The organism is Variovorax sp. PAMC 28711 (assembly GCF_001577265.1).
Lineage (GTDB): Bacteria > Pseudomonadota > Gammaproteobacteria > Burkholderiales > Burkholderiaceae_C > Variovorax.
Genome location: NZ_CP014517.1, coordinates 1 through 108104, shown reverse-complemented (window position 1 = coordinate 108104; position 108104 = coordinate 1). Strand labels below are relative to the sequence as shown.

General features: G+C 65.8%; 124 protein-coding genes, 2 tRNA genes, 1 other RNA gene and 8 pseudogenes (1 of these 135 running past the window's edge). 81 read left to right on the top strand and 54 right to left on the bottom strand.

Features of this window, described 5'->3' with window-relative positions; translation table 11 throughout:
• Positions 1-638, top strand: the 3' portion of a protein-coding gene (gene rlmB, locus AX767_RS00650) for a 23S rRNA (guanosine(2251)-2'-O)-methyltransferase RlmB (protein ID WP_068627901.1). It extends 109 nt beyond the left edge of the window; 638 of the gene's 747 nt are visible here — the last part of the coding sequence; its start codon lies off the left edge, out of view; it ends in the stop codon at positions 636-638.
• A 24-nt stretch (positions 639-662) separates the two neighbouring features.
• On the opposite strand, the gene AX767_RS00645 is transcribed toward rlmB, so the two are convergent.
• Together AX767_RS00645 and AX767_RS00640 are read right to left on the bottom strand one after the other, a co-directional pair.
• Entirely contained in the window at positions 663-1640 is a 978-nt protein-coding gene (locus AX767_RS00645) for a Bug family tripartite tricarboxylate transporter substrate binding protein (protein WP_068627900.1), read from the bottom strand.
• A 38-nt stretch (positions 1641-1678) separates the two neighbouring features.
• The gene (locus AX767_RS00640) at positions 1679-2164 is read right to left on the bottom strand and encodes a DUF3237 domain-containing protein (RefSeq protein ID WP_443082759.1); all 486 of its coding nucleotides are present in this window, start codon (positions 2162-2164) and stop codon (positions 1679-1681) included.
• Between the two features lie 84 nt (positions 2165-2248).
• Between AX767_RS00640 and AX767_RS00635 the strand changes: the two genes are divergently transcribed.
• Positions 2249-3031: a helix-turn-helix transcriptional regulator gene (locus tag AX767_RS00635; protein ID WP_068633219.1), complete on the top strand. Its 783-nt coding sequence runs from the start codon at positions 2249-2251 to the stop codon at positions 3029-3031.
• Between the two features lie 6 nt (positions 3032-3037).
• Here the strand turns inward: AX767_RS00635 and AX767_RS00630 are convergent, their stop codons facing one another.
• The 3 genes from AX767_RS00630 to AX767_RS00620 are packed head-to-tail and all read right to left on the bottom strand — an operon-like array spanning position 3038 to position 5210.
• On the bottom strand, positions 3038-4006 hold the full coding sequence (locus tag AX767_RS00630) for an aldo/keto reductase (protein ID WP_068627898.1): 969 nt from the start codon (positions 4004-4006) through the stop codon (positions 3038-3040).
• Between the two features lie 20 nt (positions 4007-4026).
• On the bottom strand, positions 4027-4626 hold the full coding sequence (locus tag AX767_RS00625; RefSeq protein ID WP_068633217.1) for a chromate transporter: 600 nt from the start codon (positions 4624-4626) through the stop codon (positions 4027-4029).
• Positions 4623-5210, bottom strand: coding sequence for a chromate transporter (locus AX767_RS00620; protein WP_068627897.1), 588 nt, complete (start codon positions 5208-5210; stop codon positions 4623-4625). Before AX767_RS00620 ends, AX767_RS00625 begins: the two co-directional genes overlap by 4 nt.
• A 91-nt stretch (positions 5211-5301) precedes the next feature.
• On the opposite strand from AX767_RS00620, the gene AX767_RS00615 reads away from it, so the two are divergent.
• From AX767_RS00615 to AX767_RS00580, 8 genes and pseudogenes are all read left to right on the top strand, one after another.
• Complete coding sequence (locus AX767_RS00615; RefSeq protein ID WP_156480911.1) at positions 5302-6225, top strand: YihY/virulence factor BrkB family protein; 924 nt, start codon at positions 5302-5304, stop codon at positions 6223-6225.
• Between the two features lie 95 nt (positions 6226-6320).
• Entirely contained in the window at positions 6321-6773 is a 453-nt protein-coding gene (locus tag AX767_RS00610; protein WP_068627896.1) for a CHRD domain-containing protein, read from the top strand.
• A 109-nt stretch (positions 6774-6882) separates the two neighbouring features.
• Positions 6883-8049, top strand: coding sequence for a DUF3734 domain-containing protein (locus AX767_RS00605; RefSeq protein ID WP_082754714.1), 1167 nt, complete (start codon positions 6883-6885; stop codon positions 8047-8049).
• Between the two features lie 25 nt (positions 8050-8074).
• On the top strand, positions 8075-8824 hold the full coding sequence (locus tag AX767_RS00600) for an acetoacetate decarboxylase (RefSeq protein WP_068627894.1): 750 nt from the start codon (positions 8075-8077) through the stop codon (positions 8822-8824).
• 36 nt (positions 8825-8860) lie between these two features.
• Positions 8861-9644: pseudogene (locus AX767_RS00595) on the top strand (3-hydroxybutyrate dehydrogenase).
• Between the two features lie 133 nt (positions 9645-9777).
• A pseudogene (locus tag AX767_RS00590) lies at positions 9778-10769 on the top strand (tripartite tricarboxylate transporter substrate binding protein).
• A 6-nt stretch (positions 10770-10775) separates the two neighbouring features.
• Positions 10776-11306 carry a tripartite tricarboxylate transporter TctB family protein gene (locus tag AX767_RS00585; protein ID WP_237288513.1) on the top strand — a complete coding sequence of 177 codons (531 nt, stop codon included), beginning with the start codon at positions 10776-10778 and terminating at the stop codon, positions 11304-11306.
• Positions 11252-12751, top strand: coding sequence for a tripartite tricarboxylate transporter permease (locus AX767_RS00580; protein ID WP_068627893.1), 1500 nt, complete (start codon positions 11252-11254; stop codon positions 12749-12751). The genes AX767_RS00585 and AX767_RS00580 overlap by 55 nt, the downstream gene beginning before the upstream one ends.
• On the opposite strand, the gene AX767_RS00575 is transcribed toward AX767_RS00580, so the two are convergent.
• Positions 12741-13691 carry a bifunctional helix-turn-helix transcriptional regulator/GNAT family N-acetyltransferase gene (locus AX767_RS00575; RefSeq protein WP_068633215.1) on the bottom strand — a complete coding sequence of 317 codons (951 nt, stop codon included), beginning with the start codon at positions 13689-13691 and terminating at the stop codon, positions 12741-12743. The genes AX767_RS00580 and AX767_RS00575 overlap by 11 nt on opposite strands.
• A gap of 162 nt (positions 13692-13853) precedes the next feature.
• On the opposite strand from AX767_RS00575, the gene AX767_RS00570 reads away from it, so the two are divergent.
• Both AX767_RS00570 and AX767_RS00565 read left to right on the top strand, forming a co-directional pair.
• Positions 13854-16223, top strand: coding sequence for a YgiQ family radical SAM protein (locus tag AX767_RS00570; protein ID WP_068627892.1), 2370 nt, complete (start codon positions 13854-13856; stop codon positions 16221-16223).
• An 18-nt stretch (positions 16224-16241) separates the two neighbouring features.
• Entirely contained in the window at positions 16242-17132 is an 891-nt protein-coding gene (locus tag AX767_RS00565) for a hypothetical protein (RefSeq protein ID WP_068627891.1), read from the top strand.
• A 4-nt stretch (positions 17133-17136) separates the two neighbouring features.
• Here the strand turns inward: AX767_RS00565 and AX767_RS00560 are convergent, their stop codons facing one another.
• The gene (locus tag AX767_RS00560) at positions 17137-18348 is read right to left on the bottom strand and encodes an MFS transporter (protein ID WP_068633213.1); all 1212 of its coding nucleotides are present in this window, start codon (positions 18346-18348) and stop codon (positions 17137-17139) included.
• 256 nt (positions 18349-18604) lie between these two features.
• On the opposite strand from AX767_RS00560, the gene AX767_RS00555 reads away from it, so the two are divergent.
• Positions 18605-19330: a Crp/Fnr family transcriptional regulator gene (locus AX767_RS00555; RefSeq protein ID WP_068627890.1), complete on the top strand. Its 726-nt coding sequence runs from the start codon at positions 18605-18607 to the stop codon at positions 19328-19330.
• Positions 19331-19341: 11 nt separating this feature from the next.
• Here AX767_RS00555 and AX767_RS00550 read toward each other — a convergent pair whose 3' ends face one another.
• Both AX767_RS00550 and AX767_RS00545 read right to left on the bottom strand, forming a co-directional pair.
• A complete protein-coding gene (locus AX767_RS00550) occupies positions 19342-20217 on the bottom strand; it encodes a CoA transferase (RefSeq protein ID WP_068627889.1) in 876 nt (291 codons plus the stop codon).
• A gap of 44 nt (positions 20218-20261) precedes the next feature.
• On the bottom strand, positions 20262-22097 hold the full coding sequence (locus tag AX767_RS00545) for a PhoX family protein (protein WP_068633211.1): 1836 nt from the start codon (positions 22095-22097) through the stop codon (positions 20262-20264).
• 71 nt (positions 22098-22168) lie between these two features.
• Between AX767_RS00545 and AX767_RS00540 the strand changes: the two genes are divergently transcribed.
• Positions 22169-22999, top strand: coding sequence for a crotonase/enoyl-CoA hydratase family protein (locus AX767_RS00540; protein WP_068627888.1), 831 nt, complete (start codon positions 22169-22171; stop codon positions 22997-22999).
• Here AX767_RS00540 and AX767_RS00535 read toward each other — a convergent pair whose 3' ends face one another.
• On the bottom strand, positions 23000-23668 hold the full coding sequence (locus AX767_RS00535; RefSeq protein ID WP_068627887.1) for a nitroreductase: 669 nt from the start codon (positions 23666-23668) through the stop codon (positions 23000-23002).
• 103 nt (positions 23669-23771) lie between these two features.
• Between AX767_RS00535 and AX767_RS00530 the strand changes: the two genes are divergently transcribed.
• The 3 genes from AX767_RS00530 (at position 23772) to AX767_RS00520 (ending at position 25811) form a co-directional block, all read left to right on the top strand.
• Positions 23772-24818 carry an AMP-binding protein gene (locus AX767_RS00530; RefSeq protein ID WP_068627886.1) on the top strand — a complete coding sequence of 349 codons (1047 nt, stop codon included), beginning with the start codon at positions 23772-23774 and terminating at the stop codon, positions 24816-24818.
• A complete protein-coding gene (locus AX767_RS00525; protein ID WP_068627885.1) occupies positions 24776-25351 on the top strand; it encodes a class I adenylate-forming enzyme family protein in 576 nt (191 codons plus the stop codon). Before AX767_RS00530 ends, AX767_RS00525 begins: the two co-directional genes overlap by 43 nt.
• A 94-nt stretch (positions 25352-25445) precedes the next feature.
• On the top strand, positions 25446-25811 hold the full coding sequence (locus tag AX767_RS00520) for a response regulator (RefSeq protein WP_068633209.1): 366 nt from the start codon (positions 25446-25448) through the stop codon (positions 25809-25811).
• A 12-nt stretch (positions 25812-25823) separates the two neighbouring features.
• On the opposite strand, the gene AX767_RS22195 is transcribed toward AX767_RS00520, so the two are convergent.
• From AX767_RS22195 to AX767_RS00435, 22 genes and pseudogenes are all read right to left on the bottom strand, one after another.
• Entirely contained in the window at positions 25824-26012 is a 189-nt protein-coding gene (locus AX767_RS22195) for a DUF1508 domain-containing protein (protein ID WP_082754709.1), read from the bottom strand.
• 240 nt (positions 26013-26252) lie between these two features.
• Positions 26253-26426 carry a DUF1508 domain-containing protein gene (locus AX767_RS21155; RefSeq protein ID WP_156480910.1) on the bottom strand — a complete coding sequence of 58 codons (174 nt, stop codon included), beginning with the start codon at positions 26424-26426 and terminating at the stop codon, positions 26253-26255.
• A gap of 408 nt (positions 26427-26834) precedes the next feature.
• Positions 26835-27116: a hypothetical protein gene (locus AX767_RS00515; protein ID WP_068627884.1), complete on the bottom strand. Its 282-nt coding sequence runs from the start codon at positions 27114-27116 to the stop codon at positions 26835-26837.
• Positions 27113-27244, bottom strand: a complete 132-nt coding sequence (locus AX767_RS22045; RefSeq protein ID WP_257721703.1) for a hypothetical protein — start codon at positions 27242-27244, stop codon at positions 27113-27115. Before AX767_RS22045 ends, AX767_RS00515 begins: the two co-directional genes overlap by 4 nt.
• A gap of 96 nt (positions 27245-27340) precedes the next feature.
• Positions 27341-28357, bottom strand: coding sequence for a tyrosine-type recombinase/integrase (locus AX767_RS00510; protein ID WP_068627883.1), 1017 nt, complete (start codon positions 28355-28357; stop codon positions 27341-27343).
• Entirely contained in the window at positions 28354-28578 is a 225-nt protein-coding gene (locus tag AX767_RS00505) for a hypothetical protein (RefSeq protein WP_068627882.1), read from the bottom strand. The genes AX767_RS00510 and AX767_RS00505 overlap by 4 nt, the downstream gene beginning before the upstream one ends.
• A complete protein-coding gene (locus tag AX767_RS00500; protein WP_068627881.1) occupies positions 28575-28901 on the bottom strand; it encodes a hypothetical protein in 327 nt (108 codons plus the stop codon). Before AX767_RS00500 ends, AX767_RS00505 begins: the two co-directional genes overlap by 4 nt.
• 318 nt (positions 28902-29219) lie before the next feature.
• A pseudogene (locus tag AX767_RS22190) lies at positions 29220-29300 on the bottom strand (hypothetical protein); the annotation flags it as partial.
• A 41-nt stretch (positions 29301-29341) separates the two neighbouring features.
• Positions 29342-30304: an RNA-guided endonuclease InsQ/TnpB family protein gene (locus tag AX767_RS00495; protein ID WP_210392528.1), complete on the bottom strand. Its 963-nt coding sequence runs from the start codon at positions 30302-30304 to the stop codon at positions 29342-29344.
• Positions 30301-30594 (bottom strand): hypothetical protein, encoded by a 294-nt coding sequence (locus AX767_RS00490; protein WP_068627880.1) that lies wholly within the window; start codon positions 30592-30594, stop codon positions 30301-30303. Before AX767_RS00490 ends, AX767_RS00495 begins: the two co-directional genes overlap by 4 nt.
• Positions 30591-31031 (bottom strand): hypothetical protein, encoded by a 441-nt coding sequence (locus AX767_RS00485; protein ID WP_068627879.1) that lies wholly within the window; start codon positions 31029-31031, stop codon positions 30591-30593. The genes AX767_RS00490 and AX767_RS00485 overlap by 4 nt, the downstream gene beginning before the upstream one ends.
• Entirely contained in the window at positions 31028-31477 is a 450-nt protein-coding gene (locus AX767_RS00480) for a hypothetical protein (RefSeq protein ID WP_068627878.1), read from the bottom strand. The genes AX767_RS00485 and AX767_RS00480 overlap by 4 nt, the downstream gene beginning before the upstream one ends.
• A 12-nt stretch (positions 31478-31489) precedes the next feature.
• Positions 31490-32023, bottom strand: a complete 534-nt coding sequence (locus tag AX767_RS00475; RefSeq protein WP_068627877.1) for a hypothetical protein — start codon at positions 32021-32023, stop codon at positions 31490-31492.
• 73 nt (positions 32024-32096) lie between these two features.
• Complete coding sequence (locus tag AX767_RS00470; RefSeq protein WP_068627876.1) at positions 32097-32780, bottom strand: hypothetical protein; 684 nt, start codon at positions 32778-32780, stop codon at positions 32097-32099.
• Positions 32781-32840: 60 nt separating this feature from the next.
• Positions 32841-33794, bottom strand: a complete 954-nt coding sequence (locus AX767_RS00465; RefSeq protein WP_068627875.1) for a recombinase RecT — start codon at positions 33792-33794, stop codon at positions 32841-32843.
• Positions 33795-33798: 4 nt separating this feature from the next.
• Entirely contained in the window at positions 33799-34650 is an 852-nt protein-coding gene (locus AX767_RS00460; protein WP_082754697.1) for a PD-(D/E)XK nuclease-like domain-containing protein, read from the bottom strand.
• Entirely contained in the window at positions 34647-34931 is a 285-nt protein-coding gene (locus AX767_RS00455) for a hypothetical protein (protein ID WP_068627874.1), read from the bottom strand. The genes AX767_RS00460 and AX767_RS00455 overlap by 4 nt, the downstream gene beginning before the upstream one ends.
• Positions 34928-35119: a hypothetical protein gene (locus AX767_RS21150; protein WP_156480909.1), complete on the bottom strand. Its 192-nt coding sequence runs from the start codon at positions 35117-35119 to the stop codon at positions 34928-34930. Before AX767_RS21150 ends, AX767_RS00455 begins: the two co-directional genes overlap by 4 nt.
• Positions 35116-35319 (bottom strand): hypothetical protein, encoded by a 204-nt coding sequence (locus AX767_RS00450; RefSeq protein WP_068627873.1) that lies wholly within the window; start codon positions 35317-35319, stop codon positions 35116-35118. The genes AX767_RS21150 and AX767_RS00450 overlap by 4 nt, the downstream gene beginning before the upstream one ends.
• Complete coding sequence (locus AX767_RS00445; RefSeq protein ID WP_068627872.1) at positions 35316-35672, bottom strand: hypothetical protein; 357 nt, start codon at positions 35670-35672, stop codon at positions 35316-35318. The genes AX767_RS00450 and AX767_RS00445 overlap by 4 nt, the downstream gene beginning before the upstream one ends.
• A gap of 159 nt (positions 35673-35831) precedes the next feature.
• Entirely contained in the window at positions 35832-36470 is a 639-nt protein-coding gene (locus tag AX767_RS00440) for a hypothetical protein (protein ID WP_068627871.1), read from the bottom strand.
• A gap of 187 nt (positions 36471-36657) precedes the next feature.
• Positions 36658-37143 (bottom strand): helix-turn-helix domain-containing protein, encoded by a 486-nt coding sequence (locus AX767_RS00435; protein WP_068627870.1) that lies wholly within the window; start codon positions 37141-37143, stop codon positions 36658-36660.
• Positions 37144-37225: 82 nt separating this feature from the next.
• On the opposite strand from AX767_RS00435, the gene AX767_RS00430 reads away from it, so the two are divergent.
• The 39 genes from AX767_RS00430 (at position 37226) to AX767_RS00240 (ending at position 64631) form a co-directional block, all read left to right on the top strand.
• A complete protein-coding gene (locus AX767_RS00430) occupies positions 37226-37441 on the top strand; it encodes a helix-turn-helix domain-containing protein (protein WP_068627869.1) in 216 nt (71 codons plus the stop codon).
• 329 nt (positions 37442-37770) lie between these two features.
• The gene (locus AX767_RS00420) at positions 37771-38181 is read left to right on the top strand and encodes a hypothetical protein (RefSeq protein ID WP_068627867.1); all 411 of its coding nucleotides are present in this window, start codon (positions 37771-37773) and stop codon (positions 38179-38181) included.
• Positions 38178-38687 (top strand): hypothetical protein, encoded by a 510-nt coding sequence (locus tag AX767_RS00415; RefSeq protein WP_068627866.1) that lies wholly within the window; start codon positions 38178-38180, stop codon positions 38685-38687. The genes AX767_RS00420 and AX767_RS00415 overlap by 4 nt, the downstream gene beginning before the upstream one ends.
• Positions 38684-39295 carry a hypothetical protein gene (locus AX767_RS21145; protein ID WP_156480908.1) on the top strand — a complete coding sequence of 204 codons (612 nt, stop codon included), beginning with the start codon at positions 38684-38686 and terminating at the stop codon, positions 39293-39295. Before AX767_RS00415 ends, AX767_RS21145 begins: the two co-directional genes overlap by 4 nt.
• Positions 39296-39452: 157 nt before the next feature.
• Complete coding sequence (locus AX767_RS00405) at positions 39453-39932, top strand: hypothetical protein (RefSeq protein ID WP_068627864.1); 480 nt, start codon at positions 39453-39455, stop codon at positions 39930-39932.
• A gap of 2 nt (positions 39933-39934) precedes the next feature.
• Positions 39935-40915, top strand: coding sequence for an AAA family ATPase (locus AX767_RS00400; protein WP_068627863.1), 981 nt, complete (start codon positions 39935-39937; stop codon positions 40913-40915).
• A 70-nt stretch (positions 40916-40985) separates the two neighbouring features.
• A complete protein-coding gene (locus tag AX767_RS00395; RefSeq protein ID WP_068627862.1) occupies positions 40986-41192 on the top strand; it encodes a hypothetical protein in 207 nt (68 codons plus the stop codon).
• The gene (locus AX767_RS00390; protein WP_335338840.1) at positions 41189-41629 is read left to right on the top strand and encodes a RusA family crossover junction endodeoxyribonuclease; all 441 of its coding nucleotides are present in this window, start codon (positions 41189-41191) and stop codon (positions 41627-41629) included. Before AX767_RS00395 ends, AX767_RS00390 begins: the two co-directional genes overlap by 4 nt.
• Positions 41626-41874 (top strand): hypothetical protein, encoded by a 249-nt coding sequence (locus tag AX767_RS00385; RefSeq protein ID WP_068627861.1) that lies wholly within the window; start codon positions 41626-41628, stop codon positions 41872-41874. The genes AX767_RS00390 and AX767_RS00385 overlap by 4 nt, the downstream gene beginning before the upstream one ends.
• On the top strand, positions 41871-42224 hold the full coding sequence (locus AX767_RS00380; RefSeq protein ID WP_068627860.1) for a hypothetical protein: 354 nt from the start codon (positions 41871-41873) through the stop codon (positions 42222-42224). Before AX767_RS00385 ends, AX767_RS00380 begins: the two co-directional genes overlap by 4 nt.
• Positions 42224-42373 (top strand): hypothetical protein, encoded by a 150-nt coding sequence (locus AX767_RS21140; protein WP_156480907.1) that lies wholly within the window; start codon positions 42224-42226, stop codon positions 42371-42373. Before AX767_RS00380 ends, AX767_RS21140 begins: the two co-directional genes overlap by 1 nt.
• Complete coding sequence (locus tag AX767_RS00375) at positions 42370-42771, top strand: hypothetical protein (protein ID WP_068627859.1); 402 nt, start codon at positions 42370-42372, stop codon at positions 42769-42771. The genes AX767_RS21140 and AX767_RS00375 overlap by 4 nt, the downstream gene beginning before the upstream one ends.
• Positions 42689-43291 carry an endonuclease domain-containing protein gene (locus tag AX767_RS22185; protein WP_082754696.1) on the top strand — a complete coding sequence of 201 codons (603 nt, stop codon included), beginning with the start codon at positions 42689-42691 and terminating at the stop codon, positions 43289-43291. Before AX767_RS00375 ends, AX767_RS22185 begins: the two co-directional genes overlap by 83 nt.
• Before the next feature lie 203 nt (positions 43292-43494).
• Positions 43495-43695, top strand: coding sequence for a hypothetical protein (locus AX767_RS00365; protein WP_068627857.1), 201 nt, complete (start codon positions 43495-43497; stop codon positions 43693-43695).
• A 4-nt stretch (positions 43696-43699) separates the two neighbouring features.
• On the top strand, positions 43700-44161 hold the full coding sequence (locus tag AX767_RS21625; RefSeq protein WP_068627856.1) for a hypothetical protein: 462 nt from the start codon (positions 43700-43702) through the stop codon (positions 44159-44161).
• Entirely contained in the window at positions 44158-45624 is a 1467-nt protein-coding gene (locus tag AX767_RS00355) for a terminase large subunit domain-containing protein (RefSeq protein ID WP_068627855.1), read from the top strand. The genes AX767_RS21625 and AX767_RS00355 overlap by 4 nt, the downstream gene beginning before the upstream one ends.
• A 90-nt stretch (positions 45625-45714) precedes the next feature.
• Positions 45715-46311 (top strand): hypothetical protein, encoded by a 597-nt coding sequence (locus AX767_RS00350; protein WP_156480906.1) that lies wholly within the window; start codon positions 45715-45717, stop codon positions 46309-46311.
• A gap of 12 nt (positions 46312-46323) precedes the next feature.
• A complete protein-coding gene (locus tag AX767_RS00345) occupies positions 46324-48705 on the top strand; it encodes a portal protein (protein WP_068627853.1) in 2382 nt (793 codons plus the stop codon).
• Positions 48702-49685 (top strand): hypothetical protein, encoded by a 984-nt coding sequence (locus AX767_RS00340; protein ID WP_068627852.1) that lies wholly within the window; start codon positions 48702-48704, stop codon positions 49683-49685. The genes AX767_RS00345 and AX767_RS00340 overlap by 4 nt, the downstream gene beginning before the upstream one ends.
• A 4-nt stretch (positions 49686-49689) precedes the next feature.
• Positions 49690-50454: a LamG domain-containing protein gene (locus tag AX767_RS00335; protein WP_068627851.1), complete on the top strand. Its 765-nt coding sequence runs from the start codon at positions 49690-49692 to the stop codon at positions 50452-50454.
• A gap of 2 nt (positions 50455-50456) precedes the next feature.
• Complete coding sequence (locus AX767_RS00330; protein ID WP_068627850.1) at positions 50457-50909, top strand: hypothetical protein; 453 nt, start codon at positions 50457-50459, stop codon at positions 50907-50909.
• Entirely contained in the window at positions 50906-51214 is a 309-nt protein-coding gene (locus tag AX767_RS00325) for a hypothetical protein (protein WP_068627849.1), read from the top strand. The genes AX767_RS00330 and AX767_RS00325 overlap by 4 nt, the downstream gene beginning before the upstream one ends.
• Positions 51215-51309: 95 nt before the next feature.
• Positions 51310-52284: a hypothetical protein gene (locus tag AX767_RS00320; RefSeq protein WP_068627848.1), complete on the top strand. Its 975-nt coding sequence runs from the start codon at positions 51310-51312 to the stop codon at positions 52282-52284.
• A 26-nt stretch (positions 52285-52310) separates the two neighbouring features.
• Positions 52311-53135 (top strand): SU10 major capsid protein, encoded by an 825-nt coding sequence (locus AX767_RS00315; RefSeq protein ID WP_068627847.1) that lies wholly within the window; start codon positions 52311-52313, stop codon positions 53133-53135.
• Positions 53057-53293, top strand: coding sequence for an SU10 major capsid protein (locus tag AX767_RS00310; protein ID WP_335338839.1), 237 nt, complete (start codon positions 53057-53059; stop codon positions 53291-53293). Before AX767_RS00315 ends, AX767_RS00310 begins: the two co-directional genes overlap by 79 nt.
• Before the next feature lie 45 nt (positions 53294-53338).
• Positions 53339-53677 (top strand): hypothetical protein, encoded by a 339-nt coding sequence (locus AX767_RS00305; protein WP_068627845.1) that lies wholly within the window; start codon positions 53339-53341, stop codon positions 53675-53677.
• A gap of 1 nt (position 53678) precedes the next feature.
• Positions 53679-54281 carry a phage adaptor protein gene (locus tag AX767_RS00300; protein WP_068627844.1) on the top strand — a complete coding sequence of 201 codons (603 nt, stop codon included), beginning with the start codon at positions 53679-53681 and terminating at the stop codon, positions 54279-54281.
• Complete coding sequence (locus tag AX767_RS00295; protein WP_068627843.1) at positions 54278-55744, top strand: hypothetical protein; 1467 nt, start codon at positions 54278-54280, stop codon at positions 55742-55744. The genes AX767_RS00300 and AX767_RS00295 overlap by 4 nt, the downstream gene beginning before the upstream one ends.
• Positions 55741-56061, top strand: a complete 321-nt coding sequence (locus tag AX767_RS00290; protein ID WP_068627842.1) for a hypothetical protein — start codon at positions 55741-55743, stop codon at positions 56059-56061. The genes AX767_RS00295 and AX767_RS00290 overlap by 4 nt, the downstream gene beginning before the upstream one ends.
• A gap of 36 nt (positions 56062-56097) precedes the next feature.
• Positions 56098-56790 (top strand): hypothetical protein, encoded by a 693-nt coding sequence (locus AX767_RS00285; RefSeq protein WP_068627841.1) that lies wholly within the window; start codon positions 56098-56100, stop codon positions 56788-56790.
• Positions 56787-57296 carry a hypothetical protein gene (locus AX767_RS00280; RefSeq protein WP_156480904.1) on the top strand — a complete coding sequence of 170 codons (510 nt, stop codon included), beginning with the start codon at positions 56787-56789 and terminating at the stop codon, positions 57294-57296. The genes AX767_RS00285 and AX767_RS00280 overlap by 4 nt, the downstream gene beginning before the upstream one ends.
• Positions 57293-58123: a hypothetical protein gene (locus tag AX767_RS00275; protein ID WP_068627839.1), complete on the top strand. Its 831-nt coding sequence runs from the start codon at positions 57293-57295 to the stop codon at positions 58121-58123. Before AX767_RS00280 ends, AX767_RS00275 begins: the two co-directional genes overlap by 4 nt.
• 9 nt (positions 58124-58132) lie before the next feature.
• Positions 58133-59788, top strand: a complete 1656-nt coding sequence (locus AX767_RS00270; protein WP_068627838.1) for a hypothetical protein — start codon at positions 58133-58135, stop codon at positions 59786-59788.
• Complete coding sequence (locus AX767_RS00265) at positions 59788-61947, top strand: hypothetical protein (protein ID WP_068627837.1); 2160 nt, start codon at positions 59788-59790, stop codon at positions 61945-61947. Before AX767_RS00270 ends, AX767_RS00265 begins: the two co-directional genes overlap by 1 nt.
• Positions 61948-62038: 91 nt before the next feature.
• Positions 62039-62443 (top strand): hypothetical protein, encoded by a 405-nt coding sequence (locus AX767_RS00260; protein WP_068627836.1) that lies wholly within the window; start codon positions 62039-62041, stop codon positions 62441-62443.
• A 343-nt stretch (positions 62444-62786) separates the two neighbouring features.
• Positions 62787-63185: a hypothetical protein gene (locus tag AX767_RS00255; RefSeq protein ID WP_156480903.1), complete on the top strand. Its 399-nt coding sequence runs from the start codon at positions 62787-62789 to the stop codon at positions 63183-63185.
• Complete coding sequence (locus AX767_RS00250; protein ID WP_068627834.1) at positions 63182-63583, top strand: hypothetical protein; 402 nt, start codon at positions 63182-63184, stop codon at positions 63581-63583. Before AX767_RS00255 ends, AX767_RS00250 begins: the two co-directional genes overlap by 4 nt.
• Positions 63584-63585: 2 nt before the next feature.
• Positions 63586-64068 carry a glycoside hydrolase family 108 protein gene (locus AX767_RS00245; protein WP_068627833.1) on the top strand — a complete coding sequence of 161 codons (483 nt, stop codon included), beginning with the start codon at positions 63586-63588 and terminating at the stop codon, positions 64066-64068.
• 2 nt (positions 64069-64070) lie between these two features.
• Positions 64071-64631, top strand: coding sequence for a hypothetical protein (locus tag AX767_RS00240; protein WP_156480902.1), 561 nt, complete (start codon positions 64071-64073; stop codon positions 64629-64631).
• A 1-nt stretch (position 64632) separates the two neighbouring features.
• Here AX767_RS00240 and AX767_RS00235 read toward each other — a convergent pair whose 3' ends face one another.
• The 7 genes from AX767_RS00235 to trhA all read right to left on the bottom strand — a co-directional run bounded on the left by AX767_RS00235 (position 64633) and on the right by trhA (position 67130).
• Entirely contained in the window at positions 64633-64866 is a 234-nt protein-coding gene (locus AX767_RS00235; RefSeq protein WP_068627831.1) for a hypothetical protein, read from the bottom strand.
• A gap of 9 nt (positions 64867-64875) precedes the next feature.
• Positions 64876-65073, bottom strand: a complete 198-nt coding sequence (locus AX767_RS00230; protein ID WP_068627830.1) for a hypothetical protein — start codon at positions 65071-65073, stop codon at positions 64876-64878.
• Positions 65074-65158: 85 nt separating this feature from the next.
• Positions 65159-65235: transfer RNA gene (locus AX767_RS00225), tRNA-Arg, on the bottom strand.
• Positions 65236-65290: 55 nt separating this feature from the next.
• Positions 65291-65367: transfer RNA gene (locus tag AX767_RS00220), tRNA-Pro, on the bottom strand.
• A gap of 35 nt (positions 65368-65402) precedes the next feature.
• On the bottom strand, positions 65403-66107 hold the full coding sequence (locus AX767_RS00215) for a glutathione binding-like protein (protein ID WP_068627829.1): 705 nt from the start codon (positions 66105-66107) through the stop codon (positions 65403-65405).
• Between the two features lie 104 nt (positions 66108-66211).
• Positions 66212-66472 carry a hypothetical protein gene (locus AX767_RS00210; protein ID WP_156480901.1) on the bottom strand — a complete coding sequence of 87 codons (261 nt, stop codon included), beginning with the start codon at positions 66470-66472 and terminating at the stop codon, positions 66212-66214.
• A gap of 43 nt (positions 66473-66515) precedes the next feature.
• The gene (gene trhA / locus AX767_RS00205) at positions 66516-67130 is read right to left on the bottom strand and encodes a PAQR family membrane homeostasis protein TrhA (protein WP_068633203.1); all 615 of its coding nucleotides are present in this window, start codon (positions 67128-67130) and stop codon (positions 66516-66518) included.
• Between the two features lie 79 nt (positions 67131-67209).
• On the opposite strand from trhA, the gene AX767_RS00200 reads away from it, so the two are divergent.
• From AX767_RS00200 to AX767_RS00185, 4 genes and pseudogenes are all read left to right on the top strand, one after another.
• On the top strand, positions 67210-67461 hold the full coding sequence (locus tag AX767_RS00200) for a hypothetical protein (protein ID WP_068627827.1): 252 nt from the start codon (positions 67210-67212) through the stop codon (positions 67459-67461).
• 159 nt (positions 67462-67620) lie between these two features.
• Positions 67621-68469, top strand: a complete 849-nt coding sequence (locus AX767_RS00195) for a GNAT family N-acetyltransferase (protein ID WP_068627826.1) — start codon at positions 67621-67623, stop codon at positions 68467-68469.
• A 95-nt stretch (positions 68470-68564) separates the two neighbouring features.
• On the top strand, positions 68565-70715 hold the full coding sequence (gene ppk1 / locus AX767_RS00190; protein WP_068633201.1) for a polyphosphate kinase 1: 2151 nt from the start codon (positions 68565-68567) through the stop codon (positions 70713-70715).
• Between the two features lie 33 nt (positions 70716-70748).
• Positions 70749-71209 (top strand): annotated as a pseudogene (locus AX767_RS00185) (SixA phosphatase family protein).
• A gap of 4 nt (positions 71210-71213) precedes the next feature.
• On the opposite strand, the gene AX767_RS00180 reads toward AX767_RS00185, so the two are convergent.
• Positions 71214-72743 carry a Ppx/GppA phosphatase family protein gene (locus tag AX767_RS00180; RefSeq protein WP_068627825.1) on the bottom strand — a complete coding sequence of 510 codons (1530 nt, stop codon included), beginning with the start codon at positions 72741-72743 and terminating at the stop codon, positions 71214-71216.
• 131 nt (positions 72744-72874) lie between these two features.
• On the opposite strand from AX767_RS00180, the gene pstS reads away from it, so the two are divergent.
• From pstS to phoR, 7 genes and pseudogenes are all read left to right on the top strand, one after another.
• Positions 72875-73921 (top strand): phosphate ABC transporter substrate-binding protein PstS, encoded by a 1047-nt coding sequence (pstS, locus tag AX767_RS00175; protein ID WP_068627824.1) that lies wholly within the window; start codon positions 72875-72877, stop codon positions 73919-73921.
• 18 nt (positions 73922-73939) lie between these two features.
• Positions 73940-75019, top strand: a complete 1080-nt coding sequence (gene pstC, locus AX767_RS00170; protein ID WP_068627823.1) for a phosphate ABC transporter permease subunit PstC — start codon at positions 73940-73942, stop codon at positions 75017-75019.
• Positions 75016-75900 (top strand): phosphate ABC transporter permease PstA, encoded by an 885-nt coding sequence (gene pstA / locus AX767_RS00165; protein WP_082754690.1) that lies wholly within the window; start codon positions 75016-75018, stop codon positions 75898-75900. The genes pstC and pstA overlap by 4 nt, the downstream gene beginning before the upstream one ends.
• A gap of 8 nt (positions 75901-75908) precedes the next feature.
• Positions 75909-76689 (top strand): annotated as a pseudogene (pstB, locus tag AX767_RS00160) (phosphate ABC transporter ATP-binding protein PstB).
• 16 nt (positions 76690-76705) lie between these two features.
• Positions 76706-77407 (top strand): phosphate signaling complex protein PhoU, encoded by a 702-nt coding sequence (phoU, locus tag AX767_RS00155; RefSeq protein WP_068627822.1) that lies wholly within the window; start codon positions 76706-76708, stop codon positions 77405-77407.
• An 8-nt stretch (positions 77408-77415) separates the two neighbouring features.
• Complete coding sequence (gene phoB / locus AX767_RS00150; protein WP_068627821.1) at positions 77416-78108, top strand: phosphate regulon transcriptional regulator PhoB; 693 nt, start codon at positions 77416-77418, stop codon at positions 78106-78108.
• 17 nt (positions 78109-78125) lie between these two features.
• Positions 78126-79463, top strand: a complete 1338-nt coding sequence (gene phoR, locus AX767_RS20800; protein WP_082754689.1) for a phosphate regulon sensor histidine kinase PhoR — start codon at positions 78126-78128, stop codon at positions 79461-79463.
• Here the strand turns inward: phoR and AX767_RS00140 are convergent.
• The 3 genes from AX767_RS00140 to AX767_RS00130 all read right to left on the bottom strand — a co-directional run bounded on the left by AX767_RS00140 (position 79449) and on the right by AX767_RS00130 (position 82889).
• Positions 79449-80783, bottom strand: coding sequence for an MATE family efflux transporter (locus tag AX767_RS00140; RefSeq protein WP_082755104.1), 1335 nt, complete (start codon positions 80781-80783; stop codon positions 79449-79451). The two genes, phoR and AX767_RS00140, sit on opposite strands and share 15 nt — an antisense overlap.
• A 29-nt stretch (positions 80784-80812) precedes the next feature.
• Positions 80813-82540: a hypothetical protein gene (locus AX767_RS00135; RefSeq protein WP_068627819.1), complete on the bottom strand. Its 1728-nt coding sequence runs from the start codon at positions 82538-82540 to the stop codon at positions 80813-80815.
• 79 nt (positions 82541-82619) lie between these two features.
• Entirely contained in the window at positions 82620-82889 is a 270-nt protein-coding gene (locus tag AX767_RS00130) for a type B 50S ribosomal protein L31 (protein ID WP_068627818.1), read from the bottom strand.
• 137 nt (positions 82890-83026) lie between these two features.
• Between AX767_RS00130 and AX767_RS00125 the strand changes: the two genes are divergently transcribed.
• The gene (locus tag AX767_RS00125) at positions 83027-84085 is read left to right on the top strand and encodes an oxidoreductase (RefSeq protein ID WP_068627817.1); all 1059 of its coding nucleotides are present in this window, start codon (positions 83027-83029) and stop codon (positions 84083-84085) included.
• A gap of 55 nt (positions 84086-84140) precedes the next feature.
• On the opposite strand, the gene rho is transcribed toward AX767_RS00125, so the two are convergent.
• A complete protein-coding gene (gene rho / locus AX767_RS00120) occupies positions 84141-85406 on the bottom strand; it encodes a transcription termination factor Rho (protein WP_068627816.1) in 1266 nt (421 codons plus the stop codon).
• Between the two features lie 183 nt (positions 85407-85589).
• Positions 85590-85922: a thioredoxin TrxA gene (trxA, locus tag AX767_RS00115; RefSeq protein WP_068627815.1), complete on the bottom strand. Its 333-nt coding sequence runs from the start codon at positions 85920-85922 to the stop codon at positions 85590-85592.
• 148 nt (positions 85923-86070) lie between these two features.
• Between trxA and AX767_RS00110 the strand changes: the two are divergent.
• The 4 genes and pseudogenes from AX767_RS00110 (at position 86071) to AX767_RS00095 (ending at position 93431) form a co-directional block, all read left to right on the top strand.
• A pseudogene (locus AX767_RS00110) lies at positions 86071-88616 on the top strand (PD-(D/E)XK nuclease family protein).
• Positions 88613-91869, top strand: a pseudogene (locus AX767_RS00105) (UvrD-helicase domain-containing protein). The pseudogenes AX767_RS00110 and AX767_RS00105 overlap by 4 nt, the downstream one beginning before the upstream one ends.
• Positions 91866-93119, top strand: coding sequence for a TIGR03862 family flavoprotein (locus AX767_RS00100; protein WP_068627814.1), 1254 nt, complete (start codon positions 91866-91868; stop codon positions 93117-93119). Before AX767_RS00105 ends, AX767_RS00100 begins: the two are co-directional and overlap by 4 nt.
• 18 nt (positions 93120-93137) lie before the next feature.
• Complete coding sequence (locus AX767_RS00095; protein WP_068627813.1) at positions 93138-93431, top strand: hypothetical protein; 294 nt, start codon at positions 93138-93140, stop codon at positions 93429-93431.
• Between the two features lie 183 nt (positions 93432-93614).
• On the opposite strand, the gene ffs is transcribed toward AX767_RS00095, so the two are convergent.
• An RNA gene (gene ffs, locus AX767_RS00090) (signal recognition particle sRNA small type) lies at positions 93615-93711 on the bottom strand.
• A gap of 87 nt (positions 93712-93798) precedes the next feature.
• On the opposite strand from ffs, the gene dnaX reads away from it, so the two are divergent.
• The 7 genes from dnaX (at position 93799) to AX767_RS00055 (ending at position 99845) form a co-directional block, all read left to right on the top strand.
• Positions 93799-95610 (top strand): DNA polymerase III subunit gamma/tau, encoded by a 1812-nt coding sequence (gene dnaX / locus AX767_RS00085; protein WP_068627812.1) that lies wholly within the window; start codon positions 93799-93801, stop codon positions 95608-95610.
• A 40-nt stretch (positions 95611-95650) separates the two neighbouring features.
• Positions 95651-95983 (top strand): YbaB/EbfC family nucleoid-associated protein, encoded by a 333-nt coding sequence (locus AX767_RS00080; RefSeq protein WP_068627811.1) that lies wholly within the window; start codon positions 95651-95653, stop codon positions 95981-95983.
• Positions 95984-95998: 15 nt separating this feature from the next.
• Entirely contained in the window at positions 95999-96589 is a 591-nt protein-coding gene (gene recR / locus AX767_RS00075; RefSeq protein WP_068627810.1) for a recombination mediator RecR, read from the top strand.
• A gap of 20 nt (positions 96590-96609) precedes the next feature.
• On the top strand, positions 96610-97002 hold the full coding sequence (locus tag AX767_RS00070; protein WP_068627809.1) for an MAPEG family protein: 393 nt from the start codon (positions 96610-96612) through the stop codon (positions 97000-97002).
• Between the two features lie 80 nt (positions 97003-97082).
• On the top strand, positions 97083-98120 hold the full coding sequence (locus AX767_RS00065) for an ABC transporter substrate-binding protein (protein ID WP_068627808.1): 1038 nt from the start codon (positions 97083-97085) through the stop codon (positions 98118-98120).
• Positions 98121-98187: 67 nt separating this feature from the next.
• Positions 98188-99012 (top strand): ABC transporter ATP-binding protein, encoded by an 825-nt coding sequence (locus tag AX767_RS00060; protein WP_068627807.1) that lies wholly within the window; start codon positions 98188-98190, stop codon positions 99010-99012.
• The gene (locus AX767_RS00055; RefSeq protein WP_068627806.1) at positions 99012-99845 is read left to right on the top strand and encodes an ABC transporter permease; all 834 of its coding nucleotides are present in this window, start codon (positions 99012-99014) and stop codon (positions 99843-99845) included. The genes AX767_RS00060 and AX767_RS00055 overlap by 1 nt, the downstream gene beginning before the upstream one ends.
• A 27-nt stretch (positions 99846-99872) precedes the next feature.
• Here AX767_RS00055 and AX767_RS00050 read toward each other — a convergent pair.
• Positions 99873-101509 (bottom strand): annotated as a pseudogene (locus AX767_RS00050) (transglycosylase SLT domain-containing protein).
• Entirely contained in the window at positions 101506-102285 is a 780-nt protein-coding gene (gloB, locus tag AX767_RS00045; RefSeq protein ID WP_068627805.1) for a hydroxyacylglutathione hydrolase, read from the bottom strand. Before gloB ends, AX767_RS00050 begins: the two are co-directional and overlap by 4 nt.
• Here gloB and AX767_RS00040 point away from each other — a divergent pair.
• Together AX767_RS00040 and rnhA are read left to right on the top strand one after the other, a co-directional pair.
• On the top strand, positions 102284-103057 hold the full coding sequence (locus tag AX767_RS00040) for a class I SAM-dependent methyltransferase (RefSeq protein WP_443082758.1): 774 nt from the start codon (positions 102284-102286) through the stop codon (positions 103055-103057). The genes gloB and AX767_RS00040 overlap by 2 nt on opposite strands.
• 13 nt (positions 103058-103070) lie before the next feature.
• Positions 103071-103520: a ribonuclease HI gene (gene rnhA / locus AX767_RS00035; RefSeq protein WP_068627803.1), complete on the top strand. Its 450-nt coding sequence runs from the start codon at positions 103071-103073 to the stop codon at positions 103518-103520.
• Positions 103521-103522: 2 nt separating this feature from the next.
• On the opposite strand, the gene AX767_RS00030 is transcribed toward rnhA, so the two are convergent.
• Genes AX767_RS00030 through AX767_RS22115 form a run of 6 tightly spaced genes read right to left on the bottom strand, consistent with a single transcriptional unit; the run spans position 103523 to position 107845 of the window.
• Complete coding sequence (locus tag AX767_RS00030) at positions 103523-104017, bottom strand: GAF domain-containing protein (protein ID WP_237288512.1); 495 nt, start codon at positions 104015-104017, stop codon at positions 103523-103525.
• Between the two features lie 8 nt (positions 104018-104025).
• Positions 104026-104526, bottom strand: coding sequence for a Crp/Fnr family transcriptional regulator (locus tag AX767_RS00025; protein ID WP_068627801.1), 501 nt, complete (start codon positions 104524-104526; stop codon positions 104026-104028).
• 2 nt (positions 104527-104528) lie between these two features.
• Complete coding sequence (gene moeA / locus AX767_RS00020) at positions 104529-105845, bottom strand: molybdopterin molybdotransferase MoeA (protein WP_068627800.1); 1317 nt, start codon at positions 105843-105845, stop codon at positions 104529-104531.
• A complete protein-coding gene (gene mobA, locus AX767_RS00015; RefSeq protein WP_068627799.1) occupies positions 105842-106474 on the bottom strand; it encodes a molybdenum cofactor guanylyltransferase MobA in 633 nt (210 codons plus the stop codon). The genes moeA and mobA overlap by 4 nt, the downstream gene beginning before the upstream one ends.
• A complete protein-coding gene (gene moaA / locus AX767_RS00010; RefSeq protein WP_082754688.1) occupies positions 106471-107595 on the bottom strand; it encodes a GTP 3',8-cyclase MoaA in 1125 nt (374 codons plus the stop codon). The genes mobA and moaA overlap by 4 nt, the downstream gene beginning before the upstream one ends.
• Before the next feature lie 19 nt (positions 107596-107614).
• On the bottom strand, positions 107615-107845 hold the full coding sequence (locus AX767_RS22115; RefSeq protein ID WP_335338838.1) for a hypothetical protein: 231 nt from the start codon (positions 107843-107845) through the stop codon (positions 107615-107617).
• Positions 107846-108104 lie beyond the last annotated feature (259 nt).

Sequence of the window (108104 nt, the reverse complement as noted above, 5' to 3'; positions counted from 1 at the left end):
GCATGAAGCAGTTCATCGCCCGCGCGCAGGATGCCGGGGTGCGTCTGGTCGAGGCCGATGCGCTGCGCATCGCCAAGCTGGCGGGCAGCCACGGACACCAGGGCGTCGCTGCTCGCGTCGAACCCATGGCGCAAACCCATTCGCTCGACGAGCTGCTCGAAGGACTCGAAGCCACCGGCACCGTGCCGCTGCTTCTGGTGCTCGATGGCGTGACCGATCCGCACAACCTCGGCGCCTGCCTGCGCGTGGCCGATGGTGCCGGCGCCCACGCGGTGATCGCGCCGAAGGACCATGCCGCCGGCATCAACGCCACCGTGGCCAAGGTGGCCAGCGGTGCTGCCGAGACGGTGCCGTATTTCATGGTGACCAACCTGGCGCGCACGCTGGGCGAACTCAAGGAGCGCGAGATCTGGTGCGTTGGCACCAGCGACGACGCGCCCGGCACGCTCTACCAGAGCGACCTGAAACGTCCGCTCGCCCTGGTCCTCGGCGCCGAAGGCGAGGGCATGCGCCAGCTCACCCGCAAGACCTGCGACGAGTTGATCAGCATCCCGATGGCGGGCGCCGTGGAAAGCCTCAACGTGTCCGTCGCCAGCGGCATTTGCCTCTACGAAGCCATGCGCCAGCGCATCGGCTGAGTTCAGCGGCAGCTGAAATTTTTTTCAGTCTGCCTTGAAGCCGGTGGCGGCAACGGCCTTGCCCCAGGTGACCGTGTCCGCCGCGATGATGCGGCCGAAGTCGGCGGCGTTGGTGCCGGTGACGGTGAAGCCGGCGTCTTCCATCTTCGCCTTGCCTTCGGGCGACTTCACGGCCTTCTGGATGTCGGCGCTCAGCTTGGCGACGATCTCGGGCGGTGTCCTGGCCGGTGCCACGATGCCGAACCACGAATTGAAGACCAGCCCCGGGTAGCCCTGTTCCTTGAACGTCGGCACATCCGGCAGCGCCGGACTGCGCGCGGCACCGCTCGAAGCGAGCGCCACCAGCTTGCCCGCCTTCACGTTGGGCGCAGACAGCCCGACGCTGGCGAACACGCCGGCCACGTCACCGCCGAACAGCCCGCCGAGCGCGTCGCCGGTGCTCTTGTAGTGCACCGGGTCCGCCTTCTGGCCGATGGCGTCCGCGAACATGTAGGCGCCGAAATGGCCCGGCGTGCCGGCACCGAAGGTCGCCATAAAGAGGCCCTTCTGCTGCTGCGTCCAGGTGGCGAAATCCTTCACCGTCTTGGCCTGCACTTTCTGCGGGTTGACCAGCAGCATGAAGTCCGAAGTCACGACTTGGCTCACCGGCAAGAAGTCCTTTGCAGGGTCATACGGCAGCTTGGTGTAGCTGCTTGGGGCGATCGAGAGCTGCCCGGTTTCGCCGAGCATCAGGGTGTAGCCGTCGGGCGCTGCGCGCGCCGCCTCGGACGCGGCGATGAGTCCGCCGGCGCCCGGCTTGTTGTCCACGATGACACCCATGTTGCCCCAGCCTTCGGACAGCTTCTGTGCCAGCAGGCGCGCGACGATGTCGGGCCCGGTGCCCGCCGGGAAGCCGACGATGATGCGCACAGGATGGTTGGGGTAGGGCGCGGTTTGCGCCACCGCGACGGTGACCGTTCCGAAGCCAGCGATGAACAATGCGGTGATCAATGGGGATCGCATGGAAGTCTCCTTGTTTTTGGGTGAAAAGGGGTGCGAAGTCAGAGCAAGGCGAAGAAACGCATCAACACCGCCGCGGGCTGCCGCACGCCGGAGCCGACGAACATGCGCTCGCCGATCCAGCGCATTGCGGGCGACGCGGTCTCGAAGCGCGGCGTGCAGCGAAAGTAGATGTGCGACGGGTCGACCGCATCGCCGCGCAGCAGCGCCGCCATGGCCTCGGGCGGCGCAGCACGCACGGCGTGGTTCTGCACATAGATCAAGTCGCCGGCGTCGGTCTCCAGACCGTAGCGGGCGTCGAGCTCCGACAGCGTGTCGCTCACGATGAGCTGGAAGTCGCTGCCGCCCGGCAGCACACGCGCCGTCCATCCATCACCTCGCGCGGTGCCGCCGGTGATCGGTACCACGCGGCGCATGCCACGCGAGGTCTGCGACAGCAATTGAGGCGCGCCGACTTCCACGTGCAGATCGGCGAAACGGGCGAGGGTGGGCGCGGCGAGCGGATCGGAGCCGGGGGCTGGAGACATCATCCAGCTAGCGTAATTCCGGTGGCGAGGCGGCCTGTCATCCCGGAAGATGACGCGCAAACCCGAACCCCGATGAGAACCTGGATGCCGCCCGATCCCGCCACCGACAGTGCGAATGCGCTGGCCGGCCTGGTGGCCGACGCCGTGCCGGCGCTGGGCGACCCCGGCTTCGGCGCGGCGCTTCTGCAGTCGCTGCGCGCCGCGCTGCCGGTGAGTTCACTGTCGGTCTACCGCATCGGCGTGCGTCCCGCGATCTGCTTCAGCGCGAGCCTCGGCGTGCCCGACACCACGCGCGAATGCTGGAACGCCTACGCGTCAGGCCCCATCCTGGTCGACCGCACGCTGCGCACGGGTGGGGAGGGCGCTGCGGCCAACCGCACGCCGCTCCGGCTATGCCACATCACCGCGCTCGAAGTGCCGCCTGAACACCGTGCCCGCGTGTATGAAGCGCATGGCGTAGCCGAACGCGTTTCGGTGGTGTGCGAGGAACAGGGCGACACCTTGTTTGCCGTGAACCTCTATCGACATGTCCACGCACGCCCGTTGACGGACAACCAGCTCGCCGACTTCGGCCGGCTCGGCGCGGCACTGATGGCGCTGGCCCGGAAGCACGTGTCGCTGTCACCGGCGGCGGGCAATGCCTCCGAACGATTGCTCGCGCTGTGCCCTGAACTCAGCGGGCGTGAACTGGAGGTGTGCGGACGCCTGCTGAAAGGCATGACGCAGGAGGGCATCGCGGCCGATCTGGGCCTGTCACTCCCGACCGTGAAGACCTATCGCAATCGCGCGTTCGGTCGGCTGGGCATCCACTTTCGCAGTGAGCTGTTCGCGCTGATGCTCGGCAAGGAAACACCAGGGCCGATGTGATTTCGATCAGGGCGTGGCGCTGGCCTCGGCGCTGGCGGCGTCGAGTGCGGCAATGGTGGCGGCATCGAGCTTCAGCCGCGTCGCGGCGACGAGTTCGTCGAGTTGCTGCATCGAGGTGGCACTGGCGATCGGCGCCGTGATCGCCGGGCGCGCCATCTGCCACGCGAGCGCGATCTGGCCGGGCGTCGCGCCGAGTGGCCCGGCGGCGGCGTCGAGCGCGTCGAGGATGCGCAGGCCGCGGTCGTTCAGGTACTTCTTGGTCGTGTTCGCGCCGCGCGGGCTTTTGCCGACGTCCGCCTGGCTGCGGTACTTGCCGGTCAGGAAGCCGGCCGCCAGTGCGTAGAAGTTGATCACGCCGACACCGCGCGCCAGGCACAGCGGCTCCAGCGCGTCTTCGAACACCGCGCGGTCGCAGAGGTTGTAGAGCGGCTGCAGGCTTTCGTAGCGCGGCAGGCCGAGCTTCTCGGACACGTCGAGCGCTTCGGCCAGGCGCGGCGCCGTGTAGTTGGAGGCGCCGATGGCGCGCACCTTGCCGGCCTTGATCAGGTCCGCGAAGGTGCCCAACGAATCTTCGAGCGGCGTATTCGCGTCGTCGTCGTGCGATTGGTAGAGATCGATGTGGTCGGTCTTGAGCCGCCTGAGCGATGCATCGACGGCCTCGCGGATGTACGCCGGCGACAGGCCGACCTTGCCGTCGCCCATCGGCTTACCGACCTTGGTCGCGAGCACGATGCGGTTGCGCTTGCCGGTTTGCTTGAGCCACTTGCCGATGATCGTTTCCGACTCGCCGCCGGTGTGGCCGGGCACCCAGGCCGAATAGACGTCCGCCGTGTCCACGAAGTTGAAGCCGGCATCGACCCACGCGTCGAGCAGACGAAACGACAGCGCCTCGTCGACTGTCCAGCCGAACACGTTGCCGCCGAAGGCGAGGGGAGAGACCTGGAGGCCGGAGCGGCCGAGCGCGCGAAGTTCCATTTGGATTCCTTTGGGTGGTTTCAGACGAAGCCCATGGCGCCCAGCGCGGCACCCGCGCCGAGCAGCCAGAGCAGATGGATGCGGGTGCGCCACACGACGAGCGCGGCGACCCCGGTGATGAGCCAGACATGCCACGCCGGCGCGACGCCGACATGGTTGCTGCTGGCGAGCACCCAGCCGGTCGCGACCAGCAGGCCGACCACCACGGGTGCCATGCCCTGCTTGAACGCGCGCACTTCGCGCCGCGTGCGGTTGCGGTGGCCCCAGCGCGTGGCGAAGTAGGTGAGCGTGGTGCTCGGCAGCATGATGCCGACCATCGTGACCACGAGCCCGAACAGGCCGAGCAGCCAGGCATGCAGCCCGCCGCCGATGCCGCCGCCCGCGTTGAGGCCGACGTTCCAGCCCATCAGCGCCACGAACAGCACGTTGGGCCCGGGCGCGGCCTGCGCGATGGCGACCGACGAATTGAGCTGCGCCGCCGTGAGCCAGTGGTGCTCGTCGACCAGGTAGCGGTGCATGTCGGGCACGGTGGTGATGGCGCCGCTGATCGACAGCAGCGACAGCAGCATGTACTGCCCGAAGAGCGCGAGCCAGTCGTGCCATTGCATCGTGATGCTCATGCCGGGATCTTCTTCCAGGTCCACGCGCAGGCCGCGCCGCCAATGATCAGCAGCACCCAGCCCAGCGGCACCTGCAACAGCGCGATCAGCGCGAACACGGTGACCATGAACGCCAGCGCCACGCCGAAGCCGAGCGGGTGCTTGCGAAGCTGCGGGATCAGCTTGATGCCGGTCGCGGCGATCAGCCCGCCGGACACCGCACCCATGCCGCGCAGCGCGCCCGCCACCTGCGGATTGCCGGCGTAGTGCGCATAGAGGACGGCCAGCACGAGGATCACGACGAGCGGCACCGCCAGCATGCCCGCCACGGCGGCCATCGCGCCGCGCAGGCCGAAGTAGCGGTCGCCGATCATCAACGCGAGGTTGATGACGTTCGGCCCGGGCATCACCTGCGCGACGGCCCAGTCTTCGAGGAACTCGTCGGGCGTGAGCCACTTCTTTTTTTCGACCATCTCGCGCTGCACGATGGCCAGCACGCCGCCGAATCCCTGCAAGGCCAGCCAGGTGAACGAGACGAACAGGTCGCGCGGGGACAGAGGTTGCGGGCGGGCGGTGAACCGCGCGGCGGGAGAGGGCGTTTGCATCGCCGGCGATTATCGATCTGCCGCGCGGCATCTTCAGCCGACGGGTTTTGCGCTGACATCGCAGACAACCCGCGGCTGCGACACTCGCTGCATGACTGCACGTGAACTCTTCAATCTTTGCAGGGACGCCTTCGATTCCTGGACCAACGACTACGCCTCCAGCATGGGCGCCGCGTTGGCGTACTACACCGTGTTCTCAGTCGCGCCGCTGCTGCTGATCGTGATTTCGGTGGCGGGGCTGGTGTTCGGGCAGGAGGCGGCACGGGGCGAAATCTTTGCACAACTGTCCGGACTCATGGGCGCCCAGGGTGCGTTGGCGGTGCAGGGCATGCTGGAAGCGGTCAACAAGCCGACCGAGGGGATCATCGCCACGGTCATCGGCATCGCCTTGCTGGTGGTCGGCGCCACCACGGTGTTCGGCGAGTTGCAGAACGCCATGGACCGCATCTGGCGCGCACCAGCGCGCCACACGGCGGGAGGCGTCGTCGGATTGTTGCGGGTGCGCCTGCTGTCGTTCAGCATGATCATGGGCATTGGTTTCCTGCTGATGGTTTCGCTGGTCGCCAGTGCGGCCATCGCGGCGTTCGGTAAATGGTGGGCGCCGGTCTTCGGCGGCTGGGAAATGCTGGCGCAGGGCGTGAACTTCGTCTTCAGCTTTGCGATGGTCACCGTGATCTTCGCGATGATCTACAAGCTCATGCCGCGGGTGAAGGTCGAGTGGCGCGACGTGTGGGTCGGCGCTGGCGTCACGGCGCTGCTGTTCACCGTCGGCAAACACCTGATCGGCCTCTATATCGGCAAGAGCAGCGTGGCTTCCGGCTACGGTGCCGCGGGTTCGCTGGTCGTCGTGCTGGTGTGGGTGTATTACTCCGCGCAGATCTTCTTGCTGGGAGCGGAGTTCACCTGGGTGTATGCCCACACGATGGGCTCGCTCAAGGGCCAGGTACGGCCGGGCAGCGAAGCGGCCATCGCCGAGGCGGCGGTGCTGTCGCGTGCCGACACGCCAGGCGGTTGATGCCGCGAACGCAAGTCGCGCTGCCGGCCGACAGCCTCGCCGATGCCTGTTGCTTATGCTGGAGCGCTTCAAACAACCATTCAGGAGACACGAACATGAACCGATACAGCACCCTTTTGCGCGCCACCCTCGTCGCCGGTGTGAGCACCGCCGCACTCGTCGGTTGCGGGATGATGGGCACGAACTCGAACACCGTCCGCTTCAGCGGCGCCATGAACGCCGCCAGCGAAGTGCCGCCGAACATGACGCGTGGCAGCGGCATGGCCGAAGCCTCGCTCGACAAGACCACCAATGTCATCAAATACAAGATCACCTACAGCGGCCTGAGCGGACCGGCCACGATGGCCCATTTCCACGGTCCGGCCGTGGCAGGCGCCAATGCCGGTGTCATGGTGCCGTTCCAGAGCCCGGCCAGTCCGATAGAGGGCCAGGCGACGCTCACCGGCGCTCAGGCTGCCGATCTGATGGCCGGCAAGTGGTACGCCAACATCCACACGGCTGCGAATCCGGGCGGCGAGATCCGTGGACAAATGCTGCCGAAGATGTGATGCGCCGCCCCGCTGTCGGCCTTTAGTCAGGGTCGGCGGTGTCCAATGGGGCATGAGCAAAGCAAAGCCCCCGACCTCTTCGACTCCAAGGCCGCCTCGCGGGGCTGACATGAATGCCGCTACCAAGGCACTCGTTCTTCAGGGCGGGGGCGCGCTCGGCTCCTATCAGGGTGGCGTGTTCGAGGCGATGTTCGAGCGGTATCAGTCGCTTGATTGGGTGGCGGGGGTGTCGATTGGCGCGATCAACGCCGCCATCATCGCGGGCAATGCTCCCGCCCAACGGGTGGCACAGCTCAAGGGGTTCTGGAATCTCTTATCGTCCGCGCCGGGCCAGCAATTGCCTTCGACTTTTGGCGAGCGCACCCTCCTCAATCAATGGAGTGCAAACGCGGCCATCCTGTTCGGCATTCCGGGCTTTTTCATGCCGAGGGTCAGTCCGGCGCTCCTGATGGGCGGCGCCGCGCCGGTGCTCAGCTATTGCGACACGGCCGCGTTGAAGCCGACCCTCGAGCGCTTCGTCGACTTCGACCGCATCAATACGAGGGGTGCCATGCGGCTGAGCGTGGGTGCAGTGAACGTGCGCACGGGCAACTCGATCTACTTCGACAACACGATGCACAAGATCGGCCCCGAACACATCATGGCCAGTGGCGCCTTGCCACCTGGCTTTCCGCCCGTGCACATCGATGGCGAGGATTACTGGGATGGCGGGATCGTCTCGAACACGCCACTGCAGTACGTGCTGGACGTGCATCCGCGCACCCAGCCACTGGTGGTGCTGCAGGTCGACCTGTTCAGTGCGCGCGGTGCGATGCCGCAAACGCTGTCCGAAGTGTCGCAGCGGCAGAAGGACATCACCTATTCGAGCCGCACCCGCATGAATACCGATGCGGTGTCCGCCAACGTGAACCTGCAACAGGCGCTGGCCGACCTCATCAAGAAATTGCCGCCGGCCCTGCGCAACGACAAGAGCGTGAAGGCGCTGAGCGCGCAGATGACGCACCAGCCGATCGACATCGTCCACCTGATCTATCGCAACAAGCCCTACGAGCTCGACTCGAAAGACTATGAGTTCTCCCGCGCCACCGTGATCGAACACTGGGAGGCCGGTTCGCGCGACATGCGCAACACACTGGCCCATCCCGAGTGGCTGGCAACCACGACGGCCAACGGCGTCACCACCTTTGACCTGACCGAGCCCGACGCCTTACGGGTGCACGGCCCGGCGCTGGACACGCGTTCTGGCACGGCCCATGGAACGCGCGCCAGCGGGTGATCGATTTTCCGGGAGCACGCACGCAATGAACATCGCAGACGTCAAACGCACGGCTTTCGCCATGCCCCTCACCAGCCCCGCGTTTCCGCCGGGGCCGTACCGCTTCATGCGTCGCGAATTCATGATCGTCACGTACCGCACCGACATGGACGCCTTGCGCGCCGTGGTGCCGGAGCCGCTCGAAGTGGTCGAGCCGCTGGTCAAGTACGAGTTCATCCGAATGCCCGATTCCACTGGCTTCGGCGACTACACCGAGTCCGGCCAGGTGATTCCGGTCCAGCTGCGCACCGACAAGGGCGTGGAGCAGGGCGCCTATGTGCACGCCATGTACCTCAACGACCACCCGCCGATTGCCGGTGGCCGCGAGCTGTGGGGCTTTCCGAAGAAGCTGGCGTCACCGGTGCTCGACTACGAAACCGACGTGGTGGTCGGCACGCTCGACTACGGCAAGCTGCGCGTGGCAAAGGCGACGATGGGCTTCAAGCACCGCGCACTCGAGCCGGGCCCGATCCTGGCCGGCATCGCGCAGCCGAACTTCCTGCTGAAGATCATTCCGCATGTGGACGGCACGACCCGCATCTGCGAGCTGGTGCGCTATCACATGGTCGACGTCACGCTGCACGGCGCGTGGACCGGCCCGGCGTCGCTCGAACTGCACCCGCACGCATTGGCGCCGGTGGCCGATTTGCCGGTGCTCAAGATAGAGTCCGCCGTGCACTTCATCGCAGACATGACGCTCGCGCTCGGCACTGTCGAGCACGACTATCTCGCCTGACCGGCGTCACCGCTTTTTTCATCTGAAGGGAATCTCATGCAACTCACGGAAAAAGTCGCTTTCATCACCGGTGCGGCCAGTGGCATCGGCAAGGAAATTGCCATCGTGTTCGCCAAGGCGGGCGCGAAGATCGTCATCGCCGACCTCAACAAGGCGGCCGCCGACGCCACGGCGCAAGAACTGAAGGCCACCGGTGCCCAGGCCATCGGCGTCGGGATGGACGTGACCGACGAAGACCAGGTGAACGCAGCCGTCGAGGAGGCTGCAGCGGCTTTCGGCGGCATTGACATCCTGGTCAGCAATGCCGGCATCCAGATCGTGCATCCCGTCGAGGAATTCACTTTCTCCGATTGGAAGAAGATGCTGGCGATCCACCTCGATGGCGCGTTCCTCACGACCAGGGCCTGCCTGAAGCACATGTACGCACAAGGCCGTGGCGGCAGCGTGATCTACATGGGTTCGGTGCACTCCAAGGAAGCATCGGTGCTGAAGGCGCCCTACGTGACCGCCAAGCACGGCCTGATCGGCCTGTGCAAGACCGTCGCCAAGGAAGGGGCCAAGCACGGTGTGCGCGCCAACGTGATCTGCCCCGGTTTCGTGCGCACACCGCTGGTCGAAAAGCAGATTCCCGAACAGGCGAAGACGCTCGGCATCACCGAAGAGCAGGTCATCAAGAACGTGATGCTCAAGGAAAACAGTCGATGGCGAATTCACCACCACGGACGACGTTGCGCAGGTCGCACTGATGTTCGCGGGTTTTCCGACGAACGCGCTGACCGGCCAGTCGCTCGTCGTGAGCCACGGCTGGTTCATGCAGTAAAGCCAAACTGAACACACCCCGACCGAAGCAAGCGGTGGAACGCCCTAGTGTCCCGGGAGGGCGAAGCGTGAGAAAAGCACGTTCGCCCTATTCAATCGTCATGACAATGACTTCCGCCCAGGAGACAAATCCCATGCGCGTTCGCTCACGCCGTTCCGTCGTCGTTGCTATTTCCGGCCTGCTCGCCGGCTTCATGGGTGTAGCAGTCACCCTGCCAGCCGCCGCACAGGGTTATCCGGCGCGGCCCATCACGCTGATCGTGCCCTGGGGTGCGGGGGGTGGCACCGACGCCACCGCGCGCATCATCGCGGCCTGCTCGAAAAGGAAGTGGGTCAACCGGTGACGGTGGTGAACCGCACGGGCGGCAGCGGCGTCGTGGGTCACGCGGCGATTGCGTCTGCGGCACCGGATGGCTACACCATCGGCCTGGCCACGGTCGAGATCGGCATGATGCACTGGCAGGGGCTGACCGAGTTGACCGGCGCCTCGTACACGCCGCTCGGACTCGTCAATGCAGACCCGGCGGGGGTGCAGGTGCGCGCCGATGCGCCTTACAAGACGGTGAATGACCTGCTCGCCGCCGTGAAGGCCAACCCCGGCAAGTTCAAGGCCTCGGGCACCGGTCAGGGTGGCATCTGGCACCTGGCGATCGCCGGCTTGCTGCGCGACCAGAAGATCGATCCGGCCTCCGTGCCATGGGTACCCAGCAACGGCGCGGCGCCCGGTCTGCAGGACATGGTGGCGGGCGGCGTGGAGATCTCGCCGGTGTCGCTGCCCGAGGCGCGTTCGCTGATCGACGCGGGCAAGGTCAAGAGCCTCGCGATCATGAGCGACAAGCCATCGGCGCTGTACCCGAATATTCCGACGCTCAAAGCGGCCACCGGCAGCGACTGGACCATGGCTGCATGGCGCGGCATCGTCGCCCCCAAGGGCATTCCCGCAGACGTGCGCGACAAACTGGCGGCCGCCATTCAAAAGGTCGCCGCCAGCAAGGAGTACACCGACTTCATGGGCTCGCGTGGCTATGGGGTGGTGTACGCGGGTGCCGATGACTTCGGAAAGTACATGGCCAAGTCCGACGCCGAGCTCGGTGCGACGATGAAGGCCGTGGGCATCGCCAAGTAGCTCGCGATGAAGATCAACGACGCCGTCTTCGGACTGCTCCTGCTGGTGCTCGGCGCCGTAGTGCTGGCCGTGGTGCAGAGCTACCCGAAGATTCCGGGCCAGCAAGTGGGCCCCGCGCTGTTCCCAGGCCTGATCGCCGCCGGTCTCTGCCTGTGCGGCGCGATGCTGGTGCTCAAAGGTTGGCGCGAGCGGCGCGAACAGCCCTGGTTGTGCTTCGGTGACTGGGTTCGGTCGCCCCGGCACGTGCTGGCGCTCGCGCTCGTCGTGTTCGGCGTGGTGTTCTACATCCTGGCAGCCAACACGCTGGGTTTCCTGATCGTCTCGATCACGATCCTCACGGCGCTGATGTGGTCGTTGCAGGTGCGGCCGGCGGTGGCACTGCTGGTGGCCGTCGTTGCCACGCTCGTGATCTATACGCTTTTCTACAAGCTGCTGCGGGTGCCTCTGCCCTGGGCATCCTCACACCTTACGCCTGGTAGTCCATGTCTTCTGCTCTGGTGCAAGCTTTCTCGATGGTGTTCCAGCCGTACACGCTGATGGTGATGGTGATCGCCTCGCTCTACGGTCTTTTCGTCGGTGCAGTGCCCGGTCTGTCGGCGACGATGGCGGTGGCGCTTCTGGTGCCGATCACTTTCTTCATGGAGCCGATTCCCGCCATCGCCGCGATGGTCACCGCCACAGCGATGGCCATCTTCTCCGGCGATATTCCGGGCTGCCTGCTGCGCATTCCGGGAACACCGGCCTCGGCGGCCTATACCGACGAGGCGTTCGCCATGACCCGCAAGGGCATGGCCGAAACCGCGCTGGGCGCCGGTCTGGTGTTCTCTGCGGTGGGTGGCCTGTTCGGCACCGTGGTGCTGATCGTCGCCGCACCGATGCTGGCCGATTTCGCGCTCAATTTCAGTTCGTTCGAGTACTTCTGGCTCGTGCTGCTGGGACTGACCTGCGCTGTCTTCATCACGTCCGACCGACCCCTGAAGGGCCTGGTCACGCTGTTGCTCGGGCTGATGGTTGCTTGCGTCGGACTCGGCAATCCGGCAGGCTTTCCTCGCTTCACGTTCGGCAACACCGAGATGACCGGCGGCATCGGCATGATCCCGATGATGATCGGCATGTTCGCCATCTCCGAGGTGATCCGCTATGCCGTCGACACGCTGCCTCCGGCTGAATTGGTGATCGACAAGATTGGCGGTGTGCTCAAGGGGCAATGGGCGCTGGCGAAGAAATACCCGGTTCAGATCCTGCGCGGCAGCGTGCTGGGCACGGCGGTAGGCGCTTTGCCCGGTGCGGGCGCCGACATCGCGGCGTGGATGTCGTACGCAATGAGCAAGAAATTCTCGAAGGAGCCCGAGAAGTTCGGTACCGGCCACGTGGAAGGCATCGTGGAGTCGGGCTCGGCCAACAACAGCGCGCTCGCAGGGGCCTGGATTCCGGCCCTGGTCTTCGGCATTCCCGGCGATTCGATCACGGCCATCGTGATCGGCGTGCTCTACATGAAGAACCTGAATCCCGGGCCCACGCTCTTCACGACCAACCCGCAGAACATCTATGCGGTGTTCCTGCTGTTCATCATGGCGAACATCATCATGATTCCGCTCGGCGTCCTGTGCATCAAGGTGTCCAAGCGCATCCTGAAGGTGCCGCGCAACGTATTGATGCCGTTGATCATGCTGTTCTGCATCGTTGGCGCGTTTGCCATCAACAACTCGCTGTTCGACATCGGCGTGATGCTGGTCGCCGGCATCGTGGCCTACGTGCTGGAAGAGAACAAATTCCCGATCGCGCCTGCCATCCTGGGCGTGGTGCTCGGCGGCATGCTGGAGGAGAACTTCATCACGTCGATGATCAAGTCGGACGGCAGTTTGATGGGGTTCGTTTCCCGACCGATCGCCGCCACGCTGGCGGCCGTGTCGGTGCTGATATGGGTTGTGCCGCTGCTGCGCCCGCTGTGGCGAAGACCTGCCGCCCGCCCTACAACTTGAGCGACCACGTCTCACCCACCAACTGCTGGCCGAAGCCCTCGTAGGGCGCGGACTTGACGAGCTTGAAACCCCGCCTGGCGTAGATGCCTCGCGCGGCGGTCAGGCAGCTGTGGGTCCACAGGACCATCTTCCTGTAGCCCCTGGCGCGCGCAAAGGCGATGCACTCGTCGGTCAACCGTGCGCCGAGGCCATGGCCCCGGGCTTGCGGCGTGAGCAACAGCATGCGCAGCCGCGCTGTGGTTGACGATTGGCGCACCACGAAAATCGCGCCTACGCGCTCGCCGTCGAGTTCGGCGATCCAGCACTTCTCCCATTGGGGCTGGAACTTGCGCACGAAGCCCGCCGCAATGCCTGCCACAAGGGCTTCGAATTCGAGATCCCACCCGTACTCGCGCGCGTAGATCTCGCCGTGCTGCTGCACGACCCATCCCAGGTCGCCGGGCAGTGGATCACGCAGCGTGAGGTTGCGCGCTGACACGCCTGTCGCAGACGTCTCGAGCAGCGATTCGATGCGGACCATCGCGTCGACCACCTGTTGTTGCTGTGCCGCACCGAGCGGGGCGAGCAGGGCCGCTGCTTCTTCGCGGGATTTCTGTTGCAGTGGCGCGAAGGCAGCGTGTCCGGCCTGTGTCAGCGTCAGCAGGTTTTGCCGCGCATCGTCCGGATTGGGAGTGCGCTCCAGCCAGCCTGCGGCCTCGAAGCGCTTGAGGATGCGGCTGGTGTAGCCCGCGTCGAGGCCGAGGTCCCGCATCAGATCGCGTGCGACCGGCCCCTGGCGATGCGCCAGTTCATACAGCACCCGCGCGTCGGTGAGCGTCAGATTGCTTCCGAGGTACGGGTCGAGCACCCCGATGCGACGTGTGAAGAAGCGATTGAAGCGCCGGATCGCCTTGATGGCGTGGGCTGGCACGCTCGGGCGCGCGGCAACTGTGTTGTGCATGCGCCCGATTTTCATAGAAAATTTGACTGAGTCAACTAAATGCGACCTTGTGCCTGGCAGGGCACTCGGCCAGGGGGCGACAAAAAGCAGCTCGCCATTTACAATCATTGGTTGCCCTTCGCGGGCCCACGGGCCGTGGTCGGCCCTCCAAACCATCCCTTGATGAACGCCCCCGTCGACGTCTCCTTCTTCCAACGCGCCGCCAAGCCGCTCACCAGCTACCGCAAATACTGGGCGGCACGCTTCGGCAAGGCCAGATTTCTGCCGACCACACGCAAGGAAATGGATGCGCTGGGCTGGGACAGCTGCGATGTGATCGTGGTCACCGGCGACGCGTATGTCGACCACCCGAGTTTCGGCATGTCCGTGATCGGCCGAATGCTCGAGGCGCAGGGCTTTCGCGTCGGGATCATCGCGCAGCCCGACTGGCAAAGCGCCGAGCCCTTCAAGGCGCTCGGCAAACCGAACCTGTTCTTCGGCGTCACGTCGGGGAACATGGATTCGATGATCAACCGCTACACGGCCGATCGAAAAATCCGCAGCGACGACGCCTATACGCCTGGCGACATCGGCGGCAAGCGGCCTGACCGCGCGGCCATCGTGTACTCGCAACGTTGCAAGGAAGCCTGGAACGACGTGCCGATCGTGCTCGGCGGCATCGAAGGATCGCTGCGCCGCATTGCCCACTACGACTACTGGTCGGACAAAGTGCGCCGCTCGGTCGTGGTCGATTCGAAGTGCGACCTGCTGCTGTACGGCAACGCCGAACGCGCGATCGTCGAGATTGCGCATCGCCTCGCCGCGCGCGAGCCGGTGCAGGACATCACCGATGTGCGCGGCACCGCGTACGTGCGACGCGACACACCGGACGGCTGGTTCGAGATCAATTCAACCAGCGTCGACGAACCCGGCCGCGTCGAGGCGCACGTCAACCCGTACCTGATGGTGTCCGAGCAGGCCAAGGCCAACGGCGCCACCTGCGCGAAAGAGGACGAAGCCGAAGCGGTCGCGCAGGCTGCGCAGTCGGCGGGCGGTGCCAACCCGAGCATCAAGCCGCTCACCTTCATGCCGAACCCGGCACTGGTGTCGCGCGCGAAGATTTCGGTGCCGCCGCGCGATCGTTCAGTGATCCGCCTGCCGTCGTACGAGCAAGTGCGTGCCGATCCGGTGCTCTATGCCCACGCCAACCGCGTGCTGCATCTCGAGACGAACCCCGGCAACGCGCGCGCACTGGTGCAGGCGCACGGCGAAGGAACGACCGCACGCGATGTGTGGATCAACCCGCCGCCGATCCCGCTGACCACGGCCGAGATGGACTTCGTGTTCGACCTGCCGTACGCCCGCAGCCCGCATCCGAGCTACGCGGACGAAAAGGGCGGCCACGACGGCGTGACGAAGATCCCCGCCTGGGAAATGATCCGCTTCAGCGTGAACATCATGCGGGGCTGCTTCGGCGGCTGCACCTTCTGCTCGATCACCGAGCACGAGGGCCGCATCATCCAGAGCCGCTCCGAAGAATCGATCATCAAGGAAGTGGAAGCGATTCGCGACTCCGTCAGCGGCTTCACCGGCACCATCTCCGACCTCGGCGGGCCGACCGCCAACATGTACCGGCTCGGCTGCAAGTCGCCCGAGATCGAAGCGGCCTGCCGCAAGCCCAGCTGCGTGTACCCGGGGATCTGCTCGAACCTTGGCACCAACCACGATCCGCTCATCAAAATTTACCGCCGGGCGCGCGCGCTCAAGGGGATCAAGAAGATCTTGATCGGTTCCGGGCTGCGCTACGACCTCGCCGTGCAATCGCCCGAGTACGTGAAAGAGCTGGTGCAGCACCACGTCGGCGGCTACCTCAAGATCGCGCCCGAGCACACCGAGCAGGGTCCTCTCACCAAGATGATGAAGCCGGGTATCGGCAGCTACGACAAGTTCAAGCAGCTGTTCGAAAAGTTCTCGGCCGAGGCCGGCAAAAAGCAATACCTCATCCCGTACTTCATCGCGGCGCATCCGGGCACCAGCGACGAGGACATGATGAATCTCGCGATCTGGCTCAAGAAGAACGGCTTTCGCGCCGACCAGGTGCAGACCTTCTATCCGTCGCCGATGGCTACCGCGACGACGATGTACCACACCAACCGCAACCCGCTGCGCAAGATCACGCGCGAGAGCGAGACGGTCGACATCGTGCGTGGTGACAAGCGCCGTCGCCTGCACAAGGCGTTCCTGCGCTACCACGATGCCAACAACTGGCCCGTGCTGCGCGAAGCCCTCAAGTCGATGGGCCGTGCCGACCTGATCGGCAACGGCAAGCACCACCTCATTCCGACCTGGCAGCCGCTCACGGATGGCAGCTACACCAGCGCGCGCAAGAAGAACTCGAGCGCATCGGTCGAGACGGTGAAGGCGACGCCCAAAAACACCGTCACCAAAGGGCGCATGCTGACCCAGCACACCGGCCTGCCGCCGCGCGACAACGGCTCGGCGCGCGGCAAGCCGGTGGGCCCGGTGCGCGGCGTGATTCGCAAACCGCGCTGAGCGCGGGTATCGTGCGGCATGACCAAGCTGCCGCACACATCGAGGTTCTGGCTGGGCGCCGTGCTCTGGGCTGCGGCCTTTTGCGCGGCGGCCGCGCCGCAGGAGGCCAGCACTGCGCAGGCACTGCTCGCAGCTCACCATCGCATGGCGGAGAGTCTGGCCCGCAGTCCCTTCGGGCGGCCGCTGCTGCTCGACTCGGCTGAAACGCCCGATGGTCTGACTGGTGACATCTACGCGGTGGTCGACCGTCCACTGGCCGACATCGCGGGTGCGCTCGGCACCTCGGCCCGCTGGTGCGAGATGCTCTTGCTCCACATCAACAATCGCCGTTGCAGCGTCGCGAAGGCGCCGTCGGGTGCTGACGTGCTGACGCTGAGCGTCGTGCGCCGCTACGACAAACCCGTGGACAGTGCCTTCGAACTTCCCTTCGTGTATCGCGTCGTGGACACGGGCAACTCGCATCTCGCGATGGACCTTTCGGCTGTCGAAGGGCCGCTCGGCACCCGTGCCTACCGCGTCATGCTGGAAGCGGTGGCACTGGATGAGCGACGCAGCTTCGTGCACTTTCGCTACAGCTACGAGCACAACACCATGGCACGTTTGGCGACCCAGGCCTACCTCGCCACCTTCGGCAGTCACAAGGTCGGTTTCACGGTGCTGGGCCAGGGCAGCGATCGCGAGCCCGAGCACATCCGGGGCACGCGCGGGCTGGTCGAGCGCAATGCGATGCGCTACTTCCTGACGCTCGACGCCTACCTCGCCGCGCCGGGAGCCGGGCAGGGCGAGCAGCGGCGAAACGCATGGTTCCAGTCCATCGAGAAGTACCCCGTGCAGTTGCACGAAGTCGATCTCGCGACCTACCTGACGCTGAAGCGCGAAGACCGCCAGCGCGACGGCACGGGTGACTGAGCTCTCAGGCTGCCACGGGCGTGGCCGTGCGGATCGCTCGCCGCACGCGCATCAGCAGGAACACCGCGATCGACATGTTCAGCAGGTTCCACGCGATGCCGTTGATGAACGCCGCGTGGTAGCTGCCGGTGAGGTCGAACACCTTGCCCGACATCCAGCCGCCCAACGCCATGCCAAGCAGCGTGCAGCCGATGACGGTGCCCACGCGCGCGCTCGCTTCGGCTGGCGGAAAGTGCTCCCGCACGATGATCGCGTACGAGGGTACGAGGCCGCCCTGGAACAGCCCGAACAATGCGGACACCACGAAGAGTGGCACCATGCCGTCGAACGGCAGGAACATCAGGAGCGCGACGCACTGCAGCACCGAGCCGAGCAGCAGCGTGCGCAGGCCGCCGATGCGGTCGCAGATCGCGCCGGAGATCAGCCGGCTCACGATGCCGCAGGCGAGCATCAGCGACAGCATCTGCGCGCCGCGCGCCGCGCCGAAACCGAGGTCGGTGCAGTAGGCGACGATGTGCACCTGTGGCATCGCCATCGCCACGCAGCAGGCGGTGCCCGCCACGCACAACAGCCCCTGCGCAACACCCAAGCTCAGGCCGAACGGTCGCATTGAAGCGGCCACTGCCGCACGACCCGATGCCGTGGTCGGCGCAGCCGCCATCGCGACCGCCGGGGGCCGTGCGCGCATGAACAAGGCGAGGCCGGCCATCGCCAGCCCGCATACCACCCCGAGGCCGACGTAGGTCGCGCGCCACCCTTCCACTTCGACGAAGCGCTGCACGATCGGCGGCCACACCGCCCCGGCCAGGTAGTTGCCACTGGCGCACACCGCGACCGCCATGCCGCGCCGCTTCACGAACCACAGCGAGGTGTCGGCCACGAGCGGTGCGAACACCGCGCCACTGCCCAGCCCGATGAGCAGGGCCTGCACCAGCGAGAACGTGAGGATGCTGCCCGCGAAGCTGGAGGCGATGTACCCCGTGCCCACGCACACGGCACCGAGCAGCAGGGGCCACATCACGCCGTAGCGGTCGGCCAGCTTGCCCATCACCACGCCGCCGAGGCCAAAGCCGATCATCAGCATCGTGTAGGGCAGCGAGGCTTCAGCGCGTGCCACGCCGAAGTCGGCCTGCACCGCCGGCAACACGACCGAGACGACATACATGCCGCTGCTGCCCACCGTCATGATGAGCAGCGTGACAAGGAGGCGCAGCATCGCGTAGCGCGAGTCGGGTTGGTTCCCGCCAATCGGCGGGTGAAGCGCCTGATGCGAGGATTTTTTCACGGTCGACACGCTGACTTGCCCATACATCGAATGGATTTCTCTGGAGGTTGACTATTCATTCAGTATCGTAACTATGATCGGCAGAGGGGAGTGGTGCCGACAAGCCAAACCATATTTGGCGCGGAGTTGCTATCGAAGTCTGGTGCCTTCAAGGTGCGCGAGTTTGAAGCGCGAGCAAAGGAGTGCGATGACCACCAACCCGCCAGACGCAGATTCGCTTGCGCTCATGCGCAACGCCATTGCAAATTCAAAGTTGTTCGCCCGGTGGACGCCCGATCAGATCGCAAAGCTCGCGCGCAGCGCCAGCTTCCGGCGGTACCGGCGCGGCAACGTCGTTCCGACGGGCAGCGGCGCCGATCGACAGGCGTTGCTCACCGTCTCGGGTCTTCTCGAAATCAGCCAGACGACCTCGGGCGGACGGCGCTTCGTGATGGGCATCGTGGGCGGCGGGGAGGTGGCCGGGCTCATTCGCCTCTTCGGCAATCCGGTCGTCGAGTATGGCTACGTGGCGCGCGACAACGCGGCCGTCATTCACTTGCCCTGCGCCGAATTGATGGCGCTGCTCGATACCGACCCGGTCTACTGGCGCGACCTCGCGCGCGTCGTGCTGCAGCGCAAGGTCGACGCGGTGGCCGCGGTGCTCGACCAGGTCGTGATCGGCGGCGCCGACTACCGCATCGCTGCCACCTTGCAGCGGCTCGGCAAGCTGTTCGGCGTGCATGCGCCGCAGGGCACGCGGCTCAAGTTGCGTCTGTCGCAAGACGACCTGGCCGACATGCTGTGCGTCTCGCGGCAAACGGTGAACAAGGAACTGCGCCGGCTGGAAGAAATGGGTGTGATCCTCTGCGCCTACAACACGGTCACCATTCTCGACAGCGACGCGCTGCACAGGATCGTTTCGACTGGACTGTGAAGCGCGGCGCGTCAGCCCGCCAACGTGTGCATCGGAATGTCCCTGGCGATGGCGAGCGCGTCGAGCTCGGCGCGCGTCTTCGAACCGAACCATGCCGTGATCTCGCTGTGCGTCTGTGCGGCCAGCATGTCGTGCGATGCCAGGCCGGCGGCTTCGCACAAGCGCGCCGCGAAGTGCGGCTCGAGTGCCGCCACGGCCACGCGTCCGTCCACGCAGGGGTACACGCGATAGCCTGCATGCGCGCCGCCGACCGAGCCTTCGGGGCGCGTCAGGCCCCACGCACGCGGCAAGGCCATCCATTGCGCGGCGGCATTGAGCGCGACTTCCAGGAAGACACCCTGCGCGGCACCTGAACGGCGGTGCAGCACCGCCTTCAGCACCGCCTCGCTTGCGAGCACGGCGCCGCCCATGTCGGCGTACAGCGTGGGCGGCAGGTCGGTGCCGGTGACGAGGCCGCTCTCGGCGAGGTAGGTGAGATCGTGGCCCGGCTCCTCGGCGCGCGCGCCGCTCGCACCCACGATCGCGACCTGCGACAGCGCCGGGTAGCGCGCATGCAGCGCCGTCCAGGTGAGGCCGAGCTTGTGAAGCGCGGAAGGGCGAAACGACGTCAGCAGCACATCGGTCGTGGCCAGCGCGGCATGCAGCTGCTGCTGTCCCGCCCCGGCTTTCAGGTCGACGGACTGCACCGTCACGCCGCCGTGCAACGCGTCGTAGGCGATGCGGTTGTAGTGGCCCATCGGGTCGCCCGTGGGCGGCTCCAGCTTGAGGCAGCGCGCGCCCATCGCGCGGCAACGCATCAGCGCGGCGGGACCCGGCAGGTTGAGCGCCAGGCTGAGCACGCGAACGCCCGCGAGCGGCAAGAAGGGGTCGGCGGAAGGGCTGGGCATGGTCGCGGGGTCTCCGGTTTCGAGGGATTCGTGGGTGCGCGCACTCAGGTGCCGACGATGCCACCGTCCTGTCGCTGCACGACGACGGTGGCGGAGCGCGGGCGGACCTTGCCGCGACCTGAAGTCTCCGGCCACGCGCTGCTGTAGAGCCCGTCGGCGCCGGTGCGCTGTTCGCCCGGGTGCTGGATGTTCACGAACAGCGAGCGCCGGTCGGGCGTGACCACGCAGCCGGTGATCTCGCAGCCGATCGGCCCGACCAGGAAGCGCGCGATGCGCCCGCTGGCCGGATCGGCGCACAGCATCTGGTTGTTGCAGCCGAGCTCGTCGACGTTGCCATCGGTCTGGATCCAGAGCAGGCCGCCCGCGTCGAAGTGCAGGCCGTCGGGTGAACCGAACACATCCGCTTTCGCACTCGGGTAGCGGGCGGCGACGGCGGGCACGGCCGGGTCGCCGGCCAGCGCGAAGTGGTCCCAGCGAAAGGTCGTGGCGGCGGCATCGTGGCCGTCTTCGCGCCAGCGCAGGATGCCGCCGAAACGGTTGTCCACCCGGGGGTTGGCGGCGTCCGGCGCCGGCTTGCCGGGCAGGCCGCGCTGGCTGTTGTTGGTGAGGGTGACGTAGACCTCGCCGGTTTGGGGGTGCACCGCGATCCACTCGGGCCGGTCCATCTTCGTGCCGCCGACGATGTCGCCCGCGCAGCGTGCATGGATCAGCACCTCCGCCGGCGTCGCGAAGCCGGCTGCGCCATCGATGCCGTTCTGGCCGTGCACGAGCGGCAACCAGCGCCCGGTGCCGTCGGCGTCGTAGCGCGCGACATGAAGCGTGCCTTCGTCGAGCAGCGTGCGGTTGGCCGCGCGGGCAGCGGCATCGGTCCCGGGGCGCACCTTGTCGCGGCTGACGAACTTGTAGATGTACTCGAAGCGCGCGTCGTCGCCCATGTAGACCGCGACCCGGCCGTCGGCGGTGAGCGTGCAGGTCGCGCTCTCCTGGTGCTTGCGGCCGAGCGCGGTGCGCTTGACGGGCGTAGCGGTCGGATCGAACGGGTCGATCTCCACCACCCAGCCGAAGCGGTTGGGTTCGTTCGGATGCTTCGTGATGTCGAAGCGCTCGTCGAAGCGCCAGTAGTCGACCCACTGCGAGCCGGGCACCGTGCCGTAGCGGCGTTGCATCTCGTCGACGCTCCCGGCCGCTTCCTTCGGACCACCGAAATAACCGTGGAAGTTCTCTTCGCAGGTCAGGTAGGTGCCCCACGGCGTGACGCCCATCGCGCAGTTGGCGAAGGTGCCGAAGACTTTGTCGCCGGCCGGGTTGGCGGCGGTGCGCATCCATGGCGTGCCGGCCGCCGGGCCCGCGATGCGCATGGCGGTGTTGCCATGGATGCGGCGTGCAAAAGAAGAGGGCAGCACCTGGCGCCAGCCCTCGGCGTGGCGCGCGATCTCGATCACCGAGACGCCCATCGCATGCAGCGACTTGGCGACCTTGTCGGCGGACCACTCGGTCACGCCGTCGGTGTGCAGGAAGCGCTCGTCGGTGTACTCGTGGTTCATGACCAGCAGGGCGCGGTCGCCGCCGTTGCCGAGCGGGAAGAAATGCATGCCGTCGTGGTGCATGCCCGCCTGCACCGCCTGGTCGGCGGCGCTGTTGGAGGCATCGGGCGCGAAGGCCGGCATGGCCGACGCGACGCCGGTGGGCGAGCCCCACGGGTAGAGCACGCGGGCCGTGTAGCCGGGCGGCACGGTCACGGTGTCGAGCAGGTTCATCGGCACCGATGCGAAACCGGGGAGGGCGGCCGCGCCGCTGCGTGGCTGGGCACAGCCGGCGCCCATCAGCGCGACGAGGGCGGCAGCGCCCGACTGGATGAAATGACGGCGGTCGAGAGTCATGTACGTGATCATCGCCGAGCCTTGCTGCGGGCGATACTCGCGCCCGATCAAGACCATCAAGGAGACACCTCATGAGCGAACGAATCGAATGGACGCGCCACCCCGACGGCGTGGTGCAACTGACCCTGGCCCGCGCCGACAAGATGAACGCGCTCGACCCGGCGATGTTCGACGCGCTGATTGCCGCTGGCGAATCGCTGCGCGACGACACGGGCGTGCGCGCCGTCGTCATCTCCGGTCGCGGCAAGGCGTTTTGCGCGGGGCTCGACATGCAGTCGTTCGAGCGCATGACGCAAAAGAGCAGCGGCGCCGATGTGCTGGGCGAAGGCGCTGCGGGTGCCGATCTGGTCAAGCGCACGCACGGCCTCTCGAACGCGGCGCAGCAGGTGGCGATGGTCTGGCGCGAAGTGCCGGCGCCGGTGATCGCCGCGGTGCACGGCGTGGCCTTCGGTGGCGGACTGCAGGTCGCACTGGGCGCGGACATCCGCATCGTCGCGCCCGACACGAAAATGTCGGTGATGGAAATCAAGTGGGGCCTGGTGCCCGACATGGCGGGCATGGTGCTGATGCGCGAGCTCGCCCGGACCGATGTGGTCCGCGAGCTGACCTACACGGGGCGCATCTTCTCGGGCGAGGAGGCCTTGCGCATCGGCTTTGCGACGAAGCTCTCGGCCGAACCGCTGGCGGACGCATTGCAGATGGCGCACGAGATCGCAGGCAAGAGCCCGCATGCGATCCGCGCCGGCAAGCGCCTGCTGAACGGGTCGTTGAGCGACAGTGCCGCTGATGTGCTCATGGCCGAGTCGGTCGAGCAGAAGGCGTTGATCGGCAGCGCCAACCAGGCGGAGGCGGTGCGCGCGAACATGGAAAAGCGCCCGGCGAAGTTCGAGCCTGCGGGCTAGTCACACGCCTCTGAACTGCGCCCACTCGTCGAGTGGCGCGCGGTCCGCGACCAACGCGTTCACCGCATGCGACGGGTCGCGAAACCCGATCGACATGCCGCTGAAAAGCATCCGACCGGCAGGCAGCGACAGGGCCTTGCCGACGACGTCGGGGTACGCGGCCCAGCATTCCTGTGCGCAACTGTCGAGCCCTTCTTCGCGCAGCAGCAGCATGACCGTTTGCAGGTACATGCCCAGATCGGCCCACTGCGGCGGACCCATCGCGCGATCCACCGAACAAAAGAGCGCCATCGGCGCGCCGAACAGTTCGTAATTGCGTGCGAACCAGCGCAGCCGCGCCGGCTTGTCGTCGCGCGGAATGCCGAGCCGCGCGTACATGTCTTCGCCGACCTTGAAGCGCCGGTCGCGCCAGGGCGACGGCAAGGTCTTCGGGTACACGTCGTACGCCCACGTCGGCTGCGCCCCGGACTGCAGGTGCTGCTGCATCGTGGCCTTGAGCGCATCGAGCGGCTCGCCGGCCATCACGTCGATGTGCCAGGGCTGGAGGTTGCCGCCAGACGGGGCCCGCGCGGCCGTCGCAACCACGCGCCGGATCACGTCGCCTGAAACAGGCGTGGACAGGAAGGCGCGGATCGAACGGCGGCTGGTGACGGCTTCTTGGACTTGCATGCTGGAAAGGCGCGGTGAATCGTTCCGGCATTCAACCAGAGCGGGATCCCCAGCGTGGGCGGTCGTCATCAGTCGCACGAATGCGTCCGGATGAATAGCCCGCATGAACCGCATTCCCGCGACGGCTTGGACACGGCACCATGCGTGCACGCCTCAGATCACAAGAACGCGGGCCATCGAGACGCTCACCGGCCCCGGCACACCGCTGGAACTTCACGACATCGCGGTGGGCGGCCGAACGGTCCGCATGTTCCGGCATGCGCCGCGGTCGCTGCGGGCGATGTGCGAGGCCGCGGTCAGCCCGCTTCCTTTCTTGGTCTACGAAGAAGAGCGCTTCACCTTCGCCGAGGCGTGGCAGTCCGCGTCGCGCATCGCGCATGTGCTGGTTCATGGGTGCGGCGTTCGGCCGGGCGACCGAATCGCGATCGCGAGGCGCAACTACCCGGAATGGATGCTGGCGTTCAGCGCCATCACATCGATCGGCGCGGTCGCGGTGGCCATCAACAGCCATTGGCAAAGCGACGAGCTGGCCTACGGTCCGAAGGACTGCGGTGCCACGGTGTTGCTGGCCGACCAGGAGCGCCTTGATCGCGTGGCGGAGGCGGCGCCGATACCGGGCCTGCAGCTGCTGGCGGTGCGAGCGACCCGGCTGCCATCGGGCGCGCGATCGCTCGAAGCGCTCATGGAAGCGCTCGGCGACGTGCCGATGCCGCCTGCCACCATCGCGCTGGACGACATCGCGATGATTCTCTACACCTCCGGCTCCAGCGGCCATCCCAAGGGTGTGCCTTCGAGTCATCGCAACGTGCTGGCGGCGCTGCTGCCATGGGAGCTCGATCGCAACATCGTTGCATTGACCAGTGGCGTGGCGCCGACAGACCCGACCGAGCAACCTGGCACGCTGCTGGCGGTGCCTTTGTTCCACGTGACCGGCCTCAATGCGTCCTATCTGTCGAGCTATCGGATGCAGAGTCGCGTGGTCAGCATGTACCGGTGGGACCCGGAGCTCGCGGCAGCGCTGATCGACCGCGAGCGGCTCACCTCTGTGGGCGGGCCGGCGGCCATCACCGGCGACCTGGTGCGAATCGCACAAACGGGCGCTACGACTTGGCCACGCTGTCGGGTCAGCGCTCGCTGCTGCTCGACATGAAGATCGTCGACGAATCGGGGGTCGCCTTGCCGGCCGGGCAGCGCGGGGAACTGTTGATCCGCGGCACGTCCGTGTTCTCCGGGTACTGGAAGCTGCCGAAGGTCGACGCCGCCTCGTTCGTCGACGGCTGGTTTCGCACCGGCGACGTGGCTTTCCTCGACGAGGAAGGTTGCCTCTTCATCGTCGACCGGCTCAAGGACCTGATCATTCGCGGCGGCGAGAACATCGGTTGCGGCCAGGGGGAGGCCGCGCTGCTGATGCACTCCGATGTGCAGGAAGCGTCGGTGTTCGCCGTGCCGGACGAGCGACTCGGGGAAGAGGTGGGCGCCACGGTCTACGCCAGCGCCACGCTCGACGTGGACGCGCTGCGCCGGTTTCTTTCGATGCACCTGGCGCGCTACGAGGTGCCGCGCTACATCGTCCTGTCGTCGCAGCCATTGCCCCGCACCCCGTCGGGCAAGATCTTGAGGCGCCAGATTCGCGAAGCAGCGCTGGCCGAACTCGGCGACATCGCGAAGCCTTCAGGGGTTTGAGCGGCCAGGCGCAGTTTGTCCGACAGGGCGAGGGGTCGAGCGCCGACCGCATTGCGGTTCATTCTCATTAGGGTGGTCTCCATTGGAGAAGCACATGGCGTTAATCACTTTTCTCGTCGAGGACAACAAGACCATCCGCGAACATTTGATACCGACCCTCGAAGACATGACCGATGCCCACGTGATCGGCACTGCAGAAACCGAGCAAGCCGCCGTTCACTGGCTCCAAAGTCATGACGGACATTGGGACCTCGCCATCATCGATCTGTTCCTGAAAGAGGGCTCGGGTTTGGGGGTGCTCAACGGCTGCAGGAACCGTCAGCCGCACCAGCGAGTAGTGGTCCTGACCAACTACGCGACGGAAGAAATGAGGGCGCAATCGTTCGCGTTGGGCGCCGATGCGGTGTTCGACAAGTCGACCGAGCTGGACGGACTTCTGGACTTTTGCCAGCGCAACTGAGCGACCGTTGGCTCAGACGAGGTTTCCGAGCAGGTCGAACACCAGCGATTTCGGTGCGGTGCTCTGCACTTTGAGTAACGCAGAGACAACCGCGGCCCGGTCGGGATACTGAACACTGGATTTTGCGACGACGACACCATCGGTTTCCCGTAGCTCCCAGTGCCACAAGCCGTCAACGGTTTTTAATACTACGAATCGCATCGCACCTCCCGGGCGGTACAAACTGTGCACTTTGCATCAGGCTTCGCTGGCAGATTTTGCAAGGCGATTCCTTCCGAGCGCATGAGATCCGGCGGATCGCTGGCGGTGCCAGTGGAGGTGCAGGGCTCTTTTTGGAATTGTCAATGAGTGTGCAAAATCCACAAGGATAGAGTTTCTATCCGCAGAGTGGCCTCGTGTTCGCCGGTCGCACCGCCCGCTCCTGCACGGATCCTCGAAACATCACTCGTTTTCAGGGCCGGTGGCGTCCTTCAGTCCGCGTTTGAAATCGTCGATCGCACGAAGCAACGCGACGTTGGTCTCGTATTCGGCCACGCTCGTTGCCACGATTTCAGTGCCATCGACCAGATTCCAGCGCCAGCACGTCTCGGAGTCCTTGATCACTTCAAATCGCATGTTCCAGCCTTCTGCATAGCAAGGGAGGCTACGTCGGGCGGAGTCTATCGAACCTGAGTGTTGACACCACCCAGTTTCTTTAAGTGACGCTCAAGGACTCAAGGGATTGGCCTGTCCGGAGGGGATCGAACCCCCGACAACCTGCTTAGAAGGCAGCCATACAAATCAATCCTGGCAAGCACTTAGGCCGTTTTCCTCTACAACTCATTGGCGCTTTGCCCGCTCTTTCTCCTACGTGCGGGAGAGATGAGTTAGAGGGATTTCGTGGACTCTTTTGCCTTGTCGATCTGCGCCGCGAGCCAGTCCGATCCCAACCGCTTGAGCTTCTCCCACCGAACATCATTCAGGCGCACAGAGCGCGGCTTTGTCTGGTCTTCGGGTGCGTTGGGCTTTCGCCCCTGGCCTCGGTCATTCATGGGTCGCATCCAGCGATTTTGCGCGAGCACCGCGCTTTGCTTGAATGCGCTCTGCCGCTTCCGCTCGGATGACCGGCCCAACCATCAACCCCAACTCATGCAGCCTGTCAGCCTCAAACTCCGTCAGCCAAGCTCTCGGGGCAATCTCGCTGTCTCCCGGCGCCATTGAGTAGGCGAGCAGGATGTGTCGCAGCGTAGGTCGGCCGGCATCCATCCGAGCCTGCGCGCGATCCCATATGCTCGAGATCGCCACAAGGATTTCATCCGAGGTCATGCGGCCAAAAAGGCTTCCGCCTCTTCCTTCTCTGCAAACACGCGGAGCACTTCGCCTGCTTCGTCCAAGATGCGGTAAACCGTTTCGCGCTTGCCGAGGAACTTGATGGTGAGCTTGTCGATGGTCATGGTCTGCTTTCGGTTGGTATGTGTTTATTGTAATACCGAAAACAAAGAGCGCAAGCTGTTTTTTGTACTACTTCAATCAATCCGACGAACGGTAGTTCACCGGGTGGCGCCCGTCTTTTTCGCCGTCTTGTGCCGCACATACGCGGAGGTCTGCGCCTCGGTGGCGTGCCCGCCCATCGTTCGGGCTGACCCCATTCCTTCAGCCCGGTCCTTATCCGTGAGCGCCTTGGCCCGCAAATCGTGGAAGTGGCAGTCAATGCCCGCCCGCTCCAGCGCACGGGTCCAGGCAATGCCCGCTCCGTGGTACTTGTACGGCTGGCCTTCCTGCGTCGTGATGACGAACTTGATGTTCCGCTTCTTCATGGCCTTCAGCCTGTCGATCACGGCCCGCAGCTTCGGAGACCACTCGATGAGCACGCGCGCTTTTGTGCTGTGCTGAACCTTCTTCGGCGTGAAGTCGATTCCCTCTGTGCCGATGGCTGACCATTCGAGCGTCAGCAGGTCGCCGATACGCTGGCCAGTCAGGTAGGCGAGATCGATCAAGGCGCAGATCACCGGGCCGGAGCGGGTCAGCTTCCCGTCCTTGCCGTACATGGCCGCGACCTTGATCCGCCGCAGCTCGCTGTCCGTGATGTACCGGCTGCGCGCGGGCGTCTTCATCGTCTTGATGCTGGCGGTCGGATTCGATCCGGGCTCCCGGAACCCCTTTTCCTCGGCGTACCGCATCAGCTCGCGCACGGCTGCCCGGTAGGCGTTGAACGTCCGTGGCGTCGTTTTGAACCGTTTGAGGAAATCGACCACATCGGGCGGCTTCACCTGGTTCGCGCGGAACTCGGCGAACGCCTCGGAGATTTCGCGGTTGCGGAACCTGTCGTCGGTCTGCGTCTTGGCGCTGTGGCTCACCGCCACCTCGAGCATCCAGTCGGCGCACAGCTTCGGCATCATGTCGTCCAGCGCCTTGTCTGCGGTCAGTGCCGCCAGCGCCGTGTACATGGCCGGCAGCCCCTCCCGCTCCCGGCACAGCTTCGTCCAGATCCGCTTTGTGCCAAGCGAGGCGACATGCCAGTAGGAGCCGTCCTTGAGGTAGACCCGAGGGGGCAGGGTGCGTCTCATGTGGCCCTCAGACGTGGCGGGCGAACGCGGGGCTCGTTGGCGGGCTTGCTGGCGCCTGCGCAGACGGCGTCGTAGTGCGGGCGCTCCAAGATCACGGACCCGTCAGACGGAGAGCGGCGTGCCCGGTAGAAGCCCTGGCGCAACAGTTCGCGCAGTTGTTCGGTGGGCCTGTTGTAGCCCGTCAGGCTGAGCAGCTCTTCGGGGTTGAGAATCGCGGTCACGGCTTCTGTCCTCCTAGTGTCAGCCGAGCAGCGTCGAGAGCGTCAACGAAGTAGCCATCGCCATCCCATGCCTCGTAGACCGCCCGCCAGTTCATGCGCCCGGTGCCATCGTCCTTGATGGCATAGCGCCAGCGCTCTGCATCCACCTTATCTGCATCCCCTTGGGGTGGAGGGAGGTTGGCGCGGGCAGCCTGCCAAGCGGCCCATGCGAGATTGGCTACAGGGTCGATATAGCCGCCAATCGAATTCCGGGCAGGCTTGCCATTCCACCAAGCCTCGAACGCAGCCCGTTCGTCCATTGTCTCTGGGGTGTTGGCGGTCATGGCTTGGCCTTGTTGCGAAGTTCAAACTTGAGGCGCAGCCACCATTGGCGAGCGGTGCCCCTCGCAGAAACTGGCGACCCAATGCTTCGGCGATAGAGCCAATACCGATACTCGGAATTCGCGCGTCGGATGCTTTCAATGAGGCTCATGGCTTAGTCCCTGTGGGATGCGGGGGAAGGGAGGCAAGGGCGCAATCCACGCAAACCGATGTCGTTAGCCAAACGCCATGCTTGCATCTGCCCGACTCGCTCTCGGTAGGCGCAGCAGTAGCTTGATTGCTCCCCTCGCCAAAGCGCTGGAGATCTTGCGATTCCGCGCTCATGCTGGGGCTCCTACTTCTAGCGTGTGCAATCCCACACGGGCGATATTTTTCGCGGCATTCGTATCGCGGTCGTGATCGACCCCGCACGAACAACGCCATCGCCTTACGCCAAGCCCGCTTAAGCCTGCCGGCCCTCAATGCTTCCGCACTGAGAACACGCTTGGGTTGAATACGCTTCGTTCACTTCCTTGAAGATGACGCCCGCCTGAATGGCTTTGTACTCCAGCATCATCTTGACCATGGCCCATCCCGCGTCGTGCGTGGACTTCGCCATCTTGGTTTTGACCAGCTTTGCGCTGCTCACGTCGCCCACGAAAATGGCGGCGTTTTCTTTCACCAGCGCAGTACTGAACTTGTGCAGCCCGTCCTTGCGCTGGTTCTTGATCTTGGCGTGGATCGTTTTGACTTGGCGCTTCTTGTTGGCACGCTGCGCAACCGCCAGCTTTGCTTCCGAGGCGCGGTACAGACGGCCGACGAACGTTGCGCCCGTCGATGTAGTGATGGCCGTTTTCAATCCAAGATCGATGCCAACAGCAGCCGTTCCGGGCGATGCAATCACATCCACTTCGACGGCAACATTGAAGTACCAGCGGCCTCGCGAGTCCTCAGAGAAAGAGCCCGCACGCAGTTCGTAGTTACCCAGGCCGTAGCTGTCCCAAAGGTTGAACATGACGCCGCCGAACTGTATTTGGCCGGCCTTGTATTTGACCTGTGCGCCCCTGAATGGCACCCAACCGAGAGAGTATTTCGGCGATTTGCGGTTTGAGACTCGCCAGTTGAGCCGCCGCTTCTTGAATTTCCTTCGGCGGGTGGCGTACTCAGCGCACACGATGTCCACCGTGCCGCTGCCCACATGCACGCCATCGCACTTACTGAACCCCGACGTGAGCTTCTGGAGGTCGTACCCGCCCAACCATTGGTTGCGGTCACAGAGAGCCTTCAAACCCGTCTCAGCTGCGAAGTTCCAGACCTGGTTAACTTCGCGCGCCATCCTGCCGAGCAGCGCGGCATGCTTATCCTTTACCCGCAGCCGCAGAGTCTTGATGTGCTTCACCGCTTGATTCTCACCGTTCTTCATCATTGCGGCTCCCCTGTGGGTGGAGTGGCGAGGGCTGCGAGTGCATCGAGCACGTCGTCTATGTTCTCGCGCGAGGTGCGTGCCCGTGCCTTGTCGGTCAGCGCGCCATAGATCAACGTGCCGTTGCTCGGCTGTGTCGCCCCGGATGCGAGGGCGGCGGCGAATTGCAGCAGCGTGTCCTTGTTGAACGTGTAGGTGTCGCTGTGGTGCGGGTCGCTGCTTTTCTTGTAGCGCCATGCAATCCGATGCGCGAGGGCTTCAACGGCATTCGGGAGGGTGGGGGTGCCGCTCATTTCGTCTCCTTGGTGGCTGCGAGGATGGCCCGAAACGTCTTGCCTTCGTCGTCACTAATCCAACCCATCTCGATGGCGCCTTTAACCATCTGGGTAAAAGCACGGGAGTCCGCATCACTCAGCCCTTGCGCAGTGCTCGGGGCGGCGGCAATCTCTTTGCGATGAAAGCAGTGGCAGTCGTCTTCGCTCAAGCCATCCATTAATCGGCCGCACACAAAACATTCGGCATACGTCGGCTCCCCCGGTTCCGCTGCTGATGGTGCTGGGTGCAGGGAGAGGGCGCACAGTCGGCCGTATTCGCGCATCTGGTCGGCGGAAAAGAAGTCGCCGCGAACGAAGTAGCGCCTGTCTGTGGCGGTGACATCGCCGAACGTATCGACACAAATGTCCGGCTTCGGCAACTCAGGCAGGCTGTCTTTGACCGGCGATGTGTTCATTGGGTGCTCCCTGCTTCAAGTGCAAAACTGCGGCGAGTCTTCCGAAACACCTCTGGCTTAGGTTTGACAGGCATGGATCGAGGGAGAGAGGCTGCAATCAGGCGATTCCAGTTCGCTCGCGTGTTGTCGATCACCGGCCCCGGGGTGTCGTAAAAGCGAGCCGCCACACCAAAGCCGTTGCGGAAATGAGGCTCAGGCGACAGCAGCGGCTCGATCGCTTCTGCTGGCACGGCAATGCAGTCCAGCCCGTCATTGAGGCTCACTGCCTCACCGAAGCAGTAGCGACCAAAACGCGGCAAGGCCAACGCATAGCCTCGGTGGTTCGACGCCCAAAAGGTGATGTGTTCGTGGCCCTTGCTGGTGTGCTTGAGGCTCGCGATGAAATAGCTCGGCGCAGTGCCAATGCCTTCTTCTTTTTGCGGCTCGGAGGGGATGGTGGGGGTCATTTGAAGGGCCTTTCAGCCGCCGGCCTGCCACGGCATGGGCGAGCGCGCTGCGGTGGGCGCGACGGTGAAGCCTTCGGCGATCCGCGCCGACTCGAGCAGGCGCTGGCACTTGGCGGGCGATGCCTTTGCAATGGCCGGCACTGCGCACGCGCGGCGCGCCTTGTCTTCGTCGGTGAACTGGCCGGGCACCATCGCCATCGTGTTGATGTCGCGCGGGGCTTCGCAGCCTGGGTCCATGTCGCCAGCGAGCGCGACAGCACCGCCGACACCAGCGACCTGCAGCGTGGCGCCAGAGCCCGGCTTCGCGCAGCCGTAGCCCTGCACGCCGAACGCGGGAGCGGCGCTCATCGCCTGGTTCGTGTGGATGTTGTTGTCGAGCGTGGCCGCGGTGATCGGCGAGTTCGGCAGGGTGTTCACAGTCAGCGCGCCGGGCGAGATCACGGCATTGGCCGCCGCGTCTTGGCGAAGGCCGTTCGTGTTGCCGAGGGTCTGCGAGATCGCAGGGATTGCCAGGAAGGCCGATAGGATTACGATTGCGGTTTTCATGGGTGAGTGCTCGTGAAAAGTTGAGAGGCAAAGGCGGGCGGTTCTGTTGACGCAGGGCCGCCCGTTCTTTCGTTTACTGGCCGGCCGGGTCGCTGAAGCTGCCCGCGGCGTGTGCGATGCCGTCAGCGGTCGCGCCGCGCACTGCTGCGGTCTGGCCAGCTGGTGCGCCACCTGGGAAGGTCACGGCGCCAGCGCCCACGTCAGCGGTGGCGTACTTGGAATCGAACACGCCGCCCACGATCTGCGAACCGCCTGGGATGCCCGTCGAGCCGACGTAGCCATTCACCGCAAAGCCGGCCGTCGCAGAGCCGCCGAAAAAACCGTCCTGCGCCGTGCCTGCGATGACCGCGCCGCCGCTGGTGCTGGTCGCGTCGCCGTTCATGGCGAGCGCCTGGTGCGGGGTGTTGAAGCTGGTCCAGCCGTCGACGTGGGCCGCCGCGTTGCCGATCGAGGACGCGCTGCCGACGCCGGCACCGGTCACGGTGTTGTAGGCCACGCCGGTGACGCTGGTCGATGTGTTGCCGGTCAGGGCTTGCTGCTGGCCGCTGTAGCCCGGCAGGCCCAGCGTGCTCACGGTGGCGTGCGCGATGCTGGACGCGTCACCCTTGGCGACGCTGTAGCTGCTGCCGGCGCCATTGACCGCGGCCACGGCGTGCACCGTGTTGCTGATGCTGCCCTGGTTGATGGCGTGGTAGCTCTGTGCGGATGCGATGCCCGATGCGGCCAGGATGGCCAAGGCAAAAAGGTGCTTTTTCATGAGTGCTTTCTGAGAGTTGAGGAAAGTGCGGCGGACAACGGCCCCGCCGCGGTGGCCGAATCAGGTGGCGTCCTCGGCCAGCTTCACGAGCTCGTCGAACTGGTCTTTCGGGAGGTGGCGCGCGGCGTCGATCACGAGGTCGGATTCGTCGCGGTTCTTGCTGGCCTTGAGGCGGTCGACCAGCTGGGCGTAAGTCGGGCCGGTCTGCGTCACATCAGCGGCGGCCGGCGGTGCGGCGGGGGCGGCCACCTCGCCGGTCTCGCGGTCGATGGGATCGGAGACGGTCACGAAGTCGCCTTCGATCACGGTGCCGCGGCCTTCTTCCGATGCGTGCGAGACAGTCATCGCGTTCGAAAGCTCGATGCTGGCCGGCATGTACTTCAGCACCTGCAGCAGCGCCACCTTGCGGGCGTACATCTCGAAGTTCGACTCGCTCGCCTTCGCGTAGTGGCGATCGCCGACCTTGTTGAACTGCTTCAGGTGCTTCTCTACCTTGCCGCGCGACCAGACCTCGATCACCGGCATCTGCGCATCCTTCACGCGGCCGATCGCATAGATGTGCGAGAACTTGCCCTCGCCGTCGGCGGGCTTGTGGCGGCAGAAGGGCGCATCGCCGAGCTGGTATTCGAACTCGTCGCCCTCGAACACCACACCAGTCCAGACCGTGGCGCGGCCGCTGCGCGACACGAGGTCGACGAGACCCTTCCAACCCGGCACGAAGGTGCAAGTGTTCTTGTAGGGGATCAGGTAGCCCTGGCCGCCGATGCCGGGCTCAAGGCCCAGCTGCGCCGCGGTCATGATGCAGCCGGCGATGCTCTGCGGCGTGCACTGCTGCAGCGCCGGCGTGGTGCTGAATGCGGTGAGCGCGAGCCGCGCCATGCGGTCGGCGTTCATGTGCTTCGGCAGCGCCATCGCCAGCTGCGGCTTGAGCTTGTCGAGGAACCCGGAGAAAGCGGCGACAGGGTTTTGCGGCTTCTTGCCCGCGGCGATGTCGGTCATGCTGGTGGAGGCCATGCGGCTATTCCTTTTCTTGGTTGAGCGCCCAAGCGGGCAGGGAAACGAGTTCGATCGCCGACGAATAGCCGGGCCACGTGTCGGTGCGCCGGCACTCGGCGTAGGTGGTCAGGTTCCGGCGGTACGCGGCGCGGCCGACCGCGCGGCTGGCGTCGTCCAACATCAGCGCGCAAGACGCGTAGGGCCACGTGGACTCCACCGCGATGAAGACGAACGCGAGCACCTCGGAGCCGGATGCGGCCGCGTAGCCGTCGCTGTAGAAGGCGTCCTGCACCTGGTAGCGCTTGCGGGCAATCTGGCGCGCAAACTCGGCCGGACTGGCGTCGCCGCAGGTCTTGAGGTCGCACAGGATCACGCCCGACTCGCTGGCGGTATGCGTCCAGTCAGGCCGGCAGCGACACAGCTCGCCGGTCGCTTCGTCGATCCAGAAGGCAGAGGCTTCTGCGTGGCCGCGGTCGAGCGCTTGGCGCACCTCAGGCAGCTTGCGCACGCTGTCCGCCTGCCGCATCGCCTGGTCGTACTGGTCGGGCTGGATTGCGATGTGCGACGGATTCGCTTCGACGAACTCTTTCCACGCCTTCGTGTTGCGGTTCAGGGCCGGGCCCACGATGTAGCGATCGGCGAAAGCTGCTGGTTCGAGCACGGCGCAGTGCGCGAGTGACCCTTCAAGCTGGCCCGACTTCGTTTCGCGCGCCGGCCGCGCCGGGTCCAAGTGCAGCGCGTGGTAGATCGCTGGGCTACGCGCGATGTCGTCCAGGCCGGTCTTGCTGATGCCGGGCCCGCCGTGATACGCATCGATGTCGAGATCGAAGCGCAGGCCGGTCGACAGCAGCTCAGGTGCTGTGATCGCGTTCACAGCATGAACACCAGTGCAGCCACACCGAAGCACGCCACCGGCACGCCAACCCAGATCGCGACGCGCTGCCAAGTCGAAGCCACGGGCTCAGTTGCACGCAGGCTTTGCATGAGGCGTTCGGTGATCTGGTCGGCCGTCTCCGGCATCGTGATCGGTCGCGCCTTCTTGACCGGCTCAGCGAAAGTGAAGTCGGGAGCAACTCGGCCGGCGCGCACTCGGCGGGAGTGGCGTGCGTCGTCCAAATTGATGGGCGAGTGGAATGCGGTGTCTTGGGCGTTCATGTGAACCTCAGTTGAAGCGGCAGAAAATGGGGAGGGCGATCACCAGCACGAGGCACGCGGACCAGAATCCGTTCGTGCAGTGGCGCGCGGCGCTTGAAGCCTTCGATCGCGCAGGCGTCGCGGCAGACTTGCCGGCTGGTGCGCTGGTCGCGGGTGAACGTGAGTGGGGTGGTGAGGAAGTCGTTCATGACGTCGCTTCCTGCACTGGGACGGTGATCCCTTGCAATGCGCACGCCGTGTAGAAGCTCAGCGCGCCACTTGCCTTTGCGAGCCGCTGGGTCAGCGAGCCTTCGTAGGCGGCGAAATCGATCGGTTGTGCGTTGCTGGCTTCCAGCAGCAGGGCCTGCGCCTCGAGCAGATTGGCGAGGGGGATGGGGATCGCGCTCATGCCTCACTCCGCTCTTCAAGCGCCGCCGTTTCGATGCGCGTGACCTGCTCTTCCGACAGCAGCGGCAGGATGTCGACGCCCTTGAGGTAAGCAGCGCCCAGGCAGATGCTTTCAGGGCAGCCGGGGTAGGGCGCATCGCCGTAGGGCTGAGCCTCTTCGGCCGCTTCGTACTCGAGGTGGCAGACGACCGGCTCGTCGATGTCGGTGTGCCACTCGAAAGTGAACATGCCGCGTGGGCAGGCTGGTGCGCGGTCCAGCTCAGCGAGTACAGCGCGAGCTTGGTTCCCACGGCTGTTCAGATTGGCCGTGGCCTGCTTGAAGCAGTTCAGTTCGGCGAGGTTGGGGGCGAACATCTGTGGGCTCCATCGGTTGGTGTCGATGGATGAATATTAGTCCTACTGTTTGTTGATGTCAACAGTCGGGCTTATAAAGATTTCACAGTCGGAAAAGAAAAAGCCCGCGCGCGGCGGGCAGTGGGTCGGTAGCGATGCGCGAATGCCGCGAGCGATGCGCTAATACGTGGTGCAGTTCAGCTGATTGCCGAAGCGGCTGCAGTTCGTCGTAGTCGCGCGCCGTTGCTGCTGGATCAGCTGCTGCGTCTGCGCGTTCTGAAGCGCCTGGCCAAATGCCGCACTACGGTTCGCCTGCTCTTGTGCCGATGCTTGTCGCTGCTGCTGCTCGACATCCGACATTCGCGCCCGAGCAGCGCTTCCGATCTCGACTCGGCGCGCGTTGTACTCGCCGTATGTAAGGTCGCCTGCGTACAGCTTGCCCACGAGGATCGACATGCTCGCGCCGCCCTGTTCCATCGTCTGCGCGATCTGCTGCGTCATGTTCTGGCGGCGATAGTCGCTGCCCGACGCAATGCAGCTCTCACGCGCATTCGCGTAGGCGCCCAGGGCCTGCTTTTCTGTTGCGTTGGGGTAGGTGCGATCCGCCAGCATTTCAACGGTGGGTGCGCCCTGTCGTCCGATGCCCATCTTTTCGCCCAATCGGCCAACGATGAAAGGGTCGCCATTCAGCCGCGCCATGCAGCTGGACGTCGGATCGGAAGCAACGACGTCACCGGCCGACTGGCGCGCAAATGGGCCGGGCGTCACGCATCCACTGAGCAGGGCCGCGGCGGCGATCAGCAACAGGTTTTTTTTCACTTTTTGGTCCTTCAGCGCTCTCGCGCGTGCCCGCAGTTGTCGGGCAATGCTCCCCAGGCTGAATGTTCGCTGACTCTGGCGCACCAGTACGTGCAGTTTTTCACGCAGACGCCACGGACCCACCCTATAGCGTCGCAAATATGCGCCGGTGTTTGTTTTTTCAGCACGTAGATTAGAGCGGGGGCGTTCAAGCGGACCTGCGCTTTCCGAGAGGGGCCCGCTCGATGTTGATCTTGAGCTGGGCCGCAGCCAAGAGAATTGCCGTCTCGAGCCTAAGCGCGCTTTCATCATCGAGTGAGCGCATCCGCTGTTCGTCCAGCCGGGTGAACGGCCATTGCGCGGCGCGCACGCGCGGGATCTGCTGCAGGGGAGAGGGCTTCAGGCGGTCGACCTGCTGAGCAAACCCGCGAATTTCTTCGTCGATCGTCTCGCTGAAGTCGGCGACGTGGCACCCGATCAAGCCAGCGAACTTTGCCGCGGCCTCTGGGTTCAGTGGGATCTTCCCGTTCAGGTACTGGTTGAGGGCGCTTTGTCCGAAGACCAGCTGATCGCCTGCGTAGTCCTGCGACCAAGCCTCACCGCGGTCTGCACGTTGGCGCTGCCAAGCCTTGAAGAGTGCTTTGAGGCGATCGGCATCCGCCTGCTGCTCGGCGGTCAGTTTTTTTGCGGGCATGGCTGGAGGCTATTAGCGCGGCTCATGTGTCGCAAACAGTCCGACTGTTGACTTCATAAAACAGTCCGACTAATATCGACTCATGAACCCCATCAAAGCAATCCGCGAGCGACTCGGTGTCACACAGGCCGAATTGGCGCAGGGCATGAACTGCTCGCAGAGCAACGTGTCCTTCTACGAAAAAGGGCAGACCGTGCCTCCGCAAGCCGCCAAGGCGCTCATCGCGTTCGCGGCCGAGCGCGAGCAGGTCGTCACGTTCGACCAGATCTACGCCGATTCCACCCAGCCCGCGGCCTGACCCGTGAGCCCCTTTACGTCCGGCCCCGCTGTGTCCACCCATTTTTTGGGAAGGAAAAGAGAGCACAGCGCGGGTCGGGCACCCATTCGAGCCATTGCGATGGTCTGTGCAGTCGGATGGGCTTACGCCGCCACGGCAGCCGTCATCACCGAGCACCTGGTGCTGGTCGGCCCGTGCGCTGTCGGCTTCATCGCTGCGCTCTTCACTGCGCAGGGCTGCGAGCCACTCGACGGCAAGGGTGTGGGCGGTTTTGAACATGCCCCGATTGAGCTTTTTTTACCCAAACCGACGAGACAGAACCGGTCAAGAAATTTGCGGAGCGCTGATTGATGCAACACGAACTGGGGCTTCGGCCCGACATGCTGATGATTGATCCGACCTTGATCGCCAAGCAGCCCACGATGAGCAAGGCCCTCGCGCTTTGCCAGTCGCTGAGCGGCCACGACGACAAGCATTTCATCGGTGCCACCGGCATCGTGAAAGACTCCGCGCAGTGGTCGCGGATCATGAACGCGGGGCAGCACAACTTCCCGCACGACAAGCTGAACCTGTTCATGGACCTGGCCGGCAATGAGGCCCCGCTGCTGTGGATGGTGCACCAGCGCGGCTATGACCTGGACAGCCTGCGCAAGCGCGAGACGCAGATCGAAATGGCGCTGCGCATGGCTCAGGAACAGATCCACCAGCTGCGCCACGACAAGCGCGTGCTGACGGAAGCGCTGCGGGGGATCACGTCATGAGCGCGAACCCATTCCGCGCCCTGCATCCGGTGTTCGACTGGCGCGAGACCCCGGCACAGATCGACTGGTCGGACGTCCACAAATCGAAGAAGCTGAGCACGAGCAGTTCGGCGAAGGTGTCGGCGGAACTGGCCGCAGGCGTCAACAACGGCACGATCCACGGCATATCGAAGCGTGCCGATGCGCAGATCGCCAACGTGCCGCATGGCGGCGCCTACGGGCGTGCTGTGCCGCGTCGTGGTGACAAGCGCACCGAGGTCAGCGATACGCAGAAGCTGCGCCGCGCGATGGTAGCCGGGCCCGCGACGACCGCCGAGTTGGCGATCGCAACAGGCATCAATCGCAAAGTCGTGCCGGCGCTGCTGCAGTACGACATGAGTGTCGGCCGCGTGGTGCAGTTGCGGGATACCCGGCCGTATCGCTATGAGCTGGCGGCGGGGGAGGGGTGCTTCTTTGTGGAGCAGGGCGCGCAGGCGAAGGCTGCGGCGGAGGCGGTCGCATCGTGAAGCGTCCCTCGTTCCAGTTCTACCCGGCCGATTGGCGCAAAGACGCCGCGCTGCAGTCGTGCAGCGTCGCTGCGCAGGGCTTGTGGATAAACATCCTCTGCATCGCGCACGAGTGCGATCCATACGGACACATGACGGTCAACGGCAAGCCGATGAACGCCGCGCAGATCGGCCGCCTGGTGGGGATGTCAGCGAAGGAGTGCAGCGGCTACCTGGCCGAACTTCAGGACGCCGGCGTTTCGTCAGTTGCAGAGGACGGATCGATCTACTCGCGCCGCATGGTGCGCGATGAAAAGGTCCGCGAAACCCGGGCAGAGATCGGCCGGCAGCACGGAATCAAAGGCAAAGAGTTCGGCGCGATGGGGGCTGAACACGGGGGTAAAGGCGGTCGACCGAAGGGCGAGAAAACCCCGGGTGATAACCCCCCTCGGAACCCCCGCAGGAACCCCCCCAAAACCCCCGCCCTTCTTCTTCTTCTTCTTCTTCATCTTCGGAGAAAGAGAAACGCGCTGTCGCGCCGCCTCGCCCGGACGATGTCGGCGAGCAAACCTGGGCGGACTGGCTGCAGTTGCGGAAGACGAAGCGAGCGACTGTCTCGCCGACGGTGATCGCGGAAGTGCGGGCCGAAGCGGAGAAAGCTGGCCTGAGCCTCGAACGATTTTTGGCGATCTGGTGCGCCCGTGGGTCGCAGGGGCTGCAGGCCGAATGGCTGAAGCCTGCCGAGGCTCGTGGTTCGCTCACCGATGACCCCTATCGAGGCGCCCGATGAAGCGCGACTGGTTCCCGACCAACGGCCGCGCGCTGCTCGAGCAACGCCGCAAAGGGCTGATGCCGGCCAGCGCCGTGAACGTGAATCTGGACGTGGCCGCCCGCGACGAACTCTGCTTCGTCGGGCATGTGCTGACGGTGGCGCCGCACATGCCCATCGAACGCATGAACTGGCGAATGCTGGCGAACCTCGCGGTCTGGATCTGGGCTGACGACAGCGTGCCGATCGAACGGTTGGTTCAGGTCGCCTACGACATCGTCGCCGTCAAGCCCGCGGCGCTGTTCGTGCGTTTCGTCGACCCGAAAGGCTTCGTGCACGACGTCGACTGCGGCAGCGGCATCCACGAGCCGGGCTACCCCGAGCACGGCATCGAGCCCGACCACGATTTCATTTTCTGCACGCTGAACCTGGCCGGCACTCGCCTCGGCTTCGAGGTCAGTCGTGCGCTTCGCCGAGCCCAACCGAAAGCAGCCTGACCATGGAACTCATTCCCGACAGTTTCGACTTCGACCAGTATTTCAAGAACGACCAGCTCGCGATCGATCCGGCCAAGATCAAACCAGCCAGCGCATGGTGCGATGCGGTGATCGATCGCTTCCACGGCAAAACCAGCGCGACGAGTTGGGAATCGCTCGGCTTCAACAAGATGGCCGGCTTCTTCGATCTTCGTCCCGGCGAGGTCACGTTGTGGGCCGGCGTCAACGGTCACGGCAAGACCACATTCCTGAGCAACGCGATGCTGAACGTGATGCACGGCGGCGGGAAGGTCTGTCTTGCATCGCTGGAGATGCCACCGGCGGCCAGCATGGCGAAGATGAGCCGGCAGGCTGCCGCGGTTGCCGTGCCTGCCGCGCCCTACATCCGCGGCTTTCACACCTGGACCGATGGCCGGCTGTGGGTCTACGACCACGTCGGCAAAGTCGCACCGTCTCGCATGCACGCCATCGCGACCTACGTGCGCAAGGAATTGGGCATCGAGCACCTCGTGATCGACAGCCTCATGAAGTGCGGCATGGGCACCGACGACTACACCGGCCAGAAGGATTTCGTCGACGGGCTCTGCTCGATCGCGCGCGACACCGGGCTGCACATCCACCTCGTGGTGCACATGCGAAAAGGCGAGACCGAGCACAAGCCGGCCGACAAATTCGACGTGAAGGGCGCTGGCGAGATCACCGACCTGGTCGACAACCTCGTGATCGTCTGGAAGGACCAGCGCAAGCACGAGCTCATGGACGAGATGTCCCGCAAAGCGCCAGAAGACGTCGACGAAAACGAGCGCAAGAAGCTCCTGGCCCGGCCCGACGCCATCGTGCGGGTCGCGAAGCAGCGCCACTTTGAGTTCGAAGGGAAGTTTGCCTTCTGGTTCGACAAGGCCAGCCAGCTGTACCTCGAAAGCAGCAACGAGAGGCCTCGATGGGTTGAGGTTCAGGCGCAATTTGATGAGGTGGTGGCGTGATCTCACTCCACACCCCACCCGCGCGCGCCCGCGCGCTACCCACAGATTTTCCACAGCCGAGGACGCCAGCATGAAAGTCGCCATCCACCGCGCCACGAACGGCGAAACCTTCTGGACCGTGACGAGCGCGAACAACCGCAAGATCGCCACGGGCGGCGAAACGTTCAAGCGCCCGAGCGGTGCGCGCAAGTCGTTCACGGTGATCGCGGCCGGCATTCGTGCGATGACCGAACCCGAGTTTGTGGCGTTCATGGCTGGGCTGGAGGCGAAGCCGTGATCCTGACCTTCCACGTCCCCGGCCAGGCTGTCGGCAAGGGCCGGCCACGCATCGGCAAGGTTGGCAACCACGCCCGCATGTTCACGCCCGCCAAGACCGTGAACTACGAAAGCCTGGTGGCTTTGGCCGCACAGCAAGCCATGGCAGGCCGCGCGCTGTTCGATGGCCCGGTCGAGCTCAAGATGCGGATCGACTGCCAGATCGCCGCCAGCTGGTCGGGCAAGAAGCAGCGCGATGCGGCAGCGGGCGCCATCGCGCCGACCACGAAGCCTGACATCGACAACATCGTGAAGGCCATCTGCGATGCGCTCAACGGCGTGGCGTGGAAGGACGATGTGCAGGTGGTCGACCTGATCGTGCGCAAGCGCTACGCGGTGATTCCCGGCGTTGCGGTGCAGGTGGTGGCGATGAAGCCATTCGAGGCGGTTGCAGCATGACGTGCCCCTCCTGCGCCATCGCAGCCCACACCCCCGACACCGGGCACCAGCACGCCGGGTGCCGAGGCTGCGCAGTCCGCGCGCTCGCTCAGGGCCGGCTGTTCCACGCATCGGGCGTTGATGGCTTGCTCTCGGCCGAGTACCGCAAAGCCTTGTCGACTGTGGCCGGCGACGACTGGCGCGCGCTGCACGACGAGGTGAAGGCGCAGGCGGCGCGCATCCGTGACGCGAGGGCTGTGCTGTGAGCTGGGCCGCAGTTGCAGGCGCGGCCGTCGGCTTGGTCGGTGGTGGCACCGGAGGCAGCACCAACTCGCCCAAGCGCACGACCTGCGCCGGCTGCGGAGCTGCGCTGACCTCGGACCGCTGCGGGCACTGCCGGCGCGAGCGTGATGCCGTCGAAGAGGCGCCCGCGCGCCGCCGCGAGTCCAGCAGCTACGTCAGCCCCGCCCCGGCGCCAGAACCCTACGACTTCACGCCGAGCTACAGCGCGCCGCCGGCCCCCGCGCCGAGCTACGAGCCGCCCGCACCGTCGCCGTCCTTCTCGTCTGGCGGTGGCGGTGACTACGGCGGTGGTGGCGCATCGGGGGACTGGTGATGACGCTCATCTGCAAGCCGAAAGGCCGCGGCAACTGGCACACGGTCGTGATCCAGACCAACCTCCCACCCGACCTGTTCCGCGTGCAGGCCGGCCATACGTTCGAACTCGGCGGCCGCGTGCTGCGTGTCTGTGAGGTCCGCCCATGAACCTGTCCCGCCCAACCCTCGACCACAAGGTCGACGGCCTCCTGTCGCAGTGGCACGACCGACGCGCCGGCTACCAGCACACCCGCGGCTTCAGCGGCTCGGACGCCACGTGCCGCGATTTCCAGACCCCATCGCATCAGGACTGGTGGAACGGCGCCGAGGACGACCGGGCCGACGACCTGGTGACGCTGGCCGTCGAGCGCGCGATCGCCCGCATCCCGAACACGCCCAGGCGCTGGCGCACGGTGATCGAGTTCGAGGCGCGCAACCTGCACAGCCGCGCGAACGTGTGGCGCTCGCCGGTGCTGCCGACGGATGCGGGGGAGCTGGAGGTGCTGCGGATGGAGGCGCGGAATCAGTTGCTGCGGGAATTGCAGCGCGAAGGCGTCGTCACATGACGTTGCAGATTGCGGCCCGTTCGGCTACAGTGCGTCCGCGTGCACAGCCGTGCGCGTCACCTTTTCGAATTCACCCAATCAAGCCCGCATGTTTACTCGTGCGGGCTTTTGTCGTTTCGGAGTGCGTATCTTGGGAATGAGAAAACATGTGCTCACGAGCAAATGTCCGGACAGCAAGACCGGAGTGTGTGCACATTGCGGGCCGGTGAAGATCCGAATCAAGCACGGGATCTGGAAATGCCAAGTTGCTGTGAATGAGCATCGCGGCGAGAGTGGCCGACACGACTCAGTCGGCGGCCACGGGTTGACGGTGTCCGAGGCTGCCGAACTCAGGCACGGGAAAGTGTGCGAAATCTGTGGTTCGTCCAATCGGCTTGCTGTGGATCACTGCCACGCTTCCGAAAAGATCCGGGGCGTGTTGTGCATCCGATGCAATGTAGGTCTCGGCTATTTCGACGATGACACGCAGCGGATGCATGTAGCCATCGAGTACTTAAAAAAACATTCGCCCGTCGGGTAGCCGGCGGGTTTTGTCGTTTTCACCCCCGGACAGATGCGCCAGTCTTGCGTGCAGAGCGGCGGGTAAACCGCTCAGGAATCTCACCATCCGCACTCGATGGTCGCGAGACGCGAGCGCGAACCGCTGTGGCCCTGCGCGCAAGCGTCAGCCGGAAGGGCCTTCGCACGGGACAAGCCACGGCAGCCCCCGAAAAGGAACTCACCATGCCCAACATCGTTTTGAAGCTCGCCCAGGGTGAGCGCGTCAGCATCGCCGCCAAGCTGCAGGAGGCCAAGGTCGACCGCGACGCGGTGAAGGTCGCGCTTCAGGCCGGCAACCAGACCGTGACGAAGCTGCAGGCGCAACTGGACGAGGTCGACGAGTGGCTTGTTGCCCAGCAGGCCGCCGCGGCTGCGAAGGTCTGAGGCAATGACAGGAGTCAAATTCTCAGCCGAGACCGCGATCGACAAGCTCGGCATCGAGGCGCTGTGCGACCGACTGATCGGCGGTGAGACGCAGAACGAAATCTGTCGCAAGCTCAAGATCTCGCCCGGTTCGATGGCGCGGTGGATCGCACTCGACGACGAACGCGGCGCACGTGTGCGCGAGGCCCGCATCCACGCTGCACGCGCATGGGACGAGAAGGCCAGCGAAGTCATCATCGAAGCACGCACCGCGATCGACGTGTCGAAGGCTCGCGAGCTCGCTCATCACTACCGCTGGCGCGCCAAGATGGCCAACCCCCGCGAGTACGGCGAGAAGCTGCAGGTCGACCAGACCACCACGATCATCAATCTCACCGACGAAGAGATCGACCGCCGCGCGAAGAAGATCCGCGAGACGCTTGCGGCTGCCGAAGCACCACCGACCACCGGCGAGCCGGCACCGTGAGCGCAGTGCTTGCGCCTGGCCAAATCCGAGCGCTGAAGCTCGAAGAACTGGGCCTGTTGGAGGAGCAGCATCGCAGGGTTATCGGCAACAGGCTGCGACAGTACCGGCCGTACCCAAAGCAGGCGGAGTTCCACGCCGCTGGCAAGACTTACCGGGAGCGATTGCTCAAAGCCGGCAATCAGCTGGGCAAGACATGGTCCGCCGGTTTCGAGACCGCGATGCACCTCACCGGCCGCTACCCGGACTGGTGGGCAGGTAGGGCGTGGGACCGCGCCGTGCGCTCATGGGGCGCTGGCGAGACGACCGAGGTCACGCGCGACTCTATGCAACTGATCTTGTGCGGCAAGTTGGATCACATAGGCACCGGCGCGATACCACGCGATGCCATCAAGGATCGCTCACTTAAACGGGGCGTCTCCGAGGCGATCGACACACTGATCGTTCGGCACGGCGGCGGCGGCGACTTGCAGGCCGGCGAGTCTTCGTTCACCTTCAAGAGCTACGACCAAGGCCGGGAAAAGTTCCAAGCGGCCACGCTCGATTGGGTCTGGCTGGATGAAGAGCCGGACATGGAGATCTACACGGAAGCGCTGACACGGACCAATGCGACTGGCGGATGCGTGGCGCTCACCTTCACGCCGCTCAAGGGCATGACAGGCACGGTGAAGCGCTTCCTGATCGACAAGGTGCCCGGTACGCACGTCACCACGATGACGATCAACGACGCCGAGCACTACACGCCCGAGCAGCGCGCCGCGATCATCAGCAGCTACCCAGCGCACGAGCGCGAGGCCCGCGTGAACGGCGTGCCGACGCTGGGCTCCGGCCGCATCTTCCCTATCGCAGAAGAGGCCATCAAGGTGCCGGCGATGGAAATTCCGGCGCACTGGGCGCGGATCGCAGGCATCGACTTCGGATGGGACCACCCGAGCGCCGCTGTCGACCTGGCATGGGACCGCGACACCGACGTGATCTATGTGACGAAGGCTCACCGTCAGCGCGAGCAGACGCCGCTGCTGTTCGCGGCGACCGTGAAGCCGTGGGGCGACTGGCTGCCGTGGGCCTGGCCGCATGACGGCCTGAACGAGACAGCGGCAGGCGGTGGCAAGGCGCTGAAAGATCAGTACGCGGCCCACGGCCTGCACATGCTGGCCGAGAAGGCCACGCACCCGCCAGTACCGAACGACAAGGGCGAGCTGATCGAAGGCTCAGGCGGCAACAGTGTCGAGGCCGGCGTGCTCGATCTGCTGGACCGCATGCAAACCGGCCGCTTCAAGGTGTTCGACCACCTCGGTGACTGGTTCGAAGAGTTCCGGATGTACCACCGCAAAGACGGAAAGATCGTGAAGCTCGACGACGACCTGATGAGCGCCACACGCTACGCAAACATGATGAAACGCTTCGCCTGCACCAAGCCGTCGCCGTCCAAACCCATCGTGTATCGCAAACGAATGATTGCCTGACCGGCATCTGCAACGACACACCGTCCGTTGCTCGCAACCCGCATTTCGTGGGCTGCCTACAACCCCGGCGAAAGCCAAAAGGAGCCGCAAATGACCGCACCGACCGCAAAGCAAGTGAACGACGCAGAACGGGGCCTCGCGGCCCTTGCGCGCGCCGGCGAGGACGCACAGGAAACGCCCGCGAAGTCCGAAGTCCACACCTATGCCGATGGCACGCAGGTGGTGGGCGCGCCCCCATTCCCGGCCAAGTCGCCGCGCGAGCTGCAGGCCGATGAAGCCCGCGGCATGTCGCCGATGGCTGTCCCGATGGGCATGAAGCAATCGGGCGAGAACGTGTCCGACATCGTGGCCGCATCCAGCGCGCGCACGCCCGAACAGGTCAAGTTCGACGCCGAGCAGCAGCTCACCGCGGATGTGCTGTCGGGCAAGGACCCGCACACCCCGAACCCGACCACATCAAGCGACAAGCCGATCCTGGCCGGCACGGGCAACGTGATCACCGCCGGCGACGTGGAAACACCGATGAACCCCGAGCCGACCGCCGAAGACCTCGCGCGCATCGCCAAGGCCATCGAGCCCAATGGCGACATCGAAGCGACCGACGAGCAGAAGGAAGGCGCGGCCGTGCAGATCGTGCGCGAGACCAAGGGCGCTGTGGTGGTCGACAAGACCTCGAAGAAGAAGTAAGCCGTGGCAAAGATGGATGACGTAACCCTCCTGTCGCTCCTGCAGACGCAGGAAGACAGCAGCGCGCAGTTTCTGGGCAACACGCTTGCACAGGAGCGGCGCCAGTCCTTGAAAGAGTTCTACCGGGCTCCCTACGGGAACGAGGAAGAGGGTTGGTCGTCCATCGTCACGAGCGAGGTTCAGGACACGGTCGAGTGGATCCTGCCTGACCTGCTCGACATGTTCCTGAGCACACCCGACGCGGTGGAGTTCGAGCCCACGGAAGAGGGCGAGGCCAAGGGCGCCGAAGAGGCGACGCAGGCCGTCAACCACGTCTTCCACAAACACAACAACGGTTTCCTGATCCTCTACACCGCGTTCAAGGACGCGCTGACGGTCAAGAACTGCGCAGTGCACTGGCGCAAGGAAACCGTTCGCACGCTGCGCCGTATTCCGGTGCAGAGCGCCAGCCCTGAGATGCTGACCATGCTGGTGCAGGACGACGACGAGATCGTCGCGGCCAACCAGGTGCAGCAGCCCATGATCGACCCGGCGACCGGACAGGCCGTGATCGGCGTCGACGGGCAGCCGGTGATGCAGACCATCATCAATGCGACCATTTCGCGGCCCGAAGAGCGCCAGCGCATCCGCGTCGAGGCCTTCGACCCCAACGACCTGCTGGTGCAGAGCGGCTGGACCACCCCGATCCTCGACGAGTGCCCGTATGTCGCGCGCTCGATGGAGGTCACCTGGTCGGAGCTGAAGGAAATGGGCCTGGTGGTCAAGGTCGACGGCGAGATGCTGGAACCCGAAGATCTCGCGGCCAGCAATCAGCCGAACCCGGGCGAGAACGACGATGACATGCGCGCTGACCGCCGCGGCATCAGCGACGAGCCGGCGCAGAACCGCAACGAGGTTGACCGCGACGACGAGAGCCTCACGCGCGGCTTTCTGCGCATTGAATGGGTGCTGGTCGACTACGACGGCGACGGCGTGGCCGAGCGCCGCGAGATCTACCGCCTGGCCGACAAGATCCTGAGCAACGAGGAATGCGAAGAGGTGCCGATCGCCACCGGCTCCCCGATCCTCGTGCCGCACCGATGGGACGGGATGAGCGTTGCCGAGATCATGAGCGACCTGCAGATGCTCAAGACCGAGATGACGCGCGCGGTGGTGAACAACGCCACGCTGGCGAACAACCCGCGCCAGACCGTGCTTCAGGACAGCAACGGCGCGCCGCTGGCCGACATCGACGACCTGCTCGACGGGCGCCCGGGTGGCCTGGTGCGCATCAAGCAGATCGGCGCACTCGGGGCCGACGCGACACCTTTCATCGGCGGCCAGGCGCTCAGCGTGCTCGAGTACTTCGACCAGATGGGCGAGAAGCGCACCGGCGTGAGCAAGATGCAGCAGGGCATCGACCCCAACGCGCTGCGCACCGACCGTACCGCCTACGAAGCCGGCCAGCTCAACAACGCCGCGAAGTCACGCATCAAGCTGATCGCTCGAGTGATGGCCGAGACCGTGCTGAAACCGATCTTCCGCGGCATCCTGCGCCTGCTGACCTCGGGCGACATGGACCCGATCACCTTCCGGCTCGGCGATCAGTTCCTGAAGCTCGACCCGAACGAGTGGACCGACCAGTACCTGCTGACCACGAACGTCGGCCTGGGCACCGGCGACGCCGAGAAGCAGATCATGGGCCTGGCCAAGATCACGCAGATGCAGATGGGCATGGCGACCGGCCCGATGGGCGAGATGTTCGTCACGCCCGAACAGATCTACAAGTCGCAGGCCAAGATGATCCAGCTGCTGGGCTTCAAGAATGTTGGCGACTTCATCAAGGACCCGGGCCCGCAGGCGCAACTGCCGAAGCCGCCACCGCCGCAGCCGGACCCGACCGCGATGGCTGTCGCGCAGCTCAAGACGCAGGCCGACATGAAGAAAGCCGAGTTCGGCATGCAGCAGGACGCGCAGAAAACCGCGTTTCAGCAGCGCATCGAAGAGCGTCGCCAGGAAAACGAGGCGACGCTGCAGGCCACGAACGACGCGCGCGACGCACAACGCGAGGAGGCCGCCGCGGCCCGCGCGCACGAGCTCGAGCTGGCCCGCATCGCTGCGGAAGACCAGATCAACATCCGCGACAACCGCACGCGCGTGATCACGGCCCGTATCGCGCACCCCGAAGGCTTGCCGAGCGGCATCGACATCGATCCCGTCACCGGCATGCCCTACGAGCAGGCAGACCCGATCGCGCCCGTCATGGATGCGCTGGCCGCCCTCACGAGCCACATCACCGCGCCGCGCATCCTGGTGCGTGATCCGACCACCGGGGCGCCCGTCGGCGTCCAGCAGGGCAACATGACGCAGACCATCCAGCGCGATGACGCCGGCAACATCACGGGGGCCGCATGAGCGACACAGTCACCCTTCCCGGCACCGGGGCAGTCATCGCGACCGACGACGTTGGCGGCGTGCAGTTTCAGCGAATCAAAATCGCGGTTGGCGCCGACGGCGTAGCTGCGGATGCGTCGGCGGCGGCACCGCTGCCAGTTGGCGGCATCCGGCGCGATGCAGATACCGCCTACGCCGCCGACCTTGCCGCGCATCCCCTGTTGTTCAACGACGGCGGGCGCCTGAAGGTCTCAGTTACACCAGCCGACATCGCCAGCACAGCGGGCAACATCACGACCAATGGCGGCGTGGTGGCGCTCCAAGTCAAGCGTTTGTCGAACCTTTCCATCTCGATGGTGGCGGCCGCACTCGTCGGCCACAACGTCACGTTCGAGGCATCGAACAACAGCACGACCGGCAGCGACGGTACGTGGTACGGCGTGCAGGTCGTGCGCTCCAACGCCAACACAGTCGAGACAGCATCGGGCGTGCTGGCCGCGACCCCTGCTTACATGTGGCAAGTCAACGTCTCCGATTACGCCTGGTTTCGCGTTCGCGCGACCGCGCATACCTCAGGCACTGCCGCGTACATCCTGAACCCGTCCAGCTACGTGAGTGAGCCAATTCCGGCGATTCAGGTCTCGGCGACCCAGCCCGTCAGCGGCACGGTTGCAGTTACCGCACTGCCGGCCGGGACCAACCTGATCGGCAACACCGGTGTCGCAGCGGCGACCCACACCGACAAGAGCGGCACGATCACCGCGGGCGGCACGGCGCAAACGCCATTCGCGATCAACGCGGCCCGGCGCGGCTTCCTGATCCAGAACAATTCGGCCGGCGATCTGTGGTTCAACACCCTCGCCACTGCGGTGCAGTCGCAGCCGAGCATCAAGCTACCGGCCGGCGGCTACTACGAATCGCCGTATGGCGGCTGCCCGACCACCGCGATCAGCATCATCGGCGCCACGACGGCGCAAGCCTTCTCGGCACGGGAGTGGTGACACCATGCCGATGAGCTTCCCCGTGGCTGCTGCGCTTGCGCCCGGGGTGATGTTCGTCGCGCGTTTGCGCAAGGGCCTGGCGCCACTCGTTGCCGCGAGCTCGACGCCGTACCGCGATGCGGTCATGACAGACGCGCCGGCCGCGTACTTCCGGCTGGACGAGGCCGCGGGCAACTTTGTGAACACGATCGTGCCGGCCGAGACGGGCGTGGCAAGCGGCACCGTGACGCGCAGCGTCGCGACCCTGACGCAAGACGTTGGCGACAAGGCCATCACGTTGTCCGGGTCCGGCAACGTGGATGTCTCGACCACCGCCTACAAGTACAGTAGCTCGTTCAGTTACGAAGCGATCGTCCGCATCACGCCTGGCTCGCTCACGTCGGGAAACAACCTGGCAGTGATCAGCAAGGCCGCGGGCGGCGCGTACCTGCGCATCAAGGGAACAGGGACCGGCACGGGCGTTCTAAACTGGCTGCGGTCCAACATTGCCGACCTCGGATCGTCGAGCGTCACAGTCTCGGAAAACACGACCTATCACGTCGTCGTGACGGTCAGCGCGGCCGGCGTGCCAACCTTCTACGTAAACGGCGTCGCCGCCGGCACCGGCACCACGAACACCACGTTCACCGAGTCGAACAACTCGCTGCGGATCGGGCAGGACAATTTCTCCGAGTACCTGCAGGGCACCATCGACGAGGTGGCGATCTACAACTCGACGCTGTCCGCGGCGCGCGTCCTTGCGCACGCTCAGGCGGCAGGGCTGGCCTGATCATGTTGCTCCTGCTCTTCGCCGGCCTCGGCGGCGTCGTCCCACCCACTCCAGACCCTGGTGCTGGCCCTGTCGTCGAGTTCACGATTGGCGGCGCGCCGCGCTACCGTCGCGACCCGAACCACATCCCCATCCTCCAGCGCGCACTGGCCGCCAAGGCAGACCGCTTCGTCAAGCCCGCGCACGACCGCGCTCAGCGCCGCGCCAAGGCGATCGAGGTCGAAGCCGCTGAACTGGTGCTCGAGCAACCGGAAGCCGCCGAGCAGTCGTTCGCGCAGCTGGTCGACCGCTGGCTCGCCGAGCGTCCTGTCATGCCGGCCGCGACCGACCCTTCACAGCAATTCCTCGCGCAGATCGCACTGCGCATCCAACAGATCAACGCCCAAGCAGAGGCCGCTGAACTCATGCGCCGCATGCGCGATGAAAGCGACGTCCTGGCGCTGCTACTCCTATGACCGACAAGACCTCCGACCAACATCAATCCGACCTCGGCCTCTACGCGCGGCAGGCGCTGGAGAACCCCGCAGTCGTCGAAGCGCTCGCCCGCATGAAGGCTTCGTGCGCACAGGCGATCAAGGAATGCCCCATCCGTGACCCCGAGGGCCTGATGCTCTCCGTGCAGGCCGCGCGCATCACAGACAGCTTTGAGCGCGTGCTGCTCGGCATCTTCGAGAACGGCAAGGCGGCCAATGCGCGCATCTCCATTGACAGCGAGCGAAAAGAGTCGCGGATGTCGCGTGTCGTTCGTAGAATTTCGTAGGCGCTAACACCAGCGCATCTCGGCCTCTGTTGTGAAACATGCCTTCCCGGCCTCAGGTGTTTGAGAGGTTGGGCTGATTGAAAGTAGCAAGCATCATGGCAATCGACGGACAAGCGCTCGACGCCCCGGACGCAGGCGATGACCTGATCGCGTTTTTGGAAGCGGACGACGGCAGCGCCGACGCTCCCATCGAACCGATCGACGGCGACGAGCCGGGCGACGAGCCCGACAACTCCGACCTGGAAACCGCAGAGGACGACCCGGCAGAGGATGACGCAGAGGACGACGAGTCCGAAGCCGATCCCGACGCACCCGCCAAGCCGGCGACCGGCCTCAAATTCAAAGTCCCCATCAAAGGCGAAGACGGGGCCGACACGACCATCGAGGTCGACGAAAAGGAACTGATCTCAGGCTATCAGCGGCATTCTGACTACACCCGCAAGACGCAGGAACTCGCGCAACAGCGCGACGAAGTGCAGACCACGGCGATGCAGAAGATCGACGAAGGCCGGAATTTCTTCCTGCAACAGGCGCAACTCGCGCATGACACCGTCTCGCGTCTGGCTGGGCTCAAAACCCCTGCCGAAATGGCGCAGCTCGCGCAGACCAACCCGTCGGAATGGGCAGCGGAAACCGCACGCACCCAGCAGATCAACGCAGTCCTGCAGGAACTCAACCAGGCCAGCCAGCGCGCATCCCAGCAGCGCGAGCAGGAACAGGGCGAAGTCCAGCGGAAAGCGTTCTCGACCGCATGGGGTGTGCTCGGGCAGCACGGCATCGACAAGCCGAAGCTGACGAAGATCTTCGAGGACATCGCGACGCATTACGGGGTCGACAAGAACCGTTTCGCGACCGTGACCGATCCGAAGGTCGTGCTGATCATGCAAGACGCCGCCGCGTATCGCGCGCTGAAGGCAAAGGCTGGTGCCGTGACCAAGAAGGTCGCCGCCGCTCCGCGCCTGCCTGCTCAACGGCAAGCCGCCGCCCCGCAGGAACGCACCAACAAACGCCTGGAAGACAAGTTCCGCACCGGCAATGCCGGCCTGCGCGACCTCGCCAGGTTCGTCTGACCTCGAACACCTGAAGGAGCCACATCATGGCCGTCCCCGCAAATACCTACACCCGCTTCACGGCGAACACCAACGTCCGTGAAGACCTGATCGACAAGATCACGATGACCAACCCGGAGAGCACGCCGATCATCTCGGCCGCCGGCAAGGCCACCGCCGAGAACACGTACCACGAGTGGCAACGTGACAGCCTGCGCGCCCCCAACAAGGACAACGCGGCCCTCGACGGCGACGACGCCACCGCCAGCGCGAAGACCCCGCCGCAGCGCGTAGCCAACGTGTGCCAGATCTTCCAAGACACCATCAGCGTGTCGGGCCGTGCCGAGAAGGTCAAGAAGGCCGGCATGAAGTCCGCGATGGCCTACAACAAGGCCAAGGCGTACAAGGAACTGCAGCGCGACATGGAAGCCATGGTCGTCTCGGCCAATGCGGCCATCGCAGGTTCCGGCGGCGTCGCATCGAAGTCGGGCGGCCTGGGTGTGCTGCTCTACTCGAACGCGCAGCACGGCGCCGGCGGCTCGACCGTTGCGCACACCAGCGGCGCACCGACCACGGCACCGACGGCAGGCACCGGCCGCGCGCTGACTGAAGCGCTGATCAAGGCTGCCAATCAGGCCGCCTACATCGCCAGCGGCATGATCCCGCCCGCCGTCTACATGTCGCCGAACCACAAGGGCGTGTTCTCCAGCTTTGCAGGCATCGCCGTGAACCGCGTCGAAATCGCGGCAAGGGCAAGGACACCAGCCAGGCCAAGATCATCGGCGGCGCGGATGTGTACGTGTCCGACTTCGGCAACCTCGAAGTCGTGCCTCACTACATCATGGCCGGCTCGACGATGGTGTTCGGCCTGAACCCCGACTACATCGACATCGCCTACCTGCGGCCGTTCTTCGCCGACGAGCTGGGCAACACCGGCGACAACACGAAGGCGCAAGTGATCGTCGATGCGACCGTGCGTGTCACTTCCGAGAACTGCCAGTTCAAGATCGCCGACCTGACCGGCGGCTGATGACCTCGGGGCCCCTTCGGGGGCCCTTTCTTCATTGGACACACCATGCAAAAAGAAAACGGCTTTTCCGAGAACGTCAGCTTTGTCGAAAAAGCGCCCGACCACACGTCTGCGGTCGGCACCACGTTGCATTTCGAGGGTCAAGACCTCATCACGCAGCGCACGCAGGACATGGAGCCCGTGCTGGCCCACGTCCAGCAGATGCGCGAGGCCACTGAGGGCAAGAACTGGGGCGAAGGACGCCTTGTCGGCCACATCCCGGCCCTGTACTACCCAGCGATCGCGGCGATCACCGACCGCGACCAGCGCAATCAGGCGATCCAGCGCTTCTTCCGCGAGCACCCGCAGTTCGTGAGCTATTCGCCCTACCTGAAGAAGCACTGATATGCCGCTCGCGACCTACACCGATCTGCAGACCAGCGTTCAGGGCTGGCTCGCGCGTGGCGATGCGCTGGTGACGAGCCGCATCCCCGACTTCATCGCGCTCGGTGAGGAACGCATTTGGCGCGACCTGCGCGTGAGCGACATGATCACCACGCTGACCCTCACCGTGCCCAACGGCGCCAACAGCGTGGCGTTGCCGGCCGATTTCCTCGAGTTCAAGCGCATCACGACCGCCGGGTACATGCGGCTCGACTACATGGCGGCCGATCAGCTGGCCGACCTGACCGCACCGGGCCGCCCGAACGTCTATTCGATCGAGGGGCGCACCTTCATCTATGGGCAGACCGTTGGCGCCTCGACGGCGTTTTCGGCCCGCTACTACGCGCGTGCGGCCGCGCTGGCGATCACGCCGACGAACTGGCTGCTCACGAAGGCGCCGAGCGTCTACCTCTACGCCGCGCTGGTCGAAGCCTACATTTTCGTCAAGAACCCGGAAGAGGCGGCGCGCTACGGTGTGCTGCTCGACAAGGCGATCCGCGAGATGGAAAGCGCCGACCAGCGCGCCATGTCGAGCGGCGCCAGCCTGAGGCAGCGACCGCGATGACCATGAATCCGATCCGGGGGTTTTCGCCAGACAGCGATCCGACCACGCCCGGCATCCTGACCGCGTGTTCGAACGTCATCCCGTTTGCTGCGGGCTACAAGGGCGCGCCGTCACCGGTGGCGGTGAATGCTCCTGCGCTGGCCGCCGAAGCTCGTGGCGCCGTGGTGGCTACGCGCCTTGATGGCTCGCGCCGGGTGTTCGCTGGCACACAGACGCGCCTCTATGAGCTGCTGTCGGCCGCCTGGACCGATCGCAGCGCGGGTGGCGTCGCCTATACCGGATCGAGTGAATCGCGCTGGAGCTTCGCGCAGTTCGGCGACACCACCGTCGCTACAAACCTCGCCGACCCCATGCAGAGCAGCGCATCGGGCGCGTTCGCCGCCATCGCAGGCGCGCCGAAGGCAAAGATCGTCGTCAGCGCCTCGAACAACTTCGTGATCGCGTTCAGCACGAACGAGGGCACCTACGGCCCGTCCCCCGATCGCTGGTGGTGCTGCGCGCAGAGCGATCAGACCAACTGGACGCCGAGCGTCGCCACCTCCGCGCAGACCGGCCGCTTGATCGCGATCGAGGGCGCCATCCAGGCCGCGCAGACGCTGGGCGACTACGTGGTTGCCTACAAGCAGCGCGCGATCTTCCTCGGCGTGTTCGCGGGCGCCGGCGGTGTGGTCTGGCAGTGGAACCTCGTTCCCGGCGGCGAGGCCGGTGCGGTGGGCCAAGAAGCGGTCTGCGACATCGGCGGCCGGCACTTCATCGTCGGCAACGACAACTTCTGGATCTTCGACGGCACGCGGCCCGAGCCTGTCGGCGATGGCGTCACGCGGCAGTGGTTCCTCGACAACTCCAGCCCGACCTACCGCTACCGCACCAAGGTGGTCTACGACAAGCAGAACAACCTGGTGCGCGTGAACTATCCGTCGCTGACGTCGACCGGTGCATGCGATGCGTGCCTGGTCTATCACGTCGGCAAGAAGGAATGGGGCGTCTCCGACGTCGTGATCCAGGCTCCGCTGAACTACATCGCGCCGGGCGTGACCATCGACGGCCTGAACGCCTATGCCGCGACCATCGACGCGCTGCCGAACATCCCTTTCGACTCGCAGTACTGGGCCTCGGGCGGCCAGACGCCTTCCTACTTCAACGCCTCGAACCAGCTGGTCGCAATGAACGGCGCCACGGGCGCGTCCAGTTTCACCACCAGCGACATCGGCGACGACGCAGCCGTGACCATGATCGAGCAGGCGCGTGTGCGCTTCTCGCGCGTGCCTGACAGTGCGAACGCCACCGGCTTCTACGCCATGAACGAGGGCGAGCCGCTCGTCGCCGGCGCGGTGTGCCCGCGCAACGAAGGGAAGTTCGACCTCTACCAGAGCGCGCGCTATCACCGCGTGCGCTTCGACTTCACGGGCGACCACCAGGAGACCGGCTACGACTTGCCGCTGAAACAGGTGGGCGGGCGATGAGGCTGCTTGAAAAACCGGCGCTGCCGTCCAACCCGACCACCGCCTTCGAGCGGTCGCTCGTGCAGCAGATGCAGGCGATCCTGCAAGCCGTGTCGATGAAAGTGAACCAGCTCGCCGATGGCCGGCTGGTCGCGATCGACAACGCCGCGATCTCGGCGCCGACCACCGGGTCGTGGGCGCGCGGCGACTTCGTGCGCAACAGCGCGCCGGCGGTGCTTGGCACGGTCGGCAACCAATACACGATCGCCGGCTGGCGGTGCGTCGTCTCGGGTACGCCCGGAACGTTCGTGCAGTGCCGGGAGCTCACCGGAACCTAACCCCCTCACCAAACGCTGCGAAGCGCTGGAGCCCACATGGCAGACCTTTCAAATTTCGGACTCGGCAACCCCTTTCTGGGCGGCAACAACCCGTACCTGCAGCAGATCATCGACTCGTCGTCGAAGGACATGGTGCAGAACTACAACCAGACCGCGGCGCCTGCGATGAACGCGGCGATGCTGCGCAGTGGTTCATTCGGCAACTCTGGCGTGGACGAGATGACCCGTGCGTCTCAGAACCAGCTGCAGGGCAATCTGGGCGACATGTCGTCGAAGCTGCGGTTCAACGACTACACGCAGCAGCAGGGCATGTACCAGTGGCAGAACAATCTCAACGAGAACTCGCGCCAGTACGAGCAGACTTTCGACCGCAACGTCTACAACGATGCGTACACGCAGAACATGAACAATCTGCAGGTCGGCATGGGTCTGGTGGGCACGCTCGGCGGCTACAACGCGGCCGATGTGAACAACAGCACCTCGCAGCAGAACACGCCGCTCAACTACTGGAATCAGTTTCAGAACGCATCGAACGGGATTGCCAACGGGTTCGGGTCGACCACGAGCAGCGGCACGGTCGGCACCACCAGCAATCCTGTCACGTCGGCGCTCGGCGGCGCGCAGCTTGGTCAGTCGGCGATGAACTGGTGGAACGGGGGCGGAGGCGGTTCCTCCGGTAGCGCCCCAGCGAGTGGCAGCGGTGGCGGAAGCGGGAGCTGGTGGGCATGAGCACGCTGTACGCAGTCCCTGATGCTCCTGTGCTGTCGCTCGGCGGTCCCGACCGCGACGCCAGGATCGACGCGCTCGAAGAGGCCATGCGCGCCGCTGGCAACGCAGACCCGGCCGCCGCTGGCATCACGACCCATCACCACTACGCGCCCGGCATCTACGCGCGGGAAATGCGCGCGCCGAAGGGCACGCTCGTGACGAGCAAGGTGCACAAATTCGAGAACCTGTCGATCCTCTCGAAGGGCCGCATGGCGCTCTACCTCGACGACGGCACCGTGCGCGAGGTCTCGGCTGGATTCCACATCGTCGCCCCGCCTGGCGCGCGCCGCGTGGCGGTTGTGCTGGAAGACGCGGTCTGGACCTGCTTCCACAACACCACCGAAACCGATCTCGCCCGCATCGAAGCGCAGTTCATCGCGCAGACGCCGGCCGACTACCTCAACTTCACCAAGCAAACGGAGGCCGACATGGCACGCATCGAATCCGCACTCGAGGTGCAATCGTGAGCTGGGCAGCAGTGGGCGGCGCGGCCGTCGGCCTGGTCGGCTCGGCACTGAGCAGCGACAAGAACGGCGGCGCCGGCGCGCAGCAGCAGACGCAGACCAAGACGCCTTGGGCTCCCGCCACGCCGTGGCTGATGTCCAACATCGAGCAGGGCCAGAACCTGCAGAACCAGTATCAGAAGAACCCGTTCAGTGCTCGGCAGACCGCGGCGTATGACAACAGCTACGGCCTGAGCCAGTACGCGCGCGCGCTGGTGCCCGACTTGCTTGGCCAGATCAGCAACCAGCCGCTTGGCTACAACAAGCTGGCGCCGCTCGCCAAGCCCAACGCCTACAACTTCAACGGTGCCGGGAATGGCACCGGTGGCGGCGGGAGTGGCGGGCTGCTCGGCCTGTTGAGCGCGCAAGCACCAGTCGCAGAGGCGACCTCGATCAAGCAGTTGGAGCCAGAGGCGCCGAAGTTCACGCAGCAAGGCGACAACCGCCCGATCGTTTCCAACTGGAACAACACCGGCGGCGACGCCGAAGCTTTGATGGCGCAGATGTTCCCGAAGACCCCAGAAACGCCATGGGACAGCGTGGGTTCCTACGGGTCGTTTAAGTACGGCATGGACATGCCAAAGCCGGGCACGCAAGCCTACAAGGACATGTCGGAGTACTTCGCCTACGGCGGCGCCGACCCGATGAACAAGTACGGCCGCGGCGCTTCAGTTGGTGGCGGCCTGCTCGGCGGTGGCTACGGAGGCTTCGGTGCGGCCGACGGCGGCAACGGCAGCACGGGCGGCTCGGCCGCATCTGATGGCAGCGGTGGCGGCGGCCCCGCCTGGTAAGGAAACGACATGGCCTCACTCCTCGATTTTTTGTCCTCCGACGAAGCGGCGCTCGGTCTCGGCCTGCTCGCAGCGGGCGGCCCAACCACCGACCCGAACGCGGCCGGCTTTGGCGCATCGCTCGCGCGCGGCGTCGGCAACGTGGCGGCGAACAAGCACCAGCGCCTGCAGAACTCGTTGCTGCAATCGCAGGTCGACGAGAACAAGTCGCAGGCGGCGCAACGCAGCGCGGCGCTCGCGCGGCAGCAGCAGATGGACCAGTACTACATGGGCGGGGCAGGGGCCACGGCGCCGGTCGCTGCTGGTGCACCTGGTGCTGGCGCATCGCCCACCGCAGGCGAGCCCGTCGCACCTGGTGCGGTGCTGCACGCCGCCGTCGGCAAGGGTCCGAACGATCCGCCGCCGCCGCAGGGCAAGTTCGCCGAGTGGTCAAAGCAGTTCAACATTCCGGCCGACGCGCTGGTCGCCGATTACATGAGCAACGGCGGCAAGGGCATCGCCGACATGCTCTTCAAGGCTGGCCGGCCGGACATGAAGACGAACGACGGCTATGCCTACGACGCGAACCGCGTGCAGCCCGGTTTCCTGCCGGGCCTGAAGCAGTCCGCGAACGGCGTCAGCACGCTGGTGCTGCCTGACCCCTCCGCCCCCGGTGGCGTGCGCATCCAGGCGCCGCAGGGCGCGCTGGGAACGGCCGGCGCATATGCCGCGCAGGACGCGCTCATCCGGGCGCAGGCTACCCCTGGACGCCCGACCATCATGGATGGCGGCCGCATGGGCGGCCAGTCGCAAGCGCAGGAGATCGGCCTTGCACCGCCCGCCGGTGGCGCAACGCCTGCACCGCTGATCGGCCGCGCCGGCCCGACGAACACTTCGGAAGCCGCGATGGCCGCTGGCACGCGCACCGACATGGGTTTCAACCCGGACGCCGCGCGCCGCGAAATTGCTGCGGCACAGCGCGACCTCGTAGACCCAGCAAAGGCCAAGTTCCTGACGCCGCAAGACCGGTCGATGCTGCAGGAGCACATCGCCACGACCACCGACCAGCTGGCTCGGTACGGCGGCGCCGCTGCCCCTGCTGCGCCGGTCATCGGCCGCCTGCCGGCTGCGGCACCGGCCACTGCTGGTGTGTCTGGTGGCGGCCTCGAGTTCTCGCCGGCCGAGAAAGCGCAGCAGGCCGCGCAGATGAAGACCGCCGAAGGCACTGCCGCCGCCGATGTGGTGCGCGACACCGAAGGACAGAAGAAGGTGAAGTCGGCGGGTCAGATGATCGCCGCCGCCGACCGCGCCATCACGCTGCTCAAACAGGGTCCGACCGCCAGCGGCGTCGGCGAGCTGCTGGACAAGGGCATGAACCTCGTCGGCCAGAGCAACAAGGGCGCAGAGATTTCGGCGCAGCTCGACATCGTGGCCGGCGATCTGGTGAACAACGTGCCGCGCATGGAAGGCCCGCAGTCCGACGGCGACCGCCTCGAATACAAGCTGCAGGCAGGCCGCGCGGCAGATCGTTCGATCCCGGTTGCGCAGCGCCTGGCCGCGGCACAGGAAGTGAAGCGGCTGCAAGGCAAGTACGCCAACTTGAACGGCGGCCCCGCTGAAAGCTCTGGCGGTGCGTCGGGCACTTTTGCCCCGCTGCCTTCGGGCTGGTCTGTGAAGGTGAAGTGATGCCAACCTTCGAATTCACCGCACCAGACGGCAAGAGCTACGAAGTGGGCGCGCCCGAGGGCGCTACGCAGGAACAGGCGTTCCAGATGCTGCAGGGGCAGATCGCGGGTGGCGAGGCTCCAGCCGCGACCGCACCGTCGACCGCAGTCTCCGCCGGTCGCGCGCTCAACGACGTGCCCCGCCAGCTCGGGCTCACCGCACGCTACGGCATGGAAGGCATCGCGAACACCGCCCAGGTCGTCACCGAACCCCTGCGCTACATCACCGACCGCCTCACCGGCATGACGGGCCGCACGAAGCCGCTGGGTGCACTCGCAACGCAGGCGGCCGACGCTATGGGCCTGCCATCGCCGCAGAACTCGACGGAGCGCGTGATCGGCGACGCATCCCGGCTGGTGGCCGGTGCGGGCGGCATGGCCGGCGCCGCGGGCTCTGCGGCTGGCGCTGCCACCACGACCGGCGCAAATCTCTTGCGCGGCCTCGCTGCGAATCCTGCCCAGCAACTGGCCGGCGCGGCCGGCGCGGGCTTGGCCGGTGGCGCATCGCGTGAAGCCGGCGGCGGCCAGTGGCAACAGGCGGGCGCGGCATTGCTCGGCGGCGTGGCGGGGGCTGCTGTGCCGAGCGTAGGCGCAAGCATCCTGGCATCCGGCCGCGGCATGCTGGGCAGTCTGCGCCCCATGTCTCCCGAGGATCTCGACATCAAGCTCACGTCGGTGCTGCAGCAGGCCGGCACCGATTACAACCAGTTGCCGGCGCAGGTTCGTCAGTCGCTGCGCGCCGAGCTCGCATCGTCGCTTCAGGCCGGCAAGGATCTCGACCCGGCCGCTGTGTCCCGCCTCGCCGACTTCCGCACTGTGGGCGCAACGCCGACGCGCGGGATGCTGTCGCAGAACCCGGTGCAGATCACGCGCGAACAGAACCTCGCAAAGATGGCGGCCAACAGCGCCGACGGCGAACTGCACGGCTTGCCGCTGATGCAGAACCGGAACAACTCGACGCTGATCGGGCGGCTCAACGACCTGGGCGGCCGCACCGAAACGGCGCCGATCGCCGCCGGGCAGGTCGTGCGCGATCGCATCGCCGGCACCTACGGCGGCCTGCAGAACGCCGAACAGACCGCGTGGGACGCTGCAAAGGCGATGCCGGGCTACAAAGCGCCGATCTCGAACGAACCGCTGCACGCCGCGATGGCCAGCGTCTCCGACGAAGCGCTGACCGGCTACCTGCCGAAGCAGGTCACCGACTACATGGGTGCGTTCCAGACCGGCGCGCAGCCGTTCACCCCTCAGCATTACAAGAACCTGCGCTCGCTGCTCTCGGGCGAGCTCGCGAAGGGCGGCAACGAAGCGGCGGCGGCGCGCGCGGCGATCAAGGGCCTCGACTCGGCGCCGATGCGGCCGATCACGAACCCGGGTGGCATCGACTTCGGCACCGCGCCGGTGACCGCGGGCCTCGCGTCTGCCATGCGTCAGGCTGACGGGCAGCCGGCTTCGGCGATCAACGCGATCGACACCGCGCGCCGCGCGACGGCTGCCAAGTATGGCTACGCCGAGAGCACGCCCCTCGTGCGCACCGCGCTCGGCGACGCGCGCACCGCGGACCCGGAAAAGCTCGCGCAGTCCTTCATCCTGAACGGCACGCTCAACGACGCGCGCTCTGTCGCGCAAGAGGTTGGGCCGCAAGGGATGGCGACGATTCGCGACGCCCTGGCCACGCACATCAAGAAGCAGGCCCTGAGCGGCTCGGCCGACGAGACCGGGAAGGTGTCGCAATCGGCGCTGAACGCCGCGCTCAAGAATATCGGCGACGACAAGCTGCGGCTGTTCTTCTCGCCCGAGGAAGTGGCGCAGTTCAAGGCCGCGGGCCGCGTGGCGAGCCTGATGCAGTCGCAACCGATCGGCTCGGCAGTGAACAACAGCAACAGCGGGGCGCTCCTGCTCGGTCGGGGTATGGACATGCTCAACGGCATCGCCGGAAAGATCCCATTCGGCCGCGCCGCAATCATCGATCCGCTGCAGGGCATCAATCTCAGTGTGAGCCAGCGCGCCGCGCAGAAGGTGCTGCCTGGTTTGCTGGCTGCGCCGGCAGCGCGCCCGGTGAGCAACCCACTTCTGTTGCCCGGCCTCGCGATGAGCGGCGGCCTACTTTCGGCGGAATGACTGGATGACCGCCACCACCGCCACCGATGCGAGCCAGCCCAGCGTGATCGGGTCGAAGTTCCAGTTCATCCACAAATTCTAAAGGCTCACCATGCCCCTCTACTCAAATCTCGCGGCGCTCAGCCAAACGGCTGGCGCCAACGCAGCCGACGGGGCCGTCGACGCGCCCGCGACGATCGACAACAACATGAACTTGCTGGCGTCGTTCATCGCCCAGCTGCGCGACAACGTGGGGTTCACCGCTCCGCTGGCCACTACTGGAGATTTCAAGCTCGTCATGCGCGCGGCCGCCCCTGCCGGCTGGGTTGCGGCGAATGGCGGCACCATCGGCAACATCGGCAGCGGCGCCACGCGCGCGAACGTCGACACGCTCGACCTTTACACCGCTTGGTGGGCGGAAACACAGACGCCTTACTGCCGATCCTCACATCTGCCGGCGCGGCGAGCGTGCGCGGCGCAAGCGCTGCTATTGACTGGGCGGCGAACAAACGGCTGACCGTGTTCGACATGCGCGACCCGCGTGCCGCGCGTCGCAGGAACCTCGTTTGTCAGTGGCACGAAGTACGCGACGACCACCCAGGACCACCAGCACAAACTTCCGATCGGATGGGATGGCGGCGGGAGTGGCTACCTCTGGAACGATGGCTCAAGCCAGCCCGCTTTCGGTCGGAGGTGCAATCTTCAGTGGGTAGTTCGACGTTCAGCAAGACCGCGCCGGGCGCGGGGACGATCCGGATCGGCTACTCGGGCAATTTCACCCCGACGATCACAGGGGAATCGGCGCCCAACACGATCGCCCTTCTCGGGTGCTTCAAGCTCTAAGGGCCGGGATGGGCAACATGAACGACCGCGCGGTCACTGATGCCGTCGGGTTCGGCATCTTCCTCGCCGGCCTTTTCTACGCACCCGACGTGGCGGCGGTGGTCGGCCCCTACATCGTCATCGTGCTGGCGTCGGTGATCGGAGCGTCCTTCGCGCTCAAGCGTCGGGACAAGACCACGCGGCTGATCGCGGTCTGGTATTTCCTGCGCGTGGCCGGCTTGGCGGTGCTCATCACTGTGAGCTTGGCGAGCATGGGGAGCAGCTACTACAGCAGCGTCACCGAGCGGGTGCTCATCACGCCGGTCGCCCTAATCGTGGGCGCAGTCGGCGATGACTGGCCGAAGCTGCTGCGCGCCGTCGTGCGCTTCATCTTCCGCACGATCGACCTCGCGCGCGGGAAAGGAGACACGCCATGAGCCAATGGAACGAGACCATGCTGCTCGCTGTGATGACCTGGCCGGGCTGCGCGGGCATCTTCTTCATCGCCTGCTGCCGGCTCAACGCCATGCCGAAGCACACGCTGTTTCGCGTCGTCTTTGAGTACGCGGTGTGGGCCGCGATCGGCTTCGGCATCCCAATGCTGCCCTTCATCGGTGAGTGGCCGGGCCTCGGCACTGTCGCGGTGGTCTACGCAATGGTCGTGATCCTGCTGTGCAGTGCGCGTGCCTGGGCTGGCGACGTGGCGCCCGACGAAGCCACCGACGTGATGCCGATCGAGCCCCTGACCGCGCGCCAGCGATTCGACCTCTTCATCGGCCGCGCACGTGCGAAGGCACTGGCGTGGTGGCGCTCCCTGCAACCTTGGAAGGACTGACCATGGACTTCAACGAAGCTTTCGATCGCTTGCTGGGCCACGAGGGCGGATTCGTCGACAACCCGAAAGACCCTGGCGGCCAGACCAACTGGGGCGTGACAATCGCCGTGGCGCGCGCAGCTGGCTACGCCGGCTCGATGCGTGACCTGCCGCGCGACACCGCGAAGGCCATCTATCGCAAGCAGTATTGGGATGCCGTGCAAGCCGACCAACTGCCCGAGGCGGTGCGCTTCGAGGTCTTCGACGCTGCGGTGAACTCGGGTGTCGGTCAGGCCGTGAAGTGGTTGCAGCGCGCGGTCGGCACCACGGCTGACGGCGTGATCGGGGCTCAAACGATCGGAGCGGCGCGCGCGGCGGGCCCGATGATCGCCGCCCATTTCAATGGTCAACGCTTGCAGTTCATGGCCGACCTGCCCACCTGGCCCAGTTTCGGCCGCGGGTGGGCACGCCGCATCGCCGGCAACCTGTTGCGACTGGAGGCATGACCATGGCTGACTTCGACTGGCGTGCCACCATCGGCGCCGTGGCTCCTGGCCTCGCAAACGCACTCGGCGGCCCCCTCGCTGGCGCCGCGGTGAAGATCATTGCCGACAAGGTGCTCGGCCGGCCAGACGCATCTGCGCAGGACGTTGAAGACGCGCTTTCGTCGGGCACGCTCAGCGGCGAGCAGATCGTCGCGCTGCGCAGTGCCGAGAAAGACTTCGAAGTGGAGATGGCGAAGGTCGACCAGGCGCGCGAGGCCGCCTACATCGACGACACGAAGAGCGCCCGGCAGCAGACCGTCGACCTCACGAAGAGCGGGTCAGGGATCGCGTTCGGTGCGCCGGTCGTGTCCACCCTGATCGTCGTCGGCTACTTCTTCTGCATCTACCGGCTGTTCATCGTCCAGGCCGATCTGCCCGCCAATGCGTTCCAGCTGCTGAACGTGATGTTCGGCGCGCTGTCGCTCGCCTTCGGGCAGGTGTGCAACTACTGGCTGGGGTCATCGGCCGGATCGAAGCGATCGGGCGACGCGGTGCGCAAGATCGCCGAACAGGCGCAGAGGTAATTCAGTCGTAGAGCTCGGCGCGGATCGCCTCAGCTGCATTCCCGCCAGCCTCGCTGTCCCCATACGGCTCCACCAGCGTCGCGCACTTGTCCACCACGTCCATGGTGTACGCCCACAGCGCATCGGACATTCCAGCTTGATCGAGCGGCGTGAGGCCGTGCTTCACAGCCAGGGCAAGGAACACCTTGCGCGGATCGCGCGGTCCAACGGGGTCGAGGTCTTCGGTGGTGATCATGGCGCAATCCTACTGCCCATACGGCTGACCGCCCTGGAACGGCTCCCCATCGCCAATCTGCCGAACTTCCCGGGTTGATTCAATCGCCACAGCGCCCGGGTAGCGATGCTGGGCTTCCTCGCGGGTCATCTTGAATGGCGACGGGCCGGGCTTCTTGCGCCATGGGTCGCGCGGCAGGGTGAAAGTGAAGTATTCGGCTTCTGGCATGGGGCACTGTACGTCTGAACAGTGATCTTCGACAGGGCGAGACCGTGCAAAGTTAGCGGAAACCGAAACGGTTAGAGACTGGAGTTGGCCTGTCCGGAGGGGATCGAACCCCCGACAACCTGCTTAGAAGGCAGGTGCTCTATCCAACTGAGCTACGGACAGACGAAAGGGCTTCAGAGTGGACAGGCCATGGTGCTGTGGCCGTCCGAAAAAATGATGGTCGGGGCGAAAGGATTCGAACCTTCGACCCTCTGGTCCCAAACCAGATGCGCTACCAGGCTGCGCTACACCCCGACAAGCCTTCGATTCTAACCTGTGAAAAGGCGCGCTCAGCGTTTGTCGTACTGCGTCTTGCCGAAAAGTATTTCGCGAGCCTTGTTGTCGGTGATCGGCTTGCGCAGATCGGCCAGCACTTTCACGCCGCGTTGCACCGCAGGCCGTGCCGACACGGTGTCGAACCACGCCTTCAAATGAGGGTAGTCGGTGAGCTCGATGCCTTGATTTTCCCAGCTGCGCAGCCACGGGAAAATGGCGATGTCGGCGATGGAATATTGCTTGCCCGCAATGAACTTGCTCTCTGCAAGGCGCTTGTCGATCACACCGTAGATACGCTTGGCTTCATTGCTGTAACGATCGATCGCGTACTGGATTTTTTCCGGTGCGTAGAGACGAAAATGATGTGCCTGCCCCAGCATCGGGCCGACACCACCCATCTGGAACATGAGCCACTGCAATACGTCGTACCGACCGCGGTCGTCGCGCGGCATGAACTGGCCGGTCTTGCCTGCGAGGTAGACCAGGATGGCGCCCGATTCGAAAAGCGATATCGGCTTGCCGCCCTGACCGTCCGGGTCCGTGATCGCCGGGATCTTGTTGTTCGGGCTGATCTTGAGGAAGGCAGGCGCGAACTGGTCGCCGGTGCCGATGTTCACCGGGTGCGCGGCGTACGCCAAGCGACACTCTTCCAACATGATGTGCACCTTGTGCCCGTTGGGCGTGGCCCACGAATAGACATCGATGACGGGAGACAGCATGGTTGGGCTTTCAGGGTGATGGGTGGTCGGCCAGCATAGCGTTCACGCGACGGACTGCATGCCCCGAAAGGTATTGGTGGACCCGTGCGACTGCAGCGGCGCCGTCAACCGGTTTCGGGCTCGGATCCCAAGAAGAGAAACACGTTGCGCGCCGGGCCATCGTGTCCGATCTGGCCGATCGCGGCAACGCCTTTCGGCACCACGAACATGCCCGGCCCCCGATCGCGTGCCTTGAAGAGGCAACTGCCTCGCGCGCAATGCTGAACGTTGCCGAAACGGCGAATGCGTGCGACCTCGCTTTCGGTGAGCGTCGCAAACATCTGGTCGCGTCGGGTCTCGACCTCGACAGGTCTTTCCGTGGCCATGAAAAACCCGAAAAGGAAGGGCAGCGCAGCAGGGGCGCCCACGTTACAGGACCAGGCGCAGCACTGTGGCGTAGTGCGTCATCGTGCCGCCCAGGACGAACAGGTGCCATACGCCGTGCGCATGCGCCCAGCCCCGGCGGTTGCGATAGAAGACCGTGCCCGCGCTGTAGACCGCGGCGCCTGCGACCAGCCCGGCGAGTGCCGCGCCGTCGAGCGTGGCCGCGAGCGGCGCCGCCACGCACACACAGAGCCAGCCCATGCCGACATACAGCCGCAACGACGGCGCCGCGTCGCCCCTCGGCCGCAGTTCGCGACCGATGCCAAACAAGGCCAGGCCCCAGACCGTGGTGAGCAGCACGACCGCGGTCCAGCCGGACAGCCCGATCAGCACGAAAGGCGTGCAGGTGCCGGCGATCAGGAGGTAGATGGCGCAGTGGTCGGCGCGCGCCCAGAAGCGCTTCGCGTGTCCGCTCGTGGAGTGAAACAGCGCAGAGGCGCCATAGAGCGCCACCGCGCTGAGCGCGAACACCAGCGCCCCGGCCGCACCGGCGTTGCAGCCGGTCGGCTCGACCCGGCCGGCGAGCAGCACTGCACCGCACAGGGCGAGCGCCAGACCGAGCCAATGCGTGTATCCGTTGAAGCGCTCGCCGGGGTGTATCCGCAGAAAGGACATTGTCATAAATTTGTCATCTCAGAAAGTCCAGAATCCGACGTTTGTCCCTTGGAGAAAACCCTCTATGAACGCGATCAAGACCGCCCGAAAAATCATCAGCGCCAACCCGGTGAGCGACTCGTCGCGCACCCTCGCCCAACTTGTGCTCGCGCTGGAATCCGAAGGTGCGTTCAGCGTCACCGAGCTCTACAAACTCGACCTCAAGAATTTCGAACTCGCGATCGAAATCCTGAAGGAATGGCGCATCGATCGCTACTACGCCGGCAAGGCCAAGCTGTTCGATCTGTCGGTGCAGGTGAGCGCGCTGCCAGGCTGACCGCGCGTCATGCTGCCCGCACTGCGTGACGGCGGTGTGACGGCGACAACCGGCTGACCCGGGGCGCACCGTCATGCGATTGCCGCGGCGTTGACACGGCCTTTTCACGTGAGACCCACACACTTCTTTGCGACCACACGCAACAGAGGGCTCGCAGTGATGAACGAACTTCCCAACCCGACCTTTCCGATCTCGCAACTGGGTTTGCGATCGGCGCTCTGGCCGCGCACCACACCGCTCGTTGCTCCCGTTGCCCCGGTCGTTGCGCCGCCGCCCGTCGCGAGCGGACTGTCCGTCCAATGGGCACGTCACCAGGACGAGGTGCGCGCGGCGCAGCGGCTGCGCTACCAGGTTTTTGCTGTCGAGATGGGCGCGAGGCTCAACACACCGCTCGCCGGGCACGACATCGACCTGTTCGACGATTTCTGCGAGCACCTGCTGGTGCGCGACGAAGCCACGCAAACCGTGATCGGCACCTACCGCGTGCTCACGCCGGCACAGGCCCGGCGCGTCGGCGGCACTTACAGCGACACCGAATTCGACCTCACGCGCCTGCGCTCGCTGCGCTCGCGCATGGTCGAGCTCGGGCGCAGCTGCGTGCATGCCGAGCATCGGCAGGGCGGCGTGATCCTCGCACTCTGGGGTGCGCTGGCGGGCTTCATGCGGCAGAACAAGCTCGACACGATGATCGGCTGCGCCAGCATCCCGATGCAGCACAACGGCCTGCCGGGCGGCAACGCTGCGGCCAGCATCTGGCGCCAGCTGTCGGCCACGCACATGGCACCGATCCAGCACCACGTGCAGCCGCGCCTGCCACTGCCGATCGAGCGGCTCGATAGCTCGCTTGACGTGGAACCGCCCGCGCTGGTGCGCGGCTATCTGCGGCTGGGCGCCAAACTCCTCGGCGCCCCGGCCTGGGACCCCGACTTCAACACCGCCGACCTGCCGATGCTCATGCGCATCGACGATCTCCCGCCACGCTATCGCCGGCACTTCCTCGGCGCCTGACCTCGTCACGCGACTGTCACTGAACTGTCATGCGTCTGGCCGACACTCAGCCATTTGCAAGTTCCTGCATGTCGTTTGTCCCAGAATCGGTGGTCATGCCGCCCACCAACGCCGAAAAGAAGGCCGTCGCTGCGCCCGCGACGGCTTCGCCCCCTGCGCCCCTCGTTCTGCTCGACCGCGATCACGCGATCCTCGCCTTCAACGAGCGCGTGCTCGACTGGGCGATGCGCGCCGATGTGCCGCTGATCGAGCGGCTGCGCTACCTGTGCATCGTGTCGAGCAACCTCGACGAATTCTTCGAGGTGCGCGCCGCGCCCCACCTGATCGCCAACGACGCGAGCGACACCAAGGGCGTTTACTCGGTCGAGTCCTTCGAGGCGCTCGCCACCGCGGCGCACACGCTGGTCGGCAAGCAGTACGCGCTCTACAACAACGAGCTGATGCCGGCCTTTGCGAAGCACGGCATCCGCATCATTTCGCACGGGGAGCGCAACCCGGTGCAGCGCAAGTGGGTGCAGGAATATTTCGAGCGCGAGGTCCGGCCGCTGCTGATCCCGGTCGGTCTCGATCCGGCGCACCCGTTCCCGCAGGTCGCGAACAAGTCGCTCAATTTCATCGTGCAGCTCGGCGGCAAGGACGCGTTCGGTCGGGAGAACCCGATCCAGATCGTGAAGGTGCCGCGCGTGCTGCCGCGCCTCATCCGCATGCCGGCCAGGGTGTCGGACGGCGCGACGCTGTTCGTGGCGCTGTCGAGCATCGTGCGGGCGCACCTGTCGAGCATGTTCGCCGGGCGCGAAGTGGGCGATTTTTCGCAGTTCCGCGTCACCCGACACTCCGACCTGGCGGTCGACGAGGAAGACGTGATCAACCTGCGCACGGCGCTGCGACAGGGCCTGCAACACCGTCATTTCGGGCAGGCGGTGCGCCTCGAGGTGTCGGCGAGTTGCGCCGAATCGCTCTCCAGCTTTCTGCTCAAGCAGTTCGACCTGCCGCCCGAATCGCTCTATCGCGTGCACGGTCCGGTGAACCTCGCGCGCCTCACGCAGCTGATCGATCTGCTGGACGAGCCCGGCCTGCGCTATGCGCCTTATCGTGCGTCGTACCCGGTCACGCTGTCGCGTGCGCAGTCGTTTTTCAGTCGGCTGCAGCGCGGCGACGTGCTGATCCACCAGCCGTTCGAGAGCTTCGACGGCGTGCTCGCGTTCCTGCGCGAAGCGGTGCAAGACCCGCAGGTGCTCGCGATCAAGCAAACCATCTACCGCACCGGCCCCAACTCCGAACTCATGGACCTGTTGCGCGAGGCGGTGCGTCGCGGCAAGGAGGTGACGGTGGTGGTCGAGCTCAAGGCGCGTTTCGACGAAGAGGCCAACATCAATTGGGCCGAGATGCTGGAGTCGATCGGTGCGCAGGTGGTGTATGGCGTGGTCGGCCTCAAGACGCACGCCAAGATGCTGCTGGTGACGCGCCGCGAGGGCAAGAAGATGCAGCGCTACGGCCACCTGTCGACGGGCAACTACAACCCGCAGACGGCGCGGCTCTACACCGACATCAGCCACCTCACCGCTGATCCTCTTTTGACGGCCGACATGGAAGCCGTCTTCGTGCATCTCGCGAGCCAGAGCAAGCTGCCCAAGCTGAACCGCATGTGGCTGGCGCCCTTCGACCTGCACAAGAACATCGTGGCGCAGATCGATGCGCTGGCGCAGGCGGCGCGCCAGGGCTCGTCGACCCGCATCGTCGCCAAGATGAACGCGCTGACCGACGAAGGCCTGATTGCCGCGCTCGTGCGGGCTGGCCAGTGCGGCGTGAAGATCGACCTGATCGTGCGTGGCGCCTGCACCTTGCCTGCTCAGGTGCCGGGCATCACCGACAACATCCGCGTGCGCTCCGTCATCGGGCGCTTTCTGGAGCACTCGCGCGTTTTCTATTTCCGGCAGGGCGACGACGAGTCGCTGTATTTGTCGAGCGCCGACTGGATGAACCGCAACATGATGCGACGCATCGAACTCGCCTGGCCCGTGACCGACCCCGACCTGCGCCAGCGCCTGATCGACGAGTGCCTGGTGGCCTATTTGCACGACGGCTGCGACGCCTGGGACCTGGGAGCCGATGGCGCTTACGTGCGCGTGCTCGGCGACACCCATCCGGAGGAGGGCGGCGCGTCGCCCGTTCTCGAAGCCCATGGCGCACAGAGCGCGCTCATGAACCGCTATGGCGCAGCGGGGCTGCGCACCGCCGGCGCCTGATCCCACCGACCCGAATCGATATCGAGAGTGACCATGGACCTGATTTTTTGGCGCCACGCCGAAGCCGATGACTGGACCGACGGCTGCGACGACCTTGCCCGTTCGCTCACCTCGCGCGGCGAAAAGCAGGCCAAGCGCATGGCCGGCTGGCTCGACCGCCAGCTGCCAGAAGGCACGCGCATCGTCAGCAGCCCGGCGCGGCGCTGCGAGCAAACCGTGCTGGCGCTGGGCCGCAAATACAAGCTGCGCGAAGAACTGGCACCGGACACGACGGCCGACATCCTGCTCGAAGCGGCGGCCTGGCCCAACGGCAAGTCGGTGGTGTTGATGGTGGGCCACCAGCCTTCGCTGGGCCAGGCGATCGCGCGGTTGCTCGGCTTGCAGCAGGACAGCTGCCCGGTGCGCAAGGCGCGGTGTGGTGGATTCGCACGCGCGAGCGGGACGGCGACGTGCAGACCGTCGTGGTGACGGTGCAGTCGCCGGAATTCCTCTAGCGTCTCAGCAGCCGGTCAGGCTGACCCGGCAGCCGGTCTTTTGCCACGCCAGCACCTCTTCGCGCAGCAGGTGCGCCGACTGCGGATAGGCGTCGGACCACCCCTCCTGGCAGGCCACGTCGAAAGCGCGGGGGCCGGCGGCCACCAGACCCAGCGCGCCGGGCTGCGGATCGCGTCGCGCATGGCAGAGGATCACCGCGAGCCGCAGCGACAGCAGCTGCATCACGAAGGTCTCGTCGTCGAGTGCGTTCTCGAGCTTGCGCAGTTTGCCGCGCTGGCCGAGCACCAGCAGGCTGAGCGCATGCATTTCGTTGATGGCGAAGCCCGGTGCATCGCAGTGGTCGAGGATGTAGGCGCCATGCTTGTGATAGTCGCTGTGCGACACCTGCGTGCCGAGTTCGTGCAACTGCGCGGCCCACCCGAGCTTGCGCAGCGCGCGGCCGGCGCGGCTGGTGGTGCTGCCCACCGGGTTGGCCGAGCGGGCGGCCGGGTCGAGCTGCACGAACAGCGCCGCCGCCGTTTCGCCGACCCGACGGGCCTGCGCGCCGTCCACCGCGAAGCGGCTCGCGAGGCGCGCGACCGTGGCGGTGCGCAGATCGGCCACGCCTTCGTCTCGTTCCAGCAACTCGTAGAGAACGCCATGGCGCAGCGCCCCCTGGGCGACGCGCATTTCGTCGATGCCGAGCAGGTCGAACACCGCCCGTAGCACGCTGACGCCGCCGCCAATCACCGCCTTGCGGTCGTCGCGCATGCCTTCGATGCGCAGCTTGTCGGCGCTCCCGGCCTTGAGCAGGCGCTCGAGCAACCAGTCGAGGCCCTTGCGTGTGACGAGACCCGGCGTCGCGCCGGACGCCGCCAGCACGTCGCCGACCGCGCCGATGGTGCCGGAGGCGCCGTATGCGACGTCCCACATGTCGCGCGTGTAGCTGGCGAGCGCGTCGTCCAGCACGGCCTTGGCGGCGATCTCCGCGGTGCGGAACGCCTCAATGGTGAACGCGCCGTCGGGAAAATGCTTCATCGACCACGCCACGCTGCCGACCCGGTACGACTCCATCACCTGCGCTTCGAGCGCGCGGCCGAGGATCATTTCGGTCGACCGGCCGCCGACGTCGATCACCAGGCGGCGTTCGCGGTCGGAAGCATCGGTCTGCGGCAGCATGTGTGCGACGCCCTGGTAGATGAGGCGGGCTTCCTCGCGCCCCGGAATCACGTCGATGCCGAAGCCGAGGATGGTGCGGGCGCGCAACAGGAATTCGTCGCGGTTACGGGCTTCGCGCAGCGTTTGCGTGGCGACGGCGCGCACCTGCGATCGCTTGAAGCCGGCCAGCCGCTCGCCGAAGCGGGCGAGGGCGTCCCAGCCGCGCTGCATGGCCTCGGGCGTGAGGTTGCGCTGGCTGTCGAGGCCGTTGCCCTGGCGCACGGTCTCCTTGAGGTATTCGGTTCGGTGGATCTGTCCGTGGTCCAGCTGCCCGATTTCGAGGCGGAAGCTGTTGGAGCCGAGATCGAGAGCGGCGAGGCGGGTTCCGTTTTGCATGTGGCTCGATGGTAAGCGCGCCGCATGACGTCACCGTGACGTCACCCGGTTGTCACGGCACTGTCACACAGGGTTTTTAGAGTCGCCGCAAGCCCGAAACGGGTTGTTGCTGAACTTCAAAAGGAAGCCTTATGAAAACGACATTCAAATTTGCAGCCGCCGGCCTCGTCGCCGCCGCATTCGTCCCGACCTTTGCATTTGCCCAGAACGTGACCGGCGCCGGCGCCAGCTTTCCTGCACCGCTGTACGCCAAGTGGGCCGGCGATTTCAACAAGGCCACCGGCACCCAGGTGAACTACCAGTCGGTCGGTTCGGGCGCCGGCCTGAAGCAGATCGAAGCCAAGACGGTCGACTTCGGCGCGTCGGACGCCCCGCTGAAAGACGAAGAACTCGCGGCCAAGGGCCTGATGCAGTTCCCCACCGTGATCGGTGGCGTGATTCCCGTGGTCAACATCGTTGGCATCAAGCCGGGCGACCTGAAGCTCAGCGGCCCGGTGCTCGGCGACATCTACCTGGGCAAGATCACCAAGTGGAACGATCCGGCCATCAAGGCGCTGAACGGTTCCCTCGCATTGCCGGACGCCACCATCGCACCGGTGCGCCGCGCCGACGGTTCCGGCACCAGCTTCCTGTTCACGAACTACCTCTCGAAGGTCAACGCCGAGTGGAAGTCGAAGGTCGGTGAAGGCACGGCCGTCAATTGGCCGGTGGGCACCGGCGGTAAGGGCAACGAAGGCGTCGCCGCTTTCGTGAAGCAACTGCCGAACTCGATCGGCTACGTCGAATACGCCTACGTCAAGCAGAACAAGATGACCTACGCGCAGATGCAAAACGCGGCCGGCACCATCGTGTCGCCCGACGACAACGCGTTCAAGGCTGCCGCAGCCAATGCCGACTGGAACAAGAGCTTCTACCAGGTGCTGACCAACCAGGCCGGCAAGGACGCTTGGCCGATCACCGGTGCGACCTTCATCCTGATGCACAAGGTGCAGGACAAGCCCGCGAACGCGACCAGCGTGCTGAAGTTCTTCGACTGGGCCTACAAGAGCGGCGACAAGACGGCCGACGACCTCGACTACGTGCCGATGCCCGACACCGTGAAGACGGCCATCGCCAAGGCATGGGGCGACATCAAAGACACCTCGGGCAAGACCGTCGCACCTGCGGCTGCCAAGTAAATCGGGTCCGGCGCGCACATGAGTTCTTCCCCGTTCGATGCCGCGCCGCCTTCGTCACCTTCGGAGCGACCCTTGTCATCCACATTTCCCGCCAACGCCACCACGCTCGACCTCGCGGCCGGGCGTGCCACGCCTTCCAGCCCGACGCCGGCCAAACGACCGCGCACCGGTGCGCTCACCGACAGGTTGTTCGGCATGGCCGCGATGGGCGCCGCGCTCCTCACGATGCTGCTGCTGTTCGGCATCCTGCTGTCGCTCTTCGTCGGCGCCTGGCCCGCCATCTCCAAGTACGGCCTCGGTTTCCTGACCAGCACGACTTGGGACCCGGTGAAGGAGGAGTACGGCGGCCTCGTGATGATCTACGGCACGCTGGCGACCTCGTTCATCGCACTGGTCATCGCCGTGCCGGTGAGCTTCGGCATCGCGCTGTTCCTGACCGAACTCTCGCCGTCGTGGCTCAAGCGCCCGCTCGGCACCGCGATCGAGCTGCTCGCGGCCGTGCCGTCGATCGTCTATGGCATGTGGGGCTTGCTGGTGTTCGGCCCGATCCTGAGCACTTACGTGCAGCAGCCGCTGCAGAAGCTCTTTGAAGGCGTGCCGTACCTCGGCGCGCTGGTGTCCGGGCCGCCCGTCGGTATCGGCATCCTGTCCGCCGGCATCATCCTGGCGATCATGATCATTCCGTTCATCGCCTCGGTGATGCGCGACGTGTTCGAAGTGACGCCCGCGTTGCTCAAGGAATCGGCCTACGGTCTCGGTTCGACCACCTGGGAAGTCGTTTCCAAGGTGGTGCTGCCGTACACCAAGGCCGGCGTCGTGGGCGGGATCATGCTCGGCCTGGGTCGTGCGCTTGGCGAAACGATGGCGGTCACGTTCGTGATCGGCAATGCCAACCAGCTCAACTCGCTGTCGGTGTTCGAAGCCGCGAGCAGCATCACCTCGGTGCTCGCCAACGAATTCGCCGAAGCCGGCGCCGGCCTGCACCAGGCCGCGCTGATGTATCTGGGCCTCGTGCTGTTCTTCATCACTTTCGTCGTGCTCACGCTCTCCAAGATGCTGCTCGCACAGATGAAGAAAAGCGAAGGGAAAGCCTCGTGACCACCGCTGAAAAATTGCTCGCGGTCCAAACGCTCAACGAAACGCGTGCGGCGCGTTTCGCGACGCGCAAGCGCATCAACCAGCTGGCCCTGGCGCTGTCGCTCGCCGCGATGGCGTTCGGTGTGTTCTGGCTGGTGTGGATTTTGTGGGAAACGCTGCGCCAGGGCATCGGCGGGCTGGCGATCGCCACCTTCACCGAAATGACGCCGCCGCCGAACGAGGCGGGCGGCATCGCCAACGCGATTTTCGGTTCGCTCATGATGGTCGGCATGGCGGCCTTCGTCGGCACGCCGATCGGCATCATGGCCGGCATCTACCTGGCCGAGTACAACCCCAAGGGCATGCTCTCGAGCGTGACGCGCTTCGTCAACGACATCCTGTTGTCCGCGCCGTCCATCGTGATCGGCCTGTTCGTCTATGCCGTGGTGGTCGCGTACTTCAAGAGCTTCTCGGGGCTGGCGGGTGCGATCGCATTGGCGCTGATCGTGATTCCGGTGGTGATCCGCACCACCGAGAACATGCTGCAGCTGGTGCCGCCCGGCCTGCGCGAGGCGGCCTATGCGCTCGGCACGCCGAAGTGGAAAGTCATCATGAGCGTGACGATGGTGGCGGCCCGCGCCGGTGTGGTCACGGGCGTGCTGCTGGCCGTCGCGCGCATCGCCGGCGAAACCGCACCGCTGCTCTTCACCGCACTCAACAACCAGTTCTGGACGGCCGACATGTCGCAACCGATGGCCAGCCTGCCGGTGACCATCTTCAAGTTCGCCATGAGCCCTTACGAGAACTGGCAACAGCTGGCCTGGGCCGGCGTGTTCCTCATCACCGTTGCGGTGCTGGGCCTCAACATCCTCGCGCGGGTATTGACTCGCAACAAGCTCTGAAAGTCAACATGTCTGCTGTCCTCGCACAACCCGCCCGCTCGAAGATCTCGGTCAAGGATCTGAACTTCTACTACGGCAAGTTCCACGCCCTGAAGGGCATCAACCTCGAGATTCCCGAGAACAAGGTCACCGCTTTCATCGGCCCGTCGGGCTGCGGCAAGTCGACCTTGCTGCGCACCTTCAACCGCATGTTCGAGCTCTACCCGGAGCAGCGCGCCGAAGGCGTGATTGACGTCGACGGCGAGAACCTGCTCACCAGCAAGCAGGACGTGGCGCTGATCCGCGCGAAGGTCGGCATGGTGTTCCAGAAGCCGACGCCGTTCCCGATGTCGATCTACGACAACGTGGCGTTCGGCGTGAAGCTGTTCGAAAGCCTGAGCGCCAGCGACATGGACGACCGTGTCGAGTGGGCGCTCAAGAAGGCGGCGCTCTGGACCGAAGTGCGCGACAAGTTGCAGCAGAGCGGCTCCGGCCTTTCCGGCGGCCAGCAGCAGCGCCTGTGCATTGCACGCGGCATCGCGATCAAGCCTGAAATCCTGCTGCTCGACGAGCCGTGCTCGGCGCTCGACCCGATCTCGACCGCGAAGATCGAAGAGCTCATCGCCGAACTCAAGAGCGAATACACCGTGGTCATCGTGACGCACAACATGCAGCACGCGCGCGCGCTGCAGCGACTACACCGCTTACATGTACCTGGGCGACCTGATCGAATTCGGTTCGACGGAACAGATGTTCTTCAAGCCGCAGCGCAAAGAGACCGAGGACTACATCACCGGCCGTTTCGGCTGAACGTGGAGACAACAAGATGACCGAAAAACATTTGTCCAGCCAGTTCGACAGCGAACTCAACGGCGTCTCGTCGCGCGTGATGGAACTCGGCGGCATGGTCGAGGCGCAGATCCACCAGGCGGTCTACGCGCTGGCCCAGTTCGACGTGGAAGCCGCCGAGCGCGTGATGGAGGCCGAAAATCACGTCAACGCGATGGAGATCGAGATCGACCGCGAGTTGTCGTCGATCATCGCGCGCCGCCAGCCGACCGCACGCGATCTGCGCCTGCTCATCGCGATCAGCAAGACGACGGCCAACCTGGAGCGCGTGGGCGACGAGGCCAACAAGATCGCGCGCATGGTCAAGTCGATCATCGAGAGCGGTTCGTCGCGCACGCTGCCGTCGACCGAAATCCGCGTGGCCGCCGACCTGGCGTCGGGCCTGCTGCGCAAGGCGCTCGACGCCTTCGCACGGCTGGACACCGCCGCGGCGCTGTCGATCCTGAAGGAAGACGACCTCATCGACAAGGAGTTTGACGGCTTCGTGCGCAAGCTGGTCACCTACATGATGGAAGACCCCCGCACGATTTCCGCCAGCCTCGACCTGCTCTTTCTGGCCAAGGCCATCGAGCGTATCGGCGACCACGCCAAGAACATCGCCGAGTTCATCATCTACATCGTCAAGGGCGCCGATGTGCGGCACACTTCGATGGAAGAAATCGAGTCGGCACTGCAATAACCGAGCGAATGAAGAAACCGCGCGTACTCATCGTCGAAGACGAATCCTCGATCGCCGAGCTGATCGCGGTCAACCTGCGTCACAACGGGTTCGACCCGATCTGGTCGGAAGACGGTGCATCGGCACAGCGCGAGATCGACACGCTGCTGCCCGACCTGATCCTGCTCGACTGGATGCTGCCGGGCCAGAGCGGGCTGCAACTGGCGCGCCAGTGGCGCAAGGATCCGCGCACCAAGGCGATCCCGATCCTCATGCTCACGGCGCGCGGCGACGAGCCCGACAAGGTGGCGGGGCTCGATGCCGGTGCCGACGACTACATCACCAAGCCGTTCTCCACGCAGGAGATGCTGGCGCGCATCCGTGCCGTGTTGCGCCGCCGCGCCCCCGAGGCCCCGGACGAGCGGCTCGAAATCGGCGAACTGGTGCTCGACACCGCGACGCACCGCGTGACCTGGCAAGGCAATCCGCTCAAGGTCGGCCCGACGGAATTCAAGTTGCTCGGCTACCTGATGCAAAACGCCGAGCGCGTGCACAGCCGCTCGCAACTGCTCGACAAGGTGTGGGGCGACCACGTGTACATCGAGGAGCGCACGGTCGACGTGCATGTGAAGCGCCTGCGCGAATCGCTCGGCGGCGCAGCGCCGATGGTCGAAACGGTTCGTGGAGCCGGCTACCGGCTGACCGCGCAAGCCACGGTATGAATGTGTCATAAAGGCGGATGCCCTTTCGTATTGCTACGTTTTTGATAGCGTCCTGCGCTTGCGCAGCCGTCGCTGCGGGCCTTTTCGGTCCCAAGCTCGTCTGGCCGGGCGCATGGATGGGTGCACTGGCCTGGCTCGCGCTCGACGCCTGGCGGGCGCAACGCCTGCTGCATGTCTTGCGCAACGACACGGCGGCGCTGCCGTCGCGGGGTTCGGGTGTGTGGGGCGAATTGTCCGAACGCATCCGCAAGTTGCTGCGCACCCGCGAACAACAGACCCGACAGGCCGAAGATCGCCTTCAGGAATTTCTCGCGGCGATCCAGGCGTCCCCCAATGGCGTGGTGTTGCTCGACGCGCAGGGCCGTATCGAGTGGTGCAACCAGACGGCTGCGGCGCAGTTCGGCATCGATGTCGAGCGCGACCTCCTGCAGCACCTGGCCAACCTCGTGCGCGACCCGATTTTCATCACTTACCTCGCTTCGTGGAACTACAGTCGTGACGTGCTGATCGACGCCCCGGCACAGGGGATGCCGCGGCGCAACCATCCCACCCGCTTGTCGGTGCAGGTGCATCCGTACGCGGGCAACCGCCGCATGCTGCTGACGCGCGACATCACGTCGCTCGAGCAGGCAGAAGCCATGCGCCGCGATTTTGTGGCCAACGTGTCGCACGAAATTCGCACGCCGCTGACGGTGCTCGCCGGCTTCGTCGAAACGTTGCAGACGCTGCCGCTCGATGCCGAAGAGCGCGCGCGCTACCTCGCGTTGATGGCGCAGCAGTCGACCCGCATGGAGACGCTGGTCAACGACCTGCTGACGCTGTCGCGGCTGGAAGGCAGTGCGGCGCCGACGGCGTCGCAATGGACGCGGGTGCGGGCGCTGCTGGCGCATTGCGAAGACGAAGCCAAAGGGCTGTCGAGCCGGCTCACGCCGCTGGGCCATCGGTTGAGTTTCACGGTCGATGCGGATTCGGAACTCTCCGGCGCGCCGGTCGAGCTGCAAAGCGCGATGTCGAATCTGTTGAGCAACGCGGTGCGCTACACGCCGGGCGGTGGCGTGGTGGTCGTGACCTGGCGTGTGCTGCAGGATGGCCGGGGCGAGTACGCGGTGCGCGACAGCGGGCCCGGCATCGCGGCCGAGCACATCCCGCGGTTGACGGAGCGCTTCTACCGCGTGGACCGCAGCCGGTCGCGCGAGACCGGCGGGACTGGGCTGGGCCTTGCCATCGTCAAGCACATCGCGCAACGGCACGGCGCCGAGTTGCGCATCGACAGCACGGTGGGTCAGGGGTCGCGCTTTGCGCTCGTGTTCCCGGCCAGCCGGGTGCGTGAAGCCCGCTTGCTAGCGAAGGCCTGAGGGGCGCGCGCGCATGGCGCGCCACAGCAGCCCGATGAACAGCAGCGCCGTGAGCCACAGCGCGCCGGCGCTCATGATCCAGAAGGCAAGGGGCGACTGCATCGCGGGGAAGGGGCCGATCCCGCGGTACGCCAGCAGGTAGCTGCCGCCGAGGCCGAGTCCCCACAGCAATGCGCAGTAGATGACGAGCGGGCCGACCGTCACGCGGTAGCAGCGCAACACGAACACGCACAGCGTCTGCACCGCGTCGGCCAGGTGATAGGCCGCCGTCGCGAGCAGCAGCACGGCCGCCGTGCGCACCACGGCCGGGTTCTCGGAATAGACGGACGCCAGCGGCCAGCGCAAGGCCACCATCGCGCCGGCCACCCCGAGCGCGCAGAGCACCGTCATGCCGAGTCCAGTGAGGCCGGCGCGACGGGCCCGGGCAGCGTCGCCCGCCCCGAGCCAATAGCTCACGCGCGCGCTGGTCGCCAGCCCGAGCGACAGCGGCGCCATGTACGCGACGGCGGTGAGGTTCGAGGCGATCTGGTGCGCGGCCGCCGCGGCGTTGCCGAGCCGTGCGATGAAGAGCGCCATCAGCGTGAACGACGTGACTTCGACCAGCACCGCCAGTCCGCCCGGCAACCCGAGGCGCGCGAACTGGCGGATCTGCGCCCAATCGGGTGGCTCGATGCGTTGCCAGAAACGGTACGCGCGGTAGCAAGCGGCATGGCGCAGCAGCCAGAGCGCGACGGCGAGCATGGCGTAGTTGACGACCAGCGTTGCCCAGCCGACGCCGACGAGTCCCATCGAAGGCAGGCCGGCGCCGCCGAAAGTGAACCAGATCGAAAGCGGCACCTTGATCGCCAGCGAGCCGAGTTGCAACCAGGTGACGAGGCGCGGCCGCCCGAGGCTCTGGTTGAGCGTGCTGAATACGCGAAAGAGCAGTGCCGGGGGCAGCGCGAACGCCAGGATCCGGAGGTAGGCCGTCACATCGGCCTGCATGGCGGGCGGCACGGCGGTCCAGCGCAGCAGCGGCCCCGGAGCGAGGAGCACCGCCATGCCCAGCACCATGGCCACCGCGCAGAGGTAGAGCGACTGCCGCACCGATCGCCCGACTTCGTCCGCGCGACCGGCGCCGTGCAGCTCGGCCCACACCGGCAGCAGCGCCTGCAAGCCGCCCATGAGCGACACGTAGACGCTGATGAAGATGGCGGCACCCACCGAGAGCGCCGCCAGCGCGCCTTCGTCGTAGCGGCCCGCCACGATGGTGTCGGTCACGCCGAAAGCCATGACGGCCAGTTGCCCGACGAGGACGGTGCCGGCATGACCGGCGATCATTCGGCGCTCGCTGCCCTTGGCGAACAGGCTCACGGCGTCATTTTTTGATAGAGCAGCAGGTCGTCGCCGGCATTGGTCGGCCGGCGCAGCGTGCCGCCGAAACGCCACAGATTGAGGTCGACGAGGGTGTGCAGACTGCCCAGCGATTCAGGGCTCGCCAACAGCCAGCGGCAGGCCGGACCCTCGGCGAGCGGGCGCAGGTTGAAATTGCCGTGGTGGCGCAAGGCCGCGATGTGCGGCCGGCTCAAGCCGAGCTCGGAGATGCAGTCGGGTTGGCCCACGCGCTCGGTTACCGCGCGCACCTGCGGGACGTAACTGCGCGCATAGTCGACCGGCGGAAGCCAGAGCGTCATCAGCAACATCCAGCAAAGTGCCGTTCCGCCCGCGGGCAGCACCAGCGTTTTCCAGAGTGCCGCGCGATGTCGGCCGGTGCGCCAGCGCACCAGCCAGCACCAGGCGACGGTCGCGGCCAGCGCGAGCACCAGGGCGAGCAACGAAAACTCCGGCACGAAGCCCGGCACCAGCCGCGCGACGCTGGCGGCCGGCTTGGCCGGTACGCCGGTTTGCATCGCGATCCAGTAAACCCAGCCGATCACCGCCAGGCCGGTGAAGAAGAGCAGCGTGAACCAGTCGATCAGAGCCGCCACGCTGCGCCGGAAGGTCGGCAACGCGAACGCTGCCAGCGTCGCCATCGCGGGCAAGGTGAGCAGCAACGAGCGCTCTGAAAATTCGGTGGTCAGCGTGGCGGCGAGCGGCACCAGCGCGAACCAGAAGGGCAGCGCCACGTGGCGGGCCATGAGCTGCCGGCGCCAGCGCCAGAGCGTCCAGAGCGCGAGCGGCCAGGTCGGCCAGGTGAACCAGATCAGCAGCTTGGCGAGGCTGCGCGCGTCGCTGCCGAACGAGCTGCCGAGGTGATGGCCGGGCAGGGCGATGCGCCACTGCAGGAGGTCGAGCTTGAGCGCGAGTGCACCGGCGAGCAGCGTGATGCAGGCCACCGTCCACGCCGCTGCGGCCGAATAGCCCGGGCCGTCGTCTGCGCTCGCGGTGATGCTCCGGCGGCGTTCTGCAGCGACCAGCAGCGTGGCGCCGGCGCCCAGCAACAGTGCGACCGTCGGCCCGCCGCTGAGCGCCATTCCGAGCGTGCCGATGAACAGCGCCACGATGGCCCCGATGCGCCGGAACGGCATCGCCGCGACGCCGTAGAACATGTGCGACACAAAGAACAGCTGCGCCAGCGCCGGTGTGGTTTCGTGGCCGGCGAGCGCGAGGCCCCAGCTCGCGATAAGCGCAAGCAGTGCGCCATCGGCGATCGCCCGCGCATAGTCTTTGGGCAGCGCCTCACCGCCGAAGGCGAAAGCGACAGGCTGGGCCCGCGGCGTGCGAGCGAGGTAATAGACGGCGTACCAGGTGGCGGTGAACGCGCCCCACAGCAGCATCGCGAACGCAATGCGGACCGCCAGATCGGGGCTGATCCACGAAGGCGCGATCTTGATGGCCAGCGCACCGATCCAGTAGGGGACGAGTGCAGGCGTTTCGGGCCGGAGACCGAGCAGCAGCGGGTCGAACCAGCGCGCGATGCCGCCGCCGCTTTTCGCCAGCTCGGCCATGTAGCCGAAAGCCGCGATGTCGGCGCTCTTCCAGGGGCCGCGACCCACGAGGCCGGGCAGCAGGTAGGCCGCACACAGCAGCAGCAACGCAATCCGCGGCAGCCGGCGCACGGCGGCCTGGGCAACGATGGCGGGCGTCGGCTGGTTCAAGGGGAGGGGTTCGCGGGCGGCAAGATTGAAAAAGGGCAGCGCGGTAAACCGGGCTGCCCTTGACCTGGAAGCGGCGAGCTTACGCGGACGCAGTGCCGGTGGTCTTGCCGAAACGGTTGCGGAACTTCTCGACGCGACCGCCCATGTTGTCGACCGACTTCTGGGTGCCGGTGTAGAACGGATGCGATTCGCTCGTGGTGTCGAGCTTGAACAAGGGCAGTTCACGGCCGTCGTCGGTCTTGCCCATTTCCTTGGTGTTCGCGCACGAACGGGTCACGAACTTGAAGCCGTTCGACATGTCCTGGAACAGGACTTCGCGGTAATTCGGGTGGATGCCTTCTTTAGCCATGGTGTTTCCTTTTGCGCACTTGAATGCGTGCGCGGTTCGATGCGAGAGCCACGGGCCCGGGCACAACGTCCGGGCGGCACTTTTCGCGGAGCCTGCGATTATCGCATACTGATCCGCTCAGCTCCACTGCTCTCTTTATGACGCTTCCTCCCTTGCGCGCCGGCCTCGTCGGCTACGGTTTTGCCGGCCAGACCTTTCATGCGCCGGTCTTGGCGGCCGTGCCGGGCCTCGAACTGATCGCGGTGGCCAGCTCCCGGCCCGAAAGCGTGCTGGCGGACTGGCCCGGCGTCGTGGTGGTGCCCGATACAACGGCCCTCGTGGCGCGACCCGATCTCGATTTGATCGTCGTGGCGACGCCCAACGCCCAGCACCACCCCGTCGCGAAAGCGGCACTGGAAGCCGGCAAGCACGTTGTGGTCGACAAGCCTTTCACCCTGGACGCCGGCGAGGCGAAGGAACTGGCGGCGCTGGCGCACGCACGCAGCCTGGTTCTGTCGGTCTACCAGAACCGCCGCTTCGACGCGGACTTCCTGACGTTGCGCGACCTGCTGGCGCGCGGCGAACTCGGGCGCCCGGTGTATTTCGAATCGCATTTCGATCGCTTCCGACCGGAAGTGCGGGATCGCTGGCGCGAGCGGGCTGTGCCGGGCGGTGGCCTGTGGGTCGATCTCGGCGCGCATCTGCTTGACCAGGCAGTCCAGTTGTTCGGCAAGCCCGACACGATTCAGCTCGACAGCGCCATGGTGCGCGACAACGCCGTCGTCGAAGACTACTTTCATGCCGTGTTGCGCTACGAAAGCGCGCCGCATGCGCCGCTGCGCGTCGTGTTGCACGCGACCACGCTCGCTGCGCACGCCGCGCCGCGCTACATCGTTCACGGCACGCGCGGCAGCTATGTGAAACAGGGCGTCGATCCGCAGGAAGACGCGCTTCGCGCAGGTCAGCGTCCGGGCGGCGACGCGTGGGGCGTCGATCCGCTGCAGGGCGAACTCACCCTGGCCGCGACCGGCAACTGGGTCCAGAACAAGACGTGGCCGAATCGCAGCGGCGACTACACCGCGTACTACGCCGCCGTGCGTGATGCGATCCATGGCGTCGGTCCGAATCCGGTCACGCCGGAAGAGGCGGTCGCACTCATGGAACTGCTCGACCTCGGCGCCCGCAGTGCCCGCGAAGGACGTGCCCTCGCGCCATGAAAAAAGCGCGTCGTCCTTCCGGACAACGCGCTTTTGCAGCGAGCGTTCGAAACGCTCAGCCGCCGCGACGCATCATGTCGAAAAACTCGACGTTGGTCTTGGTCGCCTTCATGTTCTTGAGCATCAACTCCATCGATTCGACTTCGTCCATGTTGTACATGAGCTGACGCAGGATGCGGGTCTTCTGAAGGATCTCGGGCGCCAACAGCAATTCTTCGCGGCGCGTGCCGCTGCGGTTGAGCTGGATCGACGGGAACACGCGCTTTTCGTACAGGCGGCGGTCCAGGTGGATTTCGGAGTTGCCGGTGCCCTTGAACTCTTCGAAGATCACTTCGTCCATGCGGCTGCCGGTGTCGATCAGCGCGGTGCCGATGATCGTCAGCGAACCGCCTTCTTCCACGTTGCGCGCGGCACCGAGGAAGCGCTTGGGGCGCTGCAGCGCGTTGGAGTCAACGCCACCGGTCAGCACCTTGCCCGACGAGGGCACCACGTTGTTGTAGGCGCGGGCGAGGCGGGTGATCGAGTCGAGCAGGATCACGACGTCCTTCTTGAGCTCGACCAGGCGCTTGGCGCGCTCGATCACCATTTCGGCGACGTGCACGTGGCGGGCTGCAGGCTCGTCGAAGGTCGAAGCGATGACTTCGCCCTTCACGGTGCGCTGCATTTCGGTCACTTCTTCAGGGCGCTCGTCAACGAGCAGCACCATCATGTGGACATCGGGGTAGTTGGCCGCGATGGCGTGCGCGATGTGCTGCATCATCACCGTCTTGCCGCTCTTGGGCGGTGCCACCAGCAGGGCGCGCTGGCCCTTGCCGATCGGCGCGATGATGTCGATGACACGGCCGGTGATGTTCTCTTCGCTCTTGACGCCGTCGCGTTCCAGCTTCATCTGTTCCTTGGGGAACAGTGGCGTCAGGTTCTCGAACATCACCTTGTGCTTGTTGCTCTCGGGCAGCCCGTCGTTGACCTTGTCGAGCTTGGTCAGCGCGAAATAGCGTTCGCCGTCTTTGGGCGTGCGCACTTCGCCTTCGACCATGTCGCCGGTGTGCAGGTTGAAGCGACGCACCTGGCTCGGCGAGATGTAGATGTCGTCGGTGCTGGCGGTGAAGCTGGTGTCGGGGCTGCGCAGGAAACCGAAGCCGTCGGGCAGGATTTCGAGCACGCCGTCCGCAAACACCTGTTCGCCCGCTTTCGCGCGCTTCTTGATGATGGCGAACATCAGCTCCTGCTTGCGCATGCGGCCGACGTTTTCAATCTCAAGGGCTTCGGCCTGCTTGAGGACTTCAGACACGTGCAGTGCCTTGAGTTCGTTTAAGTGCATGGAATGACCCCTGGTGGGGTAATCGGACTGGAAACGGGGGAGGTTTGACGTGGGGCGAGAGCTGCCGCACAAACCGGGGGGAATTCACATCGAGCACTGGGCGCTTGGGAGCGGGCCGGTGGTCTGCTGCAGATTATGCAGCAAATCGGACGGGCAGCGCCTTGCGCGCCACCCGTCTGGAAATCAGGCCAGTTGTTGGTCGATGAACGCCGTCAGTTGTGCCTTGCTCATGGCGCCGACCTTCGTTGCCGCCAGCTGGCCATCCTTGAACAGCATCAGCGTGGGGATGCCACGGATGCCGAACTTGGCGGGGATGTCGCGGTTCTCGTCGACATTCATCTTGGCGATTTGCAGCTTGCCTTCGTAGGTGTTCGACACTTCGTCGAGGATCGGCGCAATCATCTTGCACGGACCGCACCACTCTGCCCAGTAGTCGACGAGCACCGGTTTGCCGGACTTGAGCACGTCGGCTTCAAAGGATGCATCGGAGATATGTTTGATGAGGTCGCTGGCCATGGGTGTCCTTGCGCAAGAGAGAGTTTGGGTGCCGCTAAAGTGCAGGTCATTGTGACAGAAACCAAGTGGTGACGTGCTCGGCGCCGACACTATGGCGCCCATAGCCAACACCTGCGTCGCTCCCCGTGTTCCCCTCGTGAAAAGCCCCATGACCCCGCTCGAAAGCCACCCCGTCGAAGCCTTGTGGCGCGATCCTGCCGACGGCCTCGTCGCGCGCATCGCGGACCTGCTGGCCGGGCGCGACTTGCACGCGGCCCGCGTCGTAGTACTCGTGCCTTATGCGCAGTTGATGGGCGCGGCGCGCGAGATGTGGGCGCAATCCGGACGGTCCGGTTTCGCACCGCGTTTCGAAACGACGCGCAATTGGGCGCGCAGTGGCGGCGGGTTCCTGCCGGCCGGTCACGACATCGTCTACGACATGGCGCGTGACCTCGTCACTGCGCAGTCGTTGCTCGCCCAAACCGGTTTTGCGGCCGAGCGCCTGGCGTTGGCCGGGCGCGTGGTCGAACTGGCGATGCATCTGGCCCCGCTCGCTTCCGCCGAATTGCCCGACGAGCGCGCGGCCTGGGCCGATCACGCCATCGGCGTCGCCGATGCCGGCAATGACTCCGAGTGGTTTCGGATCGAGAACGCGCTGGTCCGCATCGCGATCGCGTGGGCGGCGAATTCGGCCTATGCCACCGATGTGCTGCTGCTGCCGTCGGCGCGGGCGCACACCGATGCGCTCGTCGTTCTCGATGGCTTCCAGACCGATCCGCTCACCCGGACGCTGTGCACGTTGTGGGGTGAACGCGCGATGCACTTGCCTCTGGCGACGCAGGTCGGCGGCGCGCCGCAGGCCGCGTTGCACATTGCAGTCGATCCCGAAGACGAAGCCGAACGTGCCGCTGCGTGCGTGCTGCGCCATCTGGCCGAAGGCCGCGCGCCGGTGGCACTGGTCGCCACCGACCGGGCCCTGACACGCCGCATCGGCGCGCGACTCGCGGCTGCGGGCGTCACGTCGCACGACGAGACCGGCTGGAAGCTGTCCACCACGCGCGCCGCCGCCACACTCATGAGCGCGTTGCGCGCGTGCGCGCACGACGCCGGCACCGACCCGATGCTCGACTGGCTCAAGAGCGCGCCCGCGGTCGATGCGTCCAGCGTTCAACAACTCGAAGCCCGACTGCGCCGCGAAGGCTTGCGCGAGTGGGCTGTGTGGTGTGCGACCGTCGCGCGCAGCGAAAAGCCGCAAGACATGGCGCTGCTTTCTTTCACCGAGGCCATCGAGGCGCGCCGCGCGTCGATGATGCGTGCCCGTGCGCTCGGTGAGTGGCTGGTCGCGCTGCGCGCGCTGCTCGAGGCCAGCGGCCAGTGGGATGCGCTGGTCGACGACATGGCGGGCGCCAAGGTGCTGGCCGCGCTCTGGCTGGACGACGACAGCGCCGAGTTCGCTGGCGGCCGCCACACGCTGTCGGAGTTCACGGCGTGGGTGCGCGACGTGCTCGAAGCCGCGAGCTTCGTGCCGCCCACCGGTGGCCAGGCGCCGCGCGTCATCGTGTTGCCGCTGCATCAATTGCTCGGCCGTGCCTTCGGCGCCGTCGTCGTGCCCGGATGCGACGACCGTCGCCTACCAGCGTCGCCGGAGCCGCCCGGCAACTGGAGCAAGGCGCAGCGCGCCGAGCTCGGCCTGCCGTCGCGCGACATGCTCGAAGCGGCCCAGCGCGCGGCATGGGCCAGCGCCTTGCGCAACCCGTCGTGCGAAGTGCTGTGGCGCGGTGCCGACGCGAGCGGCGAACCGGTGCGCCCGAGCCCGCTCGTGCAGGCGCTGCAACTCGATCACACCGCCGACGCCGCGGCCGACCCGCGCGACACGCGCGAGGTCGTTCTGCAGCCGACGCCTCGGCCCACACCCAGCGGCGCTGCACTCCCGCTGCAAAACATTTCGACCAGCGTGTACGAAGACCTGCGCCGCTGCCCCTATCGTTTTTTCGCGCTGCGCCAAATCGGGTTGCGCAGCGCCGACGAACTGGATGCCGAAGTCGACAAGCGCGATTTCGGCAACTGGCTGCACGCGGTGCTCGGCCACTTTCATGACGCGTTGAAAGCATCCGCGACGACCGATCCACGGGCGCGACTCGCCATGATGTCGATCGCAGAAGGGCGTGCGACCCGCGAGTTCGGGCTGTCCGATGCGGAGTTCCTTCCGTTCGCCGCGGCGTGGCCTGCGGTGCGCGATGGCTACCTCGCGTGGCTCGTCGGCCACGAGGCCGACGGCACCTCGTTCGAGGCCTCGGAGCCCTGGAAAGAGCAGTCGCTCGGCACGCTCCGGCTCGTCGGCCGACTCGACCGGATCGATCGTTCGCCGGACGGTCGCGCCTTCGTGATCGACTACAAGACCGAGTCCGCCGCGACCAGCAAGGAACGGGTGAAAGACCGACCGAAGACACCCAGCTGGCCTTCTATGCAGCGCTCGTCGCGGACGACACCTTGCGCGCCGCCTACGTCAACGTCGGCGAGAAATCCTCCGGGACGCAGACCGTCGAGCAAATCGACGTGGTGGCCGCGCGCGATGCGCTCGTCGCCGGGCTCATCGACGATTTCACGCGCATCGGTGAAGGCGCCGCGCTGCCGGCGTTGGGTGAGGGCATGGTGTGCGAGCACTGCGCCGCGCGCGGTTTGTGCCGCAAGGATTTCTGGGAGATCGAGGCATGAGCGGCGCCGCGTACGAACACAACGGCGCCCACGTCTCGCGCGAGGCCTTCTACACGATCGCCTGCGATCCGCGCCGCTCCATCGCCGTCGAGGCCTGCGCCGGCGCCGGCAAGACCTGGATGCTGGTGTCGCGCATCCTGCGTGCCTTGCTGGAGCAGGGCGAGGCCGCCTGCCAGCCCCACGAGATCCTGGCCATCACCTTCACGAAGAAAGCGGCCGGCGAGATGCGCGAGCGGCTCGACCAGTGGCTCGAACGCTTCGCCACCTGCGCGCCCGCGCAACTGATCGACGAGCTCACGGTGCGCGGCATGAGCCCCGCTGCGGCCGCCGAAGCCGCGCCGCGCCTGCAACGCCTCTATCGCCAGCTGCTCGACGGTGGCCGGCCGGTGCAGTTTCGTACCTTCCACGCCTGGTTCGCTGGACTGCTGCGCAACGCACCGCTGGCGGTGCTGCGCCAACTCGGACTGCCGGCCAACTACGAGCTGCTCGAAGACGATGCCGAAGCGCGTGTGCGCACCTGGCGCCCTTTTTTCGAAGCGGTGACGTCGGACAAGGACGCGCTGGCCGACTACTACGCGGTGGTCGCCACGCACGGTCGCTCGCAGACCGCCAAGGCGCTGGGCGAGGCGTTGACGCGTCGCGTCGAGTTCGTGCTGTCGAAGCCCGAAGCCGCAGTGCAGACCTTCGGCGCGCTGCACCCGGCGCTCGACGGACTCGACGCGCCGACCGACGGCCTGCGGGGTGAGCTGGTGCGCCAACGCTGGCTGGCGCGCGCTTCCGCGCTGGGGAGCGAAGTCAACAAGACTCCGCAGAAAGCCGCTGAAGCGGTGATCGACGTGTTCGGTCCAGGCGAGCCGGATGCGCACGCACTGCCCGCTGCGCTCGCGCGTCTGCGCAAGGCGTTTTTCGTCGCGACGGAGAACCGCCTCAACAAGAACCTGCAGAAATACCCGGCCGCACAGGAAGCAGAAGCCGAACTGCAAACGCTGTGTGCGGCAGAAGCCCAGCACGCAGCATGGCGCTACCAGCAGCGCATGACGCGGCTGACGCGCCTGCTGATCACGGCTTTCGCCGGCGTGAAGCGTGCGCATGGCTGGGTCGACATGAACGACGTCGAGCAGGCCGCACAGCTGCTGCTCGGCGAGCCGACCCTGGCCGGCTGGGTGCAGGAGCGTCTCGATGCGCGCATCCGGCACCTGCTGATCGACGAGTTCCAGGACACCAATCCGCTGCAGTGGCAGGCGCTCTACGGCTGGCTCAGCGGCTACGCCGGTGCGGGTGCGCAGGCGCCGCGCGTCTTCATCGTCGGGGACCCGAAGCAGAGCATCTACCGCTTTCGCCGCGCCGAGCCGCAGGTCTTCATCGCGGCCAAGAAGTTCGTGCGCGAAGGGCTCGAAGGCGAGATCCTTCATTGCGATCACACCCATCGCAATGCGCGCGGTGTGATCGGGCTGGTGAACCAGGCGATGCTGGCGGCGCAGGCGGCCGGCGATGTCGACGGCTACCGCGCCCACACGACCGAGCGGGCGGACGAGGGCGAGGTGCTCAAGCTGCCGCCGATCCTGCGCGACGCAGTCGGCAGCGCTGTACAAGCTGCCCCCGCGGACGACGGCATGCTGCATTGGCGCGACAGCCTCACCACGCCGCGCGTGTTGCCCGAGGAGCGGTTGCTGCAAAAGGAATGCGAACAGGCGGCGCGCTGGGTCGCCGAGCGCATCGCCGATGGCACGCCGGCGCGACAGATCATGGTGCTGGCGCGCCGACGCAGCCGGCTCGCCGCCATGCAGGACGCGCTCCGCGCACGCCACATTCCGACGCAGCAACCCGAGAAGAACGAGTTGCACGACGCGCCGGAGGTGCAGGACGTGGTCGCGCTCGTCGACGCGCTGGTGTCGCCTTCGCATGACCTGTCGCTGGCGCGTGCGCTGAAGTCGCCTTTGTTCGGCATTGACGACGCGGCGCTGGTCGAACTCGCGCTGCGCCAGCGTGCGCAACCGGGCGTGCCATGGCTGGCCTTGCTGCGCGCGGAAGATTTGCCCGAGCCGCTGGCACCTCTCGGCGCGGTGCTGCGCCGCTGGCAAGGCTGGCTCGCGGCGCTGCCGCCGCACGATGCGCTCGACGCGATTTTTCACGACGGCGACGTGCTCGCGAAGTTCGGTGCTGCCGCGCCGGCTGCATTGCGGCAAAGCGTGCTCGCCAACCTGCGCGGTCTGCTCGCGGCATCGCTCGACATCGAGGGCGCCCGCTTCACCACGCCGTACGGTCTGGTGCGTGCGTTGCGCGCAGGCGGCGTGCGGGCGCCGGCGGTGGTGGCGCCCGACGCGGTGCAGTTGCTGACCGTGCACGGCGCCAAGGGGCTCGAGGCGGACAACGTCCTGCTGCTCGACTGCGACGGCGCAGCCCCGCGTTCCCAGACCATGGGCGTGCTGGTCGAGTGGAAGGGCGACGACCCGGCGCCGACGCGCTTCGTGTTCACCGCGAGCGAAAAGACACCGCCGGCTTGCGCCGAAACGCTGCTCGTGGAAGAGCAGCTTGCGCGACATCGCGAGGAACTCAACGGGCTGTATGTCGCGACCACGCGGGCGCGCGGCCGCCTGGTGCTGTCGTCGGTCCAGCCAGCCCGCGCGAACGAGGGCAGCTGGTGGGCGCGACTCGAGGCGATATGCACCCCGATCGAGGCCGGCGAACCGCTGGCACCATCGACTTCGGCGGCCAAAGCGATGAGTTTTTCCCTGAAACAGGTGCCTTCGGTGCCTGTACCGGCGGCGCCATTGGTGAGCCGAAAGGTCGCAGATGCCACGGTCGACGCACGCGCCGCGGCCTTCGGGCAAGCGATGCATCGTCTGCTCGAATGGGCGGTGCCGGGCGTGCCGCTCCCGTTGCGCATGTGCGGGCGGCGGCGCGCGAATTCATGCTCGACGCCGCACAGGCGCGTGGCGCCGCGCTGCTGGCGGCGCGCATCCGCGCCGGAAAAGGGGCGTGGGTGTGGGACGAGCGCATCATCGACTGGCACGGCAACGAAGTGACGCTGATTCACGAGGGCGAGCCCTTGCGCATCGACCGCCTCGTTCGCCATCGCGAGAGCGGTGCGTGGTGGGTGCTCGACTACAAGTCGGCCGCCGAGCCCGAACGCGATGCCGCGCTCATCGCACAAATGCAGCGTTACCGCGTTGCGGTGCAAAACGCCTATCCCGGTGCCACGGTGCGCGCCGCGTTCCTGACCGGGCAGGGTGAACAGATTGACCTCGAATGACTGACAAGAAAACCGTTGCCGTGATCGGCGGCGGACCCGCCGGACTGATGGCCGCCGAAGTGTTGAGCGCGGCCGGCGCCGACGTGCATCTCTACGACGCGATGCCCTCGGTGGGCCGCAAGTTCCTGCTCGCCGGCAAGGGCGGCCTGAACCTCACGCATTCCGAGCCGTACGAGATCTTCGTCAGCCGTTTTGGAAGCCGGCAGGCCGCGCTGGAACCGGTGCTCGCGCAGTGCGGCCCCGAGCAGGTGCGCGCGTGGGCGCACGGGTTGGGCGTCGAGACCTTCGTTGGCACCTCGGGCCGCGTGTTTCCGAAGGACATGAAAGCAGCGCCCCTGTTGCGCGCCTGGCTGCACCGTCTGCGCGTGGCCGGCGTTCGGTTTCACATGCGGCATCGCTGGCTCGGTTGGCAGGACGTCGAAAAGGCCTCGGGCAGCCTGCGCTTTTCGACGCCTGACGGCGAGCACGCCGTGCAGGCCGACGCGGTCGTGCTGGCGCTCGGCGGCGCGAGCTGGTCGCGGCTCGGCTCCGATGGGGCCTGGGTTCCGTGGCTGCAGGCGGCTGGCGTCGACGTCGCACCCCTGCTGCCCGCGAACTGCGGTTTCGACATGGACTGGACAGAACATTTTTCGAGTCGCTTCGCCGGCCAGCCTTTCAAATCCGTCGCGGTCGCCTTCACCGATTCGCAAGGGCGCCATTTCGCGCGCAAGGGCGAGTTCGTGGCGACCGCGACCGGGATCGAAGGCAGTCTGGTCTACGCAGCGTCGGCACTGCTTCGCGACGAAATCGCGGCGCACGGCAGCGCGACGCTCACGCTCGATTTGCTGCCCGATCGCAGTGCCGAGCAGGTGCTTGCCGCCGTGCGCCATCCGCGCGGTGCGCGTTCGCTCAGCAGCCACCTGAAGAGCCGCCTGGGCATCGAAGGAATCAAGGCTGGCGTGCTGCACGAAGTGCTCACGCGCGAAGCCATGCAGGTGCCCGAGCAGCTCGCAGCCACCCTCAAGGCGGTGCCGTTGCGCCTCAAGGCTGCCCGACCGATCGACGAAGCGATCAGCACCGCGGGCGGTGTGCGCTTCGACGCGCTGGATGCGCGCCTGGGGATCGGTTCGGACGCGCTCGTTTTCTGCGCGGGCGAAATGCTGGACTGGGAAGCGCCGACGGGCGGCTATCTGCTCACGGCGTCCATGGCGAGCGGCGCAGCGGCGGCGCGCGGTGTACTTGCGCGAATCGACAGAGGACAATGCGCGTAGATATCAGGGGGACTGCCGATGAATCCGAACGTGGACATCACGAAGGTCGAAGACCGCTATTTCAACTACAGCGTGCGCTTCGGCGCTGGCGAAGAGTGCTATGCGCGCCAAGGTCTGCGCTCGATCGCCGAGTGCCTGCACGACGCCGCCACGGCCGTGGGTCAGGCCTTTCGCGACATCGATCTCAGCTACGAAGGAACCGAGCTCGGGACGTATTCGGTGCCGACCATGGAGCACGACACGTTGCTGCTCGCTGAATTGTTGAGCGAACGCCTCGAAGGCATTCGCCGGTCTGCCGACCAGAGGCATTGACCCTCGTTCGACTGAATCAAGGCAACAAGTCGAGCAATTTCCCGATCAGCCTTGCGATGGCGACCAGCGCGTCCCACAGTGCCTTGAGCGCATCGAGGAAATTCATGGTTGCGAGAGGAGAGGCGGGGCTTTGCCCTGGCAGCGCTCGAGTTCGCGAAACGAACTCGAGGATTCTGATGTGAGGTTGACGAGCCTTACCCCCGGCACTGACTACGCAGTTAGGGCTGCTTGGTTCCCCACCTGACCCGGTTGGCCGCTTCACCATGCGGGGAGGCCCGTCAACCTGAATTTTACCCCACGCGGAAAGCGCTGAATCGCATCGGCCCGATTGCCATGGGTCGCCATGCTGGCTTTTAGAATGGGCGCAATGTCCTATCTCGTGCTCGCCCGCAAATTCCGCCCGAAGACCTTCAGTGAAATGGTGGGCCAGGAGCATGTGGTGCAGGCGCTCGAGAACGCGTTGACCAGCCAGCGTCTGCATCACGCCTATCTGTTCACCGGCACGCGCGGCGTGGGCAAGACGACGGTGTCGCGGATTCTTGCGAAGTCGCTTAATTGCCAGGGCCCGGACGGGCAGGGCGGCATCACCGCGACGCCGTGCGGCGTGTGCGATGCCTGCAAGGCGATCGACGCGGGCCGTTTCGTCGATTACACCGAGCTCGACGCAGCGTCGAACCGCGGCGTCGACGAAGTTCAGTCCTTGCTGGAGCAGGCGGTCTACAAGCCGGTGCAGGGGCGCTTCAAGGTCTTCATGATCGACGAAGTGCACATGCTGACCAACACTGCGTTCAACGCGATGCTCAAGACGCTCGAAGAGCCGCCCGAATACCTCAAGTTCGTGCTGGCGACCACCGATCCGCAGAAGGTGCCGGTCACCGTGCTGTCGCGCTGCCTCCAGTTCAATCTGCGCCCGATGGCGCCCGAAACCATCCTCGAACACCTGACCGGCGTGCTGCAGACCGAGCAAGTGCCGGCCGAGTCGCAGGCCTTGCGGTTGCTGGCGCGCGCGGCGCGCGGTTCGATGCGCGATGCGTTGTCGCTGACCGACCAGGCCATCGCTTTCGGCAACGGCAACCTGGTCGAGGCCGGCGTGCGCCAGATGCTCGGCAGCGTCGATCGCGGTCACGTGTTCAAGCTGATCGAAGCATTGGCCCAGGGCGACGGCAAGACCGTGGTCGACACGTCGGAAGCGTTGCGACGCGACGGCATGTCCGCTGCGTCGACGCTGGAAGAAATGACCGCCGTGCTGCAGGCCATGGCGGTGCTGCAGGCGGTGCCGTCGCGTGCGCCACCGAATGAAGCCTCCGATCCTGACGCGGCCGATACCGCGCGCCTCGCGGCCCTGATGCCGATGGACGAGACGCAGTTGCTCTACAGCCTGTGCCTGCACGGCCGCGGTGAACTCGGGCTGGCCCCGGATGAATACGCCGCGCTCACGATGGTGCTGCTGCGGCTGCTCGCCTTCAAGCCGAGCGGCTCCGCGGAAAAAAAAACTCTGATTCACGCTGAGGCGCCGGTCGCGCCGCCACCTGCGACGCTGCAGGTACCGAAAACGCCGGAGTCACCGCCCGCGTCCGAGCCCTTGCCTTCGCGAAGTGCGCCGCCCGGGCAGCGACTGGCCGTCGTCGATGCACCTTCGCGACAGAGGCAGGAAAAAAGCGCCGGAGCGCCCGCGGATGGGCCCCGGGATGCCACCAAAGTCGTCGCGATCCCGATGCGTGTGCAGCCGCCGCCGAGTGCGCGCGACACGCCGCGCGCCGCCGAGGCCAGCGCGCCTTCGGCGGCCATCGAACCGAGCGAGGAGGGCGACTTCTGGCACGCGACCGTCACCCAGATGGTGGTGGCCGAAGCCATCACCGCACTGGCGCGCGAGCTGGCGCTGCAGTCGCAGCTCATCGCCCGCGACGTCGACCAGTGGGTGCTGCGCGTCGAGCGCGAATCGCTCAACCAGGTGTCGAGCCGCGAAAAGGTGCAGGCCGCATTGGCCGCACTGGGCCACGGCGTGACCCTCGCGATCGAGATCGGCGTGGTGCTCGACAGCCCGGCGCGCCGCAACAAGCTCGCCGCCGAGATCCGCCAGAACGCCGCCGAAGACGCCATCCGCAACGATCCCGAAGTGCAGGCGCTGATGCGCGACTTCGACGCGAAGATCGTGCCGGGAACGCTTCGCCCCGCATAACATCCGACCCATTCTTTTCATCGCAAACCAGGATCAAGACATGTTCAACAAAGGACAACTCGCCGGCCTCATGAAGCAGGCGCAGGCCATGCAGGACAACCTCAAGAAGGCACAGGACGAACTCGCGCACATCGAGGTCGAAGGCGAGTCGGGCGCCGGGCTGGTCAAGGTCGTCATGACCTGCAAACACGACGTCAAGCGCATCACGATCGACCCCAGCCTTCTGGCCGACGACAAGGACATGCTCGAAGACCTCGTGGCCGCCGCCTTCAACGCCGCCGTGCGCAAGGCCGAAGAGACGAGCGAAGCCAAGATGGGCAAGCTGACGGCCGGCATGCCCGGCCTGCCGCCCGGCATGAAGATGCCGTTCTGAGGCCGACCGCGCTGAATGGCTGATTCGAGTTCGCTCGACGCACTGGTCGACGCGCTGCGCCGGTTGCCGGGCGTTGGCGTCAAGTCGGCATCGCGCATGGCCTTCCATCTGCTGCAGCACGACCGCGACGGCACGCAGTTGCTCGCGCGTGCCCTGCAGCAGGCGGCCACGCAGGTGCGCCATTGCGACCGCTGCAATACCTTCACCGAAGCGGCGATCTGCAGCGTGTGCCTCGACGCGCGGCGGGACGCCACCAAGCTGTGCGTGGTCGAAACGCCGGCCGACCAGGCGGCGCTCGAGCGCACCGGTGCATTCCGCGGCTACTACTTCGTGCTCATGGGCAAGCTCAGCCCGCTCGACGGCATCGGCCCGAACGACATCGGCCTGCAAAAGCTGTTCGACCGCGCACTCGACGGCACGGTGAGCGAAGTGATCCTCGCCACCAACTTCACGGCCGAAGGCGAGGCGACGGCGCACGTGATCGGCGAGGCACTCAAGCAACGCGGCCTCACGGTGACGCGGCTCGCGCGCGGCGTGCCGGCCGGCAGCGAACTGGAATACGTCGACCTCGGCACGATCGCGCACGCGCTGGTTGACCGCCGATAGAACAACAAAAGAGGCATCGCATGGACTTCACCCATCTCACGCTGGCTTACTGGTGCGTCATCGTCGCCGGCTTGCTTCCCTTTGTCAGCGCCTGGATCGCCAAGGCCGGCGCGTTCGGTCCGCGCGACAACGTGCAGCCGCGCGAGTGGGGGCAACGGCAGAGCGGCTGGCGCGCGCGGGCGAACGGCGCACAGGCCAACAGCTTCGAGGGCCTGCCGCTCTTCATCGGCGCGGTCGTCATTGCGCACCAGCTCGGCGCCGCGCAGGGACGGCTCGACCTGTTCGCTGCAGCCTATGTGGTGTTGCGGCTCGTGTACATCGCGCTCTACATTCGCGGGTTCTCGTCGGCACGCAGCGCGGTCTGGTCGCTCGGCATGCTGGTCAACATCGCGATCTTCTTCATCGGTCGGTAGCGCTTCGTGCTTACGTGAAAACCCCTCTGCGGGATGTTCCCGATGGAGCGGGACGGCTCGGGCAACTAAGCTTCGGTCCTATGCTCAATCGTCGTACTTTTACCTCTGCCGGTGCCTTTGCAGCTGCTGCCATCGCAGTGCCGCACGTCTATGCACAGCAGGCCAAACTCGAAAAAACGAAGGTGTCGATTGCCGTGGGCGGCAAGGCAGCTTTCTATTACCTGCCGCTTACCATCTCGGAGCAGCTTGGCTATTTCAAGGCCGAAGGCCTTGACGTCGAGATTTCCGACTTCGCCGGTGGCGCCCGCGCGCTTCAGGCCGTGGTCGGGGGCTCGGCCGATGTGTGCTCGGGCGCGTTCGAGCACACCATCAACCTGCAGGCCAAGAACCAGGCGTTCCAGTGCTTCGTGCTGCAAGGCCGCGCACCGCAGATCGCGGTCGGCGTGTCGACCAAAAACATGCCGGCCTACAAGACGATCGCCGATCTCAAGGGCAAGAAGATCGGCGTCTCGGCACCGGGTTCGTCGACCAACATGGTCGCCAACCTCGTGCTGTCGCGCGGCGGTTTGAAGGCGAGCGACGTCAGCTACATCGGGGTCGGCGTGGCGGCCGGCGCGCTCACCGCGCTGCGCTCGGGGCAGATCGATGCGATCAGCAACACCGACCCGGTGATGACCATGCTCGAGCAGAAGGGCGACGTGAAGATCATCAGCGATACGCGCACGCTCAAGGGCACGCAGGAGGTCTTCGGCGGCGCGATGCCGGCCGCTTGCCTCTACGCATCGGCAGAGTTCATCCAGAAGAATCCCAACACCTGCCAGGCGCTGGCCAATGCGATCGTGCATGGTCTGAAGTGGCTGCAGACGGCGGGCCCGGGCGACATCATCAAGACCGTGCCGGAAACCTATCTGCTGGGCGACCGCGCACTGTATCTCGCGTCGTTCGACAAGGTGCGCGAGTCGATCGCGACCGACGGTTTGGTGCCTGCCGAAGGCCCGAAGACCGCGCTGAACGCCATCGCGAGCTTCGACACCAGCGTGAAGGCCGACAAGATCGACCTCTCGAAGCTGTACACCAACGAGTTTGCGAAGCGCGCGAAAGACAGGTTCAAAGCCTGACTTTCGAGCGCACTGCAACCCGGCTCCGGCCGGGTTTTTTCATTTTGGTCTCGTCACAATTCACGTCATGTCTTATTCCTCCGAATACGCGCTCGAGCTCCTCGACATCAGCTGCACCTTCCGCTCCAAAGACGATCCCGGCCAGCGCTACACCGCGGTCGCCGACACCACGTTGCGCATTCGTGCCGGCGAGTTCGTTTCGGTGGTTGGCCCCACGGGCTGCGGGAAGTCGACCCTGCTCAATGTCGGCGCCGGGCTGCTCGAACCGTCGTCGGGCCAAATCAAGGTGTTCGGCGAGCCGCTGGTCGGCATCAACGCCCGCGCCGGCTACATGTTCCAGAGCGAGGCGCTCATGCCGTGGCGCAGCACGCTCGACAACGTGATGGTGGGCTTGCAGTACCGCGGCGTGCCCGATGCGGAGGCGCGCGCGCAGGGCGAGGCGTGGCTCAAGCGGGTCGGACTCTCGGGCTTCGGCGACCGCTACCCGCACCAGCTGTCGGGTGGCATGCGCAAGCGTGCGGCGCTGGCGCAAACATTGGCGCTCGACCCCGACATCATCCTCATGGACGAGCCCTTCAGCGCGCTCGACGTGCAGACGCGCCAGCTCATGGAGAACGAGGTGCTCGACCTGTGGGCTGCCAAGAAGAAGGCAGTGCTCTTCATCACGCATGACCTCGATGAAGCGATCGCGATGAGCGACCGCGTCGTGGTGCTGTCGGCCGGCCCGGCGACGCATCCGATCGGCGAGTTCAACATCGACCTCGCGCGGCCGCGCGACGTGGCCGAAGTGCGCACGCATCCGCGCTTCGTCGAACTGCACACGCAGATCTGGAACGTGTTGCGCGACGAAGTGCTCAAGGGCTATGCGCAGCAACTGAAGAAGGTGGCGTGATGACCTTGAAGCCCAACGAACACAATGCGCGCTTCTGGCAGCTCGCACTGCTGGCCGTCATCCTCACGGCCTGGCATGTCGCCTCGCGGAACCAGCAGTTCGCGTTTTTCCTCGGCGAGCCGGTTCAGGTCGCAGGGCGCATCTGGAGTTGGTTCATGCCGTTCGACGTGCCGGCGAACCCGCTGTTCCCCGAGGGACTCAAGGGCAACGCCGACATCTACCTGCACCTGGGCACGACGCTGATCGAAACGGTGCTGGCCTTCGTCATTGGCACGGTGCTCGGTCTTGTCTGCGGTTTGTGGCTCGCACTGGCGCCGACCGCGAGCCTCATCCTCGACCCCTACATCAAGGCTGCGAATTCGATGCCGCGCGTGATCCTCGCGCCGATCTTCTCGCTGTGGCTCGGGCTGGGTATCTGGAGCAAGGTGGCGCTCGCGGTCACGCTGGTGTTCTTCATCGTTTTCTTCAACGTGTACCAGGGCGTGCGCGAAGTCAGCCCGGTGGTCCTGGCCAACGCGAAGATGTTGGGCGCCAACCAGCGGCAGCTGCTGCGCACGGTGTATTTGCCGAGCGCCACCAGCTGGGTGTTCTCGAGCCTGCACACCGCAGTGGGGCTGGCCTTCGTCGGGGCCGTGGTCGGCGAATACCTCGGCTCGGCGCGCGGCGTGGGCTACCTCATCCTGCAGGCCGAGGGCACCTTCGACGTCAACACCGTCTTCGCGGGCATCGTGGTGCTCACGGCCTTCGCGCTGGTGCTCGACGGGCTCGTCGGACTGATCGAGAAGCGGCTGATGAAATGGCAGCCGCGGAGCGGCGAGACAGAAAAGCTCTGAGGCCCCGCCGGGCCGCTCGTCGACTCGTCAGCGCTTTGGCTTGGCAGCCGGCGTACCGCCACGCTTTTCGCGCACGACCGCCTGTTTGCTCGACGCCGGAACCTTCATGACCGTGCCACCACGGCTGCTGCGCTTTCCGCTGACCTCGGGCCGGGAGACGACGGCCGAGCTACGCGCAACACCCGCGCCGCGCTGAGCTTTCAGCGAGCGGTTGTTGCTGCGTGCGGCTGTGGCCTCGCCTGTGCCGACACGCGCGTTGCGCGCGGCCTGAACCGGCAGATAGACCACCACGCCGAAACCGCGCTGGAACGCGTGGTTGGGCTTCACGTCGTTCCATTCGGCCACGTTCGACGGGCTCAGCCGATAGCGCCGGGCGATGCTGGCCACGCTGTCGTTCCGGCCGGCTTTGACCGTGGTCTTGCGCGTGACGATTTCCGGCTGAAAGCTCAGGTGACCGGTGTCGGCCACCAGCGCCGCCACGTCTTCGCGGACCGTGGCCGAGCGCGGCACGATCAGCGTCGAGCCGGTCTTGATCAGCATGCGCGGGGGAATCGCGTTGATCGAGCGAAGGTCGGCCTCGCTCATGCCCGAACGCTGGGCGGCGTCGGCGACCGTCATGGTGGTGGTGACGGTCCAGGCGGTCCAGCTCGCGTACTGGCCTTGCGTGTAGGCCTCGAAGTTACGCTGGAACACGGCGGCGTTGTCCCACGGCAGCAGGATCTGCGGCGTGCCGGCCGCGAGGATCACCGGCTTGTGGGCGGCCGGGTTGAGCGCGCGAAAGTCTTCGATGCGCACGTCGGCCAGCTTGGCGGCCAGCGTCACATCGAGGTCGCGCGTGAGCGTCACGGTCTGGAAGTACGGGTGGTTGGCGATCAGCGGCAGCTCGGTGTTGAACGCCTGCGGATTGGCAACGATGTTCTTCACGGCCTGCAGCTTGGGCACGTACATGCGCGTTTCGGCCGGCATCGTGAGGTCGCTGTAGGTTGTCGGCAATCCGAGGCGCTGGTTCTTGGCGATCGCGCGGCCGACACTGCCTTCGCCCCAGTTGTAGGCGGCCAGCGCCAGCTGCCAGTCGCCGAACATGCCGTAGAGTTTTTGGAGGTAGTCGAGCGCAGCGCGGGTCGACTGGAGCACATCGCGGCGATCGTCGCGAAAGATGTTCTGCTTCAGATCGAAATCGGTACCGGTGGCCGGCATGAACTGCCACATGCCCGCAGCGCGCGCGCTGGACACCGCCTGCGGGTTGAAGGCGCTTTCGATGTAAGGCAGCAGCGCCAGCTCGGTCGGCATGTTGCGCCGCTCGAGTTCTTCCACGACGTGAAAGAGGTACTTGTTCGAGCGCTCGGTCATGCGCTGGATGTAGTCGGGCCGGGTCGCGTACCACTGCTCGCGGTCGCGCACCAGGTCGTTCTCGAGATTCGGCATCTTGAAACCACGGCGAATGCGGTCCCACATGTCCGTGGGCGGCGCCAGCGGCGCGACGTTCAGCGAAGTGGCACGGCCCGAGGTGATCGGTTGCAACGGACCCCCGGGTACACCGCACTGGCGCTGCCGCCGTCGGGTGTCGGCGTCGAGGAGGTGGCTGTGGAGGTGGGAGTCGTGGTGGTGGCACAGCCGGCCAGCAACAAGGCGCCTGCGACGCAGGCAGCAAGAAGAAATTTCATCGGAAGTCGTTTTTCCATTGGCGCAGCCCTGCGAACACCTCGACTTCGGCCGCAGTGGCGGACAGTCTGGCATGTGCGCGTACGGCTCGAAGGACGGTGGCTTCGCGGCTGCGAAGAAAGGGGTTGATCCGGCGCTCGGTCGCGAGTTGCGAAGGCAGTGTCGGTTGGCCGAGGGCGCGCAGCGATTCGCACTGCGCGTTGTAGTGAGTCAGATCGGCGTTGTCCGGTTCCACGACGCGCGCGAACTTGAGGTTAGCAAGTGTGTACTCGTGGCCGCAACACACGCGTGTTTCATCCGGTAGCGCGGCCAGCGCGTCGAGCGAAGCGAGCATCTGCGTCGGCGTGCCTTCGAAGAGCCGACCGCAACCGCCGGAGAACAACGTATCACCGCAGAACAGCAAGGGGGACTCGGCGCCCGCAGCTGGCAGGAAAAAAGCAATGTGGCCGGCGGTGTGCCCGGGAATGTCGATCACGTCGAAACGCAGGCCGAGTGTTTCGACGTGATCGCCCTGGGCGAGCGGCGTGAACGGTTCGGGAATGCGTTCTCGCGCCGGGCCGAAGACTTTGGCGCCGGTGGCGGCATGGAGTTCGGCCACGCCACCGGTGTGATCGGCGTGATGGTGCGTGACTAGAATCGCGGCCAGTTGCAGGTTGTCGCGCGCCAGCGCGTCGAAAACAGGTTGGGCCTGGCCCGGGTCAACCACGATCGCGTTGCGGCCGTCGTGCAGCATCCAGATGTAGTTGTCGGCGAAGGCGGGCAGCGGAACGAGTGTCATGAGCGGTCAAATTATAGATTTGCAGGCGTGGTTCGAGACTCCCCCCGGCCGTTACCTGCTGGCATGGGAGCAGGCGCAGTTTGATCATGCGGTGGCCGACGTGTTCGGCTACCACGCGTTGCAGCTCGGCGTGGCCGAGATCGACGGTCTGCGAACCAACCGCATGCCGCACCGTTGGCTGGCGTTGTCCGACCCGCAGCACGCGCGCCGCTCCGCCTTGCTGACCGATTTTTCAGCGCTTCCATTTGCAGCCAACAGCCTCGATCTGGTGGTGCTTCCCCACACGCTGGAGTTGAGCCTCGACCCGCACGCCACCTTGCGCGAGGTCGAGCGGGTGCTGGTGCCCGAAGGCCGCGTGGTCATCTGTGGCCTGAATCCGGCCAGTTTGTGGGGCATGCGGCAACGTCGTGCGCATCTCTATCGGCGGCTGGGCTTTGGAGAACTGTTCTTGCCGGAAGCCGGAGAGTTCATCGGTTTCCGGCGCATGCGCGACTGGCTTCGCCTGTTGAGTTTCGAGGTCGAGTCGGGCCGCTTCGGCGCTTACCGGCCCGCAGTCGACAGCGAAAATCTCCTGGAGCGCTTTCGCTGGATGGACCACGCCGGCGAGCGCTGGTGGCCGATTCTCGGCGCGGTGTATTTTCTGGTGGCCGTGAAGCGCGTGCGCGGCATGCGCCTTCTGAGTGCCGACTGGCGCCGCGCCGCGAGCCGCGCGACGGCCCCGGTGCCGATCGCCGGCAAGGTGCATCGCGATGCGCCTGATCCCCATCATTGAAGAGAGAAAAAGTTTGAACGAAGTTGTGATCTACACCGACGGCGCCTGCAAGGGCAATCCCGGTCCCGGCGGCTGGGGCGCCTGGCTGAAGTCGGGTGCCACCGAAAAAGAACTGTTCGGCGGCGAGCTCGCCACCACCAACAACCGCATGGAACTGAAGGCGGTGATCGAAGGCCTCGCCGCGCTCAAGCGGCCGTGCAAGGTGCTGCTCTACCTCGACAGTCAGTACGTGCGGCAGGGCATCACCGAGTGGATCAAGGGCTGGAAGGCCAAGGGGTGGATGACGGCGGCCAAGCAGCCGGTGAAGAACGTCGAACTCTGGAAGGAGCTCGACAAGCTGGTGCAGGAAGGCGGCCACACCATCGAGTGGCGCTGGGTCAAGGGCCACTCGGGCGATCCGGGGAACGAACGCGCCGACATGCTGGCCAACAAGGGCGTGGAGCGTGCACTCGGCCGGCGGTAGCCTCAGCGCTTTCTGGCGCGTTCCTCGAGCATCACCACCACCTGCTGCGCCATGAACTGCAGCGTTTCGAGCTGCGCGGCATCGATGTCGCGCGGCTCGGTGTCGATCACGCAAACGGTTCCGAGCGCCTGGCCCGAGGTGGTCACCAGCGGGGCGCCGGCGTAAAAGCGGATGTTCGGGTCGCCGGTGACCAGCGGGTTGTTCACGAAGCGGTCGTCCTGCTGCGCGTCCGTCACGACCATCACCTGATCGGGCGTCTGGATCGCGTGAGCGCAAAAGGCGTGCTCCCTGGGCGTCTGCGTGGCCTGCATTCCCACGCGCGACTTGAACCATTGACGGGTGCCGTCGACCAGCGTGATGAGCGCAATCGGCGTGCCGCAGACGTCGGCTGCCATGCGCGTGATGTCGTCGTAGGCCTGCTCTTCTGCGGAGTCCAGAACGGCGAGTCGATCGAGTTCGGCCAGTCGGGCCGAGTCGTCTTGGGGCGGGATGTGCATGCCGCGCATTATCGGGCCGTCGACTTTCCGATGCGCTCGGGCGTGGCAGGAAGGTCCCCCATGCGGGCGCGGAAAAGCAGCTCGTCCGTGATCCGCAGGCGGCGGCTGATCTCGCGGCCGATGTTCATCTGGATGAGCGCGAATTGCGGCGCATCGCGCTCGAACAGCCGGTACAGGTTGGCCGGCGTCAGCTCGATCGCGCAGCAATCCGCGTCGGCCCGGACCGAGGCACTGCGCGGGAAGAGGTCGAGCAACGCCATCTCGCCGAAGCAATCGCCCTGACCCAGACGGCGCAACAGCAAGTCGTGCTCTTGCCAGCTTTTGGACACCGTCACGCGGCCGGTTTCGAGCACGTACATCGATTGCGCCGGATCTCCCTCTCGAAAAAAGAAATCGCCGGCGGCCTTTTCGACGATTGCCGCGGGCGCCAGCAAGAATTCGAGCGTCGCAGCACCGATGGCACCGAAAATCGGCATCTGCTGCAGCAGCTCGACGCGGGCGGCCAGCATGGCTACATCAGGCCGTCGAACAACATGACGTCGACCTCGTCGCCCGCGGCGACGTCGCCCTGCGCGTGGTGCAGCACCACGAGGCCATTGGCTTCCACCATCGAGCTCAGCACGCCCGATCCCTGGTGCCCCGCCGGCCGCACCGAAGGCAGTGCGCCGTGCACGGTGTGCACCCGGCCGCGCTGGTACTCGGTGCGACCCGGCTTCTTGCGGATCGGCGCCAGGGTTCGCGCGCGAAGCAGCGGCGGCGGCGCAGCGGCAATGGCATGACACCCCATCAGCTGCAGCAACGCCGGCCGGACGAACGCAAGAAAAGTCACCATCGCCGCGACCGGATTCCCCGGCAAACCGAACAGCAACGCATTGTCGTGATCGATGGGCGCAGGGGCATTTCGGGGGAGCAAGCCGACGGCCATCGGGCGGCCCGGCCGCATCGCGATGCCCCAAAACACCACGTCGCCGAGGCTTGCCATCACCTCGCGCGTGTGATCGGCTTCGCCAGCGCTGACGCCGCCGGTGGTGAGGACCACGTCAGCTTCCATTGCGGCGCGGCGCAGCGCATCGGTGAGCGCCACCGGGTCGTCCCGCACGACGCCCAGTTCGACGACGTCGCAGCCGAGCTGGGTGAGCACGCCGAACAAGGTGTAGCGGTTGCTGTCGTACACGGCGCCTTCACGCGGCGCATCGCCCAGGCTCAGGATTTCGTCACCCGTCGAAAAGCACGCCACGCGCAGCCGACGCAGCGCCGACACCATCGGCAGTCCGAGGCTCGCGACCATGCCGAGGGCCGCCGGCGACAGGCGTTCGCCGCGTCGCAGGGCCGGTCGTCCCTGCATCAGGTCTTCGCCGGCACGCCGGCGGTTGGCGCCGCGGCGCAAAGCCGCCACCGGGAAACCCACGCGGTCGCCGTCGACCACGCACAACTCCTGCGGCACGACGGTGTCAAGGCCGGGCGGCATCATCGCGCCGGTCATGATGCGCACCGCACCGGCCGGTGCGTCGCCGGCGCGCCAGCAGCTGCCGGCCAGCGCCTTCCCGACGATCGGCAGGCTCAGCGCGGCACCGGCATCGGCTGGCAGCAACGCGCCGTCGAAGGCGTATCCGTCCATCGCCGAGTTGTCGTGCGGCGGCACGCTCACCGGCGAAACGATGTCGTCTGCGAGCACGCGCCCGAGCGCTTCGCGCAGCGGGATGCTCTGGCTTTGAGTCAGCACCAGTGGCGCGACGAGCTGCGAGAGGAAAGCATGCACCTCATCGACCCGCATGGCTTCCGGGTGGTGCTGGCCGAGTGCCGCAGTCAGGTCGTTCACCCGGCTCATCTGCGTTCCAGCGCCTGCAGTTCGGCCAGCGTGTTGACGTTGAAGAAGGCATCGGGTGCGTCGCCCGGACGATCGAAGGGCACCTGCACCGTGCGGTGCATCGCGGTCCATGCCGACACCTTGCGACCGCCTCCGTGCACGAACTGATCGAGGCTGTCGCGCAGCGTGTTGCGCAAAAGGCAGAACACAGGTTGCGGTCGCAGCACGACGTGACCTCCCGGTTGGACTTCGGGCGCGCTGACCATCGCGATGTCAGCGTCGTCGGCGTTGAGCGCGTCGGTCAGGCGCCGGGCGAGATCGAGCGGAAAGCGCGGGGCGTCGCAAGGCACGGTGAGCAGACAGGGTGTCCTGCAATGCGCGAGGCCGACGAGGAAGCCGGCCAGCGGGCCCGGGTAGTCCGATACGTTGTCGGAGACGACCGGCGCTCCGAAAAACTCGTAGGTGAGCGTGTTGCGGTTGGCGCTCAGCAGCGTGGTCCAGATCTGCGGCGCGAGACGCTGCAGCGCGCGCAGCGCGAGCGGCTCGCCCTCGAAATATTGCAGCCCCTTGTCGAGGCCGCCCATGCGGGTTCCGCGGCCGCCGGCCAGCACCAGGCCGGTGATGTCGTGGCGCGGATCGATGGGCGTCATCCGCCGATGTAGCTCATCTCGACACGGCGTGGCGAATCGGCCGGCAGTGCCGTATCGGGTCCGCGCAGAGCGCGAAGTTCGGAGTAGCGATCGGCGCGGCCCTGCCAGATGTGACCGATGCTGGAGAGGATCTGCTGGTCGCTCGCGTTGCCGCGCAGCAGTGGTTTGAGGTCGTGCCCGCGGTGCGCGAAGAGGCACAGGTAGAGCTGGCCTTCGGTCGAGAGACGTGCGCGGCTGCAGTCCTGGCAAAAGGCTTGCGTCACGCTGCTGATGACGCCGATTTCACCGCCACCATCGGCGTACGCCCAGCGCTGCGCGGTCTCGCCCGGCGCGCTGGCCTGCAGCGGTGCGAGCGCAAACTCGGCGGCGATGCGCGCGACGACGTCCGACGACGGCATCACCTCGTCCATGCGCCAGCCGTTGGTGGCGCCGACATCCATGTATTCGATGAAGCGAAGCACCACGCCGGTGTTCCGGAAATGCCGCGCCATCGGCAGGATTTCCTGGTCGTTGGTACCGCGCTTGACCACCATGTTGATTTTGATCGGGCCGAGCCCTGCCGCGTGCGCGGCCTCGATCCCGGCGAGCACGTCGGCCACCGGAAAGTCGACGTCGTTCATCGCGCGGAACACGGCGTCGTCGAGGCCGTCGAGGCTCACCGTCACGCGGTTCAGGCCCGCGGCCTTGAGCGCCGCGGCCTTGCGCTTGAGCAGCGAGCCGTTGGTCGTGAGCGTGAGGTCGAGCGGCGCGCCGTCGGGCGTGCGGATCTGCGCCAGCTGCTCTATGAGCAGTTCGATGTTTTTGCGCAGCAGCGGCTCGCCGCCGGTCAGTCGGATCTTGCGCGTGCCGTGCTGCGTGAAGAGCCGCGCCAGACGCGTGATCTCCTCGAAACTCAACAGCGCGCTGTGCGGCAGGTAGTCGTAGTCCTTGTTGAACACGTCCTTCGGCATGCAGTAGCTGCAGCGGAAGTTGCAGCGGTCGGTGACGCTGATGCGCAGGTCGGTCAGCGGCCTGCCGAGCTGGTCGCGCAGCAGGCCGGTGGCGGGCACGTCGCCCAGCGGCGTGGCGACGCTGCGCGCGCGACCGATCTCGGTAACAGGAATGATGACGTGTGGGCTCATGACAGACGGGTTCAGCCGTTCAATTTACCCATCGACCATCCACCTGCGACCGCGGGGCTACTTCAAACGCGGCGTAAACCATGTTGCGCGTGAGGGTCCGGTAATGCACGCGGTACTTGGGCGACTGCAGCATCAGCACGACGAACATGTCGTTCTTCGGATCGACCCACATGTAGGTGCCGCCTGCGCCGCCCCAGTTGTATTCGCCGGCCGCCGAGGGGTAGGGCGCCTCGCCGTCGGTGCGGCGCACCGCGAACCCGAGCCCGAAACGTAGCCGCGCCCGGCAGGTACAGCGGGCCGGGCGTGATGCCGGCACCGGCGTTCGAATGGTCGGACGTCATCAGCGCCAGCGTGCGCGGGCCGAGGTAGCGCTTTCCGTCGAGGCGCCGCCGTTCAGCAGCATCTGCAGGAAGCGCGCGTAGTCGTTGGCCGTCGACACCAGCCGCCGCCCCCGATTCGTATTTGCGAACGACACGTGGGTCGTTGATGTCTGCGCCGACGCCGAAGCT

What these genes read in the sequence shown, in the direction of transcription:
- AX767_RS00645 (WP_068627900.1), bottom strand. Translation starts at nt 1,640, where the DNA reads ATGCGATCCCCATTGATCACCGCATTGTTCATCGCTGGCTTCGGAACG.
- AX767_RS00640 (WP_443082759.1), bottom strand. Translation starts at nt 2,164, where the DNA reads ATGTCTCCAGCCCCCGGCTCCGATCCGCTCGCCGCGCCCACCCTCGCC.
- AX767_RS00635 (WP_068633219.1), top strand. Translation starts at nt 2,249, where the DNA reads ATGCCGCCCGATCCCGCCACCGACAGTGCGAATGCGCTGGCCGGCCTG.
- AX767_RS00630 (WP_068627898.1), bottom strand. Translation starts at nt 4,006, where the DNA reads ATGGAACTTCGCGCGCTCGGCCGCTCCGGCCTCCAGGTCTCTCCCCTC.
- AX767_RS00625 (WP_068633217.1), bottom strand. Translation starts at nt 4,626, where the DNA reads ATGAGCATCACGATGCAATGGCACGACTGGCTCGCGCTCTTCGGGCAG.
- AX767_RS00620 (WP_068627897.1), bottom strand. Translation starts at nt 5,210, where the DNA reads ATGCAAACGCCCTCTCCCGCCGCGCGGTTCACCGCCCGCCCGCAACCT.
- AX767_RS00615 (WP_156480911.1), top strand. Translation starts at nt 5,302, where the DNA reads ATGACTGCACGTGAACTCTTCAATCTTTGCAGGGACGCCTTCGATTCC.
- AX767_RS00610 (WP_068627896.1), top strand. Translation starts at nt 6,321, where the DNA reads ATGAACCGATACAGCACCCTTTTGCGCGCCACCCTCGTCGCCGGTGTG.
- AX767_RS00605 (WP_082754714.1), top strand. Translation starts at nt 6,883, where the DNA reads ATGAATGCCGCTACCAAGGCACTCGTTCTTCAGGGCGGGGGCGCGCTC.
- AX767_RS00600 (WP_068627894.1), top strand. Translation starts at nt 8,075, where the DNA reads ATGAACATCGCAGACGTCAAACGCACGGCTTTCGCCATGCCCCTCACC.
- AX767_RS00585 (WP_237288513.1), top strand. Translation starts at nt 10,776, where the DNA reads ATGAAGATCAACGACGCCGTCTTCGGACTGCTCCTGCTGGTGCTCGGC.
- AX767_RS00580 (WP_068627893.1), top strand. Translation starts at nt 11,252, where the DNA reads ATGTCTTCTGCTCTGGTGCAAGCTTTCTCGATGGTGTTCCAGCCGTAC.
- AX767_RS00575 (WP_068633215.1), bottom strand. Translation starts at nt 13,691, where the DNA reads ATGCACAACACAGTTGCCGCGCGCCCGAGCGTGCCAGCCCACGCCATC.
- AX767_RS00570 (WP_068627892.1), top strand. Translation starts at nt 13,854, where the DNA reads ATGAACGCCCCCGTCGACGTCTCCTTCTTCCAACGCGCCGCCAAGCCG.
- AX767_RS00565 (WP_068627891.1), top strand. Translation starts at nt 16,242, where the DNA reads ATGACCAAGCTGCCGCACACATCGAGGTTCTGGCTGGGCGCCGTGCTC.
- AX767_RS00560 (WP_068633213.1), bottom strand. Translation starts at nt 18,348, where the DNA reads ATGCTGCGCCTCCTTGTCACGCTGCTCATCATGACGGTGGGCAGCAGC.
- AX767_RS00555 (WP_068627890.1), top strand. Translation starts at nt 18,605, where the DNA reads ATGACCACCAACCCGCCAGACGCAGATTCGCTTGCGCTCATGCGCAAC.
- AX767_RS00550 (WP_068627889.1), bottom strand. Translation starts at nt 20,217, where the DNA reads ATGCCCAGCCCTTCCGCCGACCCCTTCTTGCCGCTCGCGGGCGTTCGC.
- AX767_RS00545 (WP_068633211.1), bottom strand. Translation starts at nt 22,097, where the DNA reads ATGACTCTCGACCGCCGTCATTTCATCCAGTCGGGCGCTGCCGCCCTC.
- AX767_RS00540 (WP_068627888.1), top strand. Translation starts at nt 22,169, where the DNA reads ATGAGCGAACGAATCGAATGGACGCGCCACCCCGACGGCGTGGTGCAA.
- AX767_RS00535 (WP_068627887.1), bottom strand. Translation starts at nt 23,668, where the DNA reads ATGCAAGTCCAAGAAGCCGTCACCAGCCGCCGTTCGATCCGCGCCTTC.
- AX767_RS00530 (WP_068627886.1), top strand. Translation starts at nt 23,772, where the DNA reads ATGAACCGCATTCCCGCGACGGCTTGGACACGGCACCATGCGTGCACG.
- AX767_RS00520 (WP_068633209.1), top strand. Translation starts at nt 25,446, where the DNA reads ATGGCGTTAATCACTTTTCTCGTCGAGGACAACAAGACCATCCGCGAA.
- AX767_RS22195 (WP_082754709.1), bottom strand. Translation starts at nt 26,012, where the DNA reads ATGCGATTCGTAGTATTAAAAACCGTTGACGGCTTGTGGCACTGGGAG.
- AX767_RS21155 (WP_156480910.1), bottom strand. Translation starts at nt 26,426, where the DNA reads ATGCGATTTGAAGTGATCAAGGACTCCGAGACGTGCTGGCGCTGGAAT.
- AX767_RS00515 (WP_068627884.1), bottom strand. Translation starts at nt 27,116, where the DNA reads ATGACCTCGGATGAAATCCTTGTGGCGATCTCGAGCATATGGGATCGC.
- AX767_RS22045 (WP_257721703.1), bottom strand. Translation starts at nt 27,244, where the DNA reads ATGACCATCGACAAGCTCACCATCAAGTTCCTCGGCAAGCGCGAAACG.
- AX767_RS00510 (WP_068627883.1), bottom strand. Translation starts at nt 28,357, where the DNA reads ATGAGACGCACCCTGCCCCCTCGGGTCTACCTCAAGGACGGCTCCTAC.
- AX767_RS00500 (WP_068627881.1), bottom strand. Translation starts at nt 28,901, where the DNA reads ATGACCGCCAACACCCCAGAGACAATGGACGAACGGGCTGCGTTCGAG.
- AX767_RS00495 (WP_210392528.1), bottom strand. Translation starts at nt 30,304, where the DNA reads ATGATGAAGAACGGTGAGAATCAAGCGGTGAAGCACATCAAGACTCTG.
- AX767_RS00490 (WP_068627880.1), bottom strand. Translation starts at nt 30,594, where the DNA reads ATGAGCGGCACCCCCACCCTCCCGAATGCCGTTGAAGCCCTCGCGCAT.
- AX767_RS00485 (WP_068627879.1), bottom strand. Translation starts at nt 31,031, where the DNA reads ATGAACACATCGCCGGTCAAAGACAGCCTGCCTGAGTTGCCGAAGCCG.
- AX767_RS00480 (WP_068627878.1), bottom strand. Translation starts at nt 31,477, where the DNA reads ATGACCCCCACCATCCCCTCCGAGCCGCAAAAAGAAGAAGGCATTGGC.
- AX767_RS00475 (WP_068627877.1), bottom strand. Translation starts at nt 32,023, where the DNA reads ATGAAAACCGCAATCGTAATCCTATCGGCCTTCCTGGCAATCCCTGCG.
- AX767_RS00470 (WP_068627876.1), bottom strand. Translation starts at nt 32,780, where the DNA reads ATGAAAAAGCACCTTTTTGCCTTGGCCATCCTGGCCGCATCGGGCATC.
- AX767_RS00465 (WP_068627875.1), bottom strand. Translation starts at nt 33,794, where the DNA reads ATGGCCTCCACCAGCATGACCGACATCGCCGCGGGCAAGAAGCCGCAA.
- AX767_RS00455 (WP_068627874.1), bottom strand. Translation starts at nt 34,931, where the DNA reads ATGAACGCCCAAGACACCGCATTCCACTCGCCCATCAATTTGGACGAC.
- AX767_RS21150 (WP_156480909.1), bottom strand. Translation starts at nt 35,119, where the DNA reads ATGAACGACTTCCTCACCACCCCACTCACGTTCACCCGCGACCAGCGC.
- AX767_RS00450 (WP_068627873.1), bottom strand. Translation starts at nt 35,319, where the DNA reads ATGAGCGCGATCCCCATCCCCCTCGCCAATCTGCTCGAGGCGCAGGCC.
- AX767_RS00445 (WP_068627872.1), bottom strand. Translation starts at nt 35,672, where the DNA reads ATGTTCGCCCCCAACCTCGCCGAACTGAACTGCTTCAAGCAGGCCACG.
- AX767_RS00435 (WP_068627870.1), bottom strand. Translation starts at nt 37,143, where the DNA reads ATGCCCGCAAAAAAACTGACCGCCGAGCAGCAGGCGGATGCCGATCGC.
- AX767_RS00430 (WP_068627869.1), top strand. Translation starts at nt 37,226, where the DNA reads ATGAACCCCATCAAAGCAATCCGCGAGCGACTCGGTGTCACACAGGCC.
- AX767_RS00420 (WP_068627867.1), top strand. Translation starts at nt 37,771, where the DNA reads ATGCAACACGAACTGGGGCTTCGGCCCGACATGCTGATGATTGATCCG.
- AX767_RS00415 (WP_068627866.1), top strand. Translation starts at nt 38,178, where the DNA reads ATGAGCGCGAACCCATTCCGCGCCCTGCATCCGGTGTTCGACTGGCGC.
- AX767_RS00405 (WP_068627864.1), top strand. Translation starts at nt 39,453, where the DNA reads ATGAAGCGCGACTGGTTCCCGACCAACGGCCGCGCGCTGCTCGAGCAA.
- AX767_RS00400 (WP_068627863.1), top strand. Translation starts at nt 39,935, where the DNA reads ATGGAACTCATTCCCGACAGTTTCGACTTCGACCAGTATTTCAAGAAC.
- AX767_RS00395 (WP_068627862.1), top strand. Translation starts at nt 40,986, where the DNA reads ATGAAAGTCGCCATCCACCGCGCCACGAACGGCGAAACCTTCTGGACC.
- AX767_RS00385 (WP_068627861.1), top strand. Translation starts at nt 41,626, where the DNA reads ATGACGTGCCCCTCCTGCGCCATCGCAGCCCACACCCCCGACACCGGG.
- AX767_RS21140 (WP_156480907.1), top strand. Translation starts at nt 42,224, where the DNA reads ATGACGCTCATCTGCAAGCCGAAAGGCCGCGGCAACTGGCACACGGTC.
- AX767_RS00375 (WP_068627859.1), top strand. Translation starts at nt 42,370, where the DNA reads ATGAACCTGTCCCGCCCAACCCTCGACCACAAGGTCGACGGCCTCCTG.
- AX767_RS22185 (WP_082754696.1), top strand. Translation starts at nt 42,689, where the DNA reads ATGCGGGGGAGCTGGAGGTGCTGCGGATGGAGGCGCGGAATCAGTTGC.
- AX767_RS00365 (WP_068627857.1), top strand. Translation starts at nt 43,495, where the DNA reads ATGCCCAACATCGTTTTGAAGCTCGCCCAGGGTGAGCGCGTCAGCATC.
- AX767_RS21625 (WP_068627856.1), top strand. Translation starts at nt 43,700, where the DNA reads ATGACAGGAGTCAAATTCTCAGCCGAGACCGCGATCGACAAGCTCGGC.
- AX767_RS00350 (WP_156480906.1), top strand. Translation starts at nt 45,715, where the DNA reads ATGACCGCACCGACCGCAAAGCAAGTGAACGACGCAGAACGGGGCCTC.
- AX767_RS00345 (WP_068627853.1), top strand. Translation starts at nt 46,324, where the DNA reads ATGGATGACGTAACCCTCCTGTCGCTCCTGCAGACGCAGGAAGACAGC.
- AX767_RS00340 (WP_068627852.1), top strand. Translation starts at nt 48,702, where the DNA reads ATGAGCGACACAGTCACCCTTCCCGGCACCGGGGCAGTCATCGCGACC.
- AX767_RS00335 (WP_068627851.1), top strand. Translation starts at nt 49,690, where the DNA reads ATGCCGATGAGCTTCCCCGTGGCTGCTGCGCTTGCGCCCGGGGTGATG.
- AX767_RS00330 (WP_068627850.1), top strand. Translation starts at nt 50,457, where the DNA reads ATGTTGCTCCTGCTCTTCGCCGGCCTCGGCGGCGTCGTCCCACCCACT.
- AX767_RS00325 (WP_068627849.1), top strand. Translation starts at nt 50,906, where the DNA reads ATGACCGACAAGACCTCCGACCAACATCAATCCGACCTCGGCCTCTAC.
- AX767_RS00320 (WP_068627848.1), top strand. Translation starts at nt 51,310, where the DNA reads ATGGCAATCGACGGACAAGCGCTCGACGCCCCGGACGCAGGCGATGAC.
- AX767_RS00315 (WP_068627847.1), top strand. Translation starts at nt 52,311, where the DNA reads ATGGCCGTCCCCGCAAATACCTACACCCGCTTCACGGCGAACACCAAC.
- AX767_RS00305 (WP_068627845.1), top strand. Translation starts at nt 53,339, where the DNA reads ATGCAAAAAGAAAACGGCTTTTCCGAGAACGTCAGCTTTGTCGAAAAA.
- AX767_RS00300 (WP_068627844.1), top strand. Translation starts at nt 53,679, where the DNA reads ATGCCGCTCGCGACCTACACCGATCTGCAGACCAGCGTTCAGGGCTGG.
- AX767_RS00295 (WP_068627843.1), top strand. Translation starts at nt 54,278, where the DNA reads ATGACCATGAATCCGATCCGGGGGTTTTCGCCAGACAGCGATCCGACC.
- AX767_RS00290 (WP_068627842.1), top strand. Translation starts at nt 55,741, where the DNA reads ATGAGGCTGCTTGAAAAACCGGCGCTGCCGTCCAACCCGACCACCGCC.
- AX767_RS00285 (WP_068627841.1), top strand. Translation starts at nt 56,098, where the DNA reads ATGGCAGACCTTTCAAATTTCGGACTCGGCAACCCCTTTCTGGGCGGC.
- AX767_RS00280 (WP_156480904.1), top strand. Translation starts at nt 56,787, where the DNA reads ATGAGCACGCTGTACGCAGTCCCTGATGCTCCTGTGCTGTCGCTCGGC.
- AX767_RS00270 (WP_068627838.1), top strand. Translation starts at nt 58,133, where the DNA reads ATGGCCTCACTCCTCGATTTTTTGTCCTCCGACGAAGCGGCGCTCGGT.
- AX767_RS00265 (WP_068627837.1), top strand. Translation starts at nt 59,788, where the DNA reads ATGCCAACCTTCGAATTCACCGCACCAGACGGCAAGAGCTACGAAGTG.
- AX767_RS00260 (WP_068627836.1), top strand. Translation starts at nt 62,039, where the DNA reads ATGCCCCTCTACTCAAATCTCGCGGCGCTCAGCCAAACGGCTGGCGCC.
- AX767_RS00255 (WP_156480903.1), top strand. Translation starts at nt 62,787, where the DNA reads ATGAACGACCGCGCGGTCACTGATGCCGTCGGGTTCGGCATCTTCCTC.
- AX767_RS00250 (WP_068627834.1), top strand. Translation starts at nt 63,182, where the DNA reads ATGAGCCAATGGAACGAGACCATGCTGCTCGCTGTGATGACCTGGCCG.
- AX767_RS00245 (WP_068627833.1), top strand. Translation starts at nt 63,586, where the DNA reads ATGGACTTCAACGAAGCTTTCGATCGCTTGCTGGGCCACGAGGGCGGA.
- AX767_RS00240 (WP_156480902.1), top strand. Translation starts at nt 64,071, where the DNA reads ATGGCTGACTTCGACTGGCGTGCCACCATCGGCGCCGTGGCTCCTGGC.
- AX767_RS00235 (WP_068627831.1), bottom strand. Translation starts at nt 64,866, where the DNA reads ATGATCACCACCGAAGACCTCGACCCCGTTGGACCGCGCGATCCGCGC.
- AX767_RS00230 (WP_068627830.1), bottom strand. Translation starts at nt 65,073, where the DNA reads ATGCCAGAAGCCGAATACTTCACTTTCACCCTGCCGCGCGACCCATGG.
- AX767_RS00215 (WP_068627829.1), bottom strand. Translation starts at nt 66,107, where the DNA reads ATGCTGTCTCCCGTCATCGATGTCTATTCGTGGGCCACGCCCAACGGG.
- AX767_RS00210 (WP_156480901.1), bottom strand. Translation starts at nt 66,472, where the DNA reads ATGGCCACGGAAAGACCTGTCGAGGTCGAGACCCGACGCGACCAGATG.
- AX767_RS00200 (WP_068627827.1), top strand. Translation starts at nt 67,210, where the DNA reads ATGAACGCGATCAAGACCGCCCGAAAAATCATCAGCGCCAACCCGGTG.
- AX767_RS00195 (WP_068627826.1), top strand. Translation starts at nt 67,621, where the DNA reads ATGAACGAACTTCCCAACCCGACCTTTCCGATCTCGCAACTGGGTTTG.
- ppk1 (WP_068633201.1), top strand. Translation starts at nt 68,565, where the DNA reads ATGCCGCCCACCAACGCCGAAAAGAAGGCCGTCGCTGCGCCCGCGACG.
- AX767_RS00180 (WP_068627825.1), bottom strand. Translation starts at nt 72,743, where the DNA reads ATGCAAAACGGAACCCGCCTCGCCGCTCTCGATCTCGGCTCCAACAGC.
- pstS (WP_068627824.1), top strand. Translation starts at nt 72,875, where the DNA reads ATGAAAACGACATTCAAATTTGCAGCCGCCGGCCTCGTCGCCGCCGCA.
- pstC (WP_068627823.1), top strand. Translation starts at nt 73,940, where the DNA reads ATGAGTTCTTCCCCGTTCGATGCCGCGCCGCCTTCGTCACCTTCGGAG.
- phoU (WP_068627822.1), top strand. Translation starts at nt 76,706, where the DNA reads ATGACCGAAAAACATTTGTCCAGCCAGTTCGACAGCGAACTCAACGGC.
- phoB (WP_068627821.1), top strand. Translation starts at nt 77,416, where the DNA reads ATGAAGAAACCGCGCGTACTCATCGTCGAAGACGAATCCTCGATCGCC.
- phoR (WP_082754689.1), top strand. Translation starts at nt 78,126, where the DNA reads ATGCCCTTTCGTATTGCTACGTTTTTGATAGCGTCCTGCGCTTGCGCA.
- AX767_RS00140 (WP_082755104.1), bottom strand. Translation starts at nt 80,783, where the DNA reads ATGATCGCCGGTCATGCCGGCACCGTCCTCGTCGGGCAACTGGCCGTC.
- AX767_RS00130 (WP_068627818.1), bottom strand. Translation starts at nt 82,889, where the DNA reads ATGGCTAAAGAAGGCATCCACCCGAATTACCGCGAAGTCCTGTTCCAG.
- AX767_RS00125 (WP_068627817.1), top strand. Translation starts at nt 83,027, where the DNA reads ATGACGCTTCCTCCCTTGCGCGCCGGCCTCGTCGGCTACGGTTTTGCC.
- rho (WP_068627816.1), bottom strand. Translation starts at nt 85,406, where the DNA reads ATGCACTTAAACGAACTCAAGGCACTGCACGTGTCTGAAGTCCTCAAG.
- trxA (WP_068627815.1), bottom strand. Translation starts at nt 85,922, where the DNA reads ATGGCCAGCGACCTCATCAAACATATCTCCGATGCATCCTTTGAAGCC.
- AX767_RS00100 (WP_068627814.1), top strand. Translation starts at nt 91,866, where the DNA reads ATGACTGACAAGAAAACCGTTGCCGTGATCGGCGGCGGACCCGCCGGA.
- AX767_RS00095 (WP_068627813.1), top strand. Translation starts at nt 93,138, where the DNA reads ATGAATCCGAACGTGGACATCACGAAGGTCGAAGACCGCTATTTCAAC.
- dnaX (WP_068627812.1), top strand. Translation starts at nt 93,799, where the DNA reads ATGTCCTATCTCGTGCTCGCCCGCAAATTCCGCCCGAAGACCTTCAGT.
- AX767_RS00080 (WP_068627811.1), top strand. Translation starts at nt 95,651, where the DNA reads ATGTTCAACAAAGGACAACTCGCCGGCCTCATGAAGCAGGCGCAGGCC.
- recR (WP_068627810.1), top strand. Translation starts at nt 95,999, where the DNA reads ATGGCTGATTCGAGTTCGCTCGACGCACTGGTCGACGCGCTGCGCCGG.
- AX767_RS00070 (WP_068627809.1), top strand. Translation starts at nt 96,610, where the DNA reads ATGGACTTCACCCATCTCACGCTGGCTTACTGGTGCGTCATCGTCGCC.
- AX767_RS00065 (WP_068627808.1), top strand. Translation starts at nt 97,083, where the DNA reads ATGCTCAATCGTCGTACTTTTACCTCTGCCGGTGCCTTTGCAGCTGCT.
- AX767_RS00060 (WP_068627807.1), top strand. Translation starts at nt 98,188, where the DNA reads ATGTCTTATTCCTCCGAATACGCGCTCGAGCTCCTCGACATCAGCTGC.
- AX767_RS00055 (WP_068627806.1), top strand. Translation starts at nt 99,012, where the DNA reads ATGACCTTGAAGCCCAACGAACACAATGCGCGCTTCTGGCAGCTCGCA.
- AX767_RS00040 (WP_443082758.1), top strand. Translation starts at nt 102,284, where the DNA reads ATGAGCGGTCAAATTATAGATTTGCAGGCGTGGTTCGAGACTCCCCCC.
- gloB (WP_068627805.1), bottom strand. Translation starts at nt 102,285, where the DNA reads ATGACACTCGTTCCGCTGCCCGCCTTCGCCGACAACTACATCTGGATG.
- AX767_RS00030 (WP_237288512.1), bottom strand. Translation starts at nt 104,017, where the DNA reads ATGCACATCCCGCCCCAAGACGACTCGGCCCGACTGGCCGAACTCGAT.
- AX767_RS00025 (WP_068627801.1), bottom strand. Translation starts at nt 104,526, where the DNA reads ATGCTGGCCGCCCGCGTCGAGCTGCTGCAGCAGATGCCGATTTTCGGT.
- moeA (WP_068627800.1), bottom strand. Translation starts at nt 105,845, where the DNA reads ATGAGCCGGGTGAACGACCTGACTGCGGCACTCGGCCAGCACCACCCG.
- mobA (WP_068627799.1), bottom strand. Translation starts at nt 106,474, where the DNA reads ATGACGCCCATCGATCCGCGCCACGACATCACCGGCCTGGTGCTGGCC.
- moaA (WP_082754688.1), bottom strand. Translation starts at nt 107,595, where the DNA reads ATGAGCCCACACGTCATCATTCCTGTTACCGAGATCGGTCGCGCGCGC.